General features: G+C 71.3%; 93 protein-coding genes and 1 riboswitch (1 of these 94 only partly in view). Of the genes, 59 read left to right on the forward strand and 34 right to left on the reverse strand.

Features of this window, described 5'->3' with window-relative positions; translation table 11 throughout:
• Nucleotides 1–308: 308 nt before the first annotated feature.
• Nucleotides 309–938, reverse strand: a complete 630-nt coding sequence (locus ACZ45T_RS15450) for a DUF6875 domain-containing protein (protein ID WP_468441348.1) — start codon at nucleotides 936–938, stop codon at nucleotides 309–311.
• A 287-nt stretch (nucleotides 939–1,225) separates the two neighbouring features.
• Between ACZ45T_RS15450 and ACZ45T_RS15455 the strand changes: the two genes are divergently transcribed.
• The 7 genes from ACZ45T_RS15455 (at nucleotide 1,226) to ACZ45T_RS15485 (ending at nucleotide 11,713) form a co-directional block, all read left to right on the forward strand.
• Nucleotides 1,226–2,491, forward strand: a complete 1,266-nt coding sequence (locus ACZ45T_RS15455) for a DUF4192 domain-containing protein (RefSeq protein WP_468441350.1) — start codon at nucleotides 1,226–1,228, stop codon at nucleotides 2,489–2,491.
• Nucleotides 2,492–2,646: 155 nt separating this feature from the next.
• Nucleotides 2,647–4,635 (forward strand): glycogen debranching N-terminal domain-containing protein, encoded by a 1,989-nt coding sequence (locus ACZ45T_RS15460; RefSeq protein WP_468441352.1) that lies wholly within the window; start codon nucleotides 2,647–2,649, stop codon nucleotides 4,633–4,635.
• 314 nt (nucleotides 4,636–4,949) lie between these two features.
• Nucleotides 4,950–5,696: an NUDIX hydrolase gene (locus ACZ45T_RS15465; protein WP_468441354.1), complete on the forward strand. Its 747-nt coding sequence runs from the start codon at nucleotides 4,950–4,952 to the stop codon at nucleotides 5,694–5,696.
• A 164-nt stretch (nucleotides 5,697–5,860) separates the two neighbouring features.
• Nucleotides 5,861–7,642, forward strand: a complete 1,782-nt coding sequence (locus ACZ45T_RS15470; RefSeq protein ID WP_468441356.1) for an ATP-binding cassette domain-containing protein — start codon at nucleotides 5,861–5,863, stop codon at nucleotides 7,640–7,642.
• 137 nt (nucleotides 7,643–7,779) lie between these two features.
• Complete coding sequence (locus tag ACZ45T_RS15475; protein ID WP_468441358.1) at nucleotides 7,780–8,721, forward strand: FadR/GntR family transcriptional regulator; 942 nt, start codon at nucleotides 7,780–7,782, stop codon at nucleotides 8,719–8,721.
• A gap of 375 nt (nucleotides 8,722–9,096) precedes the next feature.
• A complete protein-coding gene (locus tag ACZ45T_RS15480; RefSeq protein WP_468441360.1) occupies nucleotides 9,097–10,680 on the forward strand; it encodes an RNA polymerase sigma factor in 1,584 nt (527 codons plus the stop codon).
• Between the two features lie 106 nt (nucleotides 10,681–10,786).
• Entirely contained in the window at nucleotides 10,787–11,713 is a 927-nt protein-coding gene (locus ACZ45T_RS15485; RefSeq protein WP_468441362.1) for a serine protease, read from the forward strand.
• Nucleotides 11,714–11,813: 100 nt separating this feature from the next.
• Here ACZ45T_RS15485 and ACZ45T_RS15490 read toward each other — a convergent pair whose 3' ends face one another.
• Nucleotides 11,814–12,047: a DUF7455 domain-containing protein gene (locus tag ACZ45T_RS15490; RefSeq protein ID WP_030028922.1), complete on the reverse strand. Its 234-nt coding sequence runs from the start codon at nucleotides 12,045–12,047 to the stop codon at nucleotides 11,814–11,816.
• Nucleotides 12,048–12,495: 448 nt separating this feature from the next.
• Here ACZ45T_RS15490 and ACZ45T_RS15495 point away from each other — a divergent pair, with 448 nt between their 5' ends.
• The 3 genes from ACZ45T_RS15495 to ACZ45T_RS15505 all read left to right on the forward strand — a co-directional run bounded on the left by ACZ45T_RS15495 (nucleotide 12,496) and on the right by ACZ45T_RS15505 (nucleotide 16,878).
• Nucleotides 12,496–14,616 (forward strand): DNA gyrase/topoisomerase IV subunit B, encoded by a 2,121-nt coding sequence (locus ACZ45T_RS15495; protein ID WP_468441364.1) that lies wholly within the window; start codon nucleotides 12,496–12,498, stop codon nucleotides 14,614–14,616.
• A gap of 187 nt (nucleotides 14,617–14,803) precedes the next feature.
• Nucleotides 14,804–15,289: a DUF485 domain-containing protein gene (locus ACZ45T_RS15500; protein ID WP_468441366.1), complete on the forward strand. Its 486-nt coding sequence runs from the start codon at nucleotides 14,804–14,806 to the stop codon at nucleotides 15,287–15,289.
• Nucleotides 15,286–16,878 carry a solute symporter family protein gene (locus ACZ45T_RS15505; RefSeq protein WP_468441368.1) on the forward strand — a complete coding sequence of 531 codons (1,593 nt, stop codon included), beginning with the start codon at nucleotides 15,286–15,288 and terminating at the stop codon, nucleotides 16,876–16,878. Before ACZ45T_RS15500 ends, ACZ45T_RS15505 begins: the two co-directional genes overlap by 4 nt.
• A gap of 37 nt (nucleotides 16,879–16,915) precedes the next feature.
• Here the strand turns inward: ACZ45T_RS15505 and ACZ45T_RS15510 are convergent, their stop codons facing one another.
• From ACZ45T_RS15510 to ACZ45T_RS15520, 3 genes are all read right to left on the reverse strand, one after another.
• Nucleotides 16,916–17,617, reverse strand: a complete 702-nt coding sequence (locus ACZ45T_RS15510; protein WP_468441370.1) for a DUF7342 family protein — start codon at nucleotides 17,615–17,617, stop codon at nucleotides 16,916–16,918.
• Nucleotides 17,614–19,215, reverse strand: coding sequence for a sensor histidine kinase (locus ACZ45T_RS15515; RefSeq protein ID WP_468441372.1), 1,602 nt, complete (start codon nucleotides 19,213–19,215; stop codon nucleotides 17,614–17,616). Before ACZ45T_RS15515 ends, ACZ45T_RS15510 begins: the two co-directional genes overlap by 4 nt.
• A 130-nt stretch (nucleotides 19,216–19,345) precedes the next feature.
• Nucleotides 19,346–20,584, reverse strand: a complete 1,239-nt coding sequence (locus ACZ45T_RS15520; protein WP_468441374.1) for a citrate synthase — start codon at nucleotides 20,582–20,584, stop codon at nucleotides 19,346–19,348.
• A 65-nt stretch (nucleotides 20,585–20,649) separates the two neighbouring features.
• Between ACZ45T_RS15520 and ACZ45T_RS15525 the strand changes: the two genes are divergently transcribed.
• Together ACZ45T_RS15525 and ACZ45T_RS15530 are read left to right on the forward strand one after the other, a co-directional pair.
• Nucleotides 20,650–21,816 carry a citrate synthase/methylcitrate synthase gene (locus tag ACZ45T_RS15525; protein ID WP_468441376.1) on the forward strand — a complete coding sequence of 389 codons (1,167 nt, stop codon included), beginning with the start codon at nucleotides 20,650–20,652 and terminating at the stop codon, nucleotides 21,814–21,816.
• Between the two features lie 24 nt (nucleotides 21,817–21,840).
• Nucleotides 21,841–22,914 (forward strand): CobW family GTP-binding protein, encoded by a 1,074-nt coding sequence (locus tag ACZ45T_RS15530; RefSeq protein ID WP_468441378.1) that lies wholly within the window; start codon nucleotides 21,841–21,843, stop codon nucleotides 22,912–22,914.
• On the opposite strand, the gene ACZ45T_RS15535 is transcribed toward ACZ45T_RS15530, so the two are convergent.
• On the reverse strand, nucleotides 22,911–24,959 hold the full coding sequence (locus tag ACZ45T_RS15535; protein ID WP_468441380.1) for a restriction endonuclease: 2,049 nt from the start codon (nucleotides 24,957–24,959) through the stop codon (nucleotides 22,911–22,913). The genes ACZ45T_RS15530 and ACZ45T_RS15535 overlap by 4 nt on opposite strands.
• Before the next feature lie 106 nt (nucleotides 24,960–25,065).
• Entirely contained in the window at nucleotides 25,066–27,522 is a 2,457-nt protein-coding gene (locus ACZ45T_RS15540; RefSeq protein ID WP_468441382.1) for a DNA gyrase/topoisomerase IV subunit A, read from the reverse strand.
• A 290-nt stretch (nucleotides 27,523–27,812) separates the two neighbouring features.
• Here ACZ45T_RS15540 and ACZ45T_RS15545 point away from each other — a divergent pair, with 290 nt between their 5' ends.
• The 4 genes from ACZ45T_RS15545 to ACZ45T_RS15560 all read left to right on the forward strand — a co-directional run bounded on the left by ACZ45T_RS15545 (nucleotide 27,813) and on the right by ACZ45T_RS15560 (nucleotide 32,650).
• Nucleotides 27,813–29,174: a M16 family metallopeptidase gene (locus ACZ45T_RS15545; protein WP_468441567.1), complete on the forward strand. Its 1,362-nt coding sequence runs from the start codon at nucleotides 27,813–27,815 to the stop codon at nucleotides 29,172–29,174.
• A gap of 20 nt (nucleotides 29,175–29,194) precedes the next feature.
• Nucleotides 29,195–30,562, forward strand: coding sequence for a M16 family metallopeptidase (locus ACZ45T_RS15550; protein WP_468441569.1), 1,368 nt, complete (start codon nucleotides 29,195–29,197; stop codon nucleotides 30,560–30,562).
• Nucleotides 30,563–30,816: 254 nt separating this feature from the next.
• A riboswitch (cyclic di-AMP (ydaO/yuaA leader) is annotated at nucleotides 30,817–30,975 on the forward strand.
• Between the two features lie 13 nt (nucleotides 30,976–30,988).
• A complete protein-coding gene (locus ACZ45T_RS15555) occupies nucleotides 30,989–31,789 on the forward strand; it encodes a M23 family metallopeptidase (protein ID WP_468441384.1) in 801 nt (266 codons plus the stop codon).
• A gap of 183 nt (nucleotides 31,790–31,972) precedes the next feature.
• Nucleotides 31,973–32,650 (forward strand): GntR family transcriptional regulator, encoded by a 678-nt coding sequence (locus ACZ45T_RS15560; protein WP_468441386.1) that lies wholly within the window; start codon nucleotides 31,973–31,975, stop codon nucleotides 32,648–32,650.
• Nucleotides 32,651–32,944: 294 nt separating this feature from the next.
• Here ACZ45T_RS15560 and ACZ45T_RS15565 read toward each other — a convergent pair whose 3' ends face one another.
• Nucleotides 32,945–33,226 carry an HPr family phosphocarrier protein gene (locus tag ACZ45T_RS15565; RefSeq protein ID WP_468441388.1) on the reverse strand — a complete coding sequence of 94 codons (282 nt, stop codon included), beginning with the start codon at nucleotides 33,224–33,226 and terminating at the stop codon, nucleotides 32,945–32,947.
• Between the two features lie 184 nt (nucleotides 33,227–33,410).
• Here ACZ45T_RS15565 and ACZ45T_RS15570 point away from each other — a divergent pair, with 184 nt between their 5' ends.
• The 6 genes from ACZ45T_RS15570 to ACZ45T_RS15595 all read left to right on the forward strand — a co-directional run bounded on the left by ACZ45T_RS15570 (nucleotide 33,411) and on the right by ACZ45T_RS15595 (nucleotide 40,268).
• Nucleotides 33,411–36,170 (forward strand): bifunctional acetate--CoA ligase family protein/GNAT family N-acetyltransferase, encoded by a 2,760-nt coding sequence (locus ACZ45T_RS15570; protein ID WP_468441390.1) that lies wholly within the window; start codon nucleotides 33,411–33,413, stop codon nucleotides 36,168–36,170.
• A 65-nt stretch (nucleotides 36,171–36,235) separates the two neighbouring features.
• Nucleotides 36,236–36,832, forward strand: coding sequence for a DUF5998 family protein (locus ACZ45T_RS15575; protein ID WP_073909804.1), 597 nt, complete (start codon nucleotides 36,236–36,238; stop codon nucleotides 36,830–36,832).
• A complete protein-coding gene (locus ACZ45T_RS15580; RefSeq protein WP_468441391.1) occupies nucleotides 36,832–38,034 on the forward strand; it encodes an alkaline phosphatase family protein in 1,203 nt (400 codons plus the stop codon). The genes ACZ45T_RS15575 and ACZ45T_RS15580 overlap by 1 nt, the downstream gene beginning before the upstream one ends.
• A gap of 72 nt (nucleotides 38,035–38,106) precedes the next feature.
• Nucleotides 38,107–38,757 carry a thymidine kinase gene (locus ACZ45T_RS15585; protein WP_468441392.1) on the forward strand — a complete coding sequence of 217 codons (651 nt, stop codon included), beginning with the start codon at nucleotides 38,107–38,109 and terminating at the stop codon, nucleotides 38,755–38,757.
• A 101-nt stretch (nucleotides 38,758–38,858) separates the two neighbouring features.
• Nucleotides 38,859–39,416, forward strand: a complete 558-nt coding sequence (locus ACZ45T_RS15590) for a DM13 domain-containing protein (RefSeq protein ID WP_468441393.1) — start codon at nucleotides 38,859–38,861, stop codon at nucleotides 39,414–39,416.
• 267 nt (nucleotides 39,417–39,683) lie between these two features.
• Nucleotides 39,684–40,268, forward strand: a complete 585-nt coding sequence (locus ACZ45T_RS15595; RefSeq protein WP_468441394.1) for a hypothetical protein — start codon at nucleotides 39,684–39,686, stop codon at nucleotides 40,266–40,268.
• Nucleotides 40,269–40,287: 19 nt separating this feature from the next.
• On the opposite strand, the gene ACZ45T_RS15600 is transcribed toward ACZ45T_RS15595, so the two are convergent.
• The gene (locus ACZ45T_RS15600) at nucleotides 40,288–41,073 is read right to left on the reverse strand and encodes a VOC family protein (RefSeq protein WP_468441396.1); all 786 of its coding nucleotides are present in this window, start codon (nucleotides 41,071–41,073) and stop codon (nucleotides 40,288–40,290) included.
• Nucleotides 41,074–41,249: 176 nt separating this feature from the next.
• Between ACZ45T_RS15600 and ACZ45T_RS15605 the strand changes: the two genes are divergently transcribed.
• Complete coding sequence (locus tag ACZ45T_RS15605; protein ID WP_468441398.1) at nucleotides 41,250–42,095, forward strand: sulfurtransferase; 846 nt, start codon at nucleotides 41,250–41,252, stop codon at nucleotides 42,093–42,095.
• A 49-nt stretch (nucleotides 42,096–42,144) separates the two neighbouring features.
• On the opposite strand, the gene sepH is transcribed toward ACZ45T_RS15605, so the two are convergent.
• The gene (gene sepH, locus ACZ45T_RS15610) at nucleotides 42,145–43,215 is read right to left on the reverse strand and encodes a septation protein SepH (RefSeq protein ID WP_468441400.1); all 1,071 of its coding nucleotides are present in this window, start codon (nucleotides 43,213–43,215) and stop codon (nucleotides 42,145–42,147) included.
• A 494-nt stretch (nucleotides 43,216–43,709) separates the two neighbouring features.
• Between sepH and ACZ45T_RS15615 the strand changes: the two genes are divergently transcribed.
• Entirely contained in the window at nucleotides 43,710–44,534 is an 825-nt protein-coding gene (locus tag ACZ45T_RS15615; RefSeq protein WP_468441402.1) for a hypothetical protein, read from the forward strand.
• 7 nt (nucleotides 44,535–44,541) lie between these two features.
• Here ACZ45T_RS15615 and ACZ45T_RS15620 read toward each other — a convergent pair whose 3' ends face one another.
• Nucleotides 44,542–45,879, reverse strand: coding sequence for a D-arabinono-1,4-lactone oxidase (locus ACZ45T_RS15620; RefSeq protein ID WP_468441404.1), 1,338 nt, complete (start codon nucleotides 45,877–45,879; stop codon nucleotides 44,542–44,544).
• A complete protein-coding gene (locus tag ACZ45T_RS15625; protein WP_468441406.1) occupies nucleotides 45,821–47,086 on the reverse strand; it encodes an MFS transporter in 1,266 nt (421 codons plus the stop codon). Before ACZ45T_RS15625 ends, ACZ45T_RS15620 begins: the two co-directional genes overlap by 59 nt.
• Before the next feature lie 168 nt (nucleotides 47,087–47,254).
• On the opposite strand from ACZ45T_RS15625, the gene ACZ45T_RS15630 reads away from it, so the two are divergent.
• Both ACZ45T_RS15630 and ACZ45T_RS15635 read left to right on the forward strand, forming a co-directional pair.
• Complete coding sequence (locus ACZ45T_RS15630) at nucleotides 47,255–48,409, forward strand: ferrochelatase (RefSeq protein WP_468441408.1); 1,155 nt, start codon at nucleotides 47,255–47,257, stop codon at nucleotides 48,407–48,409.
• 11 nt (nucleotides 48,410–48,420) lie between these two features.
• Nucleotides 48,421–49,224, forward strand: a complete 804-nt coding sequence (locus ACZ45T_RS15635; RefSeq protein WP_468441410.1) for an inositol monophosphatase family protein — start codon at nucleotides 48,421–48,423, stop codon at nucleotides 49,222–49,224.
• Between the two features lie 192 nt (nucleotides 49,225–49,416).
• Here the strand turns inward: ACZ45T_RS15635 and ACZ45T_RS15640 are convergent, their stop codons facing one another.
• Nucleotides 49,417–49,596 (reverse strand): hypothetical protein, encoded by a 180-nt coding sequence (locus ACZ45T_RS15640; RefSeq protein ID WP_468441412.1) that lies wholly within the window; start codon nucleotides 49,594–49,596, stop codon nucleotides 49,417–49,419.
• A gap of 247 nt (nucleotides 49,597–49,843) precedes the next feature.
• On the opposite strand from ACZ45T_RS15640, the gene ACZ45T_RS15645 reads away from it, so the two are divergent.
• The 4 genes from ACZ45T_RS15645 (at nucleotide 49,844) to ACZ45T_RS15660 (ending at nucleotide 53,290) form a co-directional block, all read left to right on the forward strand.
• The gene (locus ACZ45T_RS15645; protein WP_360892379.1) at nucleotides 49,844–50,497 is read left to right on the forward strand and encodes a response regulator transcription factor; all 654 of its coding nucleotides are present in this window, start codon (nucleotides 49,844–49,846) and stop codon (nucleotides 50,495–50,497) included.
• A 5-nt stretch (nucleotides 50,498–50,502) separates the two neighbouring features.
• On the forward strand, nucleotides 50,503–51,747 hold the full coding sequence (locus ACZ45T_RS15650) for a sensor histidine kinase (RefSeq protein ID WP_468441571.1): 1,245 nt from the start codon (nucleotides 50,503–50,505) through the stop codon (nucleotides 51,745–51,747).
• A gap of 382 nt (nucleotides 51,748–52,129) precedes the next feature.
• Nucleotides 52,130–52,426, forward strand: coding sequence for a DUF4193 domain-containing protein (locus ACZ45T_RS15655; RefSeq protein WP_030036261.1), 297 nt, complete (start codon nucleotides 52,130–52,132; stop codon nucleotides 52,424–52,426).
• Between the two features lie 12 nt (nucleotides 52,427–52,438).
• A complete protein-coding gene (locus ACZ45T_RS15660) occupies nucleotides 52,439–53,290 on the forward strand; it encodes a hypothetical protein (protein WP_468441415.1) in 852 nt (283 codons plus the stop codon).
• A gap of 99 nt (nucleotides 53,291–53,389) precedes the next feature.
• Here the strand turns inward: ACZ45T_RS15660 and ACZ45T_RS15665 are convergent, their stop codons facing one another.
• Nucleotides 53,390–53,848, reverse strand: a complete 459-nt coding sequence (locus ACZ45T_RS15665) for a DUF3093 domain-containing protein (RefSeq protein ID WP_468441417.1) — start codon at nucleotides 53,846–53,848, stop codon at nucleotides 53,390–53,392.
• 58 nt (nucleotides 53,849–53,906) lie between these two features.
• Between ACZ45T_RS15665 and ACZ45T_RS15670 the strand changes: the two genes are divergently transcribed.
• From ACZ45T_RS15670 to ACZ45T_RS15700, 7 genes are all read left to right on the forward strand, one after another.
• Nucleotides 53,907–54,491, forward strand: a complete 585-nt coding sequence (locus tag ACZ45T_RS15670; protein WP_468441419.1) for a PaaI family thioesterase — start codon at nucleotides 53,907–53,909, stop codon at nucleotides 54,489–54,491.
• Entirely contained in the window at nucleotides 54,491–55,036 is a 546-nt protein-coding gene (dut, locus tag ACZ45T_RS15675) for a dUTP diphosphatase (protein WP_468441421.1), read from the forward strand. The genes ACZ45T_RS15670 and dut overlap by 1 nt, the downstream gene beginning before the upstream one ends.
• A 1-nt stretch (nucleotide 55,037) precedes the next feature.
• Nucleotides 55,038–55,823, forward strand: coding sequence for a DUF3710 domain-containing protein (locus ACZ45T_RS15680; protein ID WP_468441423.1), 786 nt, complete (start codon nucleotides 55,038–55,040; stop codon nucleotides 55,821–55,823).
• Nucleotides 55,824–56,010: 187 nt separating this feature from the next.
• Nucleotides 56,011–58,656 (forward strand): DUF4118 domain-containing protein, encoded by a 2,646-nt coding sequence (locus ACZ45T_RS15685; protein WP_468441425.1) that lies wholly within the window; start codon nucleotides 56,011–56,013, stop codon nucleotides 58,654–58,656.
• A complete protein-coding gene (locus ACZ45T_RS15690) occupies nucleotides 58,653–59,339 on the forward strand; it encodes a response regulator (protein WP_468441427.1) in 687 nt (228 codons plus the stop codon). The genes ACZ45T_RS15685 and ACZ45T_RS15690 overlap by 4 nt, the downstream gene beginning before the upstream one ends.
• A 25-nt stretch (nucleotides 59,340–59,364) precedes the next feature.
• Nucleotides 59,365–59,784, forward strand: coding sequence for an OB-fold nucleic acid binding domain-containing protein (locus tag ACZ45T_RS15695; protein ID WP_468441429.1), 420 nt, complete (start codon nucleotides 59,365–59,367; stop codon nucleotides 59,782–59,784).
• A 3-nt stretch (nucleotides 59,785–59,787) separates the two neighbouring features.
• Nucleotides 59,788–60,531 carry a DUF3159 domain-containing protein gene (locus tag ACZ45T_RS15700; protein ID WP_468441431.1) on the forward strand — a complete coding sequence of 248 codons (744 nt, stop codon included), beginning with the start codon at nucleotides 59,788–59,790 and terminating at the stop codon, nucleotides 60,529–60,531.
• A 76-nt stretch (nucleotides 60,532–60,607) separates the two neighbouring features.
• Here the strand turns inward: ACZ45T_RS15700 and ACZ45T_RS15705 are convergent, their stop codons facing one another.
• Together ACZ45T_RS15705 and ACZ45T_RS15710 are read right to left on the reverse strand one after the other, a co-directional pair.
• On the reverse strand, nucleotides 60,608–61,270 hold the full coding sequence (locus ACZ45T_RS15705; RefSeq protein WP_468441433.1) for a potassium channel family protein: 663 nt from the start codon (nucleotides 61,268–61,270) through the stop codon (nucleotides 60,608–60,610).
• Nucleotides 61,267–61,935 carry a potassium channel family protein gene (locus tag ACZ45T_RS15710; protein ID WP_030385679.1) on the reverse strand — a complete coding sequence of 223 codons (669 nt, stop codon included), beginning with the start codon at nucleotides 61,933–61,935 and terminating at the stop codon, nucleotides 61,267–61,269. Before ACZ45T_RS15710 ends, ACZ45T_RS15705 begins: the two co-directional genes overlap by 4 nt.
• Nucleotides 61,936–62,155: 220 nt before the next feature.
• On the opposite strand from ACZ45T_RS15710, the gene ACZ45T_RS15715 reads away from it, so the two are divergent.
• Complete coding sequence (locus ACZ45T_RS15715) at nucleotides 62,156–64,210, forward strand: APC family permease (RefSeq protein ID WP_468441436.1); 2,055 nt, start codon at nucleotides 62,156–62,158, stop codon at nucleotides 64,208–64,210.
• 92 nt (nucleotides 64,211–64,302) lie between these two features.
• Nucleotides 64,303–65,640, forward strand: coding sequence for a class I SAM-dependent RNA methyltransferase (locus tag ACZ45T_RS15720; RefSeq protein ID WP_468441438.1), 1,338 nt, complete (start codon nucleotides 64,303–64,305; stop codon nucleotides 65,638–65,640).
• Between the two features lie 70 nt (nucleotides 65,641–65,710).
• Here ACZ45T_RS15720 and ACZ45T_RS15725 read toward each other — a convergent pair whose 3' ends face one another.
• The 6 genes from ACZ45T_RS15725 to ACZ45T_RS15750 all read right to left on the reverse strand — a co-directional run bounded on the left by ACZ45T_RS15725 (nucleotide 65,711) and on the right by ACZ45T_RS15750 (nucleotide 71,433).
• Nucleotides 65,711–66,265, reverse strand: a complete 555-nt coding sequence (locus tag ACZ45T_RS15725) for a winged helix-turn-helix transcriptional regulator (protein WP_468441440.1) — start codon at nucleotides 66,263–66,265, stop codon at nucleotides 65,711–65,713.
• Between the two features lie 100 nt (nucleotides 66,266–66,365).
• Nucleotides 66,366–66,905 carry a flavin reductase family protein gene (locus tag ACZ45T_RS15730; RefSeq protein ID WP_468441442.1) on the reverse strand — a complete coding sequence of 180 codons (540 nt, stop codon included), beginning with the start codon at nucleotides 66,903–66,905 and terminating at the stop codon, nucleotides 66,366–66,368.
• Between the two features lie 34 nt (nucleotides 66,906–66,939).
• Nucleotides 66,940–68,508, reverse strand: coding sequence for a tryptophan halogenase family protein (locus ACZ45T_RS15735; RefSeq protein ID WP_468441444.1), 1,569 nt, complete (start codon nucleotides 68,506–68,508; stop codon nucleotides 66,940–66,942).
• A gap of 74 nt (nucleotides 68,509–68,582) precedes the next feature.
• A complete protein-coding gene (locus ACZ45T_RS15740; RefSeq protein ID WP_468441446.1) occupies nucleotides 68,583–69,839 on the reverse strand; it encodes a pyridoxal phosphate-dependent aminotransferase in 1,257 nt (418 codons plus the stop codon).
• A 50-nt stretch (nucleotides 69,840–69,889) separates the two neighbouring features.
• The gene (locus tag ACZ45T_RS15745; RefSeq protein WP_468441448.1) at nucleotides 69,890–70,636 is read right to left on the reverse strand and encodes an SDR family NAD(P)-dependent oxidoreductase; all 747 of its coding nucleotides are present in this window, start codon (nucleotides 70,634–70,636) and stop codon (nucleotides 69,890–69,892) included.
• On the reverse strand, nucleotides 70,633–71,433 hold the full coding sequence (locus ACZ45T_RS15750) for a thioesterase II family protein (RefSeq protein ID WP_468441450.1): 801 nt from the start codon (nucleotides 71,431–71,433) through the stop codon (nucleotides 70,633–70,635). Before ACZ45T_RS15750 ends, ACZ45T_RS15745 begins: the two co-directional genes overlap by 4 nt.
• Before the next feature lie 105 nt (nucleotides 71,434–71,538).
• On the opposite strand from ACZ45T_RS15750, the gene ACZ45T_RS15755 reads away from it, so the two are divergent.
• The gene (locus tag ACZ45T_RS15755; protein WP_468441452.1) at nucleotides 71,539–73,173 is read left to right on the forward strand and encodes a (2,3-dihydroxybenzoyl)adenylate synthase; all 1,635 of its coding nucleotides are present in this window, start codon (nucleotides 71,539–71,541) and stop codon (nucleotides 73,171–73,173) included.
• 128 nt (nucleotides 73,174–73,301) lie between these two features.
• On the opposite strand, the gene ACZ45T_RS15760 is transcribed toward ACZ45T_RS15755, so the two are convergent.
• Nucleotides 73,302–74,513 carry a cytochrome P450 gene (locus ACZ45T_RS15760; protein ID WP_468441455.1) on the reverse strand — a complete coding sequence of 404 codons (1,212 nt, stop codon included), beginning with the start codon at nucleotides 74,511–74,513 and terminating at the stop codon, nucleotides 73,302–73,304.
• Between the two features lie 553 nt (nucleotides 74,514–75,066).
• Here ACZ45T_RS15760 and ACZ45T_RS15765 point away from each other — a divergent pair.
• The gene (locus ACZ45T_RS15765) at nucleotides 75,067–75,294 is read left to right on the forward strand and encodes an MbtH family protein (RefSeq protein ID WP_468441457.1); all 228 of its coding nucleotides are present in this window, start codon (nucleotides 75,067–75,069) and stop codon (nucleotides 75,292–75,294) included.
• A 104-nt stretch (nucleotides 75,295–75,398) separates the two neighbouring features.
• Complete coding sequence (locus ACZ45T_RS15770; RefSeq protein ID WP_468441459.1) at nucleotides 75,399–75,899, forward strand: winged helix-turn-helix domain-containing protein; 501 nt, start codon at nucleotides 75,399–75,401, stop codon at nucleotides 75,897–75,899.
• Between the two features lie 120 nt (nucleotides 75,900–76,019).
• On the opposite strand, the gene ACZ45T_RS15775 is transcribed toward ACZ45T_RS15770, so the two are convergent.
• Nucleotides 76,020–76,739: a tryptophan 2,3-dioxygenase family protein gene (locus tag ACZ45T_RS15775; RefSeq protein WP_468441461.1), complete on the reverse strand. Its 720-nt coding sequence runs from the start codon at nucleotides 76,737–76,739 to the stop codon at nucleotides 76,020–76,022.
• A 436-nt stretch (nucleotides 76,740–77,175) separates the two neighbouring features.
• On the opposite strand from ACZ45T_RS15775, the gene ACZ45T_RS15780 reads away from it, so the two are divergent.
• From ACZ45T_RS15780 to ACZ45T_RS15845, 14 genes are all read left to right on the forward strand, one after another.
• Nucleotides 77,176–78,993 carry a non-ribosomal peptide synthetase gene (locus ACZ45T_RS15780; protein WP_468441463.1) on the forward strand — a complete coding sequence of 606 codons (1,818 nt, stop codon included), beginning with the start codon at nucleotides 77,176–77,178 and terminating at the stop codon, nucleotides 78,991–78,993.
• Between the two features lie 78 nt (nucleotides 78,994–79,071).
• A complete protein-coding gene (locus ACZ45T_RS15785) occupies nucleotides 79,072–83,691 on the forward strand; it encodes a non-ribosomal peptide synthetase (RefSeq protein ID WP_468441465.1) in 4,620 nt (1,539 codons plus the stop codon).
• Complete coding sequence (locus tag ACZ45T_RS15790; protein ID WP_468441467.1) at nucleotides 83,688–87,692, forward strand: non-ribosomal peptide synthetase; 4,005 nt, start codon at nucleotides 83,688–83,690, stop codon at nucleotides 87,690–87,692. The genes ACZ45T_RS15785 and ACZ45T_RS15790 overlap by 4 nt, the downstream gene beginning before the upstream one ends.
• Nucleotides 87,689–88,741, forward strand: a complete 1,053-nt coding sequence (locus ACZ45T_RS15795) for a Gfo/Idh/MocA family oxidoreductase (protein WP_468441469.1) — start codon at nucleotides 87,689–87,691, stop codon at nucleotides 88,739–88,741. Before ACZ45T_RS15790 ends, ACZ45T_RS15795 begins: the two co-directional genes overlap by 4 nt.
• Before the next feature lie 95 nt (nucleotides 88,742–88,836).
• Nucleotides 88,837–90,675 (forward strand): ABC transporter ATP-binding protein, encoded by a 1,839-nt coding sequence (locus ACZ45T_RS15800; RefSeq protein ID WP_468441471.1) that lies wholly within the window; start codon nucleotides 88,837–88,839, stop codon nucleotides 90,673–90,675.
• Nucleotides 90,672–92,387, forward strand: coding sequence for an ABC transporter ATP-binding protein (locus tag ACZ45T_RS15805; RefSeq protein WP_468441473.1), 1,716 nt, complete (start codon nucleotides 90,672–90,674; stop codon nucleotides 92,385–92,387). Before ACZ45T_RS15800 ends, ACZ45T_RS15805 begins: the two co-directional genes overlap by 4 nt.
• 89 nt (nucleotides 92,388–92,476) lie before the next feature.
• Complete coding sequence (locus tag ACZ45T_RS15810; protein ID WP_468441475.1) at nucleotides 92,477–93,196, forward strand: thioesterase II family protein; 720 nt, start codon at nucleotides 92,477–92,479, stop codon at nucleotides 93,194–93,196.
• Between the two features lie 83 nt (nucleotides 93,197–93,279).
• Entirely contained in the window at nucleotides 93,280–93,894 is a 615-nt protein-coding gene (locus tag ACZ45T_RS15815) for an MptD family putative ECF transporter S component (RefSeq protein WP_468441477.1), read from the forward strand.
• Nucleotides 93,891–94,661 carry an energy-coupling factor transporter transmembrane component T gene (locus ACZ45T_RS15820; RefSeq protein ID WP_468441479.1) on the forward strand — a complete coding sequence of 257 codons (771 nt, stop codon included), beginning with the start codon at nucleotides 93,891–93,893 and terminating at the stop codon, nucleotides 94,659–94,661. Before ACZ45T_RS15815 ends, ACZ45T_RS15820 begins: the two co-directional genes overlap by 4 nt.
• Nucleotides 94,658–96,097, forward strand: a complete 1,440-nt coding sequence (locus tag ACZ45T_RS15825; RefSeq protein WP_468441481.1) for an ABC transporter ATP-binding protein — start codon at nucleotides 94,658–94,660, stop codon at nucleotides 96,095–96,097. The genes ACZ45T_RS15820 and ACZ45T_RS15825 overlap by 4 nt, the downstream gene beginning before the upstream one ends.
• A 118-nt stretch (nucleotides 96,098–96,215) precedes the next feature.
• Nucleotides 96,216–98,060, forward strand: a complete 1,845-nt coding sequence (asnB, locus tag ACZ45T_RS15830; protein WP_468441483.1) for an asparagine synthase (glutamine-hydrolyzing) — start codon at nucleotides 96,216–96,218, stop codon at nucleotides 98,058–98,060.
• Nucleotides 98,061–98,202: 142 nt separating this feature from the next.
• Entirely contained in the window at nucleotides 98,203–98,691 is a 489-nt protein-coding gene (locus ACZ45T_RS15835; protein WP_468441485.1) for a hypothetical protein, read from the forward strand.
• On the forward strand, nucleotides 98,688–100,283 hold the full coding sequence (locus ACZ45T_RS15840) for a multicopper oxidase family protein (RefSeq protein WP_468441487.1): 1,596 nt from the start codon (nucleotides 98,688–98,690) through the stop codon (nucleotides 100,281–100,283). Before ACZ45T_RS15835 ends, ACZ45T_RS15840 begins: the two co-directional genes overlap by 4 nt.
• Before the next feature lie 203 nt (nucleotides 100,284–100,486).
• Complete coding sequence (locus tag ACZ45T_RS15845; RefSeq protein WP_468441489.1) at nucleotides 100,487–101,857, forward strand: glycoside hydrolase family 1 protein; 1,371 nt, start codon at nucleotides 100,487–100,489, stop codon at nucleotides 101,855–101,857.
• 45 nt (nucleotides 101,858–101,902) lie between these two features.
• Here the strand turns inward: ACZ45T_RS15845 and ACZ45T_RS15850 are convergent, their stop codons facing one another.
• Nucleotides 101,903–102,667: an SDR family NAD(P)-dependent oxidoreductase gene (locus ACZ45T_RS15850; protein WP_468441491.1), complete on the reverse strand. Its 765-nt coding sequence runs from the start codon at nucleotides 102,665–102,667 to the stop codon at nucleotides 101,903–101,905.
• Entirely contained in the window at nucleotides 102,664–103,233 is a 570-nt protein-coding gene (locus ACZ45T_RS15855) for a nuclear transport factor 2 family protein (protein ID WP_468441493.1), read from the reverse strand. Before ACZ45T_RS15855 ends, ACZ45T_RS15850 begins: the two co-directional genes overlap by 4 nt.
• A gap of 90 nt (nucleotides 103,234–103,323) precedes the next feature.
• Between ACZ45T_RS15855 and ACZ45T_RS15860 the strand changes: the two genes are divergently transcribed.
• Both ACZ45T_RS15860 and ACZ45T_RS15865 read left to right on the forward strand, forming a co-directional pair.
• A complete protein-coding gene (locus ACZ45T_RS15860; RefSeq protein WP_468441495.1) occupies nucleotides 103,324–104,628 on the forward strand; it encodes a phenylacetate--CoA ligase family protein in 1,305 nt (434 codons plus the stop codon).
• Nucleotides 104,625–105,332 carry a hypothetical protein gene (locus tag ACZ45T_RS15865; protein WP_468441497.1) on the forward strand — a complete coding sequence of 236 codons (708 nt, stop codon included), beginning with the start codon at nucleotides 104,625–104,627 and terminating at the stop codon, nucleotides 105,330–105,332. The genes ACZ45T_RS15860 and ACZ45T_RS15865 overlap by 4 nt, the downstream gene beginning before the upstream one ends.
• Before the next feature lie 58 nt (nucleotides 105,333–105,390).
• Here ACZ45T_RS15865 and ACZ45T_RS15870 read toward each other — a convergent pair whose 3' ends face one another.
• From ACZ45T_RS15870 to ACZ45T_RS15905, 8 genes are all read right to left on the reverse strand, one after another.
• The gene (locus tag ACZ45T_RS15870; RefSeq protein ID WP_468441499.1) at nucleotides 105,391–105,792 is read right to left on the reverse strand and encodes a Zn-ribbon domain-containing OB-fold protein; all 402 of its coding nucleotides are present in this window, start codon (nucleotides 105,790–105,792) and stop codon (nucleotides 105,391–105,393) included.
• On the reverse strand, nucleotides 105,792–106,949 hold the full coding sequence (locus tag ACZ45T_RS15875) for a thiolase family protein (protein ID WP_468441501.1): 1,158 nt from the start codon (nucleotides 106,947–106,949) through the stop codon (nucleotides 105,792–105,794). Before ACZ45T_RS15875 ends, ACZ45T_RS15870 begins: the two co-directional genes overlap by 1 nt.
• Before the next feature lies 1 nt (nucleotide 106,950).
• The gene (locus ACZ45T_RS15880; RefSeq protein ID WP_468441503.1) at nucleotides 106,951–108,519 is read right to left on the reverse strand and encodes an AMP-binding protein; all 1,569 of its coding nucleotides are present in this window, start codon (nucleotides 108,517–108,519) and stop codon (nucleotides 106,951–106,953) included.
• A gap of 30 nt (nucleotides 108,520–108,549) precedes the next feature.
• Entirely contained in the window at nucleotides 108,550–109,620 is a 1,071-nt protein-coding gene (locus ACZ45T_RS15885) for an amidohydrolase family protein (RefSeq protein WP_468441505.1), read from the reverse strand.
• A gap of 70 nt (nucleotides 109,621–109,690) precedes the next feature.
• Nucleotides 109,691–110,542, reverse strand: coding sequence for a MaoC/PaaZ C-terminal domain-containing protein (locus ACZ45T_RS15890; RefSeq protein WP_468441507.1), 852 nt, complete (start codon nucleotides 110,540–110,542; stop codon nucleotides 109,691–109,693).
• A gap of 31 nt (nucleotides 110,543–110,573) precedes the next feature.
• The gene (locus ACZ45T_RS15895; protein WP_468441509.1) at nucleotides 110,574–111,500 is read right to left on the reverse strand and encodes a UbiA prenyltransferase family protein; all 927 of its coding nucleotides are present in this window, start codon (nucleotides 111,498–111,500) and stop codon (nucleotides 110,574–110,576) included.
• On the reverse strand, nucleotides 111,497–112,813 hold the full coding sequence (locus ACZ45T_RS15900; RefSeq protein WP_468441511.1) for a cytochrome P450: 1,317 nt from the start codon (nucleotides 112,811–112,813) through the stop codon (nucleotides 111,497–111,499). Before ACZ45T_RS15900 ends, ACZ45T_RS15895 begins: the two co-directional genes overlap by 4 nt.
• On the reverse strand, nucleotides 112,810–114,390 hold the full coding sequence (locus tag ACZ45T_RS15905; protein ID WP_468441513.1) for a prenyltransferase: 1,581 nt from the start codon (nucleotides 114,388–114,390) through the stop codon (nucleotides 112,810–112,812). Before ACZ45T_RS15905 ends, ACZ45T_RS15900 begins: the two co-directional genes overlap by 4 nt.
• A 124-nt stretch (nucleotides 114,391–114,514) precedes the next feature.
• On the opposite strand from ACZ45T_RS15905, the gene ACZ45T_RS15910 reads away from it, so the two are divergent.
• Nucleotides 114,515–115,343, forward strand: the 5' portion of a protein-coding gene (locus ACZ45T_RS15910) for a TauD/TfdA dioxygenase family protein (RefSeq protein ID WP_468441515.1). The gene runs 41 nt beyond the window's last position; 829 of the gene's 870 nt are visible here — the first part of the coding sequence; its start codon is at nucleotides 114,515–114,517; the stop codon falls past the right edge of the window.

Consider the following 115,343-nt stretch of genomic DNA (forward strand, 5'->3'; position numbering starts at 1 on the left):
GAAGAGCTTACTGTCGGGTGGGGGGACACGAAAAACTTCTCTTGCATGGGGCGGGGGTGATTTTTGTTCCGGGGGGGGAAGGGTGGTGTGGTCCCCCCCCCCCCCCCCCCCCCCCCCACAGCCATGTCCGGGAACGGGACCGGCGCGTCTGCGCGAGGTCGGCCGCGAAGCCGGCCGGTGGAAGGGGCCGGCGGCGAAAGGACCGGCCGCAAAGAGCCGGCCTCAAAAGGGCCGGCCGCAACGAAAGCCGGCTGGTGCCCTCGCCGTCCCGACGAGCACACCAGCCGACTTGGCCGTGCAATGGCTGATCAAGCAGCAGCCCCGACCTCCTGGAGCTCACGCAGGACTTCGGCCTCGGCGGCCTCCAGCTGCTCGGTCCAGTACTCGTTGAGCTGACCCTCGAAGTTCTTCCGGAAGACCTGAAGGCACCACTGCCGCTCGGCGGGCACCCGCTCGTGCTTGACGAAGAAGAACAGGTCGGCGGGGACGATGTGGCGCATCCCGAGCAGCGGCATCGGGCTGGTGAACGGGCGGAAGTCGTCGTTGTGGAGCCCGATGGTCTCGTGCGCCGGCCAGAAGTCGCCGAGCATGTAGCCGGCCTCCACCCACTCCGGCTTGAGCGCGGCGTGCACCCGGCCCATCATCGCCTTCATCTCGTGGTCCGGAAGCCCGTACGGAACCACCATGTTCACCAAGTAGATCCGGTCGGACCCCAGCTCCTCGGCCTGCTCGCGCAGCCGCCCGAGCAGCTCCCGGGCCAGCGCCATCAGCGCTTCGTCGCCCTCGTTCGCGTCGAACTCGACCATGTGGACGTAGTCACGGCGCAGGGCCTTCACCATGTAAGGGCATACGACACCGCTCCGTCCGAGGTCGGGATGGGGACTGGGTGTGTATGCCGTGAGCCAGTCACGAGCCTCGGTTGTCAGGTCGCGGGACATGTGCCCTCACTTCAGCGGTCGGCATGATCGGATTCGGCTGTCAGGCTAGGTTTCGCCGCTATCCCCTTGGCATCGCCCGCATTTCGCCGCCGGTTGCCGGTTGCCGGTTGCCGGTTGCCGGTCGCCAGCCGCCGCCCGCCGCCCGCCGATCGGGTCGGTGTTCACGTTCCCATGTAACCCGGTCCCACCGACGTGCGCCCATGTCGCCCTGAACCTGTGGATGTTGAAGCGTGAAATGGTTATCCACAGAGCTTTCGGGATCGGATCGGGCGCGGGACCTTCGTGCCATGACGAACGATCACACCTCACGCACCCCGTCCGACCGGCCCTCCATCAGCCCGGCCGGAGCCGCCAACGACCCGCAGATCACCCTGCGCAGCCCGGCCGAACTGGCCGACGCGCTGCCCTACATGCTCGGCTTCCACCCGACCGACTCCCTCGTCATGGTCGCGGTGCACGGCGAGGGCGGTCGCTTCGGCGGCCGGCTCCGCGTCGGCATTCCCGCCACCCCCGCGGAATGGGAGGACACCGCCCGGCAGGTCGCCGACTGCCTGATCAGGGGCAGCGAACGGCGCGGCGGCAGGCCCGACGGCATCGTCGTCTTCCTCTGTCAGGAGCCGCGCGGCGAAGAGAGCGGCCAGCGGGTGATGACCCGGCTCCGGCCGCTCGCCCAGCGGATCCGGCTGGCCTGCGGCGCACTGGACGTGCCGGTCCTGGAGGCCCTGTGCCTGTCCGCGGGGCGATTTTGGTCCTACGTCTGCCCCGACGAGCGGTGCTGTCCGGCCGAGGGCGGCCGGCTGGCCGCGGTCGGCACCTCGGTGATGGCCGCGGCGGCAACCTTCGCCGGACTCCAGGTCCGGGGCTCCCTCAAGGAGATCGAGGGCAGGCTGGCACCGCTGCGCGGGGCCGTGGCCGACGAGGCGGAACGGGCCCTGGACCGGGCGGCCGCCGCCCTGATGCCGAGGATCCTCGACGGGGCCACCCGGGAGGAGGTCGGTGCCGAGACCATCACACTGGCGCAGACCCTGCTGCGGCGCATGACCCTGGCCCCGCCCGTCGAAGGCGGACCGCGCGCCGACGACTGGGACGACGCGCTCCTCGGCCACGACGAGGCGGCCTCGCTGATCCTCGGCCTCCAGGACCGCGAGATCCGGGACATCGCCGCCGAGTGGATGGAGGACGAGGAGGCGGCCCCCGCCCTGCGACTGTGGCGGGCCCTCGCCCGGCGCTGTGTCGGGGCCTACGGCGAGCACGCCGCGGCCCCCCTCACCCTTGCCGGCTGGGTCTCCTGGTCCACCGGGGACGAGCCGACCGCCCGGATCGCCCTGGGCCTGGCCCTGCGGGCGGACGCCGAGTACCGCTTCGCCCAGCTGCTCCACCACGCGTGCAACGAAGGGATCGACCCCGAGGGGCTGCGGCAGTGCCTGCGCGAGGAGCGACGCCGCCGCGAGCCCCGGCGCGCGCGCTCCGCGGCCGGCAGCCGCCCTCCCGGCCGACGGGCCCGGACGGCACCCCGCCGTTCCCCGCGCCGCACCGCGGGGAGCGAGCAGTGAACGCGCGCCGGCCCGCGCGCGCCACCCCGCGGCCGCGGCTCCGGCGCGCCCCGGGCGTGACCCGGGCGGGGGTGGGGGCGTTCAGCTGGGGGGTGGTGGGGGCCCGGCCACGCCGCCGCCCAGCTGAACCGACCGGAGCGCAGACAAGGCGACACATGTCTCACCCCGCACCTCCCCGCCCAGCCAGCGTGCCCCCCGCCCGCAGGCCCGAACTGCCGCCCGTGCACGGCGCCGTCATCTGCGTCGCCGCGCCCTGCCTGGTCATCTCGCCGGAGCACGGCCAGCTGACCGGGCGGGGGATCGACGGGATCTACCGCTCCGGGCGCCGACTGCTCTCCCGGTGCGTGCTGCGCGTCGGCGGCCGGGACCCGGTCGCCGTCCAGGGGCGCAGCCTCGGCGCCGACCGGGCCGCCTTCACCGCGACGGTGCGCACCGGAGCGGAGCCCGGCCCCGACCCGGACATCGGTGTGGAACGGGTCCGGCACGCCGACGGCACCGAGCGGATCACCCTGCGCAGTTTCTCGGCCCGGTCGGTACGCCTCCCCGTGGAGGTGCTGCTCGGCACCGACCTGGCCGAGCTGGCCGCCGTGGCCGCCGGCCGGGCCGGGCCGGAGCTGCCCGCCGGGGTGCACGCCGCCGGGCTGCGCTGGAGCAACGGCGAGGCGCAGGCCGTCACCGCCGCCGAACCGCCGCCGGACGACGCGCTGGCCTCGGCCGGTCTGCTGCGCTGGCAGCTCGAGCTGGGCCCCGGCGAATCCCGCACCATCGAGCTGCGCACCACGCACGACCGCGCGGTGCGTGCCCCCGCCGGGCAGGTGGCGAACCCGCTGGCCGACGCGCGGGCCGAGGGGGACGACCCGAGGGCCGAGGCGTGGTTCCGGACCAGCGTCGAGGACCTGGGCGCCCTGCTCCTGAGGGACCCGGAGCAGCCGGGCGACGCCTTCGCGGCCGCGGGGGTGCCCTGGCGGCTGGGCCTGGCCCCGGCCGAGTCGCTCTGGGCGGCCAGGATGGCGCTGCCCCTCGGCACCGGTCTCGCCGCGGCCACCCTGCGCGTCCTGGCCCGGACCCAGACCGACGGGCGCGGGCCCGACGCCGGGAAGATCCCCGGCCCGCTGCGCGGAGCGGGCCCGCAGCTCCCGCCGGGATGCACCGGAACCGAGGCGACCCTGGCCTTCCCCGCGGTGCTCGCCGAAGCCCGGCTCTGGGGCATGCCGGAAGAGGAGGTGGCCCGACTGCTCCCGGCTGCCGAGCGGTGCCTCGACTGGCTGCGCGGAGCTCTGGGCGAGGACGGCTTCGTGGCCGACCCCGTGCCGGGTCCGCGGCGCTGCGAGACCCAGGCCCACGCCCACCGGGCCGCCGTGCTCGGCGCGGATCTCCTCGCCGGCTGCGGGCGGCCCGGCGCCGAGGAGTGGCGGGACCGGGCGGCCGCGCTGCGGGAGCGGTTCCGGGCCGGCTTCTGGATCGACGGCCCGGACGGCGGCCGCCCCGCTTCGGCCCTCCATCCCGACGGCCGGCCGCTGCCCCGGCTGACGGGGGCCGCCGCCCATCTGCTCGACACCGGACTGCTCGGCGCCGGCCGGATCGCCCCGGGGCTGCTGGACCGGGCCCGCACCGAGCAGCTGGCCCGGCTGCTCGGAGCCCCCGCCATGGATTGCGGATGGGGGCTGCGGAGCATGGCCGTCAAGGAGCCGGGGCACAACCCGTACGGCCACCGCTCGGGCGCGGTGCGGGCGTACGAGAGCGCCGTGGCCGTGGCGGGGCTGGCCCAGGCGGGCTTCGAGAAGGAGGCCGCGGGCCTGCTGCGGGGCCTGCTGGACGCGGCGGAGACCTTCGGGTACCGGCTGCCGGAGATGTTCGCGGCGGAGCAGCGCACCGCGGGCAGCGCCCCGATCCCGCACCCGGCGGCCTGCCGCCCGGCCGCGGTGGCCGCGGCGGCCGGGGTCCACGTGCTGACCGCCCTCGCCGGGATCCGCCCCGACGCCCCCACGGGCACGGTCGCCCTCGCCCCCCTGCCCGGCGCCCCCCTCGGTGCGCTCCGGCTCTCGGGGCTGCGCGTGTCGGGGGAGCCCTTCGCCGTCAGGATCAGCCGGCTCGGCCTCGGCATGGTGGAGGAGGCCGCGGATGCGCTCCAGCTGGGAGGCTAGTGCTGTGACCGGAAAGGTTCACCGGGTCGCGGCCCCCGGCACGGCACCTCGCCGCGTTGTCGGACCGCGCCGGTACGTCCAGTACGAGCCGCGGCCCTCCGCCTTGCGATGCGTCCCCTAGGCCCTGCGGGCCTGGGGAGGCCCCATGGCACCGGACGCCGCGACCCGGCAAACCTTTCCGGCCACAGCACTAGGGAGCACCTCGTCGATCAAGCGGGACAGCCTGGTCGACGAGAGACCCCCGGGCCTCGGAACAGTGACTTCAAGGTCACCAAAGCGCTGTTTATCGTCAGGCAGACGACTATGATCGCGGCATGTCGCCCTACGACCCGTCGGCCTTCCCGCCCTTTGCCGTCACCGTCGACCTGGTCGTGCTCACCGTGCGGCGCCACGCGCTCTGCGCGCTGGTCGTCAGACGGGGTGAGCAGCCGTTCCAGGGTCGCTGGGCGCTGCCCGGCGGATTCGTCCGCGAGGACGAGGACCTGGCCGCGGCCGCCGCCAGGGAGCTCTCCGAGGAGACCGGGCTGTGCGCCCACGACCCCGCCCTGCCGGGCGAGGGCAACGGGGCACACCTCGAACAGCTGGCGACCTACGGCGATCCGAAGCGCGATCCGCGGATGCGCGTCGTCAGCGTGGCGCATCTGGTGCTGGCTCCGGACCTGCCGGCGCCACGGGCCGGGGGAGACGCCAACAGCGCGCGCTGGGCCCCCGTCGACGAGCTGCTGGCCGCCACCGGCGAGGGCCCCGCGGGACTCGCCTTCGACCACGCCCAGATCCTCGCCGACGGTGTGGAGCGGGCCCGCTCGAAGATCGAGTACTCCTCACTGGCCACGGCCTTCTGCCCGCCCGAGTTCACCGTCGGCGAGCTGCGCCGGGTCTATGAGGCCGTCTGGGGCGTGGCCCTCGACCCGCGGAACTTCCACCGCAAGGTCACCGGAACCCCCGGGTTCCTGGTGCCGGCCGGGGGGACGACGACCCGTCAGGGCGGGCGTCCGGCCCAGCTGTTCCGCGCGGGCGGGGCGACCCTGCTCAATCCGCCGATGCTGCGTCCGGAAGTCTGACACCACGGCACACGCGCCCGCGCCGGGCGCGCCCTCGGCGCCGAGCCCGACGTCGATATCGGCATCCCATCGGACCGGTTGCGCCGAAAATCGGACATATCGCGTTATCTTGCTTGCGGTACTCACCCTGCCGCAGAGCGGTCTCACCCCCCGCGAGAGAAGCGATGCTCCAGGCCATCGGACTTACCAGCAAACCCCGTTCCCACACTCGGCCCCTCGTGGACGACCTCACCTTCGAGGCCCGCCCGGGGCACGTCACCGCCCTGCTCGGCGAGCCGGGGTCGGGCAAGACCACCGCGCTGCGGCTCATGCTCGAACTCGAACCGGGCCGCGGCGTCACCTATTTCCGCGGCCGCCCGCTGCACCGGATCCCGCACCCCGGCCGTGAGGTCGGCGTGCTGCTCGGCGATGTCCCCGGCAATCCGTCGCGGACCGTCCGCAACCAGCTGCGGATGCTCTGCGCCGCCGCCGGGGTGCCGGCCTCCCGGGCCGACACCATGCTGGAGGTCGTCGGTATCGCGGGCCTGCGGGACCAGCGGCTCGGCTCGCTGTCGCTCGGCATGGAGCGCCGGGTCGCGCTCGCCTCGGCGCTGCTCGCCGATCCGTGCACCCTGCTCCTGGACGAGCCCGGCGCCGGACTCTCCCCCCGCGAACGCGGCTGGCTGCACGGGCTGCTGCGCGGCCACGCCTCCCTCGGCGGAGCGGTGCTGTTCACCACCGACGACGCCAAGGAGGCCGCCCGCAGCGCCGACCGCGTCGTCAGCATCGAGGCGGGCCGGCTCGTCGCCGACCAGGACGCCGCCGAGTTCGCCCGGACCCGGCTGCGGCCGCGGGTCGCCGTGCGCACTCCGCACGCCGCCCGGCTGGCCGACGTACTGGGCCGGGAGGCCCGGGCCGCGCAGCGCTCGGTGGAGATCGTCGAGGAGAGCGGCAGCCGCCTGTCGGTGTACGGCAGCAACTGCGCCGAGGTCGGCGAGGCGGCCTTCCGCCACGGCGTGCTGGTCCACCAGCTCGCCGACGAGACGGGTGACGCCGGCGCGCCGACGGCGCCCGTCCCGCCCGCCCGCGCCGCCGCCGGAAGCCCGTCGGAGCCCGGCGAGGCCTTCGCCGAGGCCTCCGGCAGCCGCCCCCGGCGCGCCCGCGCCCAGCGGCCGGCCTCGGCCGTGCGCCGCGTGGGCGGGCCGCTGCGGCCGCTGCGCTACGAGTTGCTCCGCGTCTTCGGCACCGCCACCCCCGTCCTCACCGCCGCCCTCGTCGTCGCCGTCTCCGTCCTCACCGCCCTGGTGCTGGCCCGGGTCGGGCAGACCCCGCAGAACCGGTTGCTCGCCGCCTGGCCGGAGCTGCTGCCGCTGCCGCCCGCCGCCCTGGGCGCGGGACTGCTCGGCGCGCTGGCCTTCGGCGAGGAGTACCGCTACCCCGCGCTCGCCGCCGACCGCGGCACCGTGCCGCGCCGGATGGGGCTGCTCACCGCCAAGCTCGGCATCTGCGCCGCCCTCGCCCTGCTGATGGGCGCCCTGGCCGTGGCGGCCGACGCCGCCGCCCTCGCGCTCGTCTTCGACAGCGGCCCGCTGCGCACCCCGGCGCAGTGGCTGTTGCCGGCCGCGAGTTGGGCCGGGCTGCTCATCGGCTGCGCCTGGGCCGGCGTACTGGCCTCCGGCGTCTTCCGGTCCGCCACGGCGGGACTGGCCGCGGTGCTCGCCGTACCGGTGGTGGTGGTTCCGCTGGTGCGCCGGGCACTGGAGGGCTCGTCCGCGTACCCGGTGACCGGTCTCGCGGCCCGGCTGCGCGGCCTGACCTGGGTGCAGTGGCCGCCGGAGGCGGACCGTCTGCTCGTGGGGGCCCTACGGGTGATGGCCCAACCCGTCGGGACCGCGTTGGTGTTGTCGCTGATGGTCCTGTTGTGCGCCTATGGGTTCACCGGACTGCGCAGCCGGGTCCGTTGGTGATCATTCCGGTGCGGGAGTGGTCACGGACGGGACCGTTGCAGTCCGTGTCGCGTGAAGCGGACCGCAACTCCCCGCAAAAGGCCCGGTTATTTACGATAAGTCGTCAATTGCGTAGGTGGCACCGATCACCCTTTCGTGTGCTTTTCACCAAAGACCTCAAGGGTCATCGAGGCACGGCCGACAAAGGATTCGTGAGTACCCTTGCGCACACCATGATGACCGCCGCCCGCCATGCCGACTCCGGCCTCGCCGGCCCGGGCGAACTCGACCGCTACCCCTACGCGGAGGCCCCCGGGTCCGACCGCGTCGGAGCGCCCCACTGGGACGGAGCCGACGTCGAGTTGAGCCGTGTGGGCCGCCGCGCGGCAGGCAGCCGCGGACGCGGACTGCACGGCCAACTCGTCCAGCAGCTCGGCCAGATGATCGTCTCCGGCGACCTCGGCGCGGACCGCCCGCTGGTCCCCGAGGAGATCGGCCAGCGCTTCGAGGTCTCCCGTACGGTCGTCCGCGAATCGCTGCGGGTCCTGGAGGCCAAGGGCCTCGTCAGCGCCCGCCCCAACGTCGGCACCCGGGTCCGCCCCGTCGCCGACTGGAACCTGCTAGATCCCGACATCATCGAGTGGCGCGCCTTCGGCCCCCAGCGCGACGACCAGCGCCGCGAACTGGGCGAGCTCCGCCTGACCATCGAACCCCTCGCCGCCCGCCTCGCCGCCGGCCACGGACGGCCGGACATCCAGCAGCGCCTCGCGGACATGGTCGAGATCATGGGCCACGCCCTCGGTCAGGGTGACTCGATCACCTTCGCGCGCGCCGACAACGAGTTCCACGCGCTGCTCATCCAGGTCGCCGGCAACCGCATGCTGGAGCACCTCTCCGGCATCGTCTCCGCCGCCCTCCAGGTCTCCGGCAGCCCGATCACGGCCTGCGACCGCCCGAGCGAGACCTGCGTCGCGCACCACGCCCGGATGGTCGAGGCCATCGCCGCGGGTGACGCGACGGGCGCCGAGAACGCCATGCGTCAGCTCCTGACGGTTCATCCGGAGGTCGAGCGCGTGGTTCCCGCCCCGCGCGAGCACTGACGGGCGGATGCGCGGGGGCGTGGGGGTGCACGACGTGTCGCCGGGCCCGGTCGGGTCCGGCGACACCCGCGTAGGGGCCTCGTGGAGGCCGCGCAGAAACCGCGTAGAAACCGTGGGTATGACCCTATGACCGGCATTCGTGCATACGGGGTGTGACTCGGGACACGAAGATTGGGCGTAACGCTCCGCGAGGTCACGCGATGACCTAAGAGGTGATGGCCGACGGAGGGAAGACAGCAGCCCTTGGGGGTGCTGTGCAGCTCCCCGGCCCCTGCCCGCGCCGCCGGCCCATCCCCGGTCGGAGGTCGTCGGCTCCGGTCCAGCACCACCAGGCCCGGGGTCGGAAGCCGTTTCCATCGTTCCGAGAGGTTGTTCGTGTCGGCCAGCACATCCCGTACGCTCCCGCCGGAGATCGCCGATTCCGAGTCTGTGATGGCGCTCATCGAGCGGGGCAAGGCCGAGGGGCAGATCGCCGGCGATGACGTGCGTCGGGCCTTCGAGGCTGACCAGATTCCTGCGACCCAGTGGAAGAATGTTCTGCGCAGCCTCAACCAGATCCTCGAGGAAGAGGGTGTGACGCTGATGGTCAGTGCCGCGGAGTCGCCCAAGCGCACCACCCGCAAGAGCGTCGCAGCGAAGAGCCCGGCCAAGCGGACGGCCACCGAGCCCGTCGCCAAGAAGACGGCGGCGAAGACGACGGCAGCGAGCACCACGGCCACCACCGCGGCTCCGGCAGCCGAGACGGCGGACCCGGACACCCCGGACGCTCTCGCGCAGGAGCCCGAGCCCACCGCGAAGAAGACGGCGGCGAAGAAGACCGCGGCGAAGAAGACCGCGCCCGCCAAGAAGACCGCTGCCAAGAAGACGACCGCGAAGAAGACCGCCGCCAAGAAGGACGCCGACGAGGCGGGAGACGACGAGACCCCCGACGAGGGTCCCGACGCCGCCAAGGCCGAGGCCGACGAGGAGGAGGAGGGCGGCGAGAACAAGGGCTTCGTCATCTCCGACGACGAGGACGACGCCCCCGCCCAGCAGGTCGTGGTCGCCGGCGCCACCGCCGACCCGGTCAAGGACTACCTCAAGCAGATCGGCAAGGTCCCCCTCCTCAACGCCGAGCAGGAGGTGGAGCTCGCCAAGCGCATCGAGGCGGGCCTCTTCGGCGAGGACAAGCTGGCGAACTCCGACAAGCTGGCGCCCAAGCTCAAGCGCGAGCTGGAGATCATCGCCGAGGACGGCCGCCGCGCCAAGAACCACCTGCTGGAGGCCAACCTCCGTCTCGTGGTCTCCCTCGCCAAGCGCTACACCGGCCGCGGCATGCTCTTCCTGGACCTGATCCAGGAGGGCAACCTGGGTCTGATCCGCGCGGTCGAGAAGTTCGACTACACCAAGGGCTACAAGTTCTCCACGTACGCGACCTGGTGGATCCGTCAGGCGATCACGCGCGCCATGGCCGACCAGGCCCGCACCATCCGCATCCCGGTCCACATGGTCGAGGTCATCAACAAGCTCGCCCGCGTGCAGCGCCAGATGCTCCAGGACCTGGGCCGCGAGCCCACCCCGGAGGAGCTGGCCAAGGAACTCGACATGACCCCCGAGAAGGTCATCGAGGTCCAGAAGTACGGCCGCGAGCCGATCTCCCTGCACACGCCGCTGGGTGAGGACGGCGACAGCGAGTTCGGCGACCTCATCGAGGACTCCGAGGCCGTCGTCCCGGCCGACGCCGTGAGCTTCACGCTCCTCCAGGAGCAGCTGCACTCGGTGCTCGACACCCTGAGCGAGCGCGAGGCCGGCGTGGTCTCCATGCGCTTCGGCCTCACGGACGGCCAGCCCAAGACCCTGGACGAGATCGGCAAGGTCTACGGGGTCACGCGTGAGCGGATCCGCCAGATCGAGTCGAAGACCATGTCGAAGCTGCGCCACCCGTCCCGCTCCCAGGTGCTGCGCGACTACCTGGACTGACCGGGAGGGCGGCCTGGGGCCGTACGCCGGTGGCCGCGCGGGTGCGCTCGGCCACCGGGCATCCCACTCTGGGTGGAGTCATGCACACTCGGAGTCAGGAGGCCTCATGCGTCGTCCCTTTGCCCGTGCTCTGGCGGGCGCGCTGACCCTGGCGGCGGGAGCGGCAGCGGCGCCGCTCGCCCAGGTGCCGCAAGCGGCCGCGGACAGCGTGGTGATCGGCGGGAAGCCGGTGAAGGTGGCCGACAGCCCCTGGGTCGTGGCCCTCGCCAGCCGTGACCGGTTCGGGGGTACGCGGGCCGGACAGTTCTGCGGGGGCGTCATCGTGGCCCCGACCAAGGTGCTGACCGCGGCGCACTGCCTGGGCCGCGAGGTGCTGGGCGGCCCGGTCGAGTCCGTGCCCGACTTCCGGGTGATCGCCGGGCGTACGGAGCTCCGGGCGAGCGAGGGCCGGGAGATCGCGGTGCGCGGGGCCCGGGTGAATCCGGCCTACGACCCGCAGAGCAACGCCGGGGACCTCGCCGTACTGGAGCTGGCCGAGCCCGTGCCGCCCCACCACGTGCTCCCCCTGGCGCAGGCGGGGCATCCCGCCTACGGGGCGGGGACCGAGGCGGCCGTATACGGCTGGGGCGACACGAGCGGCTTCGGTGACTACGCGTACGGCCTGCGTGCCGCGCAGGTGACGGTGCTGGAGGACGAGGTCTGCGGGCGGGCCTACCCGGGGGACTCGGAGGGCCAGTACCGGGCCGATTCCATGGTGTGCGCGGGGGACGGCGGAGGCGGCAGGGACGCCTGCCAGGGCGACAGTGGAGGGCCGCTGGTGGCGCAGGGGCGGCTCATCGGGGTGGTCTCGTGGGGGCGGGGCTGCGGGCGCGCCGACAGCCCGGGGGTCTATACGCGCATCGCCCCGCTGACCGACTTCGTGACAGCCCCGGAGACGGGCGCGGAGCCCGCCGGGGCTCCGGAGACCGCATCGGACGCCCGGAGGGGCTCCGGGCCGGGTGCAGGGCCCGTGGAGGGGCATCCCACGCGGTAGGGCGGATATGAGGACGGGCGGCACCCCTGGGTCTCAGGGGTGCCGCCCGTCGACCGGCTTGGCCGGTCCTGGCTCGTCGGATGCGAGGTGCAGGCCTGTGTCAGCGGTCCTCGGGTTCGGCATGGGCAGCCGGAGCGGACGTGAGCCGCTCGGTCTCATCCTGTATTTCCGCGGCGATCTTCTTGAGTTCCGGCTCGAACTTGCGACCGTGGTGGGCGCAGAAGAGCAGTTCACCGCCGCTCAGCAGGACGACGCGCAGATATGCCTGGGCGCCGCAACGGTCGCATCGGTCAGCGGCCGTCAGCGGGGTCGCGGGTGTCAGAACAGTAGTCACGTCGCCTCTTCTCTAGCTCGACGAGCTGTCGTACCAGGGTCAACATCCAACCAGGCCGAAAACGTTCCCGCTCGCGGCTTTTCCTCGAAACTTCCTTCCGAAGCTGGCCGGCTGTTGCCGGTTGGCGGCGAAGGAGCCGTATTGCGTTGCTTTACGGTTTCGCGTTGTCAGTCCGTGCGCTTGTTGCAGTTCCATCCTCCCCGGCGAGAGTGCCAGGTTGTTCATGAGGACGTGCCCGAACCCTAAATGGTTCATGCGCGGAAGGGAACGTGATGTTTCCTTCACTCCCCCGGGGGATCGAACACCCGTGCGGATCTGGACTAGGCTGAGGATCGCGCGAGGGTGGCGTTGCATCGGCTCTACCTGGCCTCGGTACCCTTCGACCGGCAGCCGAGCCACCCCTGCGCCCGATCGGGCCAGAAAAGAAATTCAGCGAGGAGCGAACTGCGTGACCGCCGACACGTCCGTGCCTTCCAGCGCGCTGCTGTCCGGAGCAGACCGGGACGGTTCCAACTACACCGCGCGGCACCTGCTCGTCCTCGAAGGGCTGGAGGCCGTCCGCAAGCGCCCCGGCATGTATATCGGCTCGACCGACAGCCGGGGCCTGATGCACTGCCTCTGGGAGATCATCGACAATTCCGTCGACGAGGCCCTGGGCGGCTACTGCGACCACATCGAGGTGATCCTCCACGAGGACGCCTCGGTCGAGGTCCGGGACAACGGCCGCGGCATTCCCGTGGACGTCGAGCCCAAGACCGGCCTGTCCGGCGTCGAGGTCGTCATGACCAAGCTGCACGCCGGCGGCAAGTTCGGCGGTGGCTCGTACGCGGCCTCCGGCGGCCTGCACGGCGTCGGTGCCTCCGTGGTCAACGCCCTCTCCGCCCGTCTGGACGTCGAGGTCGACCGCAACAGCGCGACCCATGCCATCAGCTTCCGCCGCGGCGTCCCGGGGATGTTCACCGAGCAGGGCCCCGACAGCCCCTTCGACCCCGCCAACGGCCTGCGCAAGGCCAAGCGGGTCCCCAAGGGCCGCACCGGCACCCGGGTCCGCTACTGGGCCGACCGCCAGATCTTCCTCAAGGACGCCCGGCTCAATCTGGAGACGCTCTACCAGCGCGCCCGCCAGACCGCCTTCCTCGTCCCCGGCCTGACCCTGGTCGTCCGCGACGAGCGGGGCATCGACGGGGCCGGCAAGACCGAGGAGACCTTCCGCTTCGACGGCGGCATCAGCGAATTCTGCGAGTACCTCGCCCAGGACAAGGCCGTCTGCGACGTGCTGCGCCTGACCGGCACGGGCACCTTCAAGGAGACCGTCCCGGTCCTCGACGACCGTGGCCACATGACCCCCACCGAGGTCACCCGCGAGCTCGGCGTGGACATCGCCCTGCGCTGGGGCACGGGCTACGAGACCAACGTCAAGTCCTTCGTGAACATCATCGCCACCCCCAAGGGCGGCACCCACGTCTCCGGCTTCGAGCGCTCGGTCGCCAAGACCGTGAACGAGGTGCTGCGCTCGGCCAAGCTGCTGCGCGTCGCCGAGGACGACGTGGTCAAGGACGACGCGATGGAGGGCATGACGGCCGTCGTCACGGTCCGCCTCGCCGAGCCGCAGTTCGAGGGCCAGACCAAGGAGGTCCTCGGCACCTCGGCGGCCACCCGGATCGTCGCCGCCGTCGTCGCCAAGGAGCTCAAGGCCTTCCTGACCTCCACCAAGCGCGACGACAAGCAGCAGGCCCGCGCCGTGATGGAGAAGATCGTCGCGGCCGCCCGGACCAGGATCGCGGCCCGTCAGCACAAGGAGGCGCAGCGCCGCAAGACCGCGCTGGAGACCTCCTCGCTCCCCGCCAAGCTGGCCGACTGCCGCAGCGACGACGTGGAACGCAGCGAGCTCTTCATCGTCGAGGGGGACTCCGCCCTCGGCACCGCGAAGCTCGCCCGGAATTCTGAATTCCAGGCGCTCCTGCCCATCCGCGGCAAGATCCTCAACGTCCAGAAGTCCTCGATCTCGGACATGCTGAAGAACGCCGAGTGCGGGGCGATCATCCAGGTCATAGGAGCCGGCTCGGGCCGGACCTTCGACATCGACGCCGCCCGGTACGGCAAGATCGTGCTGCTCGTCGACGCCGACGTGGACGGCGCGCACATCCGCTGCCTGCTGCTCACGCTCTTCCAGCGGTACATGCGGCCGATGGTCGAGGCCGGCCGGGTCTTCGCGGCCGTGCCGCCGCTGCACCGGATCGAGCTGGTCCAGCCCAAGAAGGGCCAGGACAAGTACGTGTACACGTATTCGGACAACGAGCTGCGCCAGACCCTGTTGGAGTACCAGCGCAAGAACATCCGCTACAAGGACGCGATCCAGCGCTACAAGGGCCTCGGCGAGATGGACGCGGACCAGCTGGCGGAGACCACCATGGACCCCCGCTTCCGTACCCTGCGCCGGATCAACATCGGCGACCTGGACTCGGCCGAGCAGGTCTTCGACCTGCTCATGGGCAATGAGGTGGCCCCGCGCAAGGAGTTCATCACGAGCTCCGCGGCGACCCTGGACCGCTCGCGCATCGACGCCTGACCCGGGCGCCAGCGGCGCGCGCTGCCGGCGGTCGGCAGCGGCTGACCGGTCGGCGCCACGGCACACCGGTCCTCTTCACTCCATCACCTGTTGGAGTGAAGAGGACCGGGACACCAGTCCGGAAACCGTCCATACCGCACATCCTTGTGGGCACGCGGCCAATGCGGCAGCGGACAAGGAGAGTTCGGTGGACAAGCACGAAGGTCGTGATGCCGGAACGATCCGGCTGGACGACCCCTGGTACGACGCGCTGGCCGTCGGCTGGGGGGAGGGCGAGGAAGCGTCCCCGCCGCGCCCGGCCCCCGGCGGCCGCCCCGCGCCCGGCGCATCCGACATCTACCTCGAAGTGCAGCGCAGCGCCGCCTTCCAGGAGGTCCGCAGCCGCTACCGCGGGTTCGTCGTTCCCGCGACCGCCGGTTTCTTCCTCTGGTACGTCGCCTACGTGGTCGCCGCCACCACCGCGCCCGGCCTGATGGCCCGGCCCGTCGTCGGCGCGGTCAATGTGGCCATGCTGGCGGGGCTCGGCCAGTTCCTCACCACCTTCCTGCTGACCTGGGCCTACGCCCGGCACGCGCGGCTGCGCCGGGACCGTGCCGCACTCGACCTGCGCTGGACCGTCTTCGAGCAGGAGCGCGGCCAGGAGCGGACCCGGGCGAGGGGGGCCGGCCGGTGACCACCGAACACCAGACCCTCGCGCTGATCCTGTTCAGCGTCTTCATCGCGGTGACCCTGGGCATCACCACCTGGGTCAGCCGCAACCGGCACGGGTCGGCGGAGGAGTTCTACGCGGGCGGGAGACTCTTCTCCCCGATGGAGAACGGTTTCGCCATCGCGGGCGACTACATGTCCGCCGCCTCCTTCCTCGGCATCTCCGGCCTGATCGCCCTCTTCGGCTACGACGGCATGCTCTACTCGGTGGGCTTCCTCGTCGCCTGGCTGGTGGTGCTGTTCCTGGTCGCCGAACTGGTCCGCAACTGCGGGCGCTTCACCCTCGCCGACGTGGTCGCCGCCCGGATGAGCGAGCGGCCGGTGCGGATCGCGGCCGGCACCTCCTCGGTCGTCGTCTCCGTCCTCTACCTCGTCGCGCAGATGGTCGGCGCGGGCAGTCTGGTCGGCCTCCTGCTGGGGAACTCGAGCGCCGTGGCGCGGACCCTCGCCGTGGTCGGGGTGGGCGCCCTGATGGTCGTCTACGTGTCCTTCGGCGGGATGCGGGCCACCACCTGGATCCAGATCGTCAAGGCCGTACTGCTGATGGGCGGGGCGATCACCCTGACCGTGCTCGTGCTCCTGCGCTTCCACGGGAACGTCGACCAGCTGCTCAGCAGCGCCGCCGAGCGCAGCGGGCACGGGACCCGGTTCCTGGGCCCCGGGCTCAAGTACGGCGGGGACTGGACCGCCCGTGTCGACTTCATGAGCCTCGGCCTCGCGCTGGTCCTCGGGACCGCCGGACTGCCGCACATCCTGTCGCGCTTCTACACCGTGCCCACCGCGCGGGCGGCCCGCCGCTCGGTGGTGTGGGCGATCGCCCTCATCGGCGGCTTCTACCTGATGACCATCGTGCTCGGCTTCGGGGCGGCCGCGCTGGTGGGCCCGGACGAGGTACGGGCGTCCAACGCCTCCGGGAACACGGCCGTTCCGCTGCTCGCGGCCTTCCTCGGCGGGGGCGCCGGCTCCACCGGCGGCGCGGTGCTGTTCGCCTTCGTCGCCGCCATCGCCTTCGCCACCATCCTGGCCGTGGTGGCCGGGATCACCTTGGCCTCCTCGGCCTCCGTCGCCCACGACCTGTACGCCTCCCTCAAGCGCCGGCACGCCAGGCAGCGCAGCGAGGTCTCGGTGGCCCGGGCCGCGGCCGTCGGCATCGGGGCGGTGGCGATCGCCCTCGGGCTGCTCGCCCAGAACCTCAATGTGGCGTTCCTGGTGGGGCTGGCCTTCGCCGTGGCGGCCTCGGCCAACCTGCCGGTGCTGCTGTACTCGCTCTTCTGGCGCGGCTTCACCACGCGGGGAGCCGTCTGGTCGGTGTACGGCGGCCTGGTGCCGGCGGTGCTGCTGGTGCTGGTCTCGCCGGTGGTGTCGGGCAGCGCGGAGTCGCTCTTCCCGGGGGTGGACTTCCAGTTCTTCCCGCTCCAGAACCCGGGGATCGTCTCGATCCCGCTGGGCTTCCTGGCCGGCTGGCTGGGGACGGTCACCTCGAGCGAGGAACCGGACGAGGCGAAGCACGCCGAGACGGAGGTCCGCTCCCTGACCGGCGCCGGAGCGGTCTGAGCGCCGCCGGACACCTCCTGGGGCCGGTCATTTCGGATCAGGCCGGGCCCTCGGAGGGGAGCCAGGTGTAGAGGTGTTCCGGGCGGCCCGTCTCGCCGTAGCGCAGGGCCAGGGTGACGCGGCCGGTGCGTTCCAGGAGCTTCAGGTAGCGCTGGGCGGTCTGGCGGCTGATGCCGGCGCGGTCGGCGATCTGCTGGGTGGACAGGGGGCCGTCGGCGGAGCGCAGGACCTGGCGGACCAGTTCCGCGGTGGTGGGGGAGTGGCCCTTGGGCAGCTCGTTCGCGGAGCCCGCGGCGGCGAGGGCGCCGAAGATCCGGTCCACCTCCGCCTGTTCGGCCTCGCCGCCCGTGTCCAGGGTGCGGCGCAGGGCTCGGTACGCCTCCAGCCGGGTGCGCAGCCCGGCGAAGGTGAAGGGCTTGACCAGGTACTGGAGGGCGCCGAGGCGCATGGCGGCCTGCACGGTGGCGAGGTCGCGGGCGGCGGTGACCATGATCACATCGGTGCGGTGGCCGAGCTGGCGCAGGCGCCGGACCAGGTCCAGGCCGTTCTCGTCGGGGAGGTAGTGGTCCATGAGGACCAGGTCCACGGGATGCGTGGTGAGGAACTCCAGGGCCTCGGCCGCGGAATGGGCCTGCGCCGCCACCCGGAAACCGGGAACCTTCGCCACGTACGCCGCGTTGATCCGGGCAACACGCATGTCGTCGTCGACGACCAATACGTTGATCGGGGTCTCGTTCATCGCAGGGCCTCCGGGAGTACGACGGAGAATTCCGCCCCTCCGTCCGCTGCTTCACCGGCCCGGGCGCTGCCGCCCTGCCGCTCCGCGAGGCGGCGTACGAGGGCGAGACCCAGCCCGCGCTCGCGGTGCGCCCTGGGCTGCTTGGTCGACCAGCCCTCCGTGAAGATCTCCTCGCGGCGCGCGGCGGGGACCCCGGGGCCGCTGTCGCGCACGTGCAGCACGGCGGTACGGCCTTCGGCGCGCAGCTCCACCTCGACCAGGGGCGCCGTCGAACCGGCCGCGGCGTCCAGCGCGTTGTCCACCAGGTTGCCGAGGATCGTGACGAGGCCGCCCGGGTCCACCAGGCGGTCGGGGAGGAGGGTGCTCGCGGCCAGCCGCAGGGGGACGCCCCGCTCGGCCGCCACGGTCGCCTTGCCCACGAGGAGGGCGGCCAGCAGCGGGTCGTGGACCTTCTCGGTGACCTGTTCGGCGGTCGTCCGGTGCACCCCGACGACCTCCGTCACGAACTCCACCGCCTCCTCGTGCAGGCCCAGCTCCAGCAGGCCGAGGAGGGTGTGGAGGCGGTTGGCGTGCTCGTGGTCCTGGGCGCGCAGGGCATCGATGAGGCCCCGGGTGGAGTCGAGCTCGCGGCCCAGGTGTTCCAGCTCGGTGCGGTCGCGCAGGGTGGCGACGGCGCCGCCGTCCTCGGTGGGCATGCGGTTGGCCACCAGGACCCGGGGGCCCTGCACGGTGAGCAGGTCCCGGCCGGTGACGCGGCCCGACAGGACGTCGGCGGTGCGCCCGCCGGCGAGTACCTCGTCCAGCGGGCGGCCGGCGAAGGTGCCGGTGGAGTCCGGGGTGAGGCCCAGCAGCCGGGCGGCCTCGTCATTGACCAGCCGGACCCGGCCGTCCGGTGCGAGGGCGATCACGCCCTCGCGGATGGAGTGGAGCATCGCCTCGCGCTCGGCGAGGAGGCCGGCGATGTCGGAGAAGGCCAGGTTCCGGGTCTGGCGCTGGATCCTGCGCGAGAGCAGATAGGCGGCGAGCGCCCCTGCCACCAGGGCGCCGCCCGCGTAGGCGAGCAGGCCGGGGATGGCACCGAGCAGCCGGTCGCGGACGCTGTCGTAGGGGATGCCGACCGAGACGGCGCCGATGATCTCGCCGTCGGCCGCCAGGAGCGGAACCTTGCCGCGCGCGGACCGGCCCAGCGTGCCCTCGTCGATCTCCATGACCTCGCGGCCCGCCAGGGCCTCGCTCGGGTCGGTGGAGACGGGCAGCCCGATCCGGTCGGCACTCGGGTGCGAGCGGCGGATGCCGTCCAGGTCGAGGACGACCACGTACTCGGCGCCGGTGGCCCGGCGGATCCGCTCGGCCGAGGCCTGCACCGGATTGTCCGGCGAGGTCCCGGAGTCCAGCAGGTCGGCGGCCAGCGAGGGGTCGGCCGCGGCGCTCTGCGCGATGGCCAGGGCGCGCCGCATGGCCTGGTCGTCGAGCTGCGCGCTCAGCGGTGCCAGGAACAGGCCGGTCGCCAGTACGAGGACCCCGGCGGCGATGGCCAGCTGGGTCAGCAGGATCTGGGAGACGGCCCGTCTGGGCAGCCCGAGGCGCCGAGCGCTCATGAGGAGGAACCGCATGGGGAGCAACGTTAGGTCGGTCGGAGCGTAAGCGGAATCTCCAGCCCGAACCGCTCGACGCCCGGCGCGGGGTCCTGGGGGCCCCGAGGCGGCCGGGGCGGGCCGTCGGACCCCGTCAGGGCATCGGCTGTGGCGGGCGAGGACCGTGGTACTGCCCGCTCGGGCGCATCCGCAGCGGCCGCTCCTGGTACTCCTCCAGGGCGTGCGCGATCCAGCCCGCCGTCCGGGCCACCGCGAAGACCGTCTCCCCGGCCTCCGCCGCCATCCCGCACGACACCGTCAGGACGGCCAGCGCCAGGTCCACATTGGCGTGCAGCCCGCGGCCCTGCCGGGCCATCACCGCGGCCACCTCGCGCGCCGCACCCAGCGCCGGACCGGCCTGCTCCAGCCCCTCCAGCCGGGCGAACAGCGCCCCCGCACGCGGGTCCTCGCCCTGGTACAGCCGGTGGCCGAGCCCCGGGACCCGGCGCCCCGCCCGCAGGTACTCCGCCACCACCGGCGCGGCCCCGCCCTGTTCCAGCACCTCCACCAGCATCCGGTGCGCGAGCCGCCCGGCGGCGCCGTGCAGCGGCCCTTCGAGCGCGCCGAGCCCGGCCGACACCGCCGCGTACGGATGGGCCCGCGCCGACGCGGCCACCCGTACGGCCAGGGTCGAGGCGGCCAGATCGTGGTCGACCAGCAGCGCCAGCGCCAGGTCCAGCGCGGCCAGCGCGTCCGGGTCCGGCTCCCGCGCAGTCAGCCGCGACCACAGCTCCCGGGCGATCCGGCCGTCCCCGGCCCACCGGGCGGGGCCCAGCACCGGGAGCGCGCCGACCAGGGTGGGGATCAGAGAGCGCGCGGAGCCGAGCACCGCCTCCTCGGACAGGTCGAAGCGCAGCGGATCCGCCACCGCGGCGGCGGCGACCGCCACCCGCAGCCGGTCGATGGGGCCGCCGTGTTCCGGCAGCGCCGCCACCGCCCGGCGGGCCGCCGCCAGGGGCTCCGGGGGAGCGGTGAACCGCGCACCGCGCGCGAGCGCCCCCGTCCAGAGCCACTCGGCGACCTCCTCGTAGCGGTACCGCGAGGCCAGGGCCACGGCGTCGACGCCCCGGAAGTAGTACCGGTCGGACTCGATGAGCGTGAGCCCGGTGCGTACGGAGAGGTCCCCGGCGGGGGTGGCCGCCTCGCGGCGGCTCCGCCGGGCCAGCTCCTCCACCTCGGCCGCGTCGAAGCTGCTGCCCCGCCCGGCCGGATCGCGGCGGCTGGCGAGCTGCCCGCGGCTGACGTACGCGTACACCGTGGCCGGTTTCACTCCGAGCAGCCGGGCCGCCTCCTGCGTGCTGAGCCTGCGCCCGCCGTCCGTCTCGTCGCTCATGACGAACACCCTACAGATGGATGCGTGTATTGATTCAATCAGCATTGACAAGGATTCAATCCATCATGGATGGTCGATGCATGAACACCGCCGTAGAAGTACCCCGCGGTCTCGCGGGAGTCGTGGTCACCGAAACCGAGCTGGGCGACGTCCGAGGCCGTGAGGGCTTCTACCACTACCGCCAGTACTCGGCCGTCGAACTCGCCGCCGGGCGCAGCTTCGAGGACGTGTGGCACCTGATGTTCCGCGGCACGCTGCCCGCGGACCCCGCCGAGCGGGCCGCCTTCGCCGCCGAGACCGTCCCGCTGCGCCGACTGCCCGAGGAGGTACGGGACGCCCTGCCGGGGCTGGCACGCGCCACCCGGCTCTCCGGCCCGCTCGCCGGGCTGCGCACCGCGCTCTCGCTGCTCGGCGCCGCCGCAGGCTTCCGCCCGGTGTACGACCTCGACCCCGCCCGCCGGGCCGCCGACGCGCTGGCCGCCTGCGCCGCCGTACCGACGCTGCTGACCGCCCTGTACCGGCTGGGCCAGGGCCTGGAGCCGGTGGAGCCGCGCGACGACCTCCCGTACGCCGCCAACTACCTCTACATGCTGACCGGCCAGGAGCCCGAGCCGGTCAAGGCCCGCGCGATCGAGCGGTACCTGATCTCCACGGTCGACCACGGTTTCAACGCCTCGACCTTCACCGCCCGCGTGATCGCCTCCACCGGCGCCGATGTCGCGGCCTGTCTGACCGGGGCCGTCGGAGCCCTCTCCGGCCCGCTGCACGGCGGCGCCCCGAGCCGGGCCCTGGACACCCTCGACGCCATCGGCACCGCGGACCGGATCGGGCCGTGGATCCGCGAGCGGGTCCTGGCGGGCGACCGGATCATGGGCTTCGGCCACCCCGTCTACCGCACCGAGGACCCCCGCTCACGCATGCTGCGTGACATCGCCCGACAGTTCGGCGGCCCCCTCGTGGACTTCGCCATCGAGGTCGAGAGCCAGGTCGAGGAGATCCTCGCCGAGCTCAAGCCGGGCCGCGAACTGCACACCAACGTGGAGTTCTACGCGGGCGTGGTCATGGAGCTGTGCGGGCTGCCGCGCGAGATGTTCACCCCGACCTTCTGCGCGGCCCGCGTGGTCGGCTGGAGCGCGAACGTCCTCGAACAGGCCGCCGATCCGAAGATCATCCGCCCGGCCGCCCGGTACACCGGCCCCACCCCGCCCCAGCCGGTGCCGCCGCTCGGCTGACGGAGCCTGACTACGATCGACCGGGTGAACAGCAGGCAGCCCATCCCCGTCGTCGTCCTCGCCGGTTTCCTCGGATCCGGCAAGACCACCGTGCTGAACCATCTCCTCGCAGGCCGCGGGGGCACCCGGATCGGGGTCGTCGTCAACGACTTCGGATCGATCGAGGTCGACGCCATGTCGGTGGCCGGCCAGGTCGGGGACTCGATGGTCTCCCTCGGCGGCGGCTGCCTGTGCTGCGCCGTCGACGGCAGCGAGCTGGACGCATACCTGGAGAAGCTCTCCGCTCCCGTCCACCGCATCGATGTGATCGTCATCGAGGCGAGCGGACTGGCCGAGCCGCAGGAGATGATCCGGATGCTCATGGCCAGCGAGAATCCCGCCATCCGCTACGGCGGGATGGTGGAGGTCGTGGACGCCGCCGAATTCGACGCGACCCGGACCAAGCACCCGGAGACCGACCGCCACCTCGCCGTCGCGGACCTGGTGGTGCTCAACAAGACCGACCGGGTGGACGACCGCGAACGGGCCCGGATCGAGAAGGAACTCGCCGCGCTCTGCGCCCCGGGCACCCCGGTCGTGGGCGCCGACCACGGGCGGATCGACCCCGAACTGCTCTTCGACCGCAGGCCGTGGACCGAGACCCGGGGGCAGCTCTCCTTCGAGGACCTGCTCGCGCAGGCCGCCGGCCACGACCACTGCACCCACGCACACGCCGCCTACGAGAGCACGGAGTTCGCCTGCGAGCAGGCCCTCTCCCCGCGCCGGTTCATCGACTTCCTCGACCGGCGCCCGGCCGGGCTCTACCGGATCAAGGGCTTCGTCTGGTTCGGGGTCCCCGGCCACGAGGAGAAGTACGAGGTCCACGCGGTCGGCCGCTTCCTCCGCTTCGCCCCGCAGCCGTGGGCCCGGGGCGAAGCACGCCGGACGCAACTGGTCATGATCGGCGCGGGCACCGACGGCGCGGGGCTGCTGCGCGAGCTGGAGGCCTGCCGCGAGGAGGCACCGCAGGAGGCGCGCCCCGAGAGCATGTGGGGAGTCCTGCGGTACGTCGCCCGGCCCGCGGACCCCGAGGCCGACACCGAGGCCGACGCCGTCTAGGCCACGTCGACGCCGTACTCCCGCAGCAGGTCCTCCAGGCCGCCCCGGTAGCCCTTGCCGCCGATCACGAAGTCCCAGTCGCCGTTCGCCCGGCGCCGGAACGAGCCCAGCACCAGCGCGCTCTCGCCGGCCCGGCCGTCGGAGACCTCCAGCTGCCCGGCCTCCGCACCCGCCGCGTCGAGGAGCCGGATCCGGGCGTCCGTGAAACCGGCCAGGTCGGCCTGCGGATCGGCCTCCGGGTCGACGGCGGCGACGAGGACGAGGCGGTCGGCCTCCCGCGGGAGCGACTCGAAGGCGACTTCCAGCGCGGCCTTGTCGGGCGCCGTGTGCGCGCGGGTCCGTACCGAACCGTCCGGGGTCCGCGGGTTGTTGAAGAAGACGAAGTGGTCCTCGCTCAGCACCCGGTTGCCCGCGCAGACCAGCGCGCACACGTCCAGCGCGACCGAGCCCGACCAGGACATGCCGAGGACGCTGTGGTCCGCGGAAGGAGCGGGCTCCGGCGCGGAGGTCCGCTGCGCCGCGCCACCGCCCAGACGGCCGCGCAGCCCGTAGTCGTGAAGCAGTTCCACCAGCTTGACGCCGGGAACCAGCTCCAGCGGCTTGCCCTCGGCGAACTCGTACGAACCGGCGCCGAAGGACGCGGTGGTGACCAGCACCCCCTTGTTCGCGCCCGTGGCCTGGACCGTGCCGTACAGCTCCCGCACCACGTCGGGATTGAGCCGGTGCCGGTAGCGCTTGACCTGCACCACGATGCGCCCGCCCCGGAGCGGGGCCGGATCGCGCGCCTCGATGTCCACCCCGCCGTCGCCCGACCGCTGGGTGGTCACCGCCTCCATGCCCATCGCCCGGAAGAGGTCTGCCACGAGCCTCTCGAAGTCGATCGGGTCCATCGCGAAGAGGTCGGGCTCGTCCTGGTCGCCGCCCACGTGGCCGCCGTGGCTGACGACGCCTCCGCCGACCTCGTCGGGCCTGCGGCCGGGGCGTACCGCGGTCAGCTGGTCGGGCCGGGCCGAGAGCTGCCCGCGTAGCCCCTCCACCAGGCAGTCCACGGCGCTGACCTGTTCCAGCCGCAGCCCCGTGAAGGCGGACCGGGCCGCCGAGACCGTGGCGAGCACGAGCTGCGCTTCCAGGCCCGTCACCGGATCGTGGGCGTCCACGAAGCCGTTGACCACCACCGAGTCCAGCACGCCGAACTCGTCCGCCGCGTACAGCTCGCGCACCACCAGCAGCACGCACTGCGCCAGCAGGTCCCGGTACAGCGCCCTGCGCTGCGTGGCCGGGCGGGCCGTCTCCTTGTCCTGGCCCGTACTCGGCACGTACCGAACCGACTTGGCCTCCGGTACCACCGCGTAGCCCGGCAGCTCCCAGTCCAGCACCAGCTGGCGCGCCCCCGGGTCGTACGCGGCCGCCACCTGCCTCGGCAGTGCCTCGGGCCAGGCCGTCGAGGCGTACAGGGCTGCCGAGAAGTAATCCACCACCGACTCCGCGTCGCCCGCGCGCAGCGCCTCGGTGAGCTCGGCGAGCCCGCTGTTGTGCGCCCGCACCCCGGCGAGCTGCTCCGCCGCCCACCGGTCGTACTGCTGCCGGTACGCAGCCAGCTGCTGCTGTCGCTGCGCCTCCGCGGCGTGCGCGGCCTGCCAGGCCTGCGTGTACCGCGCGTGTGCCTCGCGCTCGGCCTGCGCCCGCCGGCCCGAGCCGAGCGTCCAGCCCGCGCTCTGCTGCTGGAACTGGTGCAGCTGCGGCATCGGCACGGGGTGCGCCAGCGTGCCCGGATTGAAGGGTTCGAGCTGCTCGGACCGGACCAGCGCGGCCATCCGGAACGCCGGTGCCCGGCACCCCGCGGCCAGCAGGCCCTGCAGGGCGGCGACTTCCGCCTCGATGTGCTCGGTACGCCGCCGGGCCTCGGCCTCACGCTGCTGGCGGTCGGCGGCCTGCTGATCGCGCCGCCGGCGCTCCGCCTGGCGCTGCTGGATCACCTGCGTCTGCTGCATCCGGCGCTGGGTTTCCGCCCAGTCTCCGATCACTCCGCCCGAGCGACGACTCATCAGCTCTGTTCTCCCCCACCCACCAGTGCCAAGAGGGAAAACACTAGTCGCCATTCAGGTGGTACGTCCCCCGTTGGGCGTACCACCTGAAACGGCGTCGTCCGTCCTACAGCACGGCCCCTGCCAGAGCCGCCACGCTCGCCGGCAGCGCCGCTCCCGAGCCGTCCCGGCGCGGGTCGACCGGCGGCAGCTCGGCCGGAGTGCCGTTCGCCGCCGCCGCCTTGACGGGGGAGCCGCCCGCCCAGGCCAGGACCAGCACGTCCTCGCCCTTCAGGAACCGCTGGCAGCGCACGCCGCCGGTGGCCCGGCCCTTGCGCGGGTACTGGTCGAAGGGCGTCAGCTTCCCGGACAGCACGGAGTCGTCCAGGGTCCCGTGCGAGCCCGCCACCGTGAACACCATCGCGTCCCGGCCCGGATCCACGGCCGAGAAGTGGATCACCTTGGCGTTGTCGGCGAGCTTGATGCCCGCCATGCCGCCCGCCGGGCGGCCCTGCGGGCGGACCTGGCTCGCCGGGTAGCGCAGCAGCTGGGCGTCGTCGGTGATGAAGACCAGGTCCTCCTCGCCCGTGCGCAGCTCGACCGCGCCGACGATCCGGTCACCGTCCTTGAGGGTGATGACCTCCAGCTCGTCCTTGTTGGCCGGGTAGTCCGGCACGACGCGCTTGACCACGCCCTGCTCGGTGCCCAGCGCCAGGCCCTGCGAGGACTCGTCCAGCGAGGTCAGGCAGATCACCTTCTCGTCCGCCTCCAGCCCGGAGAGGAACTCCGAGACCGGGGCGCCGCCCGACAGGTTCGGCGCGGCGTGGGTGTCCGGCAGCTGCGGCAGGTCGATCACCGACAGCCTCAGCAGCCGCCCGTACGAGGTGACCGCGCCCACGTCGGCGCGGGCGGTCGCCGCGACCTGCGAGACGATCAGATCGTGCTTGGCGCGGGCGCCGCCCTCCTCCTCCGGCAGCGGATCGCCGTTCGCCGTACGGGCCAGCAGGCCCGTCGAGGACAGCAGCACCCGGCACGGGTCGTCCGCGACCTCCAGCGGAACCGCCGCCACCGCGGTCCCGGCGGATTCCAGCAGGACCGTCCGGCGCTCGGTGCCGAACTTCTTCGCGACGGCCGCCAGCTCCGTGGAGACCAGCTTGCGCAGCTCGGTGTCGGACTCCAGGATCCCGGTCAGCTCGTCGATCTCGCCGGTCAGCCGGTCGCGCTCGGACTCCAGCTCCAGGCGGTCGAACTTGGTGAGCCGGCGCAGCGGGGTGTCCAGGATGTACTGGGTCTGGATCTCGCTCAGCGAGAACCGCTCGATGAGCCGTGCCTTGGCCTGCGCGGAGTTCTCGCTGTCCCGGATGAGCCGGATGACCTCGTCGATGTCGATGAGCGCCACCAGCAGGCCCTCGACGAGGTGCAGCCGGTCGCGGCGCTTGGTGCGGCGGAACTCGCTGCGCCGCCGGACGACCTCGAAGCGGTGGTCGAGATAGACCTCCAGCAGCTCCTTGAGGCCCAGCGTCAGCGGCTGCCCGTCCACCAGCGCCACGTTGTTGATGCCGAAGGACTCCTCCATCGGCGTCAGCTTGTAGAGCTGCTCCAGGACGGCCTCGGGGTGGAAGCCGTTCTTGATCTCGATGACCAGGCGCAGACCGTGCGAGCGGTCGGTGAGGTCCTTGACGTCGGCGATGCCCTGGAGCTTCTTCGAGCCGACCAGGTCCTTGATCTTCGCGATGACCTTCTCGGGGCCGACCGTGAAGGGCAGTTCGGTGACGACCAGGCCCTTGCGGCGGGCCGTCACGTTCTCCACGGCCACCGTCGCGCGGATCTTGAAGGTGCCGCGGCCGTTCTCGTAGGCGTCCTTGATGCCCGAGAGTCCGACGATCCGGCCGCCCGTGGGCAGGTCGGGACCCGGTACGAAGCGCATCAGCGCCTCCAGGTCCGCGTGCGGGTGGCGGATCAGGTGGCGGGCGGCCGCGATGACCTCGCCGAGGTTGTGCGGGGGCATGTTGGTGGCCATGCCGACCGCGATCCCGGACGCGCCGTTGACCAGCAGGTTCGGGTAGGCGGCGGGCAGCGCGACCGGCTCCCGCTCCTGGCCGTCGTAGTTGGCGGTGAAGTCGACGGTGTCCTCGTCGATCGACTCCGTCATCAGTGACGTGGCGTCGGCCATCTTGCACTCGGTGTAACGCATCGCGGCCGGCGGGTCGTCGTTGCCGAGCGAGCCGAAGTTGCCGTGGCCGTCGACCAGCGGCAGTCGCATCGAGAAGGGCTGGGCCATGCGCACGAGGGCGTCGTAGATCGACGCGTCACCGTGCGGGTGGAGCTTGCCCATGACCTCGCCCACGACGCGGGCGCACTTCACGTAGCCGCGGTCGGGGCGCAGACCCATCTCGTTCATCTGGTACACGATCCGGCGGTGTACCGGCTTCATGCCGTCCCGGGCGTCGGGCAGGGCGCGGGAGTAGATCACCGAGTACGCGTACTCGAGGAAGGAGCCCTGCATTTCGTCGACGACGTCGATGTCGAGGATCTTCTCCTCGAAATCCTCCGGCGGCGGGGTCTTCGTGCTGCGGCGGGCCATCGCTGCGCGGCTCCTTAACCAAGAATGGGGTGTGCTGGGTGTCTGGCTGGGTGTCTGGCTGGGTCTGGCTGGGTCTGGTCTGGTGTTGCGGGTCGTGAACGGGTCCGGCTGGGGGTGCGACGCGGACCATTGTGGCCCGAGGCACCGACAACGCCGACTCCGACCCCGGGGGTCCCCCCAGACGGAGTCGTGGGGAGTGACCCGGGAACTTATCCGGCGGCCGACGCGCTTGCATACAGTGGCAGGTCTGACAGAAATCTCTGCATCGCGATCGAAGGGACCACATGCCCATGGGTCACACGGCCACCGCCCAGGCCGGCTCCGGCGGCCTGACAGCGACCGAGCACCGGCTGGCCAACGGCCTGCGCGTGGTGCTTTCCGAGGACCACCTGACCCCGGTCGCCGCGGTCTGCCTCTGGTACGACGTCGGTTCGCGCCATGAAGTCAAGGGCCGTACCGGCCTGGCTCACCTCTTCGAGCACCTGATGTTCCAGGGGTCGGCGAACGTACCCGGAACCGGGCACTTCGAGCTGGTCCAGGGAGCCGGCGGTTCCCTCAACGGCACCACCAGCTTCGAGCGCACCAACTACTTCGAGACGATGCCGACCCACCAGCTGGAGCTCGCCCTCTGGCTGGAAGCGGACCGCATGGGCTCCCTGCTGGTGGCCCTGGACGACGAGTCCATGGAGAACCAGCGCAGCGTGGTCAAGAACGAGCGCCGCCAGCGGTACGACAACGTTCCGTACGGCACGGCCTTCGAGAAGCTGACCGCCCTGGCGTACCCCGAGGGCCACCCGTACCACCACACCCCGATCGGGTCCATGGACGATCTGGACGCGGCGTCCCTGGAGGACGCGCGCGAGTTCTTCCGCACGTACTACGCACCCAACAACGCGGTGCTGTCGGTCGTCGGCGACATCGACCCGGAGCAGACGCTCGCGTGGGTCGAGAAGTACTTCGGCACCATCCCCGCGCACGACGGCAAGCAGCCCCCGCGCGACGGCACCCTGCCCGAGACCATCGGGGAGCAGCTGCGCGAGGAGATCGTCGAGAAGGTCCCGGCGCGCGCGCTGATGGCCGCCTACCGGCTCCCGCACGACGGCACCCGCGAGTGCGACGCCGCCGATGTGGCGCTGACGATCCTGGGCGGCGGTGAGTCCTCGCTGCTGCACAACCGCCTCGTACGCCGCGACCAGACGGCCGTCGCGGCCGGTTTCGGCATGATGCGCCTGGCCGGTGCGCCCTCGCTGGGCTGGCTCGACGTCAAGACCTCCAGCGGGGTCGAGATCCCCGCCATCGAGGCGGCCGTCGACGAGGAGCTCGCGCGCTTCGCCGCCGAGGGCCCGACGGCCGAGGAGATGGAGCGCGCCCAGGCGCAGCTGGAGCGGGAGTGGCTGGACCGGCTGAGCACGGTGGCCGGCCGCGCCGACCAACTGTGCCGCTTCGCGGTGCTGTTCGGTGACCCGCAGCTGGCGCTGACCGCCGTGGAGCGCGTCCTGGACGTCACCGCCGAAGAGGTGCAGGCCGTGGCCGCGGCCCGGCTGCGCCCCGACAACCGCGCCGTGCTCGTCTACGAGCCGCTCGCGGCCGACGAGCACGACGAGTCCGACGAGTCCGGCGAGCACGACGAGAACGAGGGGGCGGAGCAGTGAGCGAGACCGCAGCCGTCACGATGACCTTCCACCCGCGCCCGCAGGCCGGCGAGCCGCAGCCGTGGGCCTTCCCGGCCCCGGACCGCGGGCAGCTGTCCAACGGGCTGACCCTGCTGCGCTGCCACCGGCCGGGCCAGCAGGTGATCGCGGTCGAGATCAACCTCGCCGCCCCGCTCGACGCCGAACCCGAGGGCCTGGACGGCGTGTCGACCATCATGGCGCGCGCGTTCTCCGAGGGCACCGACAAGCACTCCGCCGAGGAGTTCGCGGCCGAGCTGGAGCGCTGCGGCGCCACCCTCGACGCGCACGCCGACCACCCGGGCATCCGGGTCTCCCTGGAGGTCCCGGCCTCCCGGCTGCCCAAGGCGCTGGGCCTGCTCGCCGAGGCGCTCGCCGCCCCCGCCTTCGCCGACGCCGAGGTCGACCGGCTGGTGCGCAACCGGCTCGACGAGATCCCGCACGAGCTGGCCAACCCGTCGCGGCGCGCCGCCAAGCAGCTCTCCAAGGAGCTCTTCCCGGCGTCCCTGCGGATCTCCCGCCCGCGGCAGGGCACCGAGGAGACGGTCGCCCGCATCGACTCCGCGGCCGTACGCGCCTTCTACGAGGCCCACGTACGCCCCGCCACCGCCACGGCCGTGGTCGTCGGCGACCTGACCGGCATCGACCTCGACGCCGTCCTGGCGGACACCCTCGGCAGCTGGACGGGCGGCACCGCCGAACCCCTCCCGGTGCCGTCCGTGACCGCCGACGACACCGGCCGGGTGGTCATCGTGGACCGGCCCGGCTCGGTCCAGACGCAGCTGCTGATCGGCCGCATCGGGCCGGACCGCCACGACCGCGTCTGGGCGGCCCAGGTGCTCGGTACGTACTGCCTCGGCGGCACGCTCACCTCCCGCCTGGACGCGGTGCTGCGCGAGGAGAAGGGGTACACCTACGGCGTGCGCGCCTTCGGCCAGGTACTGCGCTCCACGGCCGACGGCAAGGGCGCCTCGATGCTCGCCATCAGCGGCTCGGTGGACACCCCGAACACCGGACCGGCGCTGGAGGACCTCTGGACGGTGCTGCGCACCCTCGCGGAGGAGGGTCTGACCGACGCCGAACGCGACGTGGCCGTACAGAACTTGGTGGGCGTGGCCCCGCTGAAGTTCGAGACGGCCGCCTCCGTGGCCGGCACCCTCGCCGACCAGGTCGAGCAGGAGCTGCCGGACGACTACCAGGCGCAGTTGTACGCGCAGCTCGCCGAAACCGGCACGGTGGAGGCGACTTCGGCGGTCGTGAAGGCCTTCCCGGCGGACCGGCTGGTCACCATCCTGGTGGGCGACGCGGCGCAGATCGAGGCGCCGGTGCGGGCCCTCGGGATCGGCGAGGTCAGCGTCGTCACCGACTGACGGCGGCCGACGACCGACCGACCGACGACCGACCGACGACGGGACGTCGGCCGCGTGACGGTCAACTGACGCATCCTGAAAGGGGCTCTGGCGGGCTTGTCCGCCGGGGCCCCTTTTGTCCGTTTGGTGGTGAGGTTGCTTTTATGTGGTGTGGCGTACGCAACAAAAAGCCGCGTCTGTTTGGCGATTGACTGATGATCCGCCTAGCGTCGGCCGTGCTGTCCGTCAGTTGTGCCCGCCGCACCCGCGGCACCGGACAGCGATCGCCGAGTCCCCGTCAGGCGCGAGCCTGGGGAGCCGGGGACCCACATGTGTCCCTGGGGTGAATCGGGCCGCCTCGCCAGAGGAGGCCCGTAGGAGACCTTCCTGCTCCGAACCCGTCAGCTAACCCGGTAGGCGAGAAGGAAGGAAAGGATCAAACCCTTCATGGCGTTTGGCAGTCGTCCCGCTGGTTCCGGCAAGCACCGTGGATCCAGCCGTCTGAGCCGCAAGACCGCCGGTTACGCCGGTATCGCCGCGATCGCCACCACGGGTGTCGTCGGCTCCCTCGCCGCCCCGGCCTTCGCCGCGGACAACCACAGCAGCTCCGCCCCGGAGAACGGGCTGGGTGCCGTCGTCGTCGCCGAGGACCTCGCGGGTGACATCACCGACCAGGCCGAGTCCCAGCAGCGCGCCGCCGACCACGCCGCCGCCCAGGCGCAGGCCGAGGCCGAGGCGAAGCAGCGGGCCGCCGAGGCCAAGCGCCTCGCCGAGGCCAAGGCGAAGGCCGAGCGCGAAGCCGCCGAGCGTGCGGCCCGCGAGGAGGAGCGCAAGCGCCTCAACACCTTCGTCGCCCCGATCGACGGCTCGTACGTCAGCACGCAGTACCACGCGGGCGGCGGCATGTGGTCCTCCGGCAGCCACACCGGCATCGACTTGCACGCCTCCTCCGGCACCTCGGTCCACGCGGTGGGCGTCGGTGTCGTGGTCGAGGCCGGCTGGGGTGGCGCGTACGGCAACAACGTCGTCATCAAGCACAACGACGGTACGTACACGCAGTACGGGCACCTGCACTCGCTGAGCGTCTCCGTCGGCCAGCAGGTCACCGCCGGCCAGGAGATCGGCCTGTCGGGCTCCACCGGCAACTCCAGCGGCCCGCACCTGCACTTCGAGGCCCGCACCGGCTCGCAGTACGGCTCGGACATCGACCCGGTCGCGTACCTGCGCTCGCACGGCGTCGATCTCTGACCCGTCCCGCACCCTTTCACCGAAGACCCCGGCTCCCCGAGCCGGGGTCTTCGTGTTGAGCCCCGTGCAAATGTTTCGTATTTCCCGGCTGCTCTCGGAAATTATCGTGTGTTGCAATAGAGTCGCAGCACGCGCGAGTGCGCGCATTGAGGCTGGCAGTCGGAAATAGGCGGAGGTTCGGTCTTGCGTATTCCTGCGCACGCAGTATGCACAGCAATCCGCGACGACATCGTCTCAGGGGTCTTCGAACCGGGCAGTCGGCTGACCGAGGAGGTGCTGGCCCGCCGGTACGGAGTCTCGCGCGTCCCGGTCCGCGAGGCGCTGCGGACCCTGGAGTCCGAGGGGTTCGTGACCACGCGGCGCCACGCGGGAGCCTGCGTGGCCGAGCCGACCGAGCAGGAGGCCGCCGACCTCCTGGAGCTGCGGATGCTCCTGGAGCCGCTGGCGGCGGCCAGGGCGGCCCGGCGGCGCACCGAGGCGCACCTGAAGGTGCTGCGCGGGCTGGTCAGGCTGGGGCAGGAGCGGGCCAGGCGGGGCCAGGGGGAGGATCTGAGGTCGCTGGGCGGCTGGTTCCACGAGACGCTCGCCCAGGCCTCCGGCAGCCCCGGGCTGATCGCCCTGCTCACGCAGATGCGGCACAAGGTCGCGTGGATGTACGTGGTGGAGGCGCCGGTCCGGCCCGTGGAGTCCTGGGCGGAGCACGGCGCGATCGTGGACGCGGTGGCCCGCGGGGACGCGGAGCGGGCCCGGGCGCTGACCGGGGTGCATGCCGACCGGGCGGCTGGGGCGCACCGGCGGCGGGTCCGCCCGGCGGTGAGCACTTCGCAACCTGCCGTAAACATGTCGAGCGGGCGGCATTAACAGGGGCCGTATACAAAGGACGGCATCGCGCGAATTCGCTGCGCGGTGGCGGACGGGGTGAATTCGCCGTGCCGAATTCCTGCGGAGCTGATTGCAGGTGCCCTCGGATTTCCGCAGGGCCGTTTCTCGGGCGAGCGGGATTTCCTCCGGGCTCGATTTCTCGCGGGCGCCGAGCCGGCAGCGGCCCGGGCGGCCCCGGTGGGACCCAGGCGTGGAAACGGCGAAGCCGCGGCCTCCGGAGTGTCCGGGGGCCGCGGCTTCGCCGCGTGTACTGCTCGGGTCGAACCCGAAGGGTCAGACGGTCTCGGGGAGCTCTTCGAGACCCTCGGCGACCAGCTTCGCGAGGCGGTCGAGCGCGACGTCCGCACCCTCGGCCTCGGAGGCGAGGACGATCTCCTCGCCGCCCTGGGCGCCCAGGCCCAGAACCGCCAGCATGGAGGCGGCGTTGACGGGGTCGCCGCCCGACTTCGAGATGGTCACCGGGACGCCGGAAGCGGTCGTCGCACGGACGAAGATCGAGGCGGGACGAGCGTGCAGGCCCTCGGCCCAGCCGACGTTGACGCGGCGCTCTGCCATGGTGATGCCCTTCAGGTTCTTACGGTTGTCTAGACCAGTCTCTCACGACGCCCTGAATGCTCCGACCGACCTTCGGCCTGGCTCCTCCGCCGTTCGACCTTCCCCAGCTTGCACTGATTTGTCCCGTATTGCCTAATGCGCCGCGCGCGCACCGTCCGGCCCGTCCCGGCCGTAAAGTAGGCCCATGACCATCGAGTCGGACCCCTCGTACCCGGCCCACTGGGAAGCCGATGTCGTCCTCCGTGACGGCGGCACCGCCCGGATCAGGCCCATCACCACCGAGGACGCGGGCCGGCTGGTCAGCTTCTACGAGCAGGTCTCGGACGAGTCGAAGTACTACCGCTTCTTCGCCCCCTACCCCCGCCTCTCCGACCGCGACGTGCGCCGCTTCACGCACCACGACTACGTGGACCGGGTCGGCCTCGCCGCCACCATCGGCGGGGAGTTCATCGGTACCGTCCGCTACGACCGCATCGGCCCCGACGGCCGGCCCGCCTCCGAGCCCGCCGACGAGGCCGAGGTCGCCTTCCTCGTCCAGGACGCCCACCAGGGCCGCGGGGTCGCCTCCGCACTCCTCGAACACATCGGCGCGGTGGCCCGGGAGCGCGGCATCCGCCGCTTCGCCGCCGAGGTGCTGCCCGCCAACACCAAGATGATCAAGGTGTTCACGGACGTCGGCTACGAGCAGAAGCGCAGCTTCGAGGACGGCTCCGTCCACCTCACCCTCGACCTCGAACCCACCGCCGAATCCCTCGCCGTGCAGCGCGCCCGCGAACAGCGCGCCGAGGCCCGTTCGGTACAACGGCTGCTGGCCCCCGGCTCGGTGGCCGTCGTCGGAGTCAGCCGCTCCGGTGCGGGCGTCGGCGCGGCCGCGCTGCGCAACCTGCGGGACAGCGGCTTCCACGGCCACCTCTACGCCGTCAACGAGGCGGTCACGCGCGACCTGCTCGACGGCGTACGGGCCTACCGCTCGATCGAGGCCATCGGCGCCCCCGTCGACCTCGCGGTGATCGCGGTTCCGGCCGACCGGGTCCCCGACGTGGTCGCCGCCTGCGGTGAGCACGGCGTGCAGGGACTCGTCGTCCTGTCCGCCGGATACGGGGAGAGCGGCCCGGCCGGCACCGCCCGCCAGCGCGAACTGGTGCGCCAGGTGCGCTCGTACGGGATGCGGCTGATCGGGCCGAACGCCTACGGGGTGATCAACACCGCGCCGGAGGTGGAGCTCAACGCCTCGCTGACACCCGCGCCGATGCCGATGCGCGGCCGGATCGGCCTGTTCACGCAGTCCGGGGCGATCGGGATCGCCCTGCTCTCCGCGCTGCTCCGGCGCGGCGAGGGCCTGTCCTCCTTCGTCTCCGCCGGGAACCGGGCCGACGTCTCCGGCAACGACATCCTCCAGTACTGGTACGACGACGAGCCGACGGACGTCGCCCTGATGTATCTCGAAACCCTGGGCAACCCGCGGAAGTTCACCCGCCTCGCCCGCCGGACCGCTGCCGTGAAGCCGGTGGTCGTCGCCAGGGGCGGCCGCCACACCCCGGCCGGGCACGTCGTCCCCGACACCAGGCTGCCCGAGGCCACCGTCTCCGACCTGCTGCGGCAGGCCGGCGTCATCCGGGTCGACACCGTCACGGAGCTGGTGGACGTCGGCCTGCTGCTGGCCGCGCAGCCGCTGCCCGCCGGGCCCCGGATCGCGGTCCTCGGCAACTCCGAGTCCCTCGGGGTCCTCACCTACGACGCCTGCCTGACCCAGGGCCTGCGGCCGCTGCCGCCGCTGGACCTGACGACGGCGGCCTCGCCGGAGGACTTCCGTACGGCGCTGGTCTCGGCGCTGGCCTCCGACGACTGCGACGCGGTCGTCGTCACGGCGATCCCCTGGGTGAACGAGCTGGCGCTGGCGGACGAGCTGGCCGATGCGCTGCGCGAGGCCGTGGCCGAGGTGCCGGGCAAGCCGGTCGCCGTCGTGCACGTGGAACTCGGCGAGCTGGTCGACGCGCTGTCCGCCGAGCGGGGCCCCTGGGCCCCCGGTCCCCACGCGCCGGACGGCCCGAGCACGCCGGACGGCCCTACCACCGACCGGATCCCCAGCTATCCCGCCGCCGAGCGGGCCGTACGGGCCCTCGCCGAAGCCGTCCGCTACGGGCAGTGGCGGCGGGCCCTCGCCGAGGTCGGGCGCGTCCCCGAGTACGAGGACATAGACGAGGCCGGGGCCGCCGCCCAGCTGGCCGGGCTGCTGGCCGACGTCGACGGCGGGGCCGTGCTGACCCTGGCGGAGTGGGACGCCCGCGAGCTGCTCGGGCGGTACGGGATCCGCGTCCTGCCCGCCCTGCCCGCGCCCAGCCCCGACGCGGCGGTCCGCGCCGCCGGGATCCTGGGCTACCCGGTCGCCCTCAAGACCACCGCCCCGCACCTGCGCCACCGCGCCGACCTGGGCGGCGTACGGCTCGACCTCAGGGACGAGGCCGAGCTGAGGCGCTCGTACGAGGACCTCACCGGGCTGCTCGGGAAGCCCTCGGAGCTCCAGCCGGTGGTCCAGACGATGGTGCCGCGCGGGGTCGACACCGTCGTGCGCTCCGTCATCGACCCGGCCGCGGGCGCCGTCCTCTCCTTCGGGCTCGCCGGCGTCGCCTCCGAACTGCTCGGCGACACCGCGCACCGGCTCGTCCCGGCCACCGACCGCGACGCCGCGGGACTGATCCGGTCCATCCGGACCGCGCCCCTCCTCTTCGGCTGGCGGGGCAGCGACCCCGTCGACACCGCCGCCCTGGAGGAGCTGCTCCTGCGGGTGTCCCGGCTCGTGGACGACCACCCCGAGGTGATCGGGGTCTCCCTGGAGCCCGTCGTGGTCGCCGCCGAGGGACTCTCCGTGCTCAGCGCCACCGTCCGCGTCGCCCACCCGCCCGCCCGGGGCGACCTCGGCCCGCGGACCCTTCCCAGTTATTGAGGCCAGTCACAGAGTGCGGTCGCAGGGAGGCCGGGGCGCCCCGTACGGGCCTTAGGATGGACCTCATGGCGAAATCCGGTACGACGACCCAGGGGCTGCGCACGGCGATCGAGCGCAGCGGCTACTACCCGGCCCTCGTGGCCGAGGCCGTGGAGGCCGCGGTGGGCGGCGAGCCGATTTCGTCGTACCTGGTCCACCAGGAGACGACCTTCGACTCCAACGAGGTGCGCCGCCACGTCACGGTGCTGGTCCTGACGGGCAACCGCTTCATCGTCAGCCACACCGACGAGCAGGCCGCCGACGCCGGATCCCCGTCCCCGTACGCGACCACCTCCACCGAGTCGGTCAAGCTGTCCAGCATCTCCTCCGTGGTGCTCAGCCGCGTCGTCGCCAACCCGGAGTCCTACACCCCCGGCACCCTGCCCCGCGAGGTCGTCCTGACCATCGGCTGGGGCGCGGTCTCGCGGATCGACCTGGAGCCCGCCGCCTGCGGCGACCCGAACTGCGACTCCGACCACGGCTACACCGGCAACTCCACCGCCGACGACCTCAGCCTGCGCGTCAGCGAGGCCGGCGACGGCCCGGAGGCGGTGCGCCAGACCCTCGTCTTCGCGCAGGCGCTCTCCGAGGCCACCGCGGCCACGTCCACCCCCGCCCGCTGATGGCGTACTCCGCGCCGCAGAGCTGGGACGAGCCGGAGCTGCTGGACCTCGCAGGCGCCCCCGTCCCCGAGTACGGCGTCGGCTCGCTCGCCGACCTGCTGCCCACGCTCGTGGCCGGCCAGGGCGTGCCCGGTTTCACCGCCTCCATCGCGGAGCTCACCCCGGCCGACCGGAACTGCGTGTTCCTGGTCGACGGCATGGGCTGGGAGCAGATCCTGGCCCACCCGGACGAGGCCCCGTACCTCACCTCCCTCCTCGGCAGCTCGCGCGGCGGCACCGGCCGCCCGATCACCGCGGGCTTCCCGGCGACCACCGCGACCTCGCTGGCCTCCGTCGGCACCGGCCTGCCGCCCGCCCGGCACGGCCTGCCCGGCTACGCCGTGCGCAACCCGGCCACCGGCGAGCTGATGAACCAGCTCCGCTGGCACCCGTGGACCCAGCCCAAGCCCTGGCAGCCGTACCCGACGGTCTTCCAGCAGGCCGACAAGGCGGGCGTGGCGACGGCGCAGGTGTCCTCGCCGGCCTTCCAGACCACCCCGCTCACCAAGGTCGCGCTGAGCGGCGGCACCTTCCACGGCCGGATGACCGGCGAGGAGCGGATGGACCTCGCGGCGATCCAGCTCGCCGCCGGCGACCGCTCGCTCGTGTACACGTACTTCAGCGAGCTCGACGGGGCCGGCCACCGCCACGGCGTGGACTCCGACGCCTGGCGCGGCCAGCTGATGCTGGTCGACCGGCTCGTCCAGCGGCTCGCCGAGCAGCTGCCGCCGCGTACCGCGCTGTACGTGACCGCGGACCACGGCATGGTCGACGTCCCCTTCGACGAGGACTCCCGGATCGACTTCGACGAGGACTGGGAGCTGGGCGCCGGCGTGGCCCTGCTAGGCGGCGAGGGCCGGGCCCGGCACGTGTACGCGGTGCCGGGCGCGCAGGCCGACGTACTGACCGTGTGGCGCGAGGTGCTCGGCGACCGGTTCTGGGTCGCGAGCCGCGAAGAGGCCCTGGAGCTCGGCTGGTTCGGCGTGCCGGGGGAGTGCGACGAGCGGGTGCTCGGGCGCATCGGCGACGTGGTCGCGGCCGCCCAGGCGGACGTCGCGATCACCGCCTCGCGCAATGAGCCCAACGAGTCCGCGCTCGTCGGCATGCACGGCTCCATGACCGCGGCGGAGCAGCTCGTACCGCTGCTCGAAATCCGCACGTGATCCTGGTCGGGCGCCTTCCCGTCCGACTGCCTCCCACCCTCTGCCCACGACCCGAAAGGTCCTGTACTTCCCATGCCCGAGCTGGTGTTCTTCTCCGGAACGATGGACTGCGGAAAGAGCACTCTGGCGCTCCAGATCGCCCACAACCGCGACGCGCGGGGACTCCAAGGCGTCATCTTCACCCGTGACGACCGGGCGGGCGAGGGCAAGCTGTCCTCGCGCCTGGGCCTGGTGACGGAGGCGGTCGAGGCGCCGGAGGACATGGACCTGTACGCGTACCTGGTCGCGCAGCTGTCGAAGGGCGGCAAGGCGGACTACGTGATCGTGGACGAGGCGCAGTTCCTGGCCCCTGCCCAGATCGACCAGTTGGCCCGCATCGTGGACGACCTGGACATGGACGTGTTCGCCTTCGGGATCACCACGGACTTCCGCACGAAGCTGTTCCCGGGCTCGCAGCGGCTGATCGAGCTGGCCGACCGCCTCGAACAGCTCCAGGTCGAGGCCCTGTGCTGGTGCGGCGCCCGCGCCACGCACAACGCCCGTACGGTGGGCGGGGAGATGGTGGTCGAGGGCGCCCAGGTCGTGGTCGGCGACGTGAACCGCCCGGCGGAGGAGATCGGCTACGAGGTCCTGTGCCGCCGCCACCACCGCAAGCGGATGACCTCGGCCGCCGCCCACGCGGGCGCCCTCTCCCCGGACGTCCTCCCGGTCAACCACGCCTGACGGGGCGACGTAAGAGTTCCGTCATCCCCGCGGGGCTGGCCTCCGCCCGGTGCGCCGCGTTGAATTCGTGTGACGGATCGGCGAGGAAAGAGGCATCGGTGATGGCAGGTGGGACGCGGCGGCGCGGCGGGATCGTGATCGGCGTGGTGATCGCGGCGCTGGTGGTGCTGGGCGCCGGGCTGTACTGGTTCCAGCCGTGGAAGATCTGGCAGGACGACACGGTCCACGAGGCGCTGCCGTCGGCCCCCGCGGCCCCGTCCGGCCCGTCCGCCGCGTCCTCGGGAGCGCCGGCCGCCGCGGCCGGGCCGCGGACCGTCGCGCAGGGCGGTCTGATCAGCCACGAGCACACCACGACGGGCACCGCGAAGCTCGTCCGCCTGCCCGACGGCTCCCACACCCTGCGGCTGGAGAACCTGGACACCAGCAACGGCCCGGACCTGCGGGTCTGGCTCACCGATGCCCCCGTCAAGGAGGGCGTGGCCGGCTGGCGCGTCTTCGACGACGGCAAGTACGTCAGCCTGGGCAAGCTCAAGGGCAACAAGGGCGACCAGAACTACGAGATCCCGGCCGGGGTGGATCCCGCCGACTACAGCAGCGTCACGATCTGGTGCGACCGCTTCGACGTCTCCTTCGGCGCGGCCGGCCTGACGAAGGTGTGACCGGGCGGGGCGGGCTCCGGTGTCCGGATGCTGGCCCTTGTGGCGAACCGCACATGAGGGTGCGGCGTGTGTGATGGTGATTCAACTCCCTTTCGTGCAGGAAGAGATCGGCCTCGCCGCCCGTTTTGTGGCGTTGTTCGTATGGCGAGACGACTTGACGCAGGGCTCGATGGAAGCTTAGGTACGCCTTACCTAAGCTTCCATCGAAGGTTTTCAGCCATGCCAAGACCCGCCCTGCGCTCGCTCCTGAAGATCGAGAGCTGACCGGTGGCCCTCGTCTCCGACCGGCCGCTGGCCGCCGTGCCCGTTCCCGTGGCCGTCGACGGGCCGGAGCGGCCCACACCCGTGTGGATGCTCGCCGCCCTCGGCCTCCTCAGCTCGGCCGTCCTCGCGGGTGCCTGCTGGGTGTCCGGCCACGTGCACGCCGACACCACCCTGCAGACGGCGGCCCGCTTCTTCCACGTGGCGGCGCTCGTCGTCGGGCTGGGCGCCGTGCTCGCCGTCGACTGGTTCGCCGTCCTGTGGCTGCTCGGCCGGCGCCGCCTGTCCGACATCACCGCCACCGCCTGCGCCCTCCAGATACCCATCTGGTTCGGACTGGCCGGCCTGACCGTCACCGGCCTGTTCCTGCGCCCGGACCTGAACTCCCCCTTGACGCTGGTCAAGCTCGGCCTCGTCCTGGCCGTCACCGTCAACGGCCTGTACGCGCACTGGCTCGGCCAGCGCCTCGACCGCTACCAGGACACGCGGGTCCCGCGCGCGCTGCTGATCCAGTCGGGCATCGCCGCCGCCGTCAGCCAGTCCGGCTGGTGGGGCGCCACCTTCATCGGCTTCCTCAACAGCCAGTCCTGAACCCGGCTGCGGACACCCCCTACCGCCGTGACCGTACGAGGGCGAACACCGCGCCCTCCGGGTCCGCGACGATGGCCAGCCTGCCGGTCAGGCCCTCCCGGGGCGGTTCGACGACGCGCCCGCCGAGCTCGGTGACCCGCCGCGCGGCCGCGTCGGTGTCCGCCACCTCGAAGTACGCCATCCAGTGCGGCCCCCGGTCGTGCGGCAGCGCCCGCCCCACGCCGTGCACGGCGGCCACCGGGCGGCCGTCCAGACGCAGGGTCAGGTAGTCGAAGTCGTCGGAGGCCGCCTCGTGCGTCTGCGCCTCGTGGCCGAAGACGTGCTCGTAGAACTTGCCGACCGTCGAGGTGTCCTGGGTGACCAGCTCGTTCCAGACCGGGGTGCCCGGCGCCCCGTGCAGCCGGGTGCCCATGCGCGTCTGGGCCTGCCACAGTCCGAAGATCGCCCCGAGCGGGTCGGAGCAGATCGCGACCCGCCCCGCGATGCCGGCGTCCAGCGGACCCACCGCCACCGTGCCGCCGCACGAGCGGACCGCCTCGGCGGTCGCGTCGGCGTCGTCCGTGGCGAGGTACGTGGTCCAGGCCACCGGAAGATGCCGGTCCGGCGGCATCTCGCCGATCCCGGCCACCTCCTCGCCGTCCAGCACGGCGCGCACGTACGGGCCGAGCTGCTCGGGACCCGGTTCGTACTCCCAGCCGAAGAGATCGGCGTAGAAGTCCTCGGTGGTCCCGAGGCTGTGCACCATGAGACTCACCCAGCACGGGGTGCCGGGCGTGCGCCGGGTTGCTTCCGCTGCCTCGGTCATGTCAGCCGTCTCCTCCGTCGTGCCGCTTACCGGTGCTGATGCTTCCACTCCGGAGGACCCGGCGCGCCCCGACCGGGCCGCATTGCGGGGTACCGGGACGGAGATGTCCGGATCGGTGCGCCCCCCTGATGACGGGCCTGTTACGCGGGTGCCGGGCGGGGAGGAAGATGGCCCGCATGACAGCGAAATCTGCGATCCTCCCCGCCGCCGAACTGAAGCGCGAACTGGCCGGTCCGCGGCCGCCGGTGCTGCTGGACGTCCGCTGGCAGCTCGGTGGCCCCGACCAGCGGCCCGCCTACGAGGCCGGACACCTGCCCGGCGCCGTGTACGTCGACCTCGACCGCGAACTGGCAGGTCCGCCGGGGTCGGGCGGACGGCACCCGCTCCCCGACACGGAGGCCTTCGGGGCGGTGATGCGGAGGGCCGGGGTCCGCACCGACGTGCCCGTGGTCGTGTACGACGGCGGCCAGGGCTGGGCGGCCGCCCGGGCGTGGTGGCTGCTCCGCTGGACGGGTCACCCGAACGTGCGAGTGCTGGACGGGGGCCTGGCCGCGTGGACGGAGGCCGGAGGCGCGGTGACGGCCGACCGGGTGACTCCCGTCGAGGGCGATTTCAAGCCAAGTCCGGGCGCGGCCGGGCTGCTGGACGCGGACGCGGCGGCCGTACGGGCGCGTGCGGGGGTGCTCCTGGACGCCCGGGCGGGGGAGCGGTACCGCGGCGAGGTCGAGCCGATCGACCCGGTCGGCGGCCACATCCCGGGCGCGGTGTCGGCGCCGACCGTGGAGAGCGTGGGGCCGGACGGCCGTTTCCTGCCGGCCGACGCGCTGCGGGCCCGGTTCGAGGCGCTCGGCGCGGCCGAGGGGACCCCGGTGGGCGTGTACTGCGGCTCGGGGGTTTCCGGAGCCCACGAGGTCCTCGCCCTGGCGGTGGCCGGGATCGAGTCCGACCTCTACGCGGGCAGCTGGTCGGAGTGGTCCTCCGACCCGGCCCGCCCGGTCGCCACCGGGCCTGACCCCCAATAGGGCACTGCCGTCGTGCGGACACCGCCGCCGGGTCGCCCCGGCGGCGGCGCTACTCCTGCTTCTTGCGGCGGGTGCCGAAGACGATCTCGTCCCAGCTGGGCACCGCTGCCCGGCGCCCGGGGCGGACCCCGTCGGCCTCGGCCTGGCGGTCGGTGGTGCCCGTCAGGCGGTCGCGGTGGCCCGCCACTGTGCGGGGCATCAGGACATCGGCATACGCGGACCCCGCGCCCGCCGAGGCGGCCGGGGCCGGCGGCTCCTCCGCCTCCGGTTCCGTCGCCGGGGTCTCGGTGCGGTCCGGGACCACCATGTCGCCACGGAAGCTCGGAACGGCCTCCAGCAGGCTCGTCAGGGTGTCCCGCTCCTCCTCAGGGTCGGGCACGGGCGCCGTGTGCGCGGTGGGCCGCTCCGACTGACGGTCCAGCTGCCGGTCTAGGGCGCGGTCCAGCGGCCTGTCGCGGGGCAGCCGCGCGATCCTCGGCACGAAGGGGAAGCTCGGCTCCGGCGTCGCCGGCAGGTCCTCCGACTCGCCGATCAGAGAGCGGGCCTCGTCGTCCACGGCCACGACCAGCCGGCGCGGCGGGTCGTAGGTCCAGCTCGCCGAGTGCGGCTCGCTCGCGACCCGGTAGACGAGGAGGACCTCCCAGGTGCCGTCGTCGCGGCGCCACGAGTCCCACTGGACGGATTCCTTCTCGGCCCCGCGCAGGGTCAGACGCTCCTGCACGGCCTCGCCGAGCTGGGGTCCGGTGTTCTCTCCGGGACGGCGCACGGGGGTCTTGCGGGCCCGCTCGGCCATGAACGCGCGCTCGGCGAGCACCGGGCCCTCGAAGCGGCGTACGCGGTCGACGGGGATGCCGGCGAGTTGAGCGACCTCCTCCGCGGAGGCACCGGCTCGTATCCGGGCCTGGATGTCGCGGGGGCGGAGGTGGCTCTCGACCTCGATCTCGATCTGGTTCAGGCGTGCGCGGTCGTTGCGCACGGCCGCACGCAGCCGCTCGTCGATCGGAAGCGTGTACTCCGTGCTGTCCCCAGCCTTGAGCACCAGTCGTGTGCCGTCATTTGAGACGGCCACGACACGCAGTTCGGGCATGGGGACCTCCCGGGTGGTGCCTGCCGACGTCACGTGCGTCGCTGCTTCCGCTAGTCGAGTGTGGCCTGCCCGGGTGCAGCCTGCCACAACCTTGCCGAGTTAAACCGGCGTGTCGGGCATGCGCCCTTGATCGCCGTTATGGCACGGTTACCTGTTGGGCACGCACAGTGACCGAATGATTACTGTGCGCAGCAGGAACCCGTGCAATACCGCGGCATCACCGGTCTTTGAGTGCCGTTTTCCATCAGTCGGCCCCCTCTCCCGAGTCCGGACATCCGTAAGGAAGGACGGCCCCAGGGCTCGCCACAGTACTCCATTCGGGCCACCTGGGTGGACCGCCGCGCCGCCGAACTTCTCCCGGACGGCGGGAGTTGGCCTGCCCTCTGTCCGGCCCGATCTGCACCCGTGTCCGTTTCGGGGTGTCTTGCTTCACAGAATCCGCAGAAACGGAACTTTCCGTTTCGCTCAGCTGTCAGTAACTGCGGAGGATTCGGACACGCGAGGGGCAGGACGCGCAGGGGATGGCGATGGGTCAGAAGACGACGCACGGTGTCGAAACGGTGAATCCGGAGGAACCGGAGAAGAAGAAGCTCGACCTGAGCGCGACTCAGGTGGCCGGCAGCTCCCTCGCCACCGTCGCGGCGGCCCTGCTGGCCTCCAAGATGGGCGTCTACGGAACGATCCTCGGCGCGGGCGTGGTGAGCGTGGTCGCCACCGCCGGCGGACCGGTCATCCAGCACTTCTTCCGGCGCACCGGCGACCAGCTCCGTGAGACCGCCCGGCCGAAGGCCCGTCAGCTGCCGCTCGCCCGCGAGGAAGCGGGCGCGGAGCGGGCGCCGGACGGCACGATGACGCTCCGCGCCGCCGCGCCGGCGCAGGAGGAGGAGTTCGGAGAGGCCACGCTGCACGGCACCCGGGTACGGGGCTGGAAGCGCACGGCGGTGGCCGCGGGCGCGGCCTTCGTCATCTCCCTCGGCGCCCTCGGGACCTACGAGGCGGTCGCCGGCACCTCGATCAGCGCCGGCGGCGACACCATCCTCTCCGGAGGCACGCGCAAGGCTCCCGACCACCGGCCCACCGGCCCCGAGGAGAAGCCGGGCGGCGAGAAGGGCGGGAGCACGCCCGGGGCCGGGAACTCCCCGAGCCCTTCGCACTCGGACGGCGGCCGGAGCCCGAGCCCGGACCCCAGCCGCTCCGGCTCCGGCGACCCGACGCCCGGCCCCTCCCCGTCGAAGCAGACCCCGACGCCGACCCCCACGCCGGCGGGCCCGAGCCCGAGTCCGGACACCTCCACCCCGGACACCTCGGCGCCGGACACCTCGACCCCGGCGGCGCGGCAGAGCGCTCCCTAGCGGATGCTCAGTCCCCCAGCACGCGCCGCAGGTAGTCGTTGCCGAACAGCCGGTCCGGGTCGAGGCGGTCGCGGAGCGCGGTGAACTCGCCGAACCGCGGGTAGACCTCCGCGAAGTACGCCGCGTCCCGCGTGTGCACCTTGCCCCAGTGCGGACGGCCGCCGTGCGCGGTGAAGATGCGCTCGGCCGCCGTGAAGTAGGCCTGGTACGGGGTGCCCTTGTACATGTGCACCGCGATGTACGCCGTCTCGCGCCCCGAGGCCGTGGACAGCGTGATGTCGTCGGCCGGAGCCGTCCGCACCTCCACCGGGAAACTGATCCGCAGGCCGGAGCGGTCGACCATCGCCCGCAGCTCCCGCAGCGCCTCGACCACCTGCTCGCGCGGGAGCGCGTACTCCATCTCCACGAACCGCACCCGGCGCGGACTGGTGAACACCTTGTACGGGATGTCCGTGTACGTGCGCGCCGACAGGGCGCGGCTGGCCACGCGGGCGATGGCGGGAATGGTGGCCGGGACCGCGCGGCCCAGCGAGTTGACGGCCTGGAAGATGCCGTTGGAGAGCAGCTCGTCCTCGATCCAGGCGCTCACCGGTCCGGGCGGGGCCGCGGGGCCCTGGCTGCGGTTGTTCCGCTTGGTGTTGCAGTTGCCGGTGTGCGGGAACCAGTAGAACTCGAAGTGCTCGTTCTCCGCGAAGTGCTCGTCGAACTCGGCCGTCACCCGGTCGAAGCCCATCGGCTCCTCACGGGCGGTCAGGAAGAAGACCGGCTCCACGGCGAAGGTGATCGCGGTGACGATGCCCAGCGCGCCGATGCCCACCCGGGCCGCCGCGAAGACCTCCGGGTTCTCCTTCTCGGAGCACGTCATGAGCCGGCCGTCGGCCGTGACCAGTTCCAGGCCGCGGATCTGGGCGGCGATGGAGGCCGAGTCGCGGCCGGTCCCGTGGGTGCCGGTGCTGGTGGCGCCGGAGACCGTCTGCTCCATGATGTCGCCCATGTTGGTGAGCGACAGGCCTTCCCTGGCCAGGGCATGGTTCAGGTCCTTGAGGACCGTGCCCGCCGCCACCGTGACCGTGCCGGCGGCCCGGTCGATCTCGCGGATCCCGGCCAGCGCCTGCGGCCGTACGAGCACGCCGTCGGTCGCGGCGGCCGCGGTGAAGGAGTGGCCGGTGCCGACCGCCTTCACCCGCAGTCCCTCTTCGGCGGCCCGGCGGACCGCCTCCTGAAGCTCCCCGACCGAGGCCGGGGTCACCACCCGGGTGGGCGTGGCGGTGACGGTGCCCGCCCAGTTACGCCACGTGGCCGGCCCGTTCTTCCCTGCCGTCTGTGCTGTTGGTGTGTCCGCCATCGCTAGAGGGCCCCTCCCCTTGCGCCGGCCTCGTCAGCCGGCGGTATCCCGCGAACGCCACCGCTGCCGCGGCCGCTCCCGCCGAGATGGAGACGACGTACCCGCTGCGCGCCCCGGCGGCGTCGATGACCAGACCGGTCACGGACGAGCCGACGGCAACCCCGACCGCGAGGCCGGTGCTGATCCAGGTCATGCCCTCGGTCAGCTTCGCGCGTGGTACGTGCGCCTCGATCAGGGCCATCGTGGTGATCATCGTGGGAGCGATGGCGAGGCCCGAGACGAAGAGCGCCACGGCCAGAAACGGGAGGTTCCCGGCCAGTAGGAGGGGGATCATACTCACGGCCATCGCACATATGCCCAGTACCCAGCGGCGTTCGGTCCGGCCCTTGAGATGCATCAGGCCGAAGACGATTCCGGCGATACAGGACCCGAACGCCCAGATGGCCAGGATGAGGCTGGCGGCGGACTTGTGGCCCTGCTCCTCGGCGAAGGCCAGCGTGGACACGTCGATGGAGCCGAAGATCGCGCCGGTCGCCACGAAGGTGGCGGCCAGCACCTGGAGGCCGGGGGAGCGCAGGGCCGAGGTGTGCTCGGCGTGCTCGTCGCGCGGGTGCGGCTCGGGCTCGGTGGAGCGCTGCGCGGTGAGCAGCCAGACGCCGACCAGCAGGCAGACGGCCGCGATGAGCGGGCCGGCCTCCGGGAACCAGGTGGTGGACAGCCCGATGGCGATGATCGGGCCGAAGATGAAGCAGACCTCGTCCACCACGGACTCGAAGGAGTACGCGGTGTGCAGCTCGCGGGGGGAGTCCCGGTAGATCACGGTCCAGCGGGCGCGGACCATCGAGCCGACGCTCGGTACGCAGCCCGCGATCGCGGCGAAGACGAAGAGCGTCCAGTCGGGCCAGCCGTTCGCCGCGGCCACCAGCAGGCCGGTGACCGCCGCCACGGAGATCAGGGTCGCGGGGCGCAGGACCCGCCGCTGGCCGTACTGGTCCACCAGGCGGGACACCTGCGGGCCGATGACCGCCGCGGCGAGCGCGAGGGTGCCGGTGAGGGCGCTGGCCATCGCGTAGCGGCCGGTGATCTCGGAGATCATCGTCAGGATGCCGACGCCGACCATGGAGATCGGCAGTCGGCCTATCAGGCCGGCGGCGCTGAATCCCTTGGTTCCGTGGGCCGCGAAGATCGCGCGGTAGGGACTGGGCAAGGGCCCTCCGTAAGGGACGTGATGGGCCCATACAGGTTACGACCGCCTACGGGCACCCGCACGGGGAATTCCGGACTCTGAAAGTTAGGTTTACCTTACCTGTGCCGCGGGCCTGCTTCCCGCCGGGCCGCTTCTCTCCCGAGGATGCCGGGTGGCAGGATTCGATGCATGTCAGACCAGCTCCTCCCGCCCGCCGGCGGGTCCGCCGCCCCGTACGACGCCCTTCTGCTGCTCTCCTTCGGCGGCCCCGAGGGACCCGATGACGTCGTGCCGTTCCTGGAGAACGTCACGCGCGGGCGCGGCATCCCGCGCGAGCGGCTCAAGGAGGTCGGGCAGCACTACTTCGGCTTCGGCGGGGTCAGCCCGATCAACGCCCAGAACCGCGCGCTGCTGGACGCGCTGCGCAAGGACTTCGCCGAGCACGGGCTGGACCTGCCGGTCTACTGGGGCAACCGCAACTGGGCCCCGTACCTGACCGACGTGATGCGCGAGATGGCCGCCGACGGCCGCCGCCGCATCGCGGTGCTGGCGACCAGCGCGTACGCCTCGTACTCGGGCTGCCGGCAGTACCGCGAGAACCTCGCCGACGCGCTGGCCACCCTGGCCGAGGAGGGCGTGGAGCTGCCGCGTGTCGACAAGCTGCGGCACTACTTCAACCACCCCGGCTTCCTGGATCCCATGATCGAAGGGGTGGTGGCCTCCCTCGACGAGCTGCCCGAGGAGGTCCGGGACGGCGCTCACCTCGCCTTCACCACCCACTCCATCCCGACCGCCGCCGCGGACACCTCCGGCCCCGTCGAGGACCACACCGAGGGCGGTGAGGGCGGTGCGTACGTCAAGCAGCACCTCGACGTCGCCCAGGTGATCGCGGACGAGGTGGCCGTACGGACCGGCGTCATGCATCCCTGGCAGCTCGTCTACCAGTCCCGCAGCGGCGCCGCGCACATCCCGTGGCTGGAGCCGGACATCTGCGACCACCTGGAGGCCCTGCACGCCGACGGCGCGCCCGCCGTGGTCATGGTGCCCATCGGCTTCGTCTCCGACCACATGGAAGTCCTGTACGACCTGGACACCGAGGCCACCGCCAAGGCGGCGGAACTGGGCCTGCCCGTCGCCCGCTCGGCGACCGTCGGAGCCGATCCGTCGTTCGCCGAGACGGTACGGGAGCTGGTGCTGGAGCGTGCCGCCAAGGAGCGCGGAGAGCCGGCCGAGGAGTGCTGGGTGGGCATGCTGGGCCAGAGCCATGACCTGTGCGCGGTGGGCTGCTGCCCGGCGCGCAGCCCCCGGCCGGCGGCCGCGGGCGTGGACAGTCCGTACGCCTAGGAAGAGGAACCGTGATCTCCGAAGAGCTGAAGGCCGAACTGCTGGACGTGGGCCTGGATGCCGCCCGGCAGGCCGGAGCTCTGCTGCGCGACGGCCGGCCGGCCGATCTGGCCGTGGCGGCGACGAAGACCAGCCCGATCGACGTGGTGACCGAGATGGACATCGCGGCGGAGAAGCTGATCACCGGCATCCTCGCGGAGCGGCGGCCCGAGGACGGGCTGCTGGGCGAGGAGGGCTCGGACACCACCGGGACGAGCGGGGTGCGCTGGGTCGTAGACCCGCTGGACGGCACCGTGAACTACCTCTACGGGCTCCCCAGCTGGGGGGTGTCCATCGCGGCCGAGTACGAGGGCGAGACGGTGGTGGGCGTCGTGGCGGCTCCGATGCGCCGGGAGACGTACCACGCGGTGCTCGGCGGCGGGGCGTGGATGGGTCCGGCGCGCCTCGCGTGCCGGTCGGCGGCGCCGCTGGACCAGGCGCTGCTCGGGACGGGCTTCGCGTACGTCCAGACCCGGCGGGCCCGTCAGGCCGAGGTGGTGGCGCGGATCATTCCGCTGGTGCGGGACATCCGGCGGGGCGGGTCGGCGGCGCTGGACCTGTGCGATGTGGCGGCCGGGCGGTTGGACGGGTACTACGAGCGCGGGCTCAATCCGTGGGACCTGGCGGCCGGTGACTTGATCGCCCGGGAGGCGGGGGCCCTCACGGGCGGTCGGCCGGGTGAGCGGGCTTCGGGAGAGCTGGTGCTTGCCGCCACGCCGGCCGTGTTCGCGTCGCTGCAGCCGCTTCTGGACGAGGCGGGGGCCTGGCACGACTGACCCCCCCGCGGCCCGGCTGCCGGGCCGCAGGGGGCCCCGCGCCTCAAACGCCGGCGGGGCTGAAAGAGCGGGGCTCCGCCCCGGACCCCGCGCCTCAAACGCCGGCGGGGCTGAAAGAGCGGGGCTCCGGCCCTCAAACGCACGCGAACCCCGGCCGCCCTCTCGGGTGGCCGGGGTTCGCGTCGTGCGGGATCAGCAGGCAGGCACGGTGGCCGAGACCGGGACACCGTGCTCGGCGGCAAGGCGCTGGAGATCTTCCAGCTCCGCCTGTTCCACTTCCGCGAGGAAGTCGTCGCCCGCCTCGCGGGCTTGCCTGAGGTCCGACTGCGTGGCCCTGATGCGCTGCAGGAGACCCGCGGTGAATGCGTCCATGGTGGGTTCGCCCCCTCTTCGTGGGTCGGCGGCGGCACGTGGCTGTCCGCCGTCAGGGAGTGGATGGGGTGTGCTGTCGTCCTCCCCGGCACCCTGGGCGCAGAAACCTCGGAAGGCGAGGGAATCCTCACTTCCGCCCCGCCAGCCCCTCCACGAGCCGCCTTACAGCCGGTTTACGGCCGAAACGGGCAGGATGGACGACGCAATACACACGTGTGCCCTTCTGGGCTCGGAGGAAGGAAACGACGTGCGCGTACTCGTCGTCGAGGACGAGCAGCTGCTCGCCGATGCGGTGGCCACCGGACTGCGCCGGGAGGCCATGGCCGTGGACGTCGTGTACGACGGCGCCGCCGCCCTGGAGCGGGTCGGCGTGAACGACTACGACGTGGTCGTGCTCGACCGGGACCTCCCGCTCGTGCACGGTGACGACGTCTGCCGGAGGATCGTCGAGCTCGGCATGCCCACCCGCGTGCTGATGCTGACCGCCTCCGGCGACGTCAGCGACCGGGTGGAGGGCCTGGAACTCGGGGCGGACGACTATCTGCCCAAGCCCTTCGCCTTCACGGAGCTGACCGCCCGGGTGCGGGCTCTCGGGCGCCGCACCACGGTGGCGCTGCCGCCCGTACTGGAGCGGGCCGGGATCAAGCTGGACCCGAACCGGCGCGAGGTGTTCCGCGAGGGCCGGGAGGTGCAGCTGGCGCCGAAGGAGTTCGCGGTGCTGGAGGTCCTCATGCGCAGCGAGGGGACCGTCGTCTCCGCCGAGCAGCTGCTGGAGAAGGCCTGGGACGAGAACACCGACCCGTTCACCAACGTCGTGCGGGTGACTGTCATGACCCTGCGGCGCAAGCTCGGTGAGCCGCCGGTCATCGTGACCGTGCCCGGTTCCGGATACCGGATCTGATGCGCGTGGCATCCACCCCGGCGCCACCGGCGGCGCCACCGAAACCGACCTGGGACCCCGGCCAGCCCGAGGGTCCCTTCCCGTGGCTGCGGCCGACCATCCGGATACGCCTCACGCTGCTGTACGGCGGGATGTTCCTGATCGCGGGCATCCTGCTGCTGTCGATCATCTACCTGCTGGCGGCGCAGGCCCTGCGGCAGGGCAACGCGATCTGGTTCCAGATCGTCGGCGGACAGAACGTCCAGGTCACCAGTACAGCCTGTCCCGGTGTGGGCATCGGACAGTCATATGACCAGTTCAACGCCGCGATCGGCCAGTGCATCCTCGAACAGCGCAGGCACGCCCTGGACGACCTGCTGAGCCGCTCGCTGATGGCCCTGCTGGGGCTGAGCATCATCGCCTTCGCCTTCGGCTACGCGATGGCCGGCCGGGTGCTCTCGCCGCTGGGCAAGATCACCCGGACCGCCCGCCGGGTGGTCGGCTCCGACCTGACCCGGCGGATCGAGCTGGACGGGCCGGACGACGAGCTCAAGGAGCTCGCCGACACCTTCGACGAGATGCTCGACCGGCTGGAGCGCGCCTTCACGGCCCAGCAGCGGTTCGTGGCGAACGCCTCGCACGAGCTGCGGACGCCGCTCGCGATCAACCGGACCCTGCTGGAGGTCCACCTCTCCGATCCCGGGGCCCCGGTCGAGCTCCAGCAGCTCGGGAAGACCCTGCTGGCCACCAACGAGCGCAGCGAGCAGCTGGTCGAGGGCCTGCTGCTGCTGGCCCGCAGCGAGAACCAGATCGTCGAGCGCAAGCCGGTGGACCTGGCGGAGGTCGCCTCGCGCGCCGTCGACCAGGTGCGCGGTGAGGCCGAGGCGAAGGGGGTGGAGATCCGCGGCGAGCGCGCGCTGGCCGTCGTACAGGGCAACGGCGTGCTGCTGGAGCGGATCGCCCTCAACCTGGTGCAGAACGCCGTCCGGTACAACGTTCCGGAGGACGGCTGGGTGGAGGTCACCACCGAGGCCCAGCACGGTCAGGCGATCCTCCTGGTATCGAACACGGGTCCCGTTGTTCCCGCGTACGAGGTGGACAACCTCTTCGAGCCCTTCAGACGGCTGCGTACGGAGCGAACGGGCAGCGACAAGGGTGTCGGGCTCGGCCTCTCGATCGCGCGCTCCGTGGCGCGCGCACACGGCGGAAGGATCCAGGCGATGCCCCGGGAAGGCGGTGGCCTCGTGATGCGTGTCACTCTTCCCTTGTGAGATCTCCTCCCCGTGTTCGCTGTTGGCTGAATACTTGCCCTGTGAAGGCAGTCTCTCCTGTGTGATCGATCACAGTGGCGAGTGTCGGACCATGTGCGTTCAGTGACCCCGGGGCGGCCGGAACGCCCGGGAAGTCCGGGTTTCCGGCCCCCCGAATGGCGGGAAATACACGGGGTGGCGTTTGTGCAAGACGACCCCCGGACCGTGTACGGTCCCGGTCGTCATCCCAGCCAATCGCCCCTTCAGGTGGGCGGCTGGGTGTCGATTGAGTAACAGACCTTGATGTGAGGCAAAATCTCCGCCTCAGGTCGGGCACAAGTCCGGCCTCTCGTGCGTTACGTGCGCTGAGACACCGCTAACACCCAGAGGGGGAGAGCGAACAATGGCAACGGACTACGACACCCCGCGCAAGACCGACGATGACGTCGACAACGACAGCATTGAAGAGCTGAAGGCCCGACGTAACGAGAAGTCGTCTTCGTCCGTCGACATGGACGAATTCGACTCGGCCGAGAGCCTTGAGCTTCCCGGTGCGGACCTCTCCAATGAGGAGCTGGCCGTCCGGGTCCTGCCCAAGCAGGCCGATGAGTTCACCTGCATGAGCTGCTTCCTGGTGCACCACCGCAGCCAGCTGGCACGCGAGAAGAACGGTCAGCCGATCTGTCGCGACTGCGACTGACAGGCGTCGGCCGTGACTGGCTCGGCACCCTTTCGGAAGCGACGCTTCCGAAAATCTGGTGATCCGGCGGAGACGCAGGTGGCCACCACGGACCCGGAAACGGGTCCTGGAGCCCCCGGCGGCTCCGCCAGTGGTGCTCGTCGGCTGCGCGCCGTCAAGGACGGCGTGCGCAAGGGCGGCGAAAGTGTCAGGGACGCCGCCCTCTTCATGGCCGACAGGATCATCGAGAACGCCCCGCGCGTTCCGGTTCGGGACCTCGCGACCCTGCGCGCGCAGTTCCCGGGCCTCGGCCCCGATCAGCTTGCCGACAAGCTGATCTCGGGCGCCGCCAACGCCACGTCGACCGTCGGAGCGGGTATCGGCGCGGCGGCCATGCTGCCCGTTCCCCCCGCGATGCCGGCGGAACTGGCTGCCGAGATCACCGGGGTCGCGGTGATCGAGCTCAAGCTCATCGCCGAGCTCCACGAGGTCTACGGCCTGCGCGCGCCCGGCACGCTCAAGCAGCGCAGCCTCGCCTACCTGACCGCCTGGACGGAGGAGCGCGGGGTCGACCTGACCAAGCCGACGACGCTGAACGCGGCGCTCGGCGGGCAGATGAAGCGCGAACTGCGCCAGCAGATCATGAAGCGGATGTTCCGCAACCTTCCGAGCCTCATGCCGTTCATGGTGGGCGCCGCGGTGGGGGCGGTCATGAATCGCCGGGATACGCGGAAAGTCGCCGAGAAGGTCCGTGGTGACCTGCGGAGCCGCGCCGTGGCCTGGGAGGCGCTGGCGCCGCTGCCGCCCCTGGAGCGGCCCGCCCAGCCCCTTCCCGAGGCCATCAGGGTCGAGCTCGAGGGTCCGCCGCCGCCCGCGCACGGCTGAGCGCCGCCGCCGGGGCTCCGCCCCGGACCCCGCGCCTCAAACGCCGGCGGGGCTGGATGGGGCGGGGTTGGATGGGACCGGGGCTGGATGGGACCGGGGCTAGGCCCCCTTGGCCGCCAGGATGGCTGCCCGCAGGGCGTGCGGCTCGCGGGTGGAGACGTAGACGTACGGGGTCGGGTCGGCGGGGTCGGTGATCTCGACGCGGACCGCGGTCGGTACGTAGCTGCGCAGCAGCATGAAGGCGCGGGTGTCCGCCTTGTACGTGCGCCAGGCCCGCGACTCCTCGGCGTCCAGGATCTCGGGCTCGCCCAGCGCCGTCACCGGGATCCGCGCCTCCCCGGCCGCCAGTGCGCCGTTCACCACGCGCACGCGCGCGGAGCCGTACGAGCTCACCAGCAGGCCCGCCAGCGCGGTGCCCCCGACCAGGCCGGCCAGCAGCGGCAGGGTGCCCAGCGGCAGCAGCATCAGCGCGCACGCGAGGCCGATCAGGACGGCGATGCCCCACCAGGAGCGGGGGGCGGTCAGGCGTTCGTCGTGGTGCGCGGTGGAGAGCTGCATGACGTCAAGCCTGCCACGGGGCGACCGGCGGGTAGCCGCGCGGGTAAGGTCTGCGGCTGTGAGTGGACGAAACACAGCGTTGACGCCTCCGGCCGATGCCACGGCGCCGGTCCGGCATCCCGATGCGCCGGCACCCGGCGAGCTCCTCGGCGCGCACTACGAGCACTGTTTCGGCTGCGGCGGGGGCCAGGCGCACGGACTCCACCTGGAGGCCCGTGCCGGTGAGGGCGTGCGCATCAGCGCCGAGTTCACCGTCAAGCCCGCACACCAGGGTGCTCCCGGTCTCGCCCACGGCGGGGTGCTCGCCACCGCGCTCGACGAGACGCTCGGCTCCCTGAACTGGCTGCTGCGCGTCATCGCCGTGACCGGGCGGCTGGAGACCGACTTCGTGCGGCCGGTGCCCGTGGACACCGTGCTGTATCTGGAGGCCGAGGTCACCGCCGTCGCCGGGCGCAAGATCTACTGCACCGCCGTCGGCCGGATAGGCGGTCCGCAGGGCCCGGTCGCCGTACGTGCCGACGCCCTCTTCATCGAGGTGAAGGTCGACCACTTCATCGACAACGGACGGCCCGAGGAGATCCAGGCGGCGATGGCCGACCCGGACCAGGTCAGGCGCGCACGCGCCTTCGAGGTGAACCCCTGATGTCCCTGAACAACAATGCCTCCCGCCATGAGGTCGACGTGCTGATCCGCCGCGTCGACCCGGAGGTTCCCGTCCCGGCCTACGGGCACCCGGGCGACGCCGGCTGCGACCTGGTGACCACCCAGGCCGCCGAGCTGGCCCCCGGCGAGCGGGCCGTGCTGCCCACCGGGGTGTCCATCGCCCTGCCCGACGGGTACGCGGCCTTCGTGCACCCGCGCTCCGGCCTGGCCGCACGCTGCGGGCTCGCGCTCGTGAATGCCCCGGGGACGGTGGATGCCGGGTACCGTGGGGAGATCAAGGTGATCGTGGTCAATCTCGACCCTCGCGAGAGCGTCCGGTTCGAGCGTTTCGACCGCATTGCCCAGCTGGTTGTCCAGCGGGTCGAGAAGGTGCGCTTCCACGAGGTGGCGGAACTTCCCGGCTCGGCCCGGGCCGAGGGGGGTTTCGGCTCCACCGGCGGTCATGCGGCCGTGGCCGGATCCGGGGCTGGTCAGCAGGGTGGGAATGGCTACGCTTCGGTCGTAACCGACCGGGAAGGACAGTGACGTGTTCGGACGTCGCAAGAAGAACGACTCCGCCAAAGACGGCGGCGCGGCCGAGCAGGTCGTAGACGGCGTCGGCTCCGCTGAGCAGGACGACGCGGCGGAGCAGGAGGACACCGCCCGGCCGCGCCGGGTGAACCTGCCGCCCGCCCCGCGGCCCGACGGCCCCTGGGACATCTCCGAGGTGCTCGGGAACCCGGCCGACGGCCGGGTCGACCTGGGCGGCATCCTCGTCCCCGGTGTCGAGGGCATGGAACTGCGGGTCGAGGTCGCCGGTGACGCGATCGTGGCCGCGACCGTGGTCCTGGGCGACAGTGCCGTGCAGCTGCAGGCCTTCGCCGCGCCCAAGAAGGAAGGCATCTGGGGCGAGGTCCGCGAGGAGATCGCCGCGGGCATCACCCAGCAGGGCGGCATCATCGACGAGGCCCAGGGTTCGCTGGGCTGGGAGCTGCGCGCACAGGTGCCCGTACCGCTCCCGGACGGGCAGACCGGCGCGCAGCTGGTCCGCTTCGTCGGCGTCGACGGTCCGCGCTGGTTCCTGCGCGGCGTCATCTCCGGCCAGGGCGCGGTGCGCCCCGAGTCGGCGGGCGTGCTGGAGCAGATCTTCCGGGACACCGTCGTCGTCCGCGGCGACGGCCCTATGGCCCCCCGCGACCCCATCGTCCTGAAGCTGCCGAACGACGCCCAGATGGTGCCGGACGGCGTGCAGACGGAGGAGCAGGAAGGCTCCCGCTTCGGCGGCGGCATGGGGCAGCTGGAGCGCGGCCCGGAGATCACCGAGGTCCGCTGACCGGCGTCCGCAGCCCTCGGCCGACCCCGCGCACAGGGGGGTCGCGTCATGTTTTCGGCCGGTGGGCCTTACTCCTTCGGGGTAAGGCCCACCGGCCGTTTCCGGTGCGCGTCAGGGATCCGTCAGGGATGCCCGCCCGGGCGCCGATCGGTGCGTGAACAGGGCGGACGTCCCGGAGAATGGGCGCATGGGACGCGGCAAGCTAAGGATCTATCTCGGCGCGGCACCCGGTGTGGGCAAGACCTACGCGATGCTCTCCGAGGGCCATCGCCGAGTGGAGCGGGGCGCGGACTGCGTCGTCGGCTTCGTCGAGCACCACGGGCGACCGCGTACCGAAGTCATGCTCCACGGGCTCGAACAGGTGGAGCGCAAGGCCCTGGCGTACCGCGGGGCGGCCTTCACCGAGATGGACGTGGACGCGCTCCTCGCACGCAGACCCGCCATAGCGCTGGTGGACGAGCTCGCGCACACCAATGTGCCCGGCTCGCGCAACGCCAAGCGCTGGCAGGACGTCGAAGACCTGCTGCGGGCCGGCATCGACGTCGTGACCACGGTGAACATCCAGCACCTGGAGTCGCTCGGGGACGTGGTCGAATCGATCACCGGGGTGCGGCAGCGGGAGACCGTGCCGGACGAGGTGGTCCGCAGGGCCGACCAGATCGAGCTGGTCGACATGTCCCCGCAGGCGCTGCGCCGGCGGATGGCCCACGGGAACATATACAAGCCCGAAAAGGTCGACGCGGCCCTGTCCAACTACTTCCGGCCCGGCAACCTCACCGCCCTGCGCGAGCTGGCGCTGCTGTGGGTGGCCGACCGGGCCGACGAGTACCTCCAGCAGTACCGCGGCGAGCACGACATCCGCTCCACCTGGCAGGCGCGCGAGCGGATCGTCGTCGGGCTCACCGGCGGGCCGGAGGGGCGCACGCTCATCCGGCGCGCCTCGCGGATGGCGGCCAAGGGCTCCGGCAGCGAGATCCTGGCCGTCTACATCGCCCGCAGCGACGGCCTGACCGCCGCCTCGCCCAAGGAGCTCGCGGTCCAGCGGACCCTGGTCGAGGACCTGGGCGGAACGTTTCACCATGTGATCGGCGACAACATCCCCGACGCGCTGCTCGCCTTCGCACGCGGGGTCAACGCCACCCAGATCGTGCTCGGCTCCAGCCGCCGCAAGGCCTGGCAGTACGTCTACGGCCCCGGTGTGGGCGCCACCGTGGCCCGCGACTCGGGCCCCGACCTCGACGTGCACATCGTCACGCACGGCGAGGTGGCCAAGGGGCGCGGCCTGCCCGTGGTCCGCTCGGCGGCCCGCCTCGGACGCAACCGGATCCTCGCCGGCTGGGTGGTGGGAGTGGGCCTGCCACTGCTGCTGTCCCTGCTGCTCACGAACGTCGAGACCGATCCCGGGCTCGCCAACGACATGCTGCTCTTCCTGGCGCTGACGGTGGCGGCCGCGCTGCTCGGCGGACGCTGGCCGGCCCTGGCCTCCGCCGCCGTGGGCTCACTGCTGCTGAACTACTACTTCGCGCCGCCGGTGCACCGGCTCACCGTCTCCGACCCCAAGAACATCGTGGCCATCGCCATCTTCTTCGGGGTCGCCGTCTCGGTGGCCTCGGTGGTGGACCTGGCCGCCCGGCGCACCCATCAGGCCGCGCGGCTGCGCGCCGAGTCGGAGATCCTCTCCTTCCTGGCGGGCAGCGTGCTCCGCGGGGAGACCGCGCTCGACGCGCTGCTGGAGCGGGTCCGCGAGACCTTCGCCATGCAGTCCGTGGCCCTGCTGGAGCGCGCGGGCGACGTCGAGCCCTGGACCCGGGCCGGCAGCGTCGGCCCGAGCCCCGTGGACCGGCCCGAGGACGCCGATGTGGACATGCCCATCGGGGACCACATGGCGCTGGCCCTGTCCGGGCGGGTGCTGCCCGCGGAGGACCGTCGGGTGCTCGGGGCCTTCGCCGCCCAGGCGGCCGTGGTCCTGGACCGCCAGCGCCTGGTCGGGGAGGCCGAGGAGGCCCGCCGGCTGGCCGAGGGCAACCGGATCCGGACCGCGCTGCTGGCTGCCGTCAGCCATGACCTGCGTACGCCGCTGGCCTCCATCAAGGCGTCCGTGAGCTCCCTGCGCTCCGACGACGTGGAATGGTCCGAGGAGGACCGGGCCGAGCTCCTCGAAGGCATCGAGGACGGCGCCGACCGCCTCGACCACCTGGTGGGCAACCTGCTGGACATGTCCCGGCTCCAGACCGGCACCGTCACCCCGCTGATCCGGGAGATCGACCTCGACGAGGTGGTCCCGATGGCGCTGGGCGGCGTACCGGAGGACAGCGTGGTGCTGGACGTGCCCGAGACACTGCCGATGGTCGCGGTGGACCCGGGGCTGCTGGAGCGGACCGTGGCCAACGTGGTGGAGAACGCCGTCAAGTACAGCCCGCCGGGAGAACCGGTGCTGGTGGCGGCCAGCTTCCTCGGCGACCGGGTCGAGGTGCGGGTCGTCGACCGGGGCCGGGGCGTGCCCGACGAGGCCAAGGACCGGATCTTCGCCCCCTTCCAGCGGTACGGAGACGCCCCGCGCGGGGCCGGAGTGGGCCTCGGGCTCGCGGTCGCCCGTGGCTTCGCCGAGGCCATGGGCGGCACCCTGACGGCCGAGGACACCCCCGGTGGCGGGCTGACGATGGTGCTGACCCTGCGCGCCGTGACCCGCGGGCGCGCACCGGTACAGGTCACGGTGGACGGCGAGGGCCGCAGCATCGTCCCCGGCACGGACGCGGACATGATGGGCGCGGACATGATGAAACGTGATCACGACCGTGATCGCACGACGCGACAGAAGGCAGGACCCCAATGACCCGGGTGCTCGTGGTGGAAGACGAGCCGCAGATCGTCCGAGCCCTCGTGATCAATCTGAAGGCGCGCAAGTACGAGGTCGACGCGGCCGCCGACGGAGCGAGCGCACTGGAGCTCGCGGCGGCCCGCCACCCCGACGTGGTCCTGCTCGACCTCGGTCTGCCCGACATGGACGGGATCGAGGTGATCAAGGGCCTGCGCGGCTGGACCCGGGTGCCGATCCTCGTCCTCTCGGCCCGCCACACCTCCGACGAGAAGGTCGAGGCCCTGGACGCGGGCGCGGACGACTACGTCACCAAGCCCTTCGGCATGGACGAGCTGCTGGCCCGGCTGCGCGCCGCCGTCCGCCGGGCCGAGCCCCCGGCCGGCTCCGGCGACGACGAGGTGATCGTGGAGACCGAGGGCTTCACGGTGGACCTGGCCGCCAAGAAGGCCGTACGCGAGGGGCGCGACGTACGCCTGACGCCCACCGAGTGGCACCTGCTGGAGGTCCTGGTCCGCAACGGCGGCAAGCTGGTCAGCCAGAAGCAGCTGCTCCAGGAGGTGTGGGGGCCCTCCTACGGCACCGAGACGAACTACCTGCGGGTCTACATGGCCCAGCTGCGGCGCAAACTGGAGGCGGACCCCTCCCACCCCCGGCACTTCATCACCGAACCGGGCATGGGATACCGCTTCGAGAGGTAGTGGGCACGCCGGTACGCTTCCTTGTATGAGTGCTGAACCGCGTCCCGACAAGTCCGCCAAGCCGACCAGGCCGGCGGGCCGGTTCCGCCGGATGATCGAGCGGCTGTCCACCTCGCAGGAGGAGCTGCATTCGGCTGAGCTGCAGGAGGACGCAGAAGCCGCGGGGTGCACGCGGATCTGCGACTGCCACGACCGCCAGATAGTGAAGGTGACCGGAACCCTGCGTACCGTCACCCTGCGGCCGCGGGCGGGCGTCCCCGCCCTGGAAGCGGAGCTGTTCGACGGCTCGGCAGCCCTGGACGTGGTCTGGCTCGGACGTCGCTCGATCGTGGGAATCGAGCCCGGTCGCCGCATGATCGCCTCCGGGCGGATCTCCATGACCCACGGCCGTCGGGTGCTCTTCAACCCGAAGTACGAACTCCGACCGCTCGGACAGGAGCACTGACCGGTGACGTCACTCGACAAACCGACCACCCCAGAACCGGCCGCCAGGCCTCCCCGGGCCGCCGCCTCCCAGGCTCCTTCCGAGGACCAGAAGGCGGTGACCCAGGCGGCGCTCTTCGACGCCTTCGGCGGCATCCGGGGCACCGTGGAGACGATGCTCCCCGGGCTGCTCTTCGTCATGATCTACACGATCAACAAGGACGTGAAGCTGTCCGCCATCGCCGCGGGCGCGCTCGCGGTGCTGCTCGTGATCGCGCGGCTGCTGCGCAAGGACACGGTGAAGCACGCCTTCAGCGGCGTCTTCGGCGTGGGCGTGGGCGTGGCCTTCGCCCTGTTCACGGGCGACCCGAAGGGCTTCTACCTGCCGGGCATGATCTACGGCGCCGGTCTGGGCGTGGCCTTCACGGTCTCGGCCCTGGTGGGCTTCCCGCTGCTCGGCGTGATCCTGGGCCCGGTGTTCAAGGAGAACCTGTCCTGGCGCACCCGCAACCCGGGACGCAAGAAGGCGTACACCAAGGCCAGTCTGGCCTGGGGGCTCGTCTTCCTCGCCAAGTACGCGATCCTCTTCCCGCTGTACTGGTGGGGCGACGCGACGCAGCTGGGCTGGGTGCTGATCGCGCTGAAGCTGCCGCCGATGCTGATCGCGGTGTACTTCACCTGGGTGTTCCTGGTGAAGGCGCCGCCGCCGATCGATGTGATCGCGGAGTGGGAAGCCAAGGAGGCTGCCGCGGGGAAGCAGGGGTCCTGACCCCGTCCGCCGCGTACGGGTGAATGCGAAGGGGGCGGGGCGACCGGTTGGTCGCCCCGCCCCCTTCGGCATTTCGTCAGCTACGGGCCTGGAGGAGGTCCTCCAGCTGTTCCTCGCGTGCCTGGGCGGCCACGAAGAGGAGTTCGTCGCCCGGCTCCAGGGTCTCCTCCGCGTGCGGGGTGAGGACCCGGTTGCCCCGGATGATCGTGACCAGCGAGGTGTCCTCGGGCCAGGTGATGTCGCCGATCTGGGTGCCCGCGACCGAGGAGTCGGCCGGCAGGGTCAGCTCGACGAGGTTGGCGTCGCCGTGGCTGAAGCGCAGCAGCCGCACGAGGTCGCCGACGCTGACGGCCTCCTCGACCAGGGCCGACATCAGTCGCGGCGTCGAGACGGCGACGTCGACGCCCCAGGACTCGTTGAAGAGCCACTCGTTCTTCGGGTTGTTCACCCGGGCCACCACGCGCGGCACCCCGTACTCGGTCTTGGCGAGCAGCGAGACGACGAGGTTGACCTTGTCGTCACCGGTCGCGGCGATGACCACGTTGCAGCGCTGGAGCGCCGCCTCGTCCAGCGAGGTGATCTCGCAGGCGTCGGCCAGCAGCCACTCGGCCTGCGGCACCCGCTCCACCGAGATGGCGGTCGGCGCCTTGTCGACCAGCAGCACCTCGTGGCCGTTCTCCAGCAGTTCGCCCGCGATGGAGCGGCCCACCGCGCCTGCCCCGGCGATCGCGACCCTCATGCGTGTGCCTCCTCAGGCCCCTCGGCGAAAGCCGCTTCGACCTTGTCGATCTCGTCCGTACGCATCATCACGTGGACGAGGTCGCCCTCCTGGAGGACCGTCGCCGACGTGGGCAGCATGGCCTCGCCCAGGCGGGTGAGGAAGGCGACGCGGACGCCGGTCTCCTCCTGGAGCTTGCTGACCTTGTGTCCGATCCAGGCGGCGGAGGTGTGCACCTCGGCGAGCTGCACACCACCGCTCGGATCGCGCCACAGCGGCTCGGCGCCCGATGGCAGCAGCCGGCGCAGCATCTGGTCGGCGGTCCACCGCACGGTGGCGACGGTGGGGATGCCCAAACGCTGGTAGACCTCGGCGCGCTTGGGGTCGTAGATGCGGGCGGCGACGTTCTCGACGCCGAACATCTCACGCGCGACGCGCGCGGCGATGATGTTGGAATTGTCACCACTGCTGACGGCGGCGAAGGCGCCCGCATCCTCGATGCCGGCCTCCCGCAGGGTGTCCTGGTCGAAGCCGACCCCGGTGACGCGGCGGCCGCCGAATCCGGCTCCCAGCCGGCGGAATGCGGTGGGGTCCTGGTCGACGACTGCGACCGTGTGCCCCTGCTGTTCCAGGGTTTGCGCGAGGGCGGAGCCCACTCTTCCGCAGCCCATAATGACGATGTGCACGGCCGTCCTTCCGGCTGTCAGCGACTCGCTGGTTCCCAGCCTCATTGCATGCTCTGGATTAACAGGGTCTCAGACCATGGCCCAAGCTACACACGGGCGGTCACGAGTGTGGTCCCTTGGGGCGCAGTCGTGGTGCGCTCGGGGAGGAAATGCGGCGGGATTGCAGGTTGAAGGGGTGGGGGGTTCGTCAGGCTGATTTCGAACGCTTACGATCCTCTGCGTGTCCAAACTGACCGACGTGCCCAAACGGATCCTGATCGGCCGGGCGCTACGCAGCGACCGCCTCGGAGAAACACTCCTTCCCAAGCGGATCGCCCTTCCCGTCTTCGCATCCGACCCGCTCTCCTCCGTGGCATATGCCCCCGGCGAGGTCCTGCTGGTCCTGTCGATCGCGGGCGTGTCGGCGTACCGCTTCAGCCCATGGATCGCCGCCGCGGTCGTCGTGCTGATGTTCACCGTGGTCGCCTCGTACAGGCAGAACGTCCACGCCTACCCGAGCGGCGGCGGTGACTACGAGGTCGCCAACACCAATCTCGGGCCCAAGGCCGGTCTCACCGTCGCGAGCGCCCTGCTCGTCGACTACGTCCTGACCGTCGCCGTTTCCATCTCCTCCGGAGTCGAGAATCTCGGCTCCGCCGTCGATTTCGTCATCGAGCACAAGGTGCTCTCGGCGATGATCATGATTCTGCTGCTCACGCTGATGAATCTGCGCGGGGTCAAGGAGTCCGGGAATCTCTTCGCCATCCCGACCTATGTCTTCGTCGGCGCCGTCTTCGTGATGATCGCCTGGGGCGCCTGGCGGGGCATCGTCGTCGGCGACACCATGAAGGCCCCCACCGCGGACCTGGAGATCAAGGCCGAGCACCAGGGCCTGGCCGGATTCGCGCTGGTGTTCCTGCTGCTGAGGGCCTTCTCCTCCGGCTGTGCCGCGCTGACCGGCGTCGAGGCCATCAGCAACGGCGTGCCCGCCTTCCGCAAGCCCAAGAGCAAGAACGCGGCCACGACCCTCCTCCTCATGGGCGGCCTGGCCGTCACCATGTTCTGCGGGATCATCGGCCTGGCCATGGCCACCAACGTGCGGATGGCCGAGAAGCCCGCCACGGACCTGCTGGCGAACGGCGTCGCGGTCGGCGACGGATACGTGCAGAACCCGGTGATCTCCCAGGTCGCCGAAGCCGTGTTCGGCAAGGGCAGCCTCCTCTTCATCGTGCTCGCCGCGGCCACCGCGCTCGTGCTCTTCCTGGCCGCCAACACCGCGTACAACGGCTTCCCGCTGCTCGGCTCGATCCTCGCCCAGGACCGCTACCTGCCGCGCCAGCTCCACACGCGCGGCGACCGGCTCGCCTTCTCCAACGGCATCGTGCTGCTCGCGGGCGCCGCGATGCTGCTCGTGTGGATCTACGACGCCGACTCGACGAAGCTGATCCAGCTCTACATCGTCGGCGTCTTCGTCTCCTTCACGCTGAGCCAGATCGGCATGGTCCGGCACTGGAACCGCCATCTGAAGGCGGAGCGGGACCAGGCCGCCCGGCGCCGGATGCACCGCTCCCGGGCCATCAACACCTTCGGCGCCTTCTTCACCGGCATGGTGCTGGTCGTCGTCCTCGCCACCAAGTTCACCCACGGCGCCTGGGTCGCCCTGCTCGGCATGGTGATCTTCTACGCCACGATGAGCGCGATCCGGAAGCACTACGACCGGGTCTCCGCCGAGATCGCCGCGGCCGAGGGCCCGAGCGACGACAGCGTGCGGCCCTCCCGGGTCCACTCGATCGTCCTGGTCTCCAAGGTCCACAAGCCCACGCTGCGCGCCCTGGCCTTCGCCAAGCTGACCCGCTCGGACACCCTGGAGGCGCTCAGCATCAGCGTCGACCCGGTCGAGACCAAGGCGCTGCGCGAGGAGTGGGAGCGCCGCGGGATCAACGTCCCGCTGAAGATCCTCGACTCGCCGTACCGGGAGATCACCCGCCCGGTGGTGGAGTACGTGAAGGGCCTGCGCAGCGAGAACCCGCGCGACGCCGTCAGCGTCTACATCCCCGAGTACGTCGTCGGCCGCTGGTACGAACACCTGCTGCACAACCAGAGCGCGCTGCGCCTCAAGGGCCGGCTGCTCTTCACCCCCGGCGTGATGGTCACCTCGGTGCCGTACCAGCTGGAGTCCTCGGAGCTCGCCAAGAAGCGGGCGAAGAAGCGCCAGGAATGGAACGCCCCGGGCTCGGTGCGCCGTGGCCCGGTGGACACCCCGCGGCCTCCCAAGGAGCCCGCCTCGAAGGGCTGAACCGGTTGGTGAACGGCCGGACGAGATCCACGTAAACTGGTGGGTCGGTCGTCCGGCCGTTCCCCGTTTCAGTTTTTTGGAGTCTCCCCACCATGACGAGCGCCGAGCAGAACGAGAAGCAGTCACTGGTCGGGGAGGAGTACGAGGTCGAGGTCGGCCCCGTCGCACACGGCGGGCACTGCATCGCCCGGACCGAGGACGGCCGTGTCCTGTTCGTCCGGCACACCCTGCCCGGCGAGAAGGTCATCGCGAAGGTCACGGAGGGCGACGAGGACTCCCGCTACCTGCGCGCCGACGCGATCACCGTGCTGGAGGCCTCCAAGGACCGCGTGGCGGCCCCCTGCCCGTACGCCGGCCCCGGCAAGTGCGGCGGCTGCGACTGGCAGCACGCCAAGCCCGGCGCCCAGCGCCGGCTCAAGGGCGAGGTCGTCGCCGAGCAGCTGAAGCGGCTCGCCGGGCTCACCCCGGAGGAAGCCGGCTGGGACGGCACCGTGATGCCGGCCGAGGGCGACAAGCTGCCCGCCGGGCAGGTCCCGCAGTGGCGCACGCGCGTGCAGTTCGCCATCGACGAGGACGGCATCGTCGGACTGCGCAAGCACCGCTCGCACGACATCGAGCCGATCGACCACTGCATGATCGCGGCGCCGGGCGTCAGCGAGCTGGGCATCGAGAAGCAGGACTGGCCGCAGATGGCCACGGTCGAGGCCATCGCGGCCACCGGTTCCGGCGACCGCCAGGTGGTCCTCACCCCCCGCCCCGGCGGCCGCCTCCCGCTCGTCGAGCTGGACAAGCCGGTCTCCGTCCTCCGGGTCGAGGAGAAGGACGGCGGGGTCCACCGGGTCCACGGCCGCCCCTTCGTCCGGGAGCGCGCGGACGGCCGTACGTACCGCGTGGGCATGGGCGGCTTCTGGCAGGTCCACCCGCAGGCCGCGGACACCCTGATCAAGGCCGTCATGCAGGGCCTGATGCCGCGCAAGGGCGAGATGGCCCTCGACCTCTACTGCGGCGTCGGCATCTTCGCGGGCGCACTGGCGGAGCGGCTCGGCGACACCGGCGCGGTCCTCGGCATCGAGTCGACGAAGCGCGCGGTCGAGGACGCCCGCCACAACCTGACCGACTTCCCCCGGGTCCGGATCGAGCAGGGCAAGGTCGAGCAGATCCTCCCGAAGACCGGGATCACCGAGTGCGACCTGGTCGTCCTGGACCCGCCCCGCGCGGGCGCCGGCAAGCAGACGGTCCGCCACATCGCGGGCCTGTCCGCCCGCCGCATCGCCTACGTGGCCTGCGACCCGGCGGCACTGGCCCGCGACCTGGGCTACTTCAAGGAGAACGGCTACAAGGTCCGCACGCTGCGCGTCTTCGACCTGTTCCCGATGACGCACCACGTGGAGTGCGTGGCGATCCTGGAGCCGATCTCCAAGGCTTCCTGACCTGCCGGTTCCCTCCGCCACCGCGGGGTGGGGGAGGGAACCGGGGCAGCCTGCCCGCGCGGGGCGGTCGTCAGCGTTGCTGCGGGATCTTCGGGTAGCGGGCGGCGATCATGTCGCTCGCCTTGGGGCCCTGGGCGAAGACGTACTCGGTGGTGTCGATCCGGCGGCCGGTGAGGCGGTCCACCACGACCGGGTCCGCCGGCGCGCCCGTTTCGGCGTTGACCAGGATGAGGCTGCGGTCCTCCGGCGCCAGTTGGTGATTGCCCCAGGCCGCCATGACCAGGATGAGCGGGCGCAGTGCGCGGCCGCGATCGGTGAGGCGGTACTTCAGGCCGTCGGCCTCCGAGGTGGCGTCCTCGGCTTCGAGGAGGTCCCTCGCCGTCAGGTCGGCCATGCGGTCCGCCAGTACGTCGGCGGGTGTCGCCAGGTTCCGGCGGATCGCCTCGAACGTGGTGTGGCCGTCGAAGACCTCGTGCAGGATCTCCAGGGTCCACCAGTGGCCGATGGCCGTGACCGTGCGTGCCAGTGGGCAGTCGGGGATCCGCGCCTTCGGGCCGGCCGGGCCGGCGGGGCGGGTCGGCTCCACACGTCCGCCGTCCTCGGTGCTCAAGAGATTGCTACTCACCGTCAGCTCCCATGGGGGTCGGAGTCGTCTGGAAAAGAGGCTCCTGTTCGTCAACGACCGGTGAGTTCACCAGCAGTTGACGAACAGGAGCCTCGGCACGTCAAGAACCGGGGTGGGAAACCTTCAGTGACCCGTACTGCCGCATTCCGTACAGCAGCGGACTGGGCTGCCTGGTCGACTGTGTTTCCACCTGGAGCACTTCTCCGAAGACCACGACGTGATCTCCGACGGGCAGCGTCTGGCTGACGCGGCAGTCCGCGATCGTGTGGGCGTCTTCGAGCAGGTGCGGCAGCCCGAATTCAGGTTCCGGGACCCACTTGACGTGTCCGAACCGGTCAGGTGCGCCCGAGGCGAACAGATTCGCCGCGGGCTCGGCCTGGTCGTGCAACAAGTTGACCGCGAACGCGGAAACTTGGAGCAGTGCCGCCAGGGTCGGGCTTTCGGCGCGCAAGCACACCAGCAGTGTCGGCGGTTGCAATGCGACGCTGCACATCGACGAGCAGGTCATCCCCCACGGCTCGCCGTCCGGCGCGGTCGTCGTCACGATGGCGACTCCGGCCGGATGCGTCGTCATGAGAGAGCGGAACTTCGCCGGGTCGACCAGTGCTCGCGCCACCGTGCCAGTTACAGGATCCGGCATGGTTCGCTACCTCCTCGCTTGGCGGCACAGCTGATCAGGAACGCATCCCTTTCAGCTTGTGGACCTGGGACAGGTAGTCCCAGTGGCTGGGCAGCCCCTCGACCAGTGACGCGGCCTGGTCGCGGACCGCTCGCAGTTCCTTGGTCGCGGCGACGTCGTCCATCAGCGCCAGGCCGGGCAGCGAACGTACGTCGAGACCACCGAGGCCCAGGATCATCGCGGTGTACGAGTAGGGCTCGAACCCGTGGTAGTAGGGGAAGACCGTGTCCGCGTCGGGCAGCTTCACCTTCCACTGCTCGAGCCGCTCGGCCAGGCCGTCCGGAACCTTGCGGGTCTTGGCGTCCTGCCAGTACTGGTTGTCATTGCGCTTGGCCGCGACGTAGTGCAGTACGAGGAACTCCCGCACGCCGTCCATGACGTTGGCCACTTGCCGGTTGTAGGACTTGCGCAGCTGATCGTCGTCCCGGCCGCCGGGGAAGTGCTTCACCAGCTGCTCGACGGCGTTCTGGATGAAGAAGAGCCCGGTCGACTCGAGCGGCTCGACGAACCCGCTGGAGAGGCCGATGGCCACGCAGTTGTTCACCCAGGAGTTCTCGCTCCGGCCGATCCGCATCCGAATGTGGTTGGCGGTCAGGTCGTCCGCGGCGGGGCCCACGAATTCGCGGAGCGTGCGCTCGGCCTCGTCCGGGGTGCAGTAGTCGCTGGCGTAGACGTAGCCCGTGCCGACCCGGCCGACCAGCGGGATCGTCCAGATCCAGCCCGCTTCCTGTGCGGACGCGCGCGTGTACGGGCCCATCCCCTGCTCGGCCATCTCCATGGGTACGCGCAGGGCGACCGCGCTGTCGTTCGGCAGGGTGTCCTGGTAGGAGAGGAAGGGCACCTCGAGGGTCTTGTTGAGCAGCATGCCGCGGAACCCGGTGCAGTCGATGAACAGATCGCCCGTCAGGTCGCCGTGTTCCTTGGTGCGTACGTGCGTGATGTAACCGCGCTCGTCCACCACGGTCTCGACCACGTCGTCCAGCACGTGCCGGGCACCGCGGTCGGTGGTGTACCGGGTGAGGAGCTTGGCCAGCAGCGTCGCGTCGAACTGGTACGCGTAGGGGAACTGGCTGGTCTGCTCGGCCATGGTCGACCGGGAGGCGTTCGCCGCCTCGTGCTCGCCGGCGTCGAGCGCCAGCAGGCTTCCCCCGAGCTGCCGGGGCGCGCGCTTGGCGTCGCAGAGCGCGGCGATCACCGAGCAGTCCTTGTCGTAGTCCGCGCTGGGCCGCTTGTGCAGCCACCAGTCGGCGAGGGACACGCCCTCCACGACGCGCGGCCGCTCGAAGGGATGGTAGAAGTGATGGCCCTTGGCTCGCCAGTTGTCGTAGCGAATCGCCAGTTTGTAGGTGCCGTGACACTCCGGCATCCAGTCGCTCTCCGACAGACCGAGATAGGAGAAGAAGTGCCGGATCGTGCTGAAGGAAGCTTCACCGACACCGATCGTGGGCACGTTCTTGGATTCGACGAGTGTTACCGCGAGCTGATCGCCGAACGTCGCCTTCAAATACGACGCGGTCATCCAGCCCGAGGTCCCGCCGCCGACGATGACAACACTCTTGGCCATTATTTCCTCACTTCTTTGTGCCGACCCGAATTCAACCGTCCTGGCTACCGCAAGCGCACGCCGTGGTCTTCGGCCTATCCGGCCGAAGCGAGGCCGCCGTCGCCACATTCGTCGACGAACTCCAGGAGCTTGCGCACCCCGGTCTCCAGCGACGTCGGATCCACACAGAACGCGATCCGGACCAGGTGCTGTGCCCACGGCGCGTAGTCGTGGGAACGGATCCGACCCTGGTCGTCGACGTCGGGACGCATGGCGAAACCGTTGCCCGGTACGACCGCGACGCCCTTGCTCTCCAGCAGCCGCGTCGCGAACGTCTCGGCGTCCAGCCCGGTCCGGCTCACGTCCAACATCGCGTACCAGCCGCCGGCCGGCAGTTCGCGCAGCAGTCCGGCCCGGACCAGCGGTGACAGCACGACGTCCCTGTTGTGCTGCACCAGCTTGCGGTTGATCTCCGCCGCTTCGGCCCGGCTGTCCAGGGCGGCGATCCCCGCGTACTGCACCGGGGTCGAGGTGCCGATGATGTTGGCCTCCTGCGCGACCTTCATGACATCGGCGGCCCGGTCGTTGGCCAGCGCCACGTAGCCCAGCCGGTAACCGGTCATCGCGAAGCTCTTGGAGAAGCTGAAGACGCTGTGCACGATGCGCTCGTCGACCGGGACATCGCGTTCGAGCGAAGCCGTCGAGATGTGCTCGCGCTCGTAGAGGAAGTGCTCGTAGGCCTCGTCGCTGATGACCTGCCAGCCCCGGCTGCGTGCCAGATCCAGCAGGGCGCCGAGTTCCTCGCGGTCCAGGACGACGCCGGTCGGGTTGGCCGGCGAGTTGATCAGCAGTACCCGGGTGCGCGGGGTCGCGGCGGCCGCGATCGCCTCGGGGTCGGGCCGGAAGTCCTTGCCGAGCGGGTACAGCACCGGCCGGAAGCCCGCGATCAGACTCTGCTGGAGGTGGACCGGCCAGTGCAGCTCGGGCAGGAGGATCTCGGCGCCGGGCTCGGCCAGCGACTGCAGCAGGGCGGCCAGGCCCTGGCACGAACCGGGCGAGATCAGCAGCCGGGAAACGGCGCTGTCCACGTCGTTGTCCGTACGGAGCTTCTCCACCACGGCCGCGCGCAGCTCGGGCAGGCCCTCCACGCCGGTGTATTTGGTGTCGCCCCGCCGCACGGCGTCGACGAACGCATCGGCAACGTTATCGGCCGGGTTGAAATAAGGGTCACCGACGTGCAGCTTCACCACCTCGACACCGGTCTCCTCCTCCCGCTTCTCCGCTGCCCGGAAAATACGGTGCAGACACGACGAAGGAATGGAGCCGGCGACGGACAAGATGTCTGGACTCACGCTCGTACCACCTTTGTTCCGTGAAGTGTTGTTCAGAATCGCAAGACTTGTTATGCGGTGCGGCCGCCGTCGACGGGAATCAGTGCTCCGGTGACCCAGCCCGACAATTCCGAGTCGAGCAGCATGCACACCCAGCGGCCGATTTCGCTCTCGTCACCGAACCGGCCCATCGGAGTCGACGAGAGGAGATCGACGCGCATCCGTTCGACACCCGCCCCGTCCAGACCGGTCTCGTCCCACATCGGGGTGTCCACCGGGCCGGGCATGATGGCGTTCACCCGTACGTCCGGGGCGAGTTCCCTCGCCAGCGAGCGGGTGAGGCTGTTGACGGCCGCCTTGGTCGCACCGTAGAAGGAGCGCCCCGGCATGGACAGCACACCGCCGACCGACGAGATGTTGACCGCGCTGCCGCGGTTGGCCCGCAGCTGCGGCAGCGCGCAGCGGATCAGTTCGGCCGGCGCACGGACGTTGACCGCGAACATCGCGTCGAACAGCGCGGGGTCGATCTCGTCGAGCCTGCCGAACCGGGCCAGACCCGCGTTGTTGACCACTGCGTCGAGCCGGCCGAAGCGCATCGTCGCCGCGGCGACGATCCGTTCGGCGGCGCCGGGTGCGCCGACGTCCTGGGCCACCACCGTCACGGCGTCCCCGTAGCGGTCCGCCAGATCACGCAGCGGTTCCTCGCGGCGCCCGACCACGGTCACGTTGGCGCCCGACTTCAGCACGGCTTCCGTGATCCCGCGGCCGATGCCGGTGGCCGCTCCGGTGACCACGACCGACTTTCCGGCGAGGGTCATCGCACGGCCTCGCTCTCGGCGGCAGCCGCGACGGACGCGACCACCTCGGCGATGTCGCCGATCAGCTCGGCTGGGTCCGAGAGCAGCCGGAAGTGCCCGCCCGGCCAGGCCCGCATGCTGAACCGGCCGTCTCCCACTGCCGCCCAGGCACCGAGCTGCGCTCCGTCCACCAGCGGATCCTCGGTGTTGTAGTAGCAGCGAACCTCGCACTGCAGCGGTTCGGCGTCCGGCGCGGGCCGGTAGGTCTCGTTGAGCGTGATGTCCGACCGGAGAACCGGCAGCAGCAGATCCCGCAGCTCGGCGTCGTCCGCGATGTCGGGATCGATCCCGCCGAGATCACGCAGGGCGTTCCACAGCTCGTCGTCGCCGGCCCGATGGGTGGTCCCGCCACCGGCCTGCCACGGCGCGGGAGCGCCCGAAACGAACAGGCAGCGCGGGGGCCTGCCGTTCTCCTGGAGCACGCGCGCGGTCTCGTACGCGACCAGGGCGCCCAGACTGTGCCCGAACAGGGCGCAGGGGGCCTGCTCCAGCTGCAGCAGTTCCGCGGCGACGTGTGCTCCGATCTCGGCCACGCTGCTCGCGGGCGCTTCGGCCATCCGGTCGGCGTGCCCCGGGTACTGCACAGCGAGCAGCGATACGTTCACGGGCATCGCTGACGACCAGGCGCGATAGGTCCCCGCCGAACCACCGGAATGTGGAAAGCAGACCAATCGGTCAGCCGGGCCCTCCACACTGTTGAGGGCCCGCAACCAGCCTCGGTCACGCGTTCGTAAGCGATTCACGCCACCGAGCTTCACCGAAACCCTCGGCCCACCCGCGGCAATCTGTCAAAGCTCTGTCGGGCCGGACGCGGCACCTGGGCTCTTGCCCGAACCTGAAGGCGTCGCAATCTAGGAGGACACATGCTGGACGGGTTCGTGCCCTGGCCAACCGGCTTCGCCGATCGCTACCGCCGTGCCGGCTACTGGCGCGGTGTCTCGCTGCGGCAGCTGATCGCCGACAGCGCCGGACGCCACCCGGACAAGATAGCCGCCGTGGACGCGACAAACCGAATCACCTACGCGGAGTTGGTCGCAGAAGCGGACCGCGTCGCGTCCGGTCTGCTGGAACTCGGCATCGCCAGTCGCGACCGGGTGGTGGTGCACCTGCCGAACCGGATCGACTTCCTGACCACCGTCATCGCCCTGTTCAGCATCGGCGCGATCCCCGTGATGGCCCTGCCCGGTCACCGCCGCGACGAGATCCTCCACCTGGCCCGCTCCTCGGACGCGGTGGCCTATGTCGGCCAGGACCGCTTCCAGGGCTTCGACTACCGCAACCTCGCCCGCGAGGTCCGCCGGGACGCGCCGGGTCTGCGGCACGTCGTGATCGCGGGTGAGGCGCAGGAGTTCACGCCGCTGTCCGAGATCGCCCGGTCCGCCGTACGGGAACTGGCGCCGGTCGACCCGTCCGAGGTGGCGCTGCTGCTGCTGTCGGGCGGAACCACCGGTGTGCCCAAGCTGATTCCCCGGACCCACGACGACTACGCGTACAACATCTTCGCGTGCGCCGAGGTCGTGGAATTCGATGACAGCGGCGTCTACCTCGCGGCCAACCCCGTGCCGCACAACGCCGCACTCGGCTGCCCGGGGGCGCTGGGTGCGCTGCTCGTCGGCGGAAAGGCCGTACTGGCCGCCAACCCCAGTCCCGACCACGTCTTCCCGCTGATCGAGCAGGAGGGCGTCACCCTCACGACACTGGTGCCGGCGTTGGCCCTGCTGTGGGCGGACGCGGCGCGCACCACCCCGGTCGACATGAGCCGCATGACCATCCAGGTGGGCAGCTCGAAGTTCGGGCCCGCCGCCGCGGAGCGGGTGAGCTCGAGTCTGGGGTGCCGCATCCTGAACGTGTACGGCATCGGTGAAGGGCTGATCACCCACACGCGCCTGGACGATCCGCCGGAGGTCGTCTTCGGTACGGAGGGCAAGCCCGTGTGCCCGGACGACGAGGTCAAGATCGTCGACGGCGACGACAAGGAAGTCCCCACCGGTGAGACCGGTGAACTGCTCACCCGCGGTCCGTACACGATCCGCGGCTACTTCGCCGCGCCGGAGCACAACAGCCGGTCCTTCACCGCGGACGGCTTCTACCGCACCGGCGATCTGGCCCGGATGACCGACGACGGCAACGTGATCATCGAGGGCCGGCTGAAGGACATCATCCACCACCTGGGTGAGAAGGTCTCGGCGGAAGAGGTGGAAGGCCACGTGCTGACCCACCCTCTGGTCCTGGACACCGCGGTGGTCGGCATCCCGGACGACGATCTCGACGAACGTCTCGTCGTGTTCGTCGTTCTCGGCAGTGACGCGGACACCACGGTGGCGCCGCTCTCGCTGCGCACGATCAGGGACCACATCCGCGCGCGCGGGCTGGCGTCCTACAAACTGCCGGACGAGCTGATCGTCGTGTCCGACCTCCCCCGTACTCCGGTGGGCAAGATCGACAAGAAGGCGCTGAAGGCTTCGCACGGTGAGAGCCAGGTGTCCTCGACGGCGTGAACGGCATGACGGCGTGAACGGTTTGAGTGACGGCGGGGGTCGGCGGTATGCCGGCCCCCGCCGGGCTGTTCGGTGGGACGCAGCGGGGCAGTGACCGGAGCGGACCGGTCACTGCCCCGTCTGTCGTGTCAGCGGCTTTCGAAGTGAACCGGCAGGCTTTCGTAACCGGTGAGGAAGTTCGAGTAGATGGGGCGGGGCGTCCCGCGCAGCTCCATCCGTTCGACGTGGGCCACCAGGGCGCTCAGCAGCGCCCGAAGCTCCGCCCGGCCGAGGAACGCGCCCAGGCAGTAGTGCGGGCCGTGGCCGAACGAGAGGTGCTTGTTGGGCGAGCGGGACACATTGAAGCGGCGCGGTTCGTCGAAGACCGACTCGTCGTTGTTCGCCGATATGTTCCACAGCGTGACGATGTCGCCCTTGCGTATCGTATTTCCGTGGAGTTCGAAATCCTCAACGGCGGTACGGGCCAGGTGGATCCCCGGCGTCGACCAGCGAATGATTTCCTCCGCTGCCGACTCGAAAGAGGCTTCGCCCGTCTGCAGGGCATGCCACTGATCGGGATTCTCGATCAGAGCGAGCACCGCGCAGATCGCCGATATCCGGGACGTCTCGTCGCCGCCGAGAATAAGGCTGTAGCAATTGACGGCGAGTTCTTCGACGGTGAGCCGGCGGCCCTCGACCTCCGCGGTCGCGAGCATGCTGATGACGTCGCTGCCGGGGTTGTCCCGCCGTTCCTGCGCCAGCTCCATGAAATAGAGCACGATTTCGTTGCGGGCGCTGAGCGCATCGAGCTCACTGCTGTCGGCATGGCCTGACGACAGCGCCATCTTGTTCCACTGCAGCAGGTTCTTGCGGTCCGCAAGGGGAATGGACAGCAGATCGCAGATCGTGTTCATCGGAATCTGCTCGGCGACCTCGGCGGCGAAGTCGAACGTGTCCAGCCCGACCACCGTCGATACCAGCTCGGTCGTGCGCTGCTGGACCTTCTCGACGACCTCGCCGAGGACCCGTGGCGTGAACGCACTGAACATGAGGTTGCGCAGGCGCCGGTGCCGCGGACCGTCGGTGACGGCCAGCATGCTCCCGCCCGCGGAGTCGTCGCCGCGCAGCACGACATCGAGGACGTTTCCCCTGACGGACGTCAGGGCTGCGTTGTGGAACAACGACTGGATGTCGGCATATCGAGAGACCACCCAGAATCCAGGGTTTCGGTCCGTGGGTTCGTGCCAGTAGACGGGACGTTCGGCACGCACTCCACGCCAGAACTCGTGGACGTCGTTCTCAATGAAAGTGGCCGGATCGGTGAGATCCAGGGAACGAAGACTGAGATCGGACTGACTCATTGTGTGATCGTGACAGGTCCACCCTGCCCGCTGCCCGGACTCTTGCCCGTTCCTTTCCGGCACGGGCCGCCCCGGTGGGCGGTCGCGAGCGGCCGAGCGATCCGGCCCCCGTCCGCCGGCGCGCAACCTCGTCCGTCGGCCGACCGCGCACCCCGCGGAGTCCGGCCCCCGGCCGTCCGGCCGGCCGCCGTGTCCACACCGGCAGGGCCCGCCTGCCGCGCCGTGGAAGAGGTCGCACGGGTCCTGTCAATATGCAAAACGCACGGGCACGGATGTGGAGTGAATCTGTTTGGTGTGACGCCTGACTGCTAATGTCGATATCGCTTCCAGGGGCCGAGGCAGGGGCAACTGGCGGATTATCGTTATCTCGGGGAGTCAGGGCGTGCCGTACCAACCTACAGTCGCAAGCATTCTGGCGCTTCAATATTGACCAGAAAGTTTCTGTGTTTTTGGAGGTTGGTCGTCTATCGAACCTGATGCCCGGATGCGGAATGACTGCAGTTCATTATTCGAAGGTATCAGAAAATTTCTGCTCGATGAGGGGATCGTACGCATGTCCAATGCATTCGAGGACGACAGCCGAAACTATCTGGCACTGCGCAACGATGAAGAGCAGTACTCGCTCTGGCCGCAGGACGTCACCGTTCCCGAGGGCTGGCAGGTCGTGTACGGCCCGGCGGCTCGGTCGAAGACCATCGACTACATCGAACACGCCTGGACGGACATGCGGCCGAAGAGCCTGCGGGATGCGATGGCCGCACACGGCGGCGCGTCGGCATGACCTGACGAGGTGTGCTGATCCGATGGCACCTCGATGGCCGACTGACTGGAAAACGCTGCGGTTGCGAGCCCTACTTCTCGATTTCAACAAAGCGGGGGATACCTGTGAAGGTAGATGTGAAGGATCGGGTCAAATTTGTTCGCTGGCCCGCGGAAAGCAATATCCGCGAGCAATGTAAGGTGCGGGGGCATCTCTGTCTTCTGGTGGTCGAGCACGGCGCATCCCCGCCGGAGCATCTGAGTCTCCACGAGGACTGGGTGCGCCCGCCGATTGTCCAGGAAGACCTCCAGGCCCGACTGCGCCAGCTGGCAGATCGGGCCGTTCTCAAGTCGAAGCCTGTACTGGATCCGGCAGGGATCCTCTACTTCAAGGACTCGTCCGTCACGCTCTCCTTGACGCAGTGTGAGATGTTGGCGCCGCTGGTGGCCCAGTACGGCGAGATAATCTACCGAACTGAATTGCGGGAAATTCTCGAACATTCCGGTTCCAGCTCGTCCAGCAACGCCTTGGACCTGCACGTGATGCGGTTGCGCCGACGTCTGCAGCTCGTTGGCCTCGCGGTCCGAAACGTCTGGGGCCGTGGTTTCGTCCTCGAGCCCGTCTAGCGCCCCGGTGTTGATTCGTCGGCAGTCGGGCAGGTGGGCGGCCGATCGTGCAACCCACCCGCGCAAGGACCGCCGACGAATCAATGACTCAGTACGCGGGCGCTCCGCCGGCGGCGACGGTCACGACGTCGCGACGCTGAGACCGATGTGCGCCTGACTGCGCAGATCACGAAGCTCTGCGAAAGGAAGGGTGCAGTGGCTGATCAGGTAGTTGGCTCCCTGTGTGCCGCCGGTACCGGCATGGTTGCCCATCACCCGCGTGATCAGGCTGATGTGACTCACCTGCCAGCGCCAGTAGCCGTTGCCGACGTCGAGCAGCGCTTCGATGATCCGGTAGTAGACGTCCGCCTCGATACCCCGCCGGGCCATGTCGGAAATGCTGTGCCCCGACCTGGCCACCCATGCGACGAACGACTCGTACAGGGGACCGTCCTGCTCGGCGTTGCCGATGAGGTGCGCCAACCGGTGGAATTGCTTCGACTGCGCGCCGCTCGCCGTTCCGAGGAACTTCCGGAACATGGCGAAGTCGCGCAGGGGCAACCGGTCGAGAGCGGTCAGCTGAGTGCTCAGCAGGCGCATGAGTTCCCCGGCGCGCTGCAGGAGATCGACGATCCATTCCGCGTTGGACGTGTCGTCCGTCGTCGTGAACGTATCGATGGCGGCCTCTAAGTCGGCGATGATCTGCGTGAGCCACAGTTCGCTCGCCTGGTGCGCGATGATGAAGAACTGCTCTGACAGCACCGTGGACTTCGTGGCCGCAGATCCGGCAGAGCGGGGATTCTGGAGGGACAGCAAAGTATCAAGTTCGAGGTAGTTCTGATACTTCAGTTCGTCGGTCACTTTGATTCCCTCTCTCCGTGACGAACTCGAGCGTATGGCGCGCCCCTACGGTCGGCGCGAAAGGTTCTGCGCAAGAAGGCGACGGCCGGACTCGCGGAGTCGCCCCCGACAGCCCGTGACCGGGGGCATCCGTACGACGGCTGCGCCGAACCGGTCGGTCAGTGGAGCAGCGTTGCCAGGCCCTGGCTCATCATGGAGTGATCGGCGGCCCCGTGAGCTTTCGGAGAAAGAGTTCTTTCACAGCCCGGTTGGCCAGCAGAGCTGCGTGTCATCGTCGACGACTGTTACCCCGGCGCGATGGCTGTCCCGGTGGGCCCGCCAGGCCGACGACCGGTGACACCTATATGAGACCCGGGAAGAACGCGCCGGGTTGCGATGCCCGCGAACAATATTCGCATTATCCATGCTGGAACTCTGTGTCGGAGGCGGAGCGGAGTTGAACACTGTTTCGGACGTATTCGAGTCCGTGGTTGCCACGTCGGGTGATGCCCCGTCGGTCATCTTCGGAGAGACCGTCGTTGACTATTCGGAGCTGAACGCGAGCGCGAACCGCCTCGCCAGACGGCTGATCGCGGCCGGCGTCGGCCCGGACTCGCTGGTCGCGGTCGCGGTGCCGCGGTCGTCCCGGCTGATCGTCGCGGTGCTCGCCGTACTGAAGGCGGGTGGCGCGTACCTGCCGCTGGACCCGAGCTATCCGACCGAGCGGCTCGCGCACATGGTCGTGGACGCGCAGCCCATCCTGTTGCTGCGGACGGAAGGCGTCGACTCACCGCACCTGGACGTGCCGGAGCTGGTGCTCGACGACCCGTCCTTCGAGGCCTCGTACGCGCAGGAGCGCGGCGACAACATCGCCGCCGACGAGCGCCTGGCGCCGCTCACTCCGACCCACCTGATGTATGTGATCTACACCTCCGGTTCGACCGGTGTCCCCAAGGGAGTCGCGGTCAGCCACGCCGGCGTGGCAGATCTGGTCTCGACCCAGGCGAAGCTCTACGGGGTCGGCCCCGGCGACCGCGTACTGCAATGGGCCTCCTTCAGTTTCGACGCCTGGTTCTGGGACTTCACCCTGGCGCTACTGCACGGCGCGACACTCGTGATGGCCGAGCAACACGCCCTGCTGCCGGGCGAGTCGCTGCGCGACACCCTGCTGAAGTACGACGTCAACCACGCGGTCCTGCCGCCGGTGGCCCTGGGCATCACCGAGAGCGAGGGCCTGCTGCTCGGCGGCACGATCACCTCCACCGGCGATGTCTGTACGGGGTCCTTGGCCGAGGAGTGGTCCAAGGGCAGGAGTCTCTTCAACGCCTACGGCCCGACCGAGGTGACCGTCGGCGCGTCGATCGGCGGACCGATCGAGGGAGTCCAGGAGGAGGTGACCATCGGGACGCCGTGGGACGGCGGTGCGGTGTACGTCCTCGACGAGAACCTGCAGGACTTGCGCGACGGCCGGGAGGGCGAACTGTTCCTGGCGGGAAGCGGAGTGGCCCGCGGCTACCTGAACCGTCCGGGCCTGACCGCGAGCCGGTTCGTCGCCGATCCCTTCGGCCCGCCCGGCAGCCGGATGTACCGCTCGGGCGACCGGGGCAGGCACGAGGCCGACGGCGCGCTCTACTTCACCGGCCGGATCGACAACCAGGTGAAGGTCCGAGGCTTCCGCATCGAGCTCGGAGAGATCGAAACGCGCCTGGAGACCCACCCGGCAGTGGAGATCGTGGTCGCGGCGGTGGGCGGTGACGACGTCTCCACCGAGCACATCGTCACCTACGTCAAGACCTCGGCGCGGCACGCCGTCTCCGAGGCGGAACTGCGCGAGTACGCGCGCCTCGCGCTCCCCGAGCACATGGTCCCCTCGAGCATCGTCCTGCTCGAGCGGTTCCCGACGCTGCTGAACGGAAAGGTCGACCGCAAGGCGCTCATCGAGCGGGCCTCGCAGACCGCGGTCGACACCCGCGACGCATCGACGGCCGCCGTGCCGGACGCGGGCAACGCCGGCGGCAATGGCGGCGATGGCGGCGATGGCGACGCGAAATCCTACGAGCAGATCCTGTGCGGCATGGTGAAGGAGACGCTGAAGATCAGCGAAGCGACTCCACAGGACAACTTCTTCGATCTGGGCGGCCACTCGGTGCTCGCCGCGCAACTGGTCAGCCGCATCCGCAAGGAGCTCGGCGTGGCCGTGCCGATGCGATCGATGTTCGAGGCCCAGAGCCTGGCCGATCTGGCGCAGATCATGGAGCAGGTCAAGCAGGCCTGACGCGTCAAGGGCTGACCGCCTGACCAATGGCTTGGAAGACGACGCTGCGGATTCGATAGCGTGCAAGGGAGCTTGGAAATGTCATCGGAGAATGTTGACCGCGGCGCGGGGAGTCCCGTCGCCACGAATGCCGGGATGGACCCGGACGCCCTGCGCCGTGTGGTGTCCGACCTGCTGGGCATCGAGTTGACCACGGCGGACGACGACAGCAACCTCTTCGAGCTCGGCTTGCAGTCGCTCGAGATGATGCGACTGGCGAATCGACTCAGCCGTGCCGGTTCCGAGATCAAGTTCGCGCAGTTATCCGACGACCCGCGGCTGACGGCATGGTTCGACCTGCTCGCTCCCGGCGCCGGCGCAGTCGCCGAGGCCGAGCCGATACCGCAGCCCCGGAGTCCCGAGGCGGAGCACGATGACCGGGCGGACCGGCCCTTCCCGCTCACGCCCGTCCAGCAGGCCTATCTGATCGGCCGTGCCGACGACCAGCCGCTCGGCGGCGTCAGCTGTCACGCCTACCTGGAATTCGATGCGGAGCAGGTGGAACCGCAGCGTCTGGAGGCGGCCGTCCGCGCCCTGATCGTGCGGCATCCGATGCTGCGCGTGTCGTTCGCCGACGACGCCACCCAGCACATCATGCCGGAATCGTCGTGGCCGGGCGTGACCGTCCACGACGTCCGCCACCTCGCGGGCGACGAGGCGGCGGCAGCGGCCCTGGCCCTGCGTGACCGGCTCTCGCACCGACGCCTGAACGTCGATCGCGGAGAGGTCATCGACGTCCAGGTGACCCGGCTCCCGGGTGCGGTGGACCGGCTCCACTTCAATGTCGATCTCCTGGCCTCCGACCTGGCCAGCATTCGCGTGCTGCTCTCCGACCTGGCCGCCCTGTACGACAACCCCGGCGCCCTCGACGACATCACCTACACGTTCGGCCGGTACATCGAAGACCAGGACGCGCTGCGCGGTCCCGAACGCGAACGGGCCCGCGCGTACTGGCAGGAGAGGCTGCCGTCGCTGCCGGGCGGGCCGAAGCTGCCGCTGGCGATCGACCCCGAAGCGGTCGTCGTACCGAAGTTCGTCCGCCGCTCCTGCGGGCTCACGGCGGACGAGTGGCACACCATGGAGCGGCGGGCGGGCGAGGCGGGTCTGACGCCCTCGGTGGTGCTGGCCACGGCGTTCGCCATGGTGCTGGGCCGGTGGAGCGGGGACGAGCACTTCCTGCTCAATCTGCCGCTGTTCGACCGCGACCTCGACGCCCACCCGCAGATCAACCGCATCGTGGCCGACTTCACGGGGCTGGTGCTGGTCGAGGTCGATCTGGCCGGCGCAAGCTTCGCCGACTGCGCTCGCGCGATGCAGAAGCAGATGCACGAGGGCATCGGCAACTCCGCCTACTCCGGCGTCGACGTTTTGCGCGACTTCAACCGCGCCGACCTGGACGCGCCTCGCACGGCGCCCGTCGTCTTCGCGTGCGACCTGTCGGCTCCGCTGGTTCCCGACGAGTTCGCGGCCCGCTTCGGCGAGGCGACGTGGATGATCTCCCAGACCCCGCAGATCTGGCTCGACCACCAGGTCTACCGCACCCGCGACGCCGGCGTGCTGCTGGTGTGGGACGCCGTCGAGGAGCTCTTCCCCGACGGTGTGCTGGACGCGATGATGTCGGCCTACGAGGCCCTGGTCCGCGGCCTGCTGGCCGGCGAGTGGGACACCCCGCTGCCGCAGATGCCGCTGCCCGCCGCGCAGCAACAGGAGCGGGTGGCGGTCAACTCGGCAACCCGCACGGTGACCGAGAACCTCCTGCACACGGCGTTCTTCGAGCGCGCCGCGGAGCGGGCCGGCCGGCCCGCCCTGCTGTGGGGCGAGCAGGAGGCGATGGCTCACGACGAGCTGGCGCGGCGCGCCCTCGCCGTCGCCGGCGCACTGGCGCAGCGCGGTGTCGGCCGCGGCTCGTACGTCGCCGTGACCGCCCCGAAGAGCGCCGAGCAGATCGCGGCCGTGCTCGGCGTCCTCGCCGCGGGCGCCGCGTACGTGCCGATCGGCGTGGACCAGCCCGACGAGCGACGCGCCCGCATCCTCGAACTCAGCGGCGTCCAGGTGGTCCTCGACGGCCGCGGGACCCCGGGGTCGACCGGTGCCGGCATCGAGGTGCTGCCGATCGACGCGGCGATGCTCGCGACACCCCTGAGCGCACCGGTGGCCGCCGCCCCCGACGACACCGCCTACGTGATCTTCACCTCGGGTTCGACGGGCCTCCCCAAGGGGGTCGAGGTCAGCCATCGCGCCGCGGTCAACACCGTCGAGGACATCAACGAGCGGTTCGACGTCGGGGCCGACGACCGGGTGCTGGCGGTCTCCGCGCTGGACTTCGACCTCTCCGTGTGGGACATCTTCGGATTCCTCGCGGTGGGCGGCGCTGCCGTCCTGGTGTCGGAGTCCGGCCGGCGCGACGCCGCCGAGTGGCTGGCCCTGTGCCGGCGGCACGAGGTGACCGTCTGGAACACCGTCCCGGCCCTGCTCGACATGGTGCTGACCGCGGCCGACGAGTCCGCGCTCCCCGCCACGATGCGCCTGGCCCTGCTGTCCGGCGACTGGATCGGGCTCGACCTGCCCGACCGGCTGGCCCGCTCGTCCGGTGGCCGATGTCGTTTGATCGCACTCGGCGGCGCCACCGAGGCCGCCATCTGGTCGAACGCGTACGAGGTCACCGAGGTGCCGGACGGCTGGCGCTCGATCCCGTACGGAAAGCCCCTGCGGAACCAGAAGTTCCGCGTGGTGGACGGCCGTGGCCGGGACTGCCCCGACTGGGTGCCCGGTGAGCTCTGGATCGGCGGTACCGGCGTCGCCCTCGGCTACCGGGGCGATCCCGAGCTGACCGCGACGCGTTTCCCCCGGCAGGACGGCGAGCGCTGGTACCGCACCGGCGACCTCGGCCGCTACTGGCCCGACGCCAATCTGGAATTCCTGGGGCGCCTCGATCACCAGGTGAAGATCAACGGCTTCCGCGTCGAGCTGGGGGAGATCGAAGCCTGCCTGCAGGCGCATCCCGCGGTGGCGCAGGCCGTGGTCGTTCCGTTCACCGAGGGGCGCCGGGAACTGGTCGCCGCCGTGGTCGAACGCTCCTCGGCGCCGGACCGGGTCCAGGAGCCCGCGGACCGGGCGGACGGTGCCGGGCACCCCTCGAACGCGTTCCTGCCGCCCGCGTCCGATGCCGCGACGGAGTCCGATCCGCACCTGCACGAGCACCGGCTGGTGGAAGTGCTGCTGGCCGGCGTCGTCGCACCGCTGATCGCGCCCGACGGCGGCGCGGTGCGGTACGCGTCCATCTGCGCCGAACAGCGTCCCGTGGTGGACATCTGGCTGGAGTACCTCGCACGGCGCTCCGTGCTGGCAGGCAGCGCCGAGACGGCGTACGAGCACGGCCCCCGATGGGGTGACGTCACGGACCCGACCTGGATCAAGCAGGCTCGCGCTGCCACCCAGGGGACGTGTCTCGAAGCCGTCGCGACCGCCCTGGAATGGGCCGGGCCGCTCTTCACGGCCGTCATCTCCGGCGATGCCGACGCCACCGCACTCCTGGACGATCCGGTACTGGCCCCCGAGGCCCTGGCCGATCTGATGCCCGGCACGGCCGAATGCCTCGGAGCCGTCGCGCACGAGCTGCGGGCACGTACCGCGGCCGGCGACGCCGCGCCGCCGGCCGTCGCGGAGTGGGACGTGATCAGTGGCCGCGGCACGGCGAGGCTGCTCGCCGAACTCGCCCCGGACACGGTCGAGTACACCCTGCTCGGTTCCTCGCTGCCGGCGCTGGCCAAGGCCGAGACGCTGCTGCAGGAGCAGGGCCACCGCACGCACACCGCGCTTCAGGGCCCTGCCGCGATCGGCGCGGGGAACGTCCACGCCTTCGACGCCGTCGTGGCGAACAACGTCCTGCACCGGATGCCGGACCCCGAGGTGGCCGTGGCCACCATGGCCCTGCTGCTCGCGCCGGGTGGACGCCTCTACCTGCTCGAACGCGAACACCCGACGCCACTCGCGCTGGTGACCGCCCTGCCGCTGGAGGCGCGCGCGGGGAGGTTCGACGAGGGCCGGCCGGGCTCCGCCTGGCTGTACGACCGCGAGCGCTGGACACGGGCCTGCGTCGAGGCCGGACTGGGCGAGGTCCGGGTCGTGCGCACCGCGGGCACCGGCGAAGTCCTGCTGGCCGCGGACCGGCCCGCGACGGCCCGAGGGGTCGACGGGGAGCAGCTGCGCCGGTGGACGGCGGAGCGACTGCCGGAACACATGGTTCCCGCCCACCTCGCCGTGCTGCCCGCGCTGCCGCTGAGCAGCAACGGCAAGGTCGACCGGCGACAGATCCAGATCGTTCTCGAACAGTCCGTCGACCGGCCCCGTGACGTGGGCGAGCCACCGCAGGGCGCCACCGAGGTGTTCGTCGCCGAACGGTGGACGAAGCTGCTCGGCCTGGATTCGGTGGGCCGCGACGAGAACTTCTTCCGCCTCGGCGGTGACAGCCTGCTCGCGACGCGCTTCGTCGCCGAGGTCCGAGGGGCATGGGCCATCGAACTTCCCATGCGCGAGGTCATGCGTACACCGACCGTCGCGGGGCTGGGCGTGCTGATCGACGAGCTCGTGTGCGCCGCCGGCGTGGGGCCGGCCGACGGCTGGGACAACGGCGACGATTGCGAAGAGGGTGCGGTGTGAACGCCAACGAACTGCTCGAAGAGTTTCAGAGCGCCGGCATCCGTCTGTGGCGCGAGGGGCAGCAGCTGCGGTTCCGCGCTCCCCGCGGCGTGATGACCGACCAGCGTCTGGCCGACCTGCGCGCCTGCAAGGCGGAGCTGCTGGCCGTCATGGCCGATACCACCGCGCGCACCGACGAGCCGGTGTGGCAGGCCCACCCGGAGGAGCGTGAACAGCCCTTCCCGCTCACCGACATCCAGTCGGCCTACCTGTTCGGCCGCAACTCGGCCTTCGACTACGGTGGCGTCTCCTGCCACATCTACCTGGAGTTCGAGTACCCGGCGGATCTGGACCACGACCGCCTGCAGCGGGCGTGGGACGGCCTGGTGCAGCGCCACGACACCCTGCGGACGGTCATCTGCGAGGACGGCACCCAGCGCGTCCTGCCCGTGCTGGACGACACCCGCATCGAGGCCGCCGACCTTCGCGGAGCGCCCGGCGACACGGTCGAGAAGGCGATCGACCAGGTGCGCGACGAGCTGTCCCACAAGGTGCACCCCGCGGGCGAGCGCCCCATGCACGAGCTGCGCCTGACCCTGGCCACCGATCGCAGCGTGCTGCACGTGTCGGTGGACTTCATGGCCCTGGACTGGCTCAGCCTGCAGCAGGTGCTGACCGAGCTGGACCGCCGCTACCAGCAGCCGGACTGCGCACTGGACCCGGTGGACGCCACCTTCCGGGACTACGTGCTCGCCGAGCGCCGACTGCGCGACAGCGCCCAGTACGAGCGCGACCGCGCCTACTGGTGGAACCGCATCGACGAGCTGCCCGGCGCGCCGGCGCTGCCGCTGCGCGACGACCACGATCCGGCGACGACGCCGCCGCTCTTCCGCCGTCTCACGGCGACGCTGGACAACCGCGTGTGGCAGGCGCTGAAGGCGCGCGCCGCCGAGCACGGCATCACCCCGGCCAACGCGGTGCTGGCGGCGTACGCGCAGACGATCGGCCGCTGGAGCAGCGCCGAGCGCTTCTGCCTCGGGCTGCCCGTGCTCAACCGGATGCCGCTGCATCCGCACGTGGACCGGCTGCTCGGCGACTTCACCTCGCTGAGCCTGCTCACCGTCGAATCCGACGGCCGGACGAGCTTCGCCGAGCGGGCCCGCGTACTGGGCGAGCGGATCTTCGACGACCTCGACCACCGGCTGTACAGCGGCGTGGAGGTGCTGCGCGAGCTCACCCGACGCCGTGGGCGTGAGGCGGCGGCGCTGCCGGTGGTGTTCACCGGCAGCATCGGGGTCGGGGGCGGCGCGGTGTCCGCGGCGGGCCGCAAGGCCCGCCCGGTGTACGGGATCAGCCAGACACCGCAGGTGTGGATCGACTGCCAGGTGGGCGACCAGTACGGCGGCCTGGACATCAACTGGGACGTGCGGGAAGGGGTCTTCCCCGACGGGCTGGTGGACGAGATGTTCGCCGCGTTCGAGGGGCTCCTGCACCGGCTGGCCGAGCGCGACGCGCCGTGGGCGGCGGTGGATCCGCAGCCGTTGCCGAACCGGCAGCTCGGCCTGCGGGCCGCGGTGAACGCGACCGAGGCGCCGGAGCCGGACGGCCTGCTGCACGACCCGCTCGTGGCCTACGCGCGAGCGAACCCGGACCGGGTCGCGGTGGTCGACCCGGCCGGGTCGCTGACCTACGGGCAGTGGCTGGGCCGCGCCGCCAGGGTGGCCGAGCAGCTGCGGGCCGCCGGGTGCCGTCCCGGCGACTTCGTCGGCGTCCTGATCGACAAGAGCCGGGACCAGGCCGTCGGCGTGCTCGGCGTGCTCCTCGCGGGCGGCGTGTACGTACCGGTCGACCTCGGCCAGCCCCAGATCCGGCGGGACCGGATCCTCACCGACAGCGGCGCCCGGTTCGCGGTCGTCGCCGACGCCGCGACCGCCACGTCACCGCCCGGTGTCCAGGCGGTCGAGGTGGCCGGCGTGCAGCCGGTCCCGGTGGCCGAGATCCCCGACGGCCCCGCGGTGACACCCGGGGACCTCGCCTACGTCATGCACACCTCGGGTTCGACCGGCGTGCCCAAGGGGGTGATGATCACCCACCATGCCGCCGCCAACACGGTGCACGACATCAACACGCGCTTCGGCGTCGGCGACCGCGACCGGGTCCTGGGCCTGGCCGCGCTCAGCTTCGACCTGTCGGTCTACGACCTGTTCGGCCCGACGGCGGTCGGTGCCACCCTGGTGCTGCCGGACCCGGCCCGCCGAGGCGACCCCTCGCACTGGGCCGCCATGGTGGCCGAGCACGGCGTGACGCTGTGGAACTCGGTCCCCGCGCAGCTCCAGATGCTGATGCACTACCTGGACGTCGAGCCCGCCGACCTCGGCTGCCTGCGGCTGGCGCTGCTGTCGGGCGACTGGATTCCGCTGTCGCTGCCCGCTCACGCCGGACGGCACGTGCCCCGGACCGAGCTGATCAGCCTGGGCGGGGCGACGGAGGCGGCGATCTGGTCGATCTACCACCGCATCGAGACGGTCGAGCCGCACTGGCGCAGCATTCCGTACGGAGCTCCGCTGGCGAACCAGCGGTTCCACGTGCTCGACGCCGCCCTGCGCGACCGGCCCGAGCTGGTCGTCGGTGAGCTGTACATCGCGGGCACCGGCCTGGCGACGGGCTACCTGAACGACCCCGAGCGGACGGCGGAGCGGTTCATCCGCCACCCGGAGACGGCGGAGCAGCTCTACCGCACCGGCGACCTCGGCCGCTACCTGCCGAACGGCGAGATCGAGTTCTCCGGCCGCGCGGATCAGCAGATCAAGATTCGCGGACACCGGATCGAACTCGGCGAGATCGAGGCGGTGCTGGGCGAACACCCGATGGTGGGCACCTGCGTGGTGCTGGCCGCGGGCAGCGACGCGTTCGAGCGGGCGCTGATCGCCTTCGTGATACCGGGGCAGCAGCCCGGTTCCGTCGAAGGCGCGGAGCTGGTGCGGTGGGTGGCCGAACGGCTGCCGTCGCACATGGTCCCGGCGCGGGTGCGGATCGTCGAGACGCTGCCGCTGACACCCAACGGAAAGGTCGACCGCAAGCGGCTGCTCGAGTCGGCGCCGGTGACCACCGCGCCGCGCGGCGGGCCCTCCGAGCCGCCGCGGCCGGGTACCGAACTCGAGATCGCACGGCTGTGGGCAGAAGTCCTCGGCGGTGAACTGCCCGGCCGAGACCTGGGATTCTTCGACGCCGGCGGCAATTCGCTGCTGGCGGCCCAGTTCGTCGGGCAGATGCGCGAGCGGATCCCCGAGGCCGCGGAGATCACCTTCGACGTGCTGCTGCGCGCCCTGCTGGACATGCCCACGGTCGCCGGCCTGGCCCAGCGGCTGCAGTCCGCCGCCGCGTCGGAGCAGGCCCCGGCGGCGACGACGGCGGCGGCCCGGCGGTCGCCACTGGTCCCGCTGGCCGGATCGGGGCAGGGACCGGTGCGGCTGCTCGTACACGACGGAACGGGGACCCTGGCGCCCTACCAGGCGCTGATCGCCGAACTCGGCTCGGAGGCCACCCTGTTGGGGCTGGCCGTACCCGACGGCGAAAGCGGCCTCGACCTCTCCGCGCCGGACCTCGTCGAGGAACTGGCCGCCGGCTACGCACGCGAGGTGCAGGCCGCCGGATACGACGACGTGGACATCGTCGGCTACTGCCTCGGCGGCCCGATCGCACTGGAACTGGCCAGGGCTCTGAGCGAGGCCGATGTGACCGTGGGGAGTCTGACCATCGTGTCCGGCTTCGAGCGGACCGCCGAGGCGGCGGCGCGCTACGAGCCGCAGCCGTACGCGGGGGACATCACCTTCCTCCGCCCGGTCGAGCCCGCGCACGGCACTCCCGGTTCGCAGGACGACGCCGCCGACTTCTGGCGCGACGTGTGCCTGGGCGACCTGACGGTGACCGAGGTTCCCGGCGATCACCTCAGCTGTCTCCAGGCACCGCACGTGACGCGGACGGCGGACGCGATCACGACGTCGCGGACGGACCGCCGATGACGCGCGCGGCGTCGGGACCGATGCGCGTCGTGGTGTGCGGCACGCGTTTCGGCCAGGTTTACCTCTCGGCCCTGGCCCATGCCGCGCCCGACCGCTTCCAGCTCGCCGGGATCGTGGCACGGGGCAGCGCCCGGTCCGTCGCGCTCGCCGAGGAGTACGGCGTTCCGCTGTACGACAAGGTCGAGCAGCTGCCCGACGACATCGACGCGGCCTGTGTCGTGGTGTCGACCGCGGTCGGCGGCGGGCGGGGCGTCGAATTGGCCCAGGCCCTGCTCGAACGCGGGATCCACGTGCTCCAGGAGCATCCCCTGCACCCGACCGAGCTGGCGGACTGCTTGCGGGTGGCGCGCCGGACCGGGGCCCAGTACCAGGTGAACACCTTCTATCCGCACCTCGAACCGGTCCGGCGGTTCACCTCGGCCGCCCGCCGGCTGATCCAGCTGCGCAAGCCGGTGTTCATCGACGCCATGTGCGCGGTGCAGGTGTCGTTCGATCTGCTCGACATCCTGGCCGGGATCTTCGACGGACTGCGGCCCTGGTCGATCTCTCCGATCGCGGGCCACGCCGGTCGCCCGCTGGTCAGTGTGGACGGGCAGATCGCGGGCGTGCCGCTGACGCTGCGGGTGGAGAACCAGATGCAGGCGGGCGACGACAGTTCGAGCCTGTTCCTGCACCGGATCACCATCGGTACCGATGCGGGCAACCTGATGCTGGCCAACACCCACGGCCCGGTGATCTGGAGCCCTGTCCTGAAGATCGACGGCGGTGGTGTCACCGGGGAGTACGTGGGTACGTCAGAGACGCCGACCTGGGGGACCGCCATGCACGAGGTGTGGGGAGAGGGGGTGTTGGCCGCCCTGGACGAGCTGCGCGAGCGCGTCGACGCGGGCGTGGACCCGTTGCACGGCAGCCAGCGCCACCTGACCGTCGCCCGCGCATGGAAGGAACTGACCGAGGCCCTGGGCTATCCCGAGGTGGCCGAACCGGATTCCGGAGACCCGCTGACAGCCGCCGATCTTGCAGGCCAACCGGTATTCGGACGCTTGTAGGGGGATGGCCGACAACCGCCGCCCTGGTGGTGGCACAGCGGCCCGGTGCGCGGTACGGTGATATCGGAACACGTTTGGAAATCGATGGGAGAGCTATGAGCGCGATCGATCCCGCTGAGGCGAGGGAGCGGTCCACGCCCTTGGCGGACGCCGGTTCCGCCGCGGGACAGGGCATGGGGCGGTTACTCCGCCCCTTCGTCTGGAGTTTCGCGGCCGTTGTGATCTTTCAGGTCATCGGTGCCTTGGCGGGTCTGGCGCCGTTGCTGGCGGTGGTGGAGCTGGGGCGCAGTCTGCTGAAGCCGGGTCCGGTTGATCGTGATCACGTGTGGGCTGTCGTGACCGTGGGTGCGGTCGGGATGTTCGTCCGTCTGGTGTTCACGGCGGCGTCGTCGGGGATCGGCCATGTGATGGACGGCAAGGTCCAGTTGGCGTTCCGCCGGCAGTTGGCGGACCGGTTGGGCCGGGTTCCGATCGGCTGGTTCTCCAAGCGTCGGACGGGTGAGCTGGCGAAGGTGGTGGGGGAGGACGTCAGCGCGGTCCATCCGTTCATCGCTCACACGCCTGGTGAGATCGTTTCGGCGTTCGTGGTTCCACTGGCTTCGCTGGTGTATCTGTTCACTGTTGACTGGCGGTTGACGCTGATCGCGTTGGTGCCGGTGGTCGCGGCGATGGCGCAGGTTCCGTTCATGATGACGCCGACGCGGACGCGGGAGCAGGAGGAGTTCGATACGGCCATGGGCCGGATCTCGTCCTCGGTGATCGAGTTCGTGCAGGGCATCGCGGTGGTCAAGGCGTTCGGCCAGTCGGGGCGGGCGCACCGGAAGTTCCTGAAGTCCACGGATGATTTCGTGGTCACGTTCCAGACGTGGGTGCATGGTATTTCGCCGATCGCGGCGCGGATGCAGCTGGCGCTGTCGCCGCCGTTCGTGCTGCTGGTCGTGCTGATCGGCGGGGCGTGGCGGGTCACGGACGGCGGTCTGACGCCGGCTGATCTGCTGCCGTTCCTGCTGCTGGGTCTGGGGCTGACCGCCCCCGTGGCGGCCCTGGGCCATGGTTTCGACGACATCCAGGCCGCGCAGCGGGCGGTCGGACGGATCCGCGAAGTCCTCGACGTGCAGTCCCTGCCGGAGCCGGCGACGCCCGTCGCGCCGCAGGGGCACCGGGTGGAACTGCGTGATGTGCGCTTCGGCTACGAGGAGGACCGCGAGGTCCTGCGCGGCATCGACCTGGTCCTCGAGCCGGGCACCGTTACCGCGGTCGTGGGCCCCTCCGGAAGCGGCAAGTCCACCCTGGTGCAGTTGCTGCCCCGCTTCTTCGACCCGACCAGCGGAAAAATCCTCCTGGGCGGGGCCGACTTGCGGGAGATCGGCTCCAGTCAGCTTTACCGCATGGTCTCCTTCGTCTTCCAGGACGTGCGTCTCCTGCGCGCGACGGTCGCCGACAACATCGCCCTCGCCGTCCCCCACGCCAACCTCGACGACGTGGTGCGCGCCGCGAAACTGGCCAACATCCACGACCGGATCCTTGAACTGCCGCGCGGCTACGAGTCGGTGATCGGCGAGGACGCGGGCCTGTCCGGCGGCGAAGCACAACGCATCGCGATCGCCCGCGCCCTGCTCGCCGACACCCCCATCCTGGTCCTCGACGAGGCCACCGCCTTCGCAGACCCCCAGACCGAACAGGCAGTACGCCGCGCACTCGCCACCCTCGAAGGCAACCGCACGGTCCTGGTCATCGCCCACCGCCTCGAAACCGTCGCTGACGCCGACAACGTCGTCATGCTGGAAGACGGCCAGATCGCCGAACAAGGCCGCCCCTCCCAACTCCTCGCACAGAACGGCCCATTCGCCGCGTTCTGGCACTCCCAGCGCGCAGCGGTCGGCCAGGAAAGCGAAGTACCCGGTGGCGCACGGCAAGGAGACGAAACCCGATGATCCGCATGCTGCTCCACGTCCTGGGAGCCAAGTACGCCACACCCCTGCGCCGCACCCTGACGCTGATGACCATGACCGCCATCGCCGAGGGACTCTCCTACGCCCTGCTGGTCCCGGTCCTGAAAGAACTCTTCGGCGACACCCCCGATGACGCCTGGCCGTGGATCGCCGCCTTCGGCGCAGCCTTCCTCCTGTACGCGGTCCTGCGCTACATCAGCGACATGTCCGGCTTCCACGTCGGCACCGAACTCCTGCGCGGCATGTACCACCGCCTCGGCGACCACCTCGCCAAACTCCCCATCGGCTGGTACAGCGCCAGCCGCCTGGGCGAACTCTCCGTCCTGGCCAGCCGCGGTGTCCTGCAGGCCATGAGCGTGATCGCCCACATCCTGGGCCCGTTCATCTCCGCCACCGTCACCCCCCTGACCATCGTCGTGGTCATCCTCGTCTTCAACTGGCAGATGGGCCTGGCCGCACTCATCGCCGTCCCCGTCGTCGCCGCCATCCAGGCCTTCACCGGACGCACCACCATCGCCGCCGACGCCGAACGCTCCGAGCGAGACGAAGAAGCAACCGGCCGCGTCATCGAATTCCTCCAGGTCCAGCCCGTCCTGCGGGCCGGCGGCCGCACCGCGGAGCGCTTCAACCTCCTCGACGACTCCCTCAAAGGCGTCGAACGCGCCTCACGCCGCCTGACCTTCTCCGCCCTGCCCGGAGCCGTCGGCCTGACCCTCACCGTCCAGGCCATGTTCACCGGCCTCCTCGCCCTGGGCGCCTACCTCGCCCTCGACGGCGACATCGGCGTCGCCGAAACCCTCACCATCCTCGTCCTCGCCGCCCGCTGCGCCGACCCCCTCCTGTCCCTCGCGGACATGGGCGGCAAACTCCGCGCCGCCCGCTCCGTCCTGGACAAGCTCCGCATCGTCCTGGAAACCGCACCCCTCCCCGAACCCGCCACCCCCCTCCAGCCCGCCGACAGCAGCCTCGAACTCGAAACGGTCACCTTCCACCACGGAGAGCGCACCGTCTTCGACAACGCCTCCCTCACCGTCCCCCAAGGACAGCGCCTGGCCGTCGTCGGACCCTCCGGAGCCGGCAAGAGCACCCTGCTCCAACTCCTCGCCCGCTTCTACGACGTCGACGCCGGCGCAGTCCGCATCGGCGGCGTCGACGTACGCAACATCAACACCGAAACCCTGATGGCACAGATCGCCATCGTCTTCCAGGACGTCTACCTCTTCGACGGCACCATCGAGGAAAACATCCGCCTCGGCCGCCCCGACGCCACCGACACCGAAGTCCGCGCCGCCGCCACCGCAGCCCGCCTCGACGAAGTCATCGAACGACTCCCCGACGGATGGAACGCCAACGTCGGCGAAGGCGGCGCACTCCTCTCCGGCGGCGAACGCCAACGCGTCTCCATCGCCCGAGCCCTCCTGAAGAACGCCCCCATCGTCCTCCTCGACGAAGTCACCTCCGCACTCGACCCCGTCAACGAAGCCGCCGTCCACGAAGGCATCGAACGCCTCATGGCCGGCCGCACCGTCGTCATGGTCGCCCACCGCATGCGCACCGTCCAACGCGCCGACCGCGTCGTCTTCCTCGACAACGGCCACATCGTCGAAGAAGGCACCCACGACGAACTCCTCCAACACGGCGGCCGCTACGCCGAATTCTGGAACATCTCCATGGCACCGGCAACGAGGGAATAAGAGCCGAAATGTTTGTCGATCCTTTGTCGCGGGACCAGCGTGGCGGTGCGTTCCGCCGCCACGCGCCGCGACCCTATGCCCGAGCCCGAGTGCTGCTGTTTCCGCACGGTGGCGGCAGCGCGAGTTATTACCGGTCGTGGGCCGCGGCGGCACCCTGGGACATCGAGTTCCTCGCCGTTCAGTACCCGGGGCGCGAGGATCGGTATTCCGAACCGGTGCCGGCGGACATCCAGGGCATCGCCGCCGCACTCGCCGCCGAGGTGCCGGGCGACGGGCCGCCGCTTCCGACCATCGTGTTCGGGCACAGCATGGGGGCGATCGTCGCCTACGAGTTCACCCGCCAACTTGCGGCGGCGGGTGAACCGCCCATGGGACTGGTCGTGTCGGGACATCCCGCCCCGATGCTGACCCGGCCGGGCCAGGTGCACCTCGGCAGCGACGAGGAGCTGATCGAGGAGTTGCGCCGTACCGAGGCGACGCACCGCGACATCCTCGACAACGCTTCGCTCGTCCAGGCGTTCCTGCCCATCATCAGGGGCGACTACCGGTTGAGCGAGACCTACCGGCCCCTGCCCGGCGACCGGTTGAAGGTTCCGGTCACGGTGCTGTACGGCGATCGGGATCCTGAGATCCAGGCGTGGGAGGCCGACGGGTGGCGCGAGGTCACCGGCGGCTCGTGCGAGATACGCACCTTCGACGGCGGGCACTTCTACCTGGAGGAGCACCGCGACTCGGTCGTGGAACTCCTCACGGCCCAGGCACGCACGGCGTCCGACGCGTCGGCGATCCCGTGGCCGTCCGCTCCGTGACCGCTTGACGACCGGACAACACGCGCCACCGACCCCGGCGGCGTGAAGACATTCCTTGCAGCCGAGAGAAGGACAGTGACGCCGTGACTGTCGAAGCCATCGATCACCGCATCGACATCCGGATGAGCCCGAGGGACCTCATCAACATCGGAATCTTCGGTGCGCTCTACATCGTGACGGTCGGGGTTTTCAACCTGCTCGAATTCATCACCCCGGTGATGACGCTGGTGACGAGTGCGCTCAGCATCGTCGCGGCGGGCGTGCCGTTCATGCTGTTCCTCACCCGGGTGCGGCATGCCGGCATGGTCACGGTGTTCGCCGTCATCGTGAGCGGTTTCATGCTGCTCATCGGTAGCCCGCCCATCGGTTTCGTCATCGGGGTGGTGGCGGCGCTGATCGCCGAGGTGCTGCTGTGGCTGGGCCGGTACCGGTCACGGCAGTTGAGCGTCTTCGCCTATGCGGTGTTCAGCACCTGGTTCGCCGGGCTGTTCATGCCGATGCTCTACGCCCGCGAGGAATTCCTGTCCAGCCCGTACATGGACTCGATGGGCGCCGAGTACGTCGACAAGCTGGACAAGCTGCTGTCCCCGGCCGTGCTGATCGCGTTCGACGTGTCCACGCTGGTGTTCGGGCTGATCGGCGGTGCGCTGGGACTCCGGTTGCTGGACAAGCACTTCCGGAAGGCCGGATTGGTGTGACCGGCGCGAGTCGGCAGCTCGGCTCGGCCGCAGCGGTGGAGGCCGACCCGGCCGCACCGCAGGGGACCGTCGCACGATCGGTACTCGACCCGCGCACCGCCGTGGCGATCCTGCTGGGCGCGAGCATCACCATCATGGCGCCGGGCGGGCTGTGGTTCGTACCGGCGGCGCTGACCGCCGGTGTGCTGCTGGCGCTTTCCGAGCGAGCCTGGCGGCGCGCGGTCGGATTGCCGGTGGCCGCGGTGGCGGCCGCCGCGGTGGCCTATCTGCTGCCGCTGGCCGCCCCGTGGCCGGTGCTCGGCCTGGTCGGGGTGATGGGCGAGTTCACGCTGCGGCTGGTGGCCGTGGGAAGCATTGCCGCGCACCTGATCCAGACCATCTCGCCGACCCGGTTCGCCGCCGCGCTGCGGTCGGCGCGGGTACCGTCCGCGTTCACCGTGTCGGGCGCGGTGATGCTGCGGTTCGCGCCGACCATCATCGCCGAGGCACAGGCGGTGCGCGATGCCATGCGGCTGCGCGGGCTCGGCGGCTGGGGGGCGATGCTGCGCCATCCCCTGCGCGCGATCGAATACTTCACCGTCCCGCTCATGGCGTCGAGCCTGCGCGCGGCCGAGGACCTCTCGGCGTCGGCGCTGCTCCGCGGGCTGGGCTCGCAGCCGAAGCCGACATCGATGCATCCGCCGCGGTTCGGCCCCGCCGACGCCGTGGCCGTGGTCGTGGTGGCGATTCTGGCGGCGGCGACGCTGCTGTGGAGGTCGGGGCGATGATCCAGCTGAAGGACATCCGGTGGGTGTACCAGGGCACTGACAACCCCGTACTCGACGGGCTGGACCTGCACATCCGGCGCGGCGAGACCGTGGTGCTGTGCGGGCCGAGCGGCTCGGGCAAGAGTTCGGCGCTGCGGGTGATGAACGGCCTCATCCCGCACTTCCATGACGGGACCCTCGACGGGGAGGTCCGCGTCGACGGGGAACCGATCACCGATCTCGCGCAGATCGGGCGGGTGACGGGGACGGTGCTCCAGCATCCGCGCCGCCAGTTCTTCACCGACGCCATCGACACCGAATTGGCTTTCGCGCTGGAGAACGCCGGTACGCCGCCGCAGCGCATCCGCGACCGGGTCGGCGAGGTCATCGCCGACCTGGGGCTGGCCGATCTCACCGGCCGGCTGCAGAGGCTGTCGGGCGGCCAGCAGCAACGGGTGGCGTGCGCGGCGGCCATCACGCACGGGCCGCCGGTGCTGCTGCTGGACGAGCCCACCTCCAACCTGTCCCCCGAGGGCATCGCGGATCTCACCGCGACACTGCGTCACCTGCGGGACCAGGGCGCGACCCTCGTCATCGCCGAACACCGCCTGCACTACCTGCGCGAACTCGCCGACCGCATCGTGGTGCTCCACGACGGCCGTGTCAGGAGGGAATGGGTCAGGGCCGAATTCGCGGGGCTGACCGACGAGATGTTGCGCGCGGAGGGATTGCGCAGCCTCGACGCGCCGGAAAGAACCGGTGTGGCACCGGCTTTCGGCCACGGACCCAGCATCGGGCCGGAAGAAATCCGGCCGCCGGAAGCCGACGGGTCCGGTGTCCTCCTGCGAGGAATTCGCTGCGCATTCCGCGGACGCCCCGTCATCGACATCGCGGAAGCACATCTGCCCGCCGGCGCCATCACCGCCGTCACCGGCCCCAACGGCGCGGGCAAGACCACCCTCGCCCGCATCCTCGCCGGGCTGCAGCGTCACGCCGGCCAGGTGCTCCTCGACGGCAGCCCGCTGTCCCGCTCGCAGCGCCAGCGCGAGTCCGCGATCGTCATGCAGGACGTCCAGCGGCAGCTCTTCACCGACAGCGCCAGCGCCGAACTGCGCCTCGGCGCCATCCCGGAACAGGCGGAACACGCCGCCACCGTGCTCGCCGATCTCGACCTGGATGCCTTCGGCGACCGGCACCCCCTGTCCCTGTCCGGCGGCCAGCAGCAACGCCTGGTCGTCGCCACGGCCCGCCTGAGCGGCCGCCGCGTCGTCATCTTCGACGAGCCCAGTTCCGGTGTCGACCGCCGCCACCTGCAATCGATGACGCGCACCATGCGCGACGTCGCCGCGGGCGGTGCGGTGGTCCTCCTCATCAGCCATGACAGCGACCTGCTCGCCCTCGCCGCTGACCAGGAGCTACGCCTGCGCACTGTGAAAAATTCACATGGGCAGGGGTGAAATGAACATTGTGACGTGAAGCCTCCGCTCGGTACCCTGCCGATATTGATGCAGGCTATAACTTTTATTTGATGGTATTGGCGCCTTTTCATTGCGAATAAGCCGGGGGATTTCTTAGATGTGCGGGATTGCGGGATGGGTTTCGTTCGACGCCGATCTGACGCGCCGGGGTGAGGTACTCGACGCGATGACCGAGACGATGGCGTGTCGCGGGCCGGACGGCTGCGGCACGTACACGCGCACCCATGTCGGGCTGGGGCACCGGCGTCTCGCCATCATCGATCTGCCCGGCGGAGTGCAGCCGATGAGCGTGAGCACGCCGGCCGGCGAGATAGCCATGGTGTACTCCGGCGAGGCCTACAACTTCCAAGAGCTGCGCGAGCGCCTCATCTCGAAGGGGCACACCTTCCGGACGGACAGCGACACGGAGGTTGTGCTCCGCAGCTACCTGGAGTGGGGCGAGAGCCTCGTCGACCACCTCGAGGGCATGTACGCGTTCGCGATCTGGGACGAGCGCGAGCAGAAGCTGCTCCTCGTGCGCGACCGGATGGGCATCAAGCCGCTCTTCTACTACCCGACGCCGGACGGTGTGCTGTTCGGCTCCGAGCCGAAGGCGATCCTGGCGAACCCGCTCGCGCGCAAGGCCGTCGACACCGATGGTCTGCGCGAGCTGTTCGCGCAGACCAAGACCCCGGGCTGGGCGCTGTGGAAGGGCATGCACGAGGTGCTGCCCGGCACGCTGATCAGCGTGGACCGCAACGGGCTGCGGGAGCGCACCTACTGGCGCCTGGAAGCGACCCCGCACACCGACAGCCGTGACGAGACCGTGGCCCGGGTGCGGGAGATGCTCACCGGGACCGTCGGCCGGCAGCTGATCTCGGACGTGCCGCAGTGCGTACTGCTCTCGGGCGGGCTGGATTCCAGCGCCATCACCGGTCTGGCGGCGCAGCATTTGGCCCTGCGGGACGAGCAGGTGCGCACCTTCTCGGTGGACTTCGCCGGCCAGGAGGAGAACTTCGTCCCCGACGAGATGCGCGACACCCCCGACTCGCCGTTCGTACGGGATGTGGCGGCGCACGTGCGGTCCGCGCACCACGACGTGATGCTGAACCCGGCCGACCTCTCGGATCCCGCGGTGCGGCGCGCGACCGTCGCCGCCCGGGACATCCCGAACGGGTTCGGTGACCTCGACAGCTCGCTGTACCTGCTGTTCAAGGCGATCCGGGAACGGTCCACGGTGGCACTGTCGGGCGAGTCGGCCGACGAGGTGTTCGGCGGATACCCCTGGTTCCACCACGAGCCGCTGACCCGCGTCCAGACCTTCCCGTGGATGGCGGTCATTCCGCCGCTGAGCCTGGAGGCGCGGACCGACCACATCGAGCCCGGGCTCCGCGAGCGGCTCGACGTGAAGACCTACACCGCCGACCAGTACGCGACGGCGCTCGCCGACGTCGACCACCTCGACGGGGAATCCGAGCTGGACCGGCGCATGCGCTCCATCTCCCACCTGCACCTGACGCGTTTCGTGCGCAACATGCTGGACCGCAAGGACCGGCTGTCGATGGCGGTCGGGCTGGAGGTGCGGGTGCCCTTCTGCGACCACCGGCTCGTCGAGTACGTCTACAACACGCCGTGGGCGCTGAAGTCCTTCGACGGCCGGGAGAAGAGCCTGCTGCGCCACGCCACGGCACACGTGCTGCCGCGGTCGGTCGTGGAACGGGTCAAGAGCCCCTACCCGTCGCCGCAGGACCCCCAGTACGCGGCGAACCTGCAGCAGCAGGTGAAGGAGCTCGTCGCGGCCCCGGACTCGCCGGTGTTCGCGCTGGTCGACCGGACCTGGGCGCAGCAGGTCGGCGCACAGGATCCGGCGGGCATGACCACGGGCGTACGGGCCGGCCTGGAGCGCGTGCTCGACCTGCACACCTGGATGGAGCTGCATTCGCCCGAACTGCACCTGGACTGATCACGCACCGCTGACGACCCACGGCCTTGGGGCCCGTCCTCCCCCGACGGGCCCCAAGACCGTGTTCCCCCGCCCCGCTGGTTTCTCCCGCTCTCCCCACCCCGGGACCGGCAACGTTCACACGATGATTGGGAGATTGCAGATGGACCGCGAAGCGGACGTCACCGTGACGTCAGTTCCGGCCGTGGAGGAATCGCCGGATGCCACCAAGCCGGCCCCGAAACCCCGCCGCTGGGCCCTCGTACTGCTCAGGACCGGCGCGGTCCTGTTCCTTCTCGACACGCTCTTCCAGGCGGCTCTGGCCGGCCTGTTCGTCACCGGGGACGTCGACCTCCTCGTCTGGCACAAGCACAACGCCGACCTGCTCAGCGCACTGGTCGCCGTACAGGCCGTCGCCGCGGCCGTGTTGTGGCGCTCGAAGCTCGCACCGGTCTGGCCCTTCCTGCTCACCGTGGGCCTGATCGTCCTGCTCATCGCCCAGCAGGGCCTGGGCGAGGCCCGGATGCTCGGCGGACACATCCCCCTGGGGATGGCGATCTTCGGCGCCGCCGCCGCCCTGACGTACTGGGCCTTCACCTTCCGCCCGGCCCGGCCGACCCTGCCGGCGCAGGCGGACGGGGGACAGCGGTGACGTCCCGTCGACGCTTCCTGGGGCTCGCGGCGGGGGCCGGGGTGGGCCTCGCCGTCCCGATCGGCTCCGCGACCTACGCCCACCTGGCGGGGGAGAGCACCGGCGCGCTGCTGACCAGCGCCCTGCCCCTGCCCAAGCCCTTCGCCGTGCCGCTGCCGATCCCGCCCCAGGCGCGTGCGGTCCGCAGCGCCGACGGGACGGACTTCTACCAGCTGACGCAGAAGGAAGCCGCCGTCGAGATCCTGCCCGGGACCAAGACGACGGTGTGGGGCTACGACGGGATCTTCCCCGGCCCCACCTTCGTCGGACGCTCCGGCCGCAAGATGGTCGTCGAGGTCGAGAACAAGCTCACCGTGCCCACCTCCATGCACCTGCACGGCGGAGTTACCCCGCCCGCCTCCGACGGCTATCCCACCGACCTCCTGTTGCCCACCCAGTGCGGCGCCGCCATGCGCAGCGGCAGCTACAAGTCGCACCAGGGCGAGCACGGGATGCACGTGGAACCGTCCGACTGGAAGGTCATGGAGGGCCTCAAGTCCTACGAGTACCCGCTGGAGCAGCGTGCCGCGACGCTCTGGTACCACGACCACCGCATGGACTTCAGCGCTCCGCAGGTCTGGCGCGGCCTGGCCGGCATGTTCCTCGTCCGCGACGAGGAGGAGGAGGCCCTCCCGCTGCCGGGCGGCGACCACGACGTCCCCCTGATGCTCTGCGACCGCGCCTTCGAAGAGGACGGATCCTTCCGCTACCCGGCCGTGACCCCCTCCTGCATCGGTGAACCCGGCGTGGACGAGGCGTACATGGACGGCGTGCTGGGCGATGTCCAGCTGGTCAACGGAGCCCCGTGGCCCCTGCTCGAAGTCTCGAACACCCGGTACCGGCTCCGGCTGCTCAACGCCTCCAACGCCCGCCGCTACCGGTTGCGGCTGGACAAGGGCGAGGGAGGCCGGCTGCCCTTCGTGCAGATCGGCAGTGACGCGGGCCTGCTGTCGGCGCCGCAGCGCCTCGATGCGCTGCCGATCGCCCCCGCCGAACGCTTCGACGTCGTGGTGGACTTCGCCGACTGCCCGGTGGGGACCGACGTCACTTTGGTCAACACCCTTGCCGACGGCGGCATGCGCCAGGTGATGCGCTTCCGTGTGACCCGTCAGGAGAACGACCCCAGCCGGGTACCGGACCAGCTGTCCAAGACGGCGGCGCCGTTGGACCGCGGTGCGTCCGCGGCCGTTCGGCAATTCGACTTCCGGCGCACGAACAGCGGCGACGGAGCCATGTGGACGATCAACGGCCGTCCGTTCAACACCTCCGAAGCCCTCGCGACCCCGCGCCTGGGCACGGTCGAACGCTGGCGCTTCAGCAGCGACTTCCACCACCCCGTCCACGTACACCTGGCCCACTTCCAGGTGATCTCCCGCGGCGGCAAACCCCCGGCCGCCACCGACGCGGGCTGGAAGGACACCGTCGACGTGCGTCCGTACGAGGTGGTCGAGGTCCTGGTCCGCTTCGACGGGTACAAGGGCCGCTACATGCTCCACTGCCACAACCTCGAACACGAGGACATGGCGATGATGGCCAACTTCGAGGTGGTCTGATCGCCGTAGCGGATCACTCCTCGTAATGCGGCGAGGGCAATTACGCCGTTGACGGCGGGCTTTTCGGCCAAGAATTGTCCGCCGTTCAACAATTCGGTCGCCGAAGGCTCAGAAGCACCTCAAAACTTGACGCCATTCCGCTTGCCGACGATGATCTTCGCTCAGTACGGGTGATCAACGGCGGTGTCCACGGGGGTGGTCTCATGACGGTCGCGGGTGACCGAAGTCGGCTTACAGAACTCGAATGGGGCGTGGCCGCGCAGTACCGCGCCTCCGGCGTGGAGCGCCCCGACCTCGCCGTCGCGGGGTCGCCGCGCTTCCAACGGTGGGCCCAGGACGTGAGCCAGGTGGTCGGGGTCACTCCGACGGCCCGGCGTCTCTCCCTGGGCTGGTCCGCCGTGCAGCCGGAGAACGCGCGGGAGTGGGACCGCGACGCGCTGAGCCGGTGCGACCGGACCCTGGACCTCTTCCTCGAGCAGGGTCTGGCGCCGTGCCTCAACCTGGTCCACATGGACCTGCCCCGCTGGGTCGACGAGCCCGGCGGCTGGCTGGTCAGGGACACGGCGGAGCGGTTCGCCGAGTACGCGGCCGAAATGGGGCGCCGTTTCGGAGACCGGGTGACCCGCTGGGTCACCGTCAGCGACATCGCCGCTCCGACGCTCGCCGACCGCGTGGCCGGCATGTTCGGCGGGGACCGGGGGATCGGCTCGGAAGGGCTGGTCGCCGTCCACCACGCGCTGCTGGGACACGGCCTGGCGCTCAGGGCGCTGCGCGCGTCCGGCGCCACGGCGCCGGCCGGACTCACCACCTCGCTCATCGCCGCCTACCCCGCCACGGACGACCCCTGGGACCGGCTGGCGGCCGAGCGCACGGAGTTCTGGGGAAACCGGCTGTTCCTCGACCCGCTGCTCCTCGGCCGGCACCTGGTCGGTGAGGACGGGCAATCGCCCGTCGGTGATTCGGGCGTCGTACGCCCGGGGGATCTGGAAGTCATCTCGACCCCGCAGGATTTCCTGGGCGTCTCCTGGCACGCTCCGCACTGCGTCACCGCGCCCGAGAATCTCCCCGCCCTGCAGGACCGGCTGAATTCCTTCCGCGAGCTGATGGAGCTCAACGGGATTCTGTCGCAACTCGACTTCGCGCTGGTGCCGTTCTCGGACGTCGAGACCACCTCCTACGGGTGGTCGATATTCCCCGAGTCGCTCGCGGACGGAATCGCGAGCCTCGACGACGTCTACGGCGACCGGCTGCCGCCGCTCCACGTGACCGACCACGGGCTCCAGGACCACGAGATCGTCGACGCCGACGGGCGGCCCGACCCCGCCCGCCGCCATGCCCTGCTGGAGGCCAAGCTGTTCTGGCTCCAGCGGGTCATGGAGAGCGGTGTGCGGGTCCGCGGCTACGAATACTGGTCCGTCTTCGACAACGCGTACTGGAAGCAGCGCTACGCCCGCCTCTACTCGGGCGCGGTGGGCAACGGACCCGGCGGATTCGTCAAGCCCCGGATCCCGCAGCAGTGGGTGCCGCGCTTCGCCGCCCCCGCGCACGAGGAGCCGGTCGGCTCCCCCTGCTAGGTGCGGTCCCGCGCCTGCGCCGCCTGTGCGGGCCGCGGGCGCGGGTCAGCCGATGATCGTACGGCCGCCCTCCAGGACGAGGGTCGCGCCGGTGAGATAGCGCATGCCGTCGTCCGCGAGGGAGACGACCGCGCGGCCGATGTCCTGCTCGGCGTCGCCGAGGCGGCCGAGCGGGATCTCCGACAGCACCTTCGCGTGGGCCTCCGGGTGCGCCTCGAAGTAGGCGGCGGCCCCGGGGCTCAGGGACACCGGGCAGATGACGTTGACCCGGATGTCGTACGGGCCCCACTCGCGGGCGGCGACCCGGGTCAGCCCGCGGATCGCCTCCTTGGCCATCGCGTAGGAGGCGAAGCCCTGCTGCCCGACGAGCGCGGCCGACGAGGCGAGGTTGATGACGCTGCCGCCGCGCCGCTTGAGGTGCGGCAGGGCCGCCCGCATCGCGTGGAAGGTGCCCAAGGGCCCGCTCCGGTAGGCGAGTTCCACGTCTTCGGCGGTGGTCTCCTCCAGGGGGCGCTGCACCAGGGACTGGGCGTTGTTCACCAGGATGTCCAGCCCGCCGAAGCTCTCGGCGGTCTCCGCGACGATGCGTTCGACGTCCTCGGGCCGGCCGACGTCGCCGACGACGGCGCAGCCGGGCGCACCCCGCTCCTCGATCTCGCGGACCACGCCCTCCAGGGTGCTCGCCGTGCGCCCGGCGACGGCGACCCGGGCGCCCTCGGAGGCCAGCGCCAGGGCGATGCCCCGGCCGATGCCCTGTCCGCCGCCGGTGACCAGGGCGGTACGGCCGGCCAGGCGCTGTGCAGAGGTCATGGGGTTCCGTTCTCCTTCTCGTTCTGTGTGTGCGGGTCGCGGCCCTCGGCCCCGTCGCCCCAGAAGGCTCCCCAGGTCGGGAAGGCCCGGGGCAGCGTGGGCTGTCCGGCCGGCGCCCAGTCCGCGAAGCCGACGGCCTGGGGCCGGTCGGCGACGTCGGCGGCGTACCAGTGCCGCTCGCGGCGCCGGGAGAAGAACCACTCGCCGTCCAGCCGCACGTAATCGTCGAAGTAGCAGATCGCCATCACGATCCAGCGGTCGCCGACCTCGTGCTCGGCCCGGCAGTAGACCGTCCCGCTCGCCTCCCGGGGCCCGTGCAGCTCGATGCGGTGCCCCGTGACGTGGTGCACCGACCTGCCGAACGTGCGCAGCAGGGGCTCGATGTGGCGCTTCAGCGTCTCGCGTCCCGTGCCCGCGGGGCCCATGTCGACGTCGGGCCGGAAGCAGTCGGCCCAGGCGTCCAGGTCACGTGAGTCGACGGCGATCGCGTAGCGGAACGCCAGTTGCTGGATGGCTAGTTGGGATTCGACGGCGGCCAGGCGCAGTTCGGTCTCCGGACTGGTCAACTCTGTCCCGCACCCTCTCACTCTAAGGTTCAAAGAGCTATATTGTCTAACTAATATAGCTGCTTGGGTAGTCGGAGGTAAGGGAGAGCAATGCCCGAAAGAGAGTTCCTCGATCCGGTGGCCGAGACCCTGTCCAGGGAGAGGCTGCTGGCGCTGCAGGAGGCACGCGTCCTCGAGTTGGTCCCGTACGCCTATGAACGCTCGGCCTTCTACCGGGAGTTGTGGGACCGCCACGGGGTCCACCCGCGCGACGTGCGCTCCCTCGAGGACTTCAGGCGACGCGTCCCCACGATGACCAAGGACATGGTCCGGGAGTTCCGGGACCGCACCGGCGACCCCTTCGGCGGGCTGCTCTGCGAGGACGTCTCGGAACTGACGTCCATCTCCTCCAGCTCCGGCACCACCGGCCGGCCCACCTTCTTCGCGGAGAAGTGGGACCTGTGCCCGCCGCTGCCCGCCGCGATGCTGCGCGACCTGTGGGGGCTCGGCCTGCGCCCCGGCGACCGGGTGCTGAGCCAGCCCGGCACCATCCGCAACCTGCTCGACTACGCGTTCCACGCGCTCGGCGCCACCGTCGTCGGCGTGGAGTCCGGACCCGGCCGGATGGCCGAGGTCGTCGAGGCGGCCCTGCACTACCGGCCCGCCTTCCTCCAGCTCACCTACGCCCAGGTCGTCGAACTCACCCGGCTCGCCGGCACGTACGACCTGCGGGAGGCCTTCTCCTCGCTGAAGGCGGCGGCCTTCGCCGGCGTGCCCATCAGCCGCAGACTGCGCCAGACCGTGAGCGAGGACTGGGGCGTCGAGCTGTACGAGTACACCAGCGCCGCGGACACCGGCATGGCCTGGGAGTGCGGCCGGCACGACGGCTTCCACCTCTGGGAGGACACGGTCCTCGCCGAGTGCCTCGACCCCCACACGGCGGCCGAGGTCGCGGACGGGGAGCTCGGCGAGCTCGTCGCGACCGACCTCGACGAGAACCCGGCGCCGCTGATCCGCTACCGCAGCGACGACCTGGTCCGGCTGAACCGGGCCGCGTGCGGCTGCGGGCGTACCCACGGGCGCATGTGGGTGATGGGCCGGTGCGGCGACGAGACCCTGGTCGGCGGCCGGCCGGTGACCCTGCGGGACATCGGCCTCGCCGTCGAGGACCAGCCCGAGTGCGCGGGCGGCGTGTTCCAGATCGTGCGCCCGCAGCGCGAACTGGAATCGCTCGTCGTCCGGGTGGGCCATCTGTGCGCGGGCTCCGACGCTCCGCCCGCCGACCTGGAGGAGCGGCTGCGGGGGGCGATCCACGAACGCACCGGCGTCACACCGGTGATCGAACTCCACACCGAGCAGGCGCTGCTGGCCGGCTCCAGCGGTGTGGGCAAGCTGACACGAGTGGTGAGGTCATGATGGTACGAGCGCAATCCCTGGCACGCACGAAGACCCTGATCCGGCCCGAGGTCGCCTACGTCGCGCGGTTCGACACGGACGGCGTGTCCCACGAGTTCAAGGTCACCTGGTCCGACATCGCCAGGGACACGCAATGGCTGCGGGAGCGCCTGGGAGCCTGGGGGATCGCCCCGGGGAAGCAGGTGCTGCTCTCGGCCTCCGGCCACGAAGGGGCCTGGTTCCTGCCCGTGATCAACGCGCTGAAGGCCCTCGGAGCCACGTACGCGATAGCCGAGGCGATGGCGTGGGACTGGCGCCGCTCGCTGGTGTTCCGCGAGGAACTGGAGCTCTACGCGGTGCTCGGGCTGTCCGGCGAGACGGTCGCCGAACAGGTCAAGGACCGCTCGGCACGCGAGATCTACGAGGACGTGCCCGTGGTCCTGGCCCGTCCGGCCGCCGTCGCGGGGCTGGCCGCCGCAGGGGTGAGCGCCGGTGTCCTGACCCCGCTGGGGCCCGCGCTGGCCGTGCAGTGCCCGGAGTCCCCGGGCGCCCACGTCGACGCGGCGCGCTGGTGGGTCGCCGAGCACCGGGGCCGCATCCACCTCTCCTCCCGCGCCGCCGGGCGGGGCACCGGCCTGCCCGACACCGGGCTGGGCATCGACGCCGAGGTGCGAGGCGGCCGCTGCGGCTGCGGGAGCACCGACCCGCGGGTCCTGCTGAGCTGACGAAGCGGCCCCGCGTCCCGGCCACAGCCGGGACGCGGAGCCGCTGGACCGGTCGACGTCAGACGGTGCGTTCCGGCACGAAGTGCGGCGCCGGGACGCCGTCCGCGACGGGCCGGAAGCTGACGGCGACCCGCATCCCGATGGCCACCTCCTCGGGAGGCACGTCGACGACGTGGGTCAGCAGGGCCGCGCCGTCGTCGAGGTCGACCACCGCCAGGGCGAACGGCACCTCGAACCCCGGGCCGGGCGCCCGGTGGACCACGCTGACCGAATAGACCGTGCCGCTGCCGGCACTGGGCTCCCACGACCACCGCGGGGACCAGCAGCCGGGGCAGACCGGCTCCGGCGTGAAGAACCGCAGACCGCACGCGGCGCACACCGGTACGACCAGCCTGCCCTCCCGGGCGGCCTGCCAGAACGGCCGGGTCAGCTCGCTCGGCCGGGGAACGGGACGGGCCATCACCGGCTCCTTCCGAGCAGGCACATCTCGTAGTGCTGCGCCCCGGAGCCCGCGTTGGCGACCAGGGCCACCTCGGTCCCGGCCACCTGGTGGACGGCCGTGCCCCGGAGCTGGCGTACGGCCTCCACCACGCGCAGCGTCATCTGCTGGGTGCCGTTCCACGCGTAGGACAGGCAGCCGCCGTCGGGATTGACCGGGTGTCTGCCGTCCCGGGCGATCGCCCCGCCGGCCGCGAGGGGACCGCCCTCGCCCTCCCCGCACAGGCCCAGCACTTCGAGCTGCCGGATGACCTCGAAGGAGTTCGGGTCGTAGAGGGAGAACACGTCGACCTCCTGCGGCCCCACCCCGGCCCGGGCGTAGCAGCGGGCCGCGCCCCCGGCGCCGATGCGCCCCACCTCGCGGTAGAGCGCGGGATTCACGTACGCGGCGTGGTGGTACTCCATCGCGCCCGACAGCACCGCCACCGCAGGCCGGGGCAGGTCGCGGGCCCGCTCCGCGGTGGTGACGACGAACGCGGCCCCGCCCTCGCCGACGATGCAGCAGTCCAGCAGCCGCAGCGGGCTGGCGATCAGCCGGGAGGCCAGCACGTCCGCCGCCGTGTACGGGCCGCGCCCGTACATCATGGCCTCGGGGTTGGCGGCGCCGTTGTTGCGCAGGGTGGCGGACACCAGCGCCAGCTGCTCGGGCGTGGTGCCGAACTCGTGCATGTGCCGGGCCGCCACGAGGGCGAACTGGGGCACCACGTACGCCCCCCACACATCGGTGAACTCAAGGGCCCGGCCGGCTCCCACCGGCGTGTTGTCCACGCCCCGGGAGACCAGCCGGCAGCCGCCCACCACGACGGTGTCGGCGTACCCCGACCGCACCGCCGAGGCGGCCTTGAGCAGCCCCCGGACACCGGCGTTGTCCATGAAGGAATCGCTGGTCCAGTGCAGGGCGCCGCCGAACAGCCGGGCCCAGGAGGCGCCGTCGTCCGCGGCGCCGCCCGGTCCCGGCCAGTCCAGCTGCGCGCCGTCGACGTCGGACGGCTCCAGACCGGCGTCGGCCACCGCCCCGCGGGCCGCCTCCAGGGCGAGGTCCATCGCACTGCGGTGCGGCAGGGACAGTGCCTGCTCGGTCGCGTGCACGCCGACGATGACGGGCCTGCGGTCCGTCACGTCAGCGCCCCGGGCCCAGCGTCTCGGAGCCGGGGTAGCCCCCGCCCCCGTACGCCTCGTCGAGCGCGTCGTAGTCCGTCGCGCCGGCCGGGGTGCGCGGCAGGGCGGCGGTGAACTCGACCGTCTTGGGCTTCTTGTACGAGGCGATCAGGGTCCGGCAGTGCTCGATGACCTCCTGCTCCGTCACCTCACAGCCCTCGCGGACCGCGACGACCGCCTTCACCTCCTGTGCCCAGCGCTCGTTGGGCACCCCGATGACGGCGACCTCGCGGACGGCGGGGTGCTGCCCGATGCAGTTCTCCACCTCCGCGGGGAAGATGTTCTCCGCCGCCGACTTGAGCATGCGGGTGGTGGTGCCCAGGAAGGTGAGGGAACCGTCCGCCTCCCGGCGGCCCAGGTCGGTGGTGTGCCACCAGCCGGACCGGAAGCGGTGCGCGTTGGTCTCAGGCCGGTTCCAGTAGCCGCGGTGCACCAGCGTGCCCCGGGCGCAGATCTCCCCGGCCTCTCCGACGGCGCACTCGCGTCCCCCGGTGTCGAGGATCCGTACCGACAGGAGGGGCCCGGGCCGGCCCGCGTTGCCGAGGGCCGGGCCGCCGAACGCGGCGGTGACGGAGAAGCCGGACAGCTCGGTCTGGCCGTAACCGCGCCCCTGCGCGCCGCCGCTGCGGGTGAAGCGGCTGGTGTCGGGGGTGGCCATGCCCTCCCAGAGGTGCGGCGCCACCGTGACGCGCAGCCGGGAGAGGTCGTGGCCCGCCCGGTGGTTGCGGCGTACGACCTCCGCGACCGTGGGCGGCATCAGGAACGCGTGGGTGCACTCCTCGGCGGCCAGCAGTCCGAGCACCTCGTCTGGGTCCACCCGGCGCACGATGACGTTCTTGCCGGCCATCAGGAGCGTCGGCATCCCCCAGAACTGGTAGTTGCCGATGTGGAACATCGGGCCCGAGTTGAGGAAGACCGTGCTCTCGTCGATGTCGCCCAGCCACGCGGCCGTGGCGGCCATGCCCAGCAGGTTGGCGTGGGAGAGCATCGAGCCGCACTGCTGCCCGCTCATGGCGGCCGTGTACAGCACCAGGACGGGCGAGTCGGGGTCGACGTCCTGCGCGGGGTCCGACGGGTCGCCGCCGGCCAGGAAGGCCTCGTACCCCTCGGGGTCCTCCGGCGCGGTGTCGTGGCGCAGCCAGCGGGCCGTGTCCTCGGCCCCCAGGGCGGCCCGGGTGGCGGCCACGGTCTCGTGGATCTCCTGGTGCTGCCAGACCACGACGCTCGGGCCGAAGTCGCGGAGCGCGAACTCCATCTCCGGGGGCGCCCAGCGCCAGTAGCCCACGCACACCATGGCGCCGATCTTGGCGGCCGCGGCGATCAGTTCGTAGACCCGGAACGAGTTCTGTCCCAGCCACATGATCCGGTCGCCGCGGCCGACCCCCGACGCCGCCAGGGAGTTGGCCAGCCGGTTCACCCGGTCGTCCAGCTCCGGCCAGGTGAGCCGGACCGGCCCGTCGACCAGGGCGGTGCGCCCGGGGTGCGACCTGCGGTGTTCCCTCAGGACGTCACCGATGGTCGTCTGCTGCATGGTGTGCTCCTCGGCGCTCGGGGCGGCGGATCAGAAGGTCGCCGGCATGGCCGGCACGGTGAACAGGTCGGTGAAGTTGCGCCGGGTGATGAGCTCGCGCACCTCGGGGTCCACGTCGGCGAACAGCTCCGTCACCACCTGCTGGGTGTGCGGGAACGTGCCTTCCAGGTGCGGGTAGTCGCTGCCCCACAGCACGTTGGTGTAGTTCATCGCCGTGACGGCGCCGATCGCCGTCTCGTCGTGCTGGAAGGACGCGTACACCTGCCGCCGGACGAGCTCGCCGGGCAGCATGGAGAGCTTGGGGCGGACGAACATGCCGTGCTGGCGGTACGCCTCGTCCATGCGGTCGGCGAGGGCGGGGACCCAGGCGCAGCCGGCCTCGGCGATGAGGACGCGCAGCCCGGGGTGGCGGTCCAGGACCCCGGAGGCGACCAGCTGCGTCACGGCGCGCTGGGCGGGGAAGAGGGTCTCGACGTAGTTGATGACGGCTCCGCCGGGGCCGCGGGCCACCACGGTGTCGGCGCCGGTGCCGATGTGGATGCTGATCGTGATCCCGGCTTCCGCCGCGGCCGCCCACAGCGGTTCCCACACCTCGTTGTTGAACTCCCGCCCGGCGGGCGGGCTGGCGGCCAGGAAGACCGTCTGGTAGCCCATGGCGGCGACGCGGTGCAGCTCGGCCACCGCGTCGTCGGTGTCGAGCATGGACACCATGGCCGCACCGACCAGCCGCGGCGACAGGGACAGGAAGTCGGACTTGAGCCAGTCGTTGTAGACCTTGATGCACTCCCGGGCCAGCACCGGGTCGGTCATCACGGCGGTCCACAGCCCGCGGGAGGGGAAGACCACCTCTCCCCAGATGCCCTGGTCGTCGAGGTCCTTGAGGCGGATGTGGTGGTCCAGGGCGCCCGGCGGGCGCATGGCGTCGGCGAAGTCCAGCGGATCCCGCCGGACGACCTGGCCGTCCACGTACACCGTCTCGCGACCGTCCTTGCGCTCGGTGCGCGGTGCCCGGGGCCGCAGGGCGGCGGGCAGGGCCCGCTCCCAGAGGTCGTCGGGCTCCAGGACGTGCGAGTCGGCAGAGTTGAGCCAGAGCTTTTCCACGTGCTTCTCCAGAGTTGAATCGGTCAGGGGCCCGGGACGGCGGGCCGGGCGACCGGCCGGGGGCCGGAAGTCATCGGACGAGATGGGCGTCCGTCAGTACGGGCGCGTCGGCGCGCTCCGGGGCGGTGGCCAGGATCCGGATCTCGGACCCCTCGTCCCACATCCGGACGCACAGGGGCTCGCCGGGGTGGAAGACGCCGGCGAAGCGCGCCCCGTACGCCGCCACGCGCGCGGCGTCGCCGCCGAGACAGGTGTCGACCACGGCCTTGAGCGTCATGCCGAAGGTGCACAGGCCGTGCAGGATGGGGCGGTCGAAACCCGCCGCGCGGGCCGCTTCGGGGTCGGCGTGCAGGGGGTTGAAGTCACCGCTCAGCCGGTACAGGAGCGCCTGGTCCTCGCGGGTCGCCACGCGCACCTCGTGATCGGGCGCCCGGTCGGGCGCCGGGCGCCGGCGGTCGGGGCCCGGACCGCCGCCGAAACCCCCCTCGCCGAGCAGGTGGGCGTCGCCCTCCGCGGTCCACAGCGGGCCCTGCTCGTCGCTCACTTCGGAACGCAGGACCACCACCGCGGCGCTGCCGCGGTCCAGCACCTCGGTGACCCGGGTGCTCTGGACGGCCTTCCCCCGGGCCGGGAGCGGGCGGTGGACCGTGATGCGCTGCCCGCTGTGCAGCAGCCGGGCGGTGCGCAGGTCGATCCCGGGCACGGCGCAGCCGCCGCCGGCGGCCTGCCCGCCCCCCGCGACGGTGGCGAAGGAGGGCAGGACCTGGAGTCCGCGCTCCAGGGTGTACCGCAGTTCGGCCGGGTCGGTCGCGGGACGGCCCGCGCCGATCCCCAGGTGGTAGAGGAGGACGTCGCGGTGGTCCCAGGTCAGCTGGGCCACCACGGGCTCGGCCGCGAGGGCGGCCTGGACATCAAGGGGCATGGGAAGGGCCTCGGTTCGGCGCGGCGCGGAGCTACAGCGCGAGGAGCGGAATGGCGCAGAGCAGCAGATCGCCGACCATCGCCAGCGAGAGGCTGTGCTTGCGCATCTGGGACTCGTGCGGGAGGTTCTCCCGCGAGATGTTCCGGATCTGGGTGATCTTGTCCACGAGGAAGGCGGCGCCCGCCACGACGCCGAACAGGGCCCAGCCCGGCCCCAGCGGCCAGAGCCCGGCGCCGACGAACAGCAGCCCCACGGCCGTCCACAGGCAGGCCACCACGAGCGCGTGGCGGGGACCGTGCTGCACGGCGGGCGTGCGGTCACCGGCCTTGGCGTCGCCGATGAGGTCGGGGATGCACCACCACAGGGAACGGCCGAACAGCAGGATGCCCAGCCCGGTGAGGAACAGCCAGGCCGCGAGCGGCACGTCCGGGCGCACGGCGGCGTACGTGGAGAGGGCCGGCAGGAAGGCGAACGTGGCCCCGAAGTAGGCCGGGTTGGCGTACCCGCGCCGCTTGAGCCGGATCGGTTCGAGGTTGTAGGCGAGGTGCAGCAGGATCGACAGGGCCACGCCCACGGCCACCAGCGGGCGTCCCAGCCAGACCGAGACCCACAGGGACAGCGCCATGGCGAGGGTCTTCTCCAGACCCGCGCACAGGAACGCGGTGCGCACGCTCAGGTGCTGGGTGGCCCGCGCGATGCTCTCCTTGCCCAGCGTGTGGGTGTCGGCCCGGATGTCCAGGCCGGCGTTGAGCGGGTTCTGCGAGACGATCGCGACGATGTTGGCGAAGAGCGCGATCAGCACGGGCGCGTCGAGGAGGTCGGCCGGGCTCGTCGCCGCCAGGCAGGCACCCCACAGCACGTGGCAGAGGTAGATGATCGGGAAGGGGTATTCCAGCCGGTGGATGCGGATGATGCTCCGCAGCCGTACGTTGGGCTGGCTGGGCAGTTCAGTCGTCACGCCGGACACGCAGTCACCATCATTCTCAGGGATTCGCTGGGGCCCATGGCCGGTCCGCGCAGCTGCGGCACCCCGGCCTCCGGGTTCACACACGTGATCTCGCGCTGGCGAAGGACGGCCGCCACGACCATCCGCATCTCCAGCATCGCCAGGTCCGCACCCAGGCAGCGCCGGGTGCCGCCGCCGAACGGCAGGTACTCCTGGGCGGACTTGCGCTTGCCGAGGAAGCGGTACGGGTCGAAGCGCTCGGGCTCGGGGTAGAGGTCCGGCTGCTGATGAGCCAGGTAGATGCAGGGGGTGAGGCGGGTGCCGGCCGGGAGGTGCTCCCCGCCGATCTCCCGGTCCTCCTCCAGCACCCGGTTGCCCGCCACCACCGCCGGCGGGGAGATGCGCAGGGCCTCCCGGCAGGCGGCGTCCAGGAGCGGCACGTCCTCCGCGCTCGCGCCGCTGGAGGAGGTGGCCGCCAGCTCGTCGACGATCTCCCGCCGGACCCCGTCGTGCCGGGCGAGCCAGAACAGCGTCCAGGCGATGGAGGACGCGGTGGTCTCGTGCCCGGCGAACAGCAACGACACGATCTGGTCGCGCAGTTCCCCGTGGCCCAGCGTCCCCAGGGGTTCCTCGCCGCTGCTCAGCACCTCGGCCAGCGTGGAGGGGGAAGCGGGCGTCCGGTCCCCGGCGGCCCTCTCTCCGGGGGACGGCGCCGTCCGGCCGGTGACCGGACAGACGAGCTCCTTGTCGAGGCTCTCGCGCCGGCGTACGAACGTCCCCCAGGGAGAGGGCACCTGGGCGGGCAGCCGCAGGTACCGGTACGCGAGGGTGCGGCCGCGGGAGCCCAGCACCCCCTCGATCCACGAGGTGAACCGGTGCAGGAGGGCGTCGTCCACCGGCCCCAGAATGATCTGGCTGACGATGTCGAGGGTGAGCCGCCGGGTCCACTCGGGCACCTCGAACACGGTGCCCGGCTCCAGCCGGTCGATGGCCGCCTGGGTGGCCTCCGCGATGAGCCCCTCGTAGCCGCGCAGCTGGCGTCCGCGCAGCCGCGGGCCGATGACCTGCCGGTACGCGGCGTGCCGCGGGCCGTTGGCGAACAGCAGGGACGTTTCGCCCACCAGCGGGCCGAGGGTGTCGCTGCCCTCCAGCGTCATGTCCTTGTCGCCGCGGAAGATCTGGCCGATCATCTCCGGCTTCCACACCAGCAGGGACCGCTTGGGCGCGCTGCTCAGCTCGGCCACCCCGCTGGGGTTCTGCTTGTGGCCGTCCAGGAACGACAGCGTGCGGAAGGCGAACCGGTACTTGGCTGCGCGCGCGCTCACCGGGCACCGCCGGAAGCGGCCTCGCCGAGCGCGAGCGCCGCGAGCCGGGCCGCCCGGATGACCGTCACCGGGGCGTAGATGTCCTTGTCGTGCCACAGGCCCGGGTAACCGGCCGGGTCGTCGTGGTCCGTCAGCCAGGCGCACCCGCGCGTCGCCGCGGCGACCGCGGCGGTACGGTCCTGCGGCGCGGCGGCCCGCAGCAGGAGCTGCACCATGTAGGCGGTCTCCTCGGTCGTGCCCTGCCAGCGGCCCCACGAGCCGTCCGCGCGCTGGGTCTCCAGCGCCCACCGCACGGCGCGCCCGGCCGCCTCGCGGGCGGCGGGGCCGGCACCGAACTCGGCGAGGGCCAGCGCGCAGCAGGCCGTGGCGTAGTACGGCGAGGCGTGCCACTTGTCGGTCCAGCTGCCGTCGGGCAGCTGGTTCTCCAGCAGCCAGGTGGTGATCATGCGGATGTCCGCCTCGTAGCGGTCGCCGTCCTCCGGGCGTATCGCGCAGTAGTGGCCCAGGGCCTCCAGAATGTGCGCGTTGGTGCTGGTGGAGGGGGTGCGCTCGACGCCGAAGCAGGAGAAGTAGCCGTCCCGGCGGAAGTGCAGCAGGCTGTCGGGGCGGTGCGGCCGGCCGTGCTGGGCCAGGGCGAACAGGACCGCGGCGGTGTCGTCGGAGTCGGTCGGCAGGCCCGGCGCCGCGGGGACGCCCGTCTCGGTGAGGCCCGCTTCGAGGCAGTCCAGGAGGGCGGCCGGGACCTCGTAGTCCAGCCCGGAAGCGGCAAGGGAGTTGAGCACCCAGGCGCGCTCGAAGTACACGATCGGGGTGATGGACGGCACCGGCCCGCCGAACCGCTCGTGGAGGGCGGCCAGGTACGCGGCGCCCCGGGCGTCGCGCTCCGGCGCACCGCCCAGCCAGGCCGCGGTGGCGGCGGGGGAGCAGCCGACGGAGCCCTCGTGCGGGCGGGCCCCGCAGGCACCGTCGCGGCTGAAGGCCTCCAGGGAGTGCCAGAGCTTCTCGGGCAGCGCGTCCCGCTCGGCCAGGGTCCGTACGTGGGCCAGCAGGGCCCCGTCCAGGTCGGGCGCCGCCGAGGTCAGGGTGACACCGGCCCAGGGGCCGAGCTTGTCGGCCGCCGAGGACGGCAGGGCGGCCAGCAGGGCGTTGATGTCCGCGAGCAGCGCGGGGCCGACGAACTCCACGCCGATGGTGTCCGGTACCTCGCCGTCCAGCAGGCCGCCCTGGAGGGCGTCCAGCCCCGCGGAGCAGGCGGCGGCCAGCTCCGCGCGGCCCTGCGCCGCCGGGGCGGCGCCGGGGCGCGCCAGCTCGCGGAGCAGGGCTTCCACCGCGCTGAGCGTGGGGACCAGGCCGTAGCCGTCCGGGGATCCCCAGCTGCCGTCCTCGTTCTGCTCGTTTATCAGGTAGTCCAGGCGCCGCTCGTGGCCGTCGAGCCCGGGCGCGAGGGAGACCAGCCGCGCGGTGTCGTACACCGAGGGGGCCACCAGCCCCCAGGGGTCGGCGGCGGTCGTGGCGAGGAGGGCTGCGGCCTCGGCGTCGTGAACGGCGGGCGTGGACTGGGTGGGGGCTTCGAGCACGGCTCTCCCTCTCGTCGGGCGACGGCCTGACGGACGACGCAATGATCGGCTGAATCATTTATATAATCCAACTTAGGCTGTTAGTGTCGCAAGCTCGTTAGTACACATGGAGTTGGGGGTTGGTGTGGCGGGTCTGGTGTGGGAGCCGACGTCGGCTGGTTGGGGTGCGCGGGTCGAGCTGGACCTGCGGGAGCCGTTGGATGCGGGGCGCGCGCAGGAGCTGGTGGAGCTGTTCCGTGCGCGGCACCTGCTGGTGTTCTCGGGTCAGGGCTTCTCGATGGAGGAGCAGATCCGGTTCATGGGGCACTTGGGGCCGGTGCTGCACGAGGAGGGCTCCGGCATCGGCTATGTGTCGAACGTGAAGGAGGGGGCGGCGCTCGGTACGAGTGAGCTGTCCTTCCATTCGGACACGGGTCACTGCGCGGTGCCGTTGCAGGCGGTGTCGTTGTTCGCGGAGGACGTCGAGGGGTCGGTGACGGGGACGCGGTTCGCGAACATGGCGGCCGCGTATGGCCGGTTGTCGGCGGATTTGCGGGCGCGGGTGGCGGGTCTGGTGTGTGAGAACGCGATGCCGATGTCGCTCGACGGCCGCAATGTGGGGCTTGAGGTGCGCGACGGCATGCCGCGTGCGGAGCATCCGGTGGTGTGGCGTCATCCGGTGTCGGGTGAGCCGGCGTTGATGGTGAATGCGAATCAGACGACTCGGATCGTGGGGCTCGGGGCGGCGGAGAGTCGTGCTCTGCTGGAGGAGTTGTTCGAGGTCATGTATGCCGGGGCGGGCGTGTACGAGCACGTGTGGCGGCAGGGTGATGTGGTGGTGTGGCACAACCTGGCGGTGCAGCACGCGCGTGGTGATCTGGGCGGTAACGGGCGGCGGACGCTGCGGCGGGTCGCGCTCGGTGAGAAGGGTTTCTGGGAGCAGTGCCCGACCCTGCGCTACGCCGACTTCGAAA

The sequence above is a fragment of the Streptomyces sp. NPDC030995 genome (genome assembly GCF_055571215.1).

Coding starts and splice junctions, on each gene's coding strand:
- ACZ45T_RS15450 (WP_468441348.1), bottom strand. CDS start 938: ATGTCCCGCGACCTGACAACCGAGGCTCGTGACTGGCTCACGGCATAC.
- ACZ45T_RS15455 (WP_468441350.1), top strand. CDS start 1,226: ATGACGAACGATCACACCTCACGCACCCCGTCCGACCGGCCCTCCATC.
- ACZ45T_RS15460 (WP_468441352.1), top strand. CDS start 2,647: ATGTCTCACCCCGCACCTCCCCGCCCAGCCAGCGTGCCCCCCGCCCGC.
- ACZ45T_RS15465 (WP_468441354.1), top strand. CDS start 4,950: ATGTCGCCCTACGACCCGTCGGCCTTCCCGCCCTTTGCCGTCACCGTC.
- ACZ45T_RS15470 (WP_468441356.1), top strand. CDS start 5,861: ATGCTCCAGGCCATCGGACTTACCAGCAAACCCCGTTCCCACACTCGG.
- ACZ45T_RS15485 (WP_468441362.1), top strand. CDS start 10,787: ATGCGTCGTCCCTTTGCCCGTGCTCTGGCGGGCGCGCTGACCCTGGCG.
- ACZ45T_RS15510 (WP_468441370.1), bottom strand. CDS start 17,617: ATGAACGAGACCCCGATCAACGTATTGGTCGTCGACGACGACATGCGT.
- ACZ45T_RS15515 (WP_468441372.1), bottom strand. CDS start 19,215: ATGAGCGCTCGGCGCCTCGGGCTGCCCAGACGGGCCGTCTCCCAGATC.
- ACZ45T_RS15520 (WP_468441374.1), bottom strand. CDS start 20,584: ATGAGCGACGAGACGGACGGCGGGCGCAGGCTCAGCACGCAGGAGGCG.
- ACZ45T_RS15525 (WP_468441376.1), top strand. CDS start 20,650: ATGGATGGTCGATGCATGAACACCGCCGTAGAAGTACCCCGCGGTCTC.
- ACZ45T_RS15535 (WP_468441380.1), bottom strand. CDS start 24,959: ATGAGTCGTCGCTCGGGCGGAGTGATCGGAGACTGGGCGGAAACCCAG.
- ACZ45T_RS15540 (WP_468441382.1), bottom strand. CDS start 27,522: ATGGCCCGCCGCAGCACGAAGACCCCGCCGCCGGAGGATTTCGAGGAG.
- ACZ45T_RS15545 (WP_468441567.1), top strand. CDS start 27,813: ATGGGTCACACGGCCACCGCCCAGGCCGGCTCCGGCGGCCTGACAGCG.
- ACZ45T_RS15550 (WP_468441569.1), top strand. CDS start 29,195: ATGACCTTCCACCCGCGCCCGCAGGCCGGCGAGCCGCAGCCGTGGGCC.
- ACZ45T_RS15555 (WP_468441384.1), top strand. CDS start 30,989: ATGGCGTTTGGCAGTCGTCCCGCTGGTTCCGGCAAGCACCGTGGATCC.
- ACZ45T_RS15565 (WP_468441388.1), bottom strand. CDS start 33,226: ATGGCAGAGCGCCGCGTCAACGTCGGCTGGGCCGAGGGCCTGCACGCT.
- ACZ45T_RS15570 (WP_468441390.1), top strand. CDS start 33,411: ATGACCATCGAGTCGGACCCCTCGTACCCGGCCCACTGGGAAGCCGAT.
- ACZ45T_RS15575 (WP_073909804.1), top strand. CDS start 36,236: ATGGCGAAATCCGGTACGACGACCCAGGGGCTGCGCACGGCGATCGAG.
- ACZ45T_RS15580 (WP_468441391.1), top strand. CDS start 36,832: ATGGCGTACTCCGCGCCGCAGAGCTGGGACGAGCCGGAGCTGCTGGAC.
- ACZ45T_RS15585 (WP_468441392.1), top strand. CDS start 38,107: ATGCCCGAGCTGGTGTTCTTCTCCGGAACGATGGACTGCGGAAAGAGC.
- ACZ45T_RS15590 (WP_468441393.1), top strand. CDS start 38,859: ATGGCAGGTGGGACGCGGCGGCGCGGCGGGATCGTGATCGGCGTGGTG.
- ACZ45T_RS15600 (WP_468441396.1), bottom strand. CDS start 41,073: ATGACCGAGGCAGCGGAAGCAACCCGGCGCACGCCCGGCACCCCGTGC.
- ACZ45T_RS15605 (WP_468441398.1), top strand. CDS start 41,250: ATGACAGCGAAATCTGCGATCCTCCCCGCCGCCGAACTGAAGCGCGAA.
- ACZ45T_RS15615 (WP_468441402.1), top strand. CDS start 43,710: ATGGGTCAGAAGACGACGCACGGTGTCGAAACGGTGAATCCGGAGGAA.
- ACZ45T_RS15620 (WP_468441404.1), bottom strand. CDS start 45,879: ATGGCGGACACACCAACAGCACAGACGGCAGGGAAGAACGGGCCGGCC.
- ACZ45T_RS15630 (WP_468441408.1), top strand. CDS start 47,255: ATGTCAGACCAGCTCCTCCCGCCCGCCGGCGGGTCCGCCGCCCCGTAC.
- ACZ45T_RS15640 (WP_468441412.1), bottom strand. CDS start 49,596: ATGGACGCATTCACCGCGGGTCTCCTGCAGCGCATCAGGGCCACGCAG.
- ACZ45T_RS15655 (WP_030036261.1), top strand. CDS start 52,130: ATGGCAACGGACTACGACACCCCGCGCAAGACCGACGATGACGTCGAC.
- ACZ45T_RS15665 (WP_468441417.1), bottom strand. CDS start 53,848: ATGCAGCTCTCCACCGCGCACCACGACGAACGCCTGACCGCCCCCCGC.
- dut (WP_468441421.1), top strand. CDS start 54,491: ATGTCCCTGAACAACAATGCCTCCCGCCATGAGGTCGACGTGCTGATC.
- ACZ45T_RS15685 (WP_468441425.1), top strand. CDS start 56,011: ATGGGACGCGGCAAGCTAAGGATCTATCTCGGCGCGGCACCCGGTGTG.
- ACZ45T_RS15690 (WP_468441427.1), top strand. CDS start 58,653: ATGACCCGGGTGCTCGTGGTGGAAGACGAGCCGCAGATCGTCCGAGCC.
- ACZ45T_RS15695 (WP_468441429.1), top strand. CDS start 59,365: ATGAGTGCTGAACCGCGTCCCGACAAGTCCGCCAAGCCGACCAGGCCG.
- ACZ45T_RS15705 (WP_468441433.1), bottom strand. CDS start 61,270: ATGAGGGTCGCGATCGCCGGGGCAGGCGCGGTGGGCCGCTCCATCGCG.
- ACZ45T_RS15720 (WP_468441438.1), top strand. CDS start 64,303: ATGACGAGCGCCGAGCAGAACGAGAAGCAGTCACTGGTCGGGGAGGAG.
- ACZ45T_RS15730 (WP_468441442.1), bottom strand. CDS start 66,905: ATGCCGGATCCTGTAACTGGCACGGTGGCGCGAGCACTGGTCGACCCG.
- ACZ45T_RS15735 (WP_468441444.1), bottom strand. CDS start 68,508: ATGGCCAAGAGTGTTGTCATCGTCGGCGGCGGGACCTCGGGCTGGATG.
- ACZ45T_RS15745 (WP_468441448.1), bottom strand. CDS start 70,636: ATGACCCTCGCCGGAAAGTCGGTCGTGGTCACCGGAGCGGCCACCGGC.
- ACZ45T_RS15755 (WP_468441452.1), top strand. CDS start 71,539: ATGCTGGACGGGTTCGTGCCCTGGCCAACCGGCTTCGCCGATCGCTAC.
- ACZ45T_RS15760 (WP_468441455.1), bottom strand. CDS start 74,513: ATGAGTCAGTCCGATCTCAGTCTTCGTTCCCTGGATCTCACCGATCCG.
- ACZ45T_RS15765 (WP_468441457.1), top strand. CDS start 75,067: ATGTCCAATGCATTCGAGGACGACAGCCGAAACTATCTGGCACTGCGC.
- ACZ45T_RS15785 (WP_468441465.1), top strand. CDS start 79,072: ATGTCATCGGAGAATGTTGACCGCGGCGCGGGGAGTCCCGTCGCCACG.
- ACZ45T_RS15795 (WP_468441469.1), top strand. CDS start 87,689: ATGACGCGCGCGGCGTCGGGACCGATGCGCGTCGTGGTGTGCGGCACG.
- ACZ45T_RS15800 (WP_468441471.1), top strand. CDS start 88,837: ATGAGCGCGATCGATCCCGCTGAGGCGAGGGAGCGGTCCACGCCCTTG.
- ACZ45T_RS15805 (WP_468441473.1), top strand. CDS start 90,672: ATGATCCGCATGCTGCTCCACGTCCTGGGAGCCAAGTACGCCACACCC.
- ACZ45T_RS15825 (WP_468441481.1), top strand. CDS start 94,658: ATGATCCAGCTGAAGGACATCCGGTGGGTGTACCAGGGCACTGACAAC.
- asnB (WP_468441483.1), top strand. CDS start 96,216: ATGTGCGGGATTGCGGGATGGGTTTCGTTCGACGCCGATCTGACGCGC.
- ACZ45T_RS15835 (WP_468441485.1), top strand. CDS start 98,203: ATGGACCGCGAAGCGGACGTCACCGTGACGTCAGTTCCGGCCGTGGAG.
- ACZ45T_RS15845 (WP_468441489.1), top strand. CDS start 100,487: ATGACGGTCGCGGGTGACCGAAGTCGGCTTACAGAACTCGAATGGGGC.
- ACZ45T_RS15850 (WP_468441491.1), bottom strand. CDS start 102,667: ATGACCTCTGCACAGCGCCTGGCCGGCCGTACCGCCCTGGTCACCGGC.
- ACZ45T_RS15860 (WP_468441495.1), top strand. CDS start 103,324: ATGCCCGAAAGAGAGTTCCTCGATCCGGTGGCCGAGACCCTGTCCAGG.
- ACZ45T_RS15865 (WP_468441497.1), top strand. CDS start 104,625: ATGATGGTACGAGCGCAATCCCTGGCACGCACGAAGACCCTGATCCGG.
- ACZ45T_RS15870 (WP_468441499.1), bottom strand. CDS start 105,792: ATGGCCCGTCCCGTTCCCCGGCCGAGCGAGCTGACCCGGCCGTTCTGG.
- ACZ45T_RS15880 (WP_468441503.1), bottom strand. CDS start 108,519: ATGCAGCAGACGACCATCGGTGACGTCCTGAGGGAACACCGCAGGTCG.
- ACZ45T_RS15890 (WP_468441507.1), bottom strand. CDS start 110,542: ATGCCCCTTGATGTCCAGGCCGCCCTCGCGGCCGAGCCCGTGGTGGCC.